Here is a 115,343-nt window from a genome sequence, read left to right on the forward strand (position 1 = left end):
GTTGCGGTTAAAGTTAAACTTTATCTCGCTAGGGCTGCGCATACTACGCTTTCCTATTTTTTTGTCAACACTTAATTTTAAACTTTCTTAAAAATCTAAACTTAAGTTTTACTCGACTAACTGATTAACTCTTGCAGCTTAAGCGTTGCTGTCTGCCGTCTCAGTGGGGTCGCATTATAGGGCGCGGCGAATTTTACGCAAGCGTTTTTTAAAGAAAACTTGAAATAAAGTGCTGTTCGTTCAATTTACGCGCTAAACACGCTAAAACCCCTAGTCAACTGTACAAAATAACAACGACTTTTCCCTGAAAGGATCTTCAGTATTATCTATTATCGATATTTCGCAAGTTTTTGGCATAAAAAAAGCGCCATTAACTTCGGCGCTTTCCATAAAACAAAATAAAAACGTGTTAATAGAGGATACTGTAAAGCTTTCTTCTATATTTAGCCGCTAAACTATCACCATCCGGTAAAGAGGCAATAATAGCTAAATAACTTACCTTGGCATCGGCAAAATTCAAATCTTTTTTCAACACTGTAAATAGTAACTCTAACGCTTGCTCTTTTTTGCCTGCTTGGTCGTATGCTGCACTTAGTTCAACTTTTAATTCAAGATCGTTAGGATACTTTTCAACTTTCGCTTGTAATGCTTTTAGCTCTGGCGATTCTTGTGCTTGAAGTGCTTGTGCGCACTTTGCTTGAATATTTGTAAAGTATGCATCTTGCTCATTTTCATTTACTGAAGCTAACAAAGCTTGCGCGTCATCCAGTTTATGAATTTGAATGCATATATCTGCCAATACTAATTTTATACGCGCATTTGTATTGTCTAATTCGTAAGCCTGCTTGGCAAAATTAAACGCTTGATTTAAATCCTGAGCGATCAGTGCTTGCTTGGCTTGTTCTAACAACATTTCATGAGGCTGCGGTAAATGTTTACTTAACGCTTCTCTGATTTGAGTTTCAGCTTGTGCACCGGCTAATACATCAACAGGTGCTGAATCTTTTAATAGCACTAAGGTTGGTAATGTTTGTAGTCCAACTTGCTGTGCTAGTTGTGCTGCGAGTGCTTGCTCTAAATCACAATCTAATGTGGCAACTAATATATAGTCACCATAATCTTTGGCTATTGTCTGTAAAATAGCTGCTTGAGATTGACACTCTGGACTTTGTGCTGAAAAGAAACTTAACAGGACTAGTTTTTGTTGTGATGTTTCACCCAGCACTTGTTGAAGATTTTGCGGATTAACATTTACCATATTATTCATTGCTATTGATTGCCATATCAGACTATTTAGGGTTTTATATGGAGGCAAACATAATAATTACAAGCCCAGAATCACAAGCCATAAATCAAAAAGGTCTTTTATGAAATTTCATAGTCTATACGCTGCACTTATACTGCTTAGTCCATTAGCAAGCTCAACAACCTTGGAGCTGAAGTTAGATAAAACGATGCCTGCCATTGAAAAGTTTTACTTAGATTTACACCAGTCCCCAGAACTTTCATACCATGAGCAAGAAACGGGAGAAAAGCTTGCCACCAAATTACGTGCGCTTGGCTATGAGGTGACCGACAATGTGGGTGGCTTTGGTGTAGTAGGCTTATATAAAAATGGTGATGGCCCGACAATAATGATCCGTACTGATACAGACGGCTTACCAATCATAGAACAAACTGGTAAATCATATGCTTCAACAGTCACTGTTATGAATGATGAAGGAGCAAACGTTGGTGTGATGCACGGATGTGGTCATGATATTCATATGAGTTCATTTATTGGTACTGCGCAACAATTAATGCTACATAAAGATGCATGGCAAGGAACCTTAATGATGGTGGCACAACCTGCTGAAGAGGTGGGAGGCGGTGCAAAAGCGATGCTCAAAGAAGGTTTATTTAGTAAATATCCGACTCCTGATCACGTTATCGCTTTGCATGTTAGTGCGAGTGTTCCTGCAGGACAAGTCAGTATGAAAAATGAGTACACCATGGCCAGTGTGGATTCAGTAGATATTACGGTTAAAGGTAAAGGTGGTCATGGTGCTTACCCACATATGACTATTGACCCTGTTGTTATCGCATCACGAATAGTGTTGGCACTGCAAACAATTACCAGTCGCGAATTATCACCTCTTGAACCCTCAGTAATTACAGTGGGTTCAATTCACGGTGGAGCTAAACATAATGTAATTTCGAATGAAGTAAAGCTACAGCTGACACTTAGAAGTTATAATCCTAAAATTCGCGAGCAACAAATTGCAGCTATAAAACGTATAACTAAAGGCATTGCATTAAGTGCAGGATTGGATGAAAGCTTAATACCTGTGGTTTATGTACATGAAGATGAGTCAATCCCATCTACATATAACGACCCTGCACAAACTAATATTGTACGTAGTGCGATTAGCTCGGCGATTGGACAAAGTAATGTACTTGAAACCGAAGCGGTTATGGCAGGGGAAGATTTTGGTTTATATGGCCGCACAGATAAAAACATCCCTATCACCTTATTTTGGTTAGGTGGTGTAGAGCAAGCTCAATATCAAGCGGCACAAACATCAGGGGCAACTTTACCTTCACTACATTCAAGTAAATTTGCACCTGACTATAAAGTTGCAATCCCCACAGGTATCACTGCAATGAGTAACGCTGCGGTGGCTTTGTTTAATCAATAATCTTAGCAATGGATGACTAAGCCGATTTTGTTTTTGGTTTAGTTTTTCTTGTAAAACGCCGCTTTTGCGGCGTTTTTGGTAATTGTGCAAATACGTTGCTATCACAATTTTTGGCAAGTTCCACAAAAGCCGCTAAATCCACTAATAAAGGATTTAAAAATTGTTGATAACTCATTTGTTGTTCTGCTATGTCGCCCAACGATACTTCCCATTTTGCGGTTAGGTCTGGGCTGGCTAAACCATGCGGTAACGCACTGATCAATGCTTTACCTGTATCGGTTGCTAAAATGAGTTTACCTTGACGTCTTAAAAATTGTCTTCTAAATAATAACTCTAAAATACCCGCTCTGGTTGCTTCGGTTCCTAAGCCATCTGTTTCTTTGAGTATTTTTTTGATTTCTGGATCTTTAACGTACCGACTAATACCTGTCATTGCACTAAGCAGCGTTGCATCATTGAAATGAGCTGGCGGGCTGGTCATTTTATCAATTACTTCACCGCGTTCACACTGCAACTGTTGCCCTTTAATTAATGGCGGCAATATCTGCTCATCTTTTAATGCGGTTTTTCCCATTAACGCTTTAAAGCCTAAACTTACATCTTGTTTTGCGTTGGCTTTAAAGATACCACCATTAATTGTTATTTCAGCCTTTGTTTCATTGTAAATGTAGTCTGGATAAAACTGGATCAGATAATGACGGCTAATAAGACCATACACTTTACCTTCTTCAACGCTCAAACTTGCTGACTTTTGCTGCTTAGCGGTAGGAATAATGGCGTGATGCGCAGCCACCTTAGCATCGTTAAAACACTTACTGCGTTTACTCACATCTGCGCCTTGGCAATGAGTGTCATTTTGCCCGCCATTGATGGCAATTGCCTTTATTATACTGGCTGCTTCTTGGTGATGATCTTTGGGCAAGTAACGATTGTCTGAACGTGGATAGGTAATTAGCTTGTGACGCTCATATAAATTTTGACAAATATCCAATACCTTTTGTGCAGGCATTGAAAAAGCTTTCGCAGCATCAATTTGTAACGCTGACAAATTATACGGCAAAGGTGCTTGTTGCTTTTTCTGCTTTTGTTCAAGCGCAGTAACTTCACCTGATTGATTAGAAATTCGCGACGCAACATTCTCAGCAAGGCCTCGATGGAGCACTCGCCCCTCTTCATCTTGATAAGGTTCACACGCTTTGCTTGGTTGCCACTTTGCTGTAAACGGCTCTTTATTTTCGGTACTTAAATGGGCTAATACTTCATAAAAAGGTTTTGGCACAAAATTAGCAATCTCGTTATCACGCTGAACAACCAATCCTAATATTGGTGTTTGTACACGCCCTACTGATAATACATTACCAAACCCTGCTTTTTGACCTGCAAGCGTATAGGCGCGCGTTAAATTCATACCAAACAGCCAATCAGCTCGCGAACGCGCCAAAGCAGATACACTAAGTGGAATAAATTCACGGTTAGAGCGAACGTTTTGCAGCGACTTTTTAACCGCGCTAACATTCAAATCACTGATCAATAAACGTTGAATTTGCTGTTTTTTGGCTTGGCTAAGTTTAACTTGCTCAATCACCTCATCAACAAGTAATTGCCCTTCTCGGTCTGGATCACCAGCATGAACAAGTTGATCAGCTTGTTTGATTAACTTTTTAAGTACCGTAAGTTGCTTACGAGTTTTAGATTTTGCTTTTAACTGCCATTGCTGTGGGATAATCGGTAAGTCATCAAAGCGCCATTTTTTATATTGCTCATTATAATCATCAGGCTCTGCCTGCTCGAGCAAGTGACCTATACACCAAGAAACACAATCGCCATTAGCCACTTCAATATAGCCATCATGTTTTTTATGAGGCTTTGGTAGCGCATCAGCAATGGCACGACCTAAAGATGGCTTCTCGGCTATATAAAGTTTCATAGGGCACTATCAACAACTGGTTATTTACACAGTAGTTTAGCACACGTAATTTAATCTACAAATAGTTAATGATTAGCTCTTTAAACTGCGATTTTTTCGCATAAATAAATACAACAGAGGAAGGTAGCACACAACGACAGTGCCAATATTGATTAAAGGTAATAACGTTTTATATAGCATAGTGCTATACGATAAATCCCAAAGGTGGCGATCCACTAATCTAAATAATTGTAAGATAGGCGCACTAATTACAACCAACTGACCGATCACACTTTGCCAAAGATACACTTTATCTTTAATAGCCCAGTAAGCAATCAAAGCCATCCAAGCAATATCATTAAAAGCCCAAACTACATAACGCCAAATATAAGGGTCATCTAACTCTCTAAGGCTTGAATAAATCACAGCGCCATACAAGAAGAAAACAGCTGTAATCAAGACAAAGCGTAATGCCAACCAATCCTTACGTATGTAAAATACAAAAATAGCTGGGAGTAAAAATAACACCCAGCTATATTCAAGTATAAAAATTAAATTGTTCACCCAATTAGGCATTGACGTTACTTAACATTCTTCTCTTCATCATCGCCACCAGAACCATTGCCCGGCATATAACTATATTTATCAACGTTTTTCATCAGACACTCCGTTACACTTGTTAAAAAACTACTTTAAGCTAAATTAGGTACTTTGCCAAGCATCTTAACGAACATCTATCGGATCTGATTCCTTAGCCTTGCCTTGCATTATTGAAATTTCCACGCGGCGATTACGTCGTCTATCCGCATCAGAATCATTTGGAACAAGTGGTCGAGTTTCGGCATGACCGACAACAACCATTCTGGTTTTATCAAAGCCTTGCGCTTTTTGCATTTCAGTTGCAACCGCAACTGCACGCTTCGATGATAAGTCCCAGTTATTGGTATACAGCTCATTCGAAACTTGAAAATCATCAGTATGACCAGACACCGTAATTTCACCTGGCACATCTTTTAGTAACGCAGCTATATCACGAATGATTGGTTTAAACTTAGGTTGTAAAAATGCACTCCCAGATGGAAATGAACCATTTTCACGAATACGAATAATAATTTGCTGACCTAATGATTCCAACTCAACAGCACCATCCATGATTTGTTGTTCCAATTGCTGGGCTATCTTTTTAACTAACTCATTAACCTGCTCTTGATCAGCTGCAGAAATAGATTGTTCTGATGCTTGTTGTTGCGCTGTACTTTGTGACTCACCGCCACGCTTATTACCGCGTTGCTCTTGACGACCGCCAGCTGAGCTTTCATCACCAGCCTGAAACTCAAGCATTTGCTGGGTCATTTCGACAGTTTGCTGTTGAATGGTTTCGATTGGAGTAGGTTCAGGTTTACCTGGGGTGAACTCCATCGCGATAACGGATGTTCCTTTGGGAATATCTTTTACTTCTATTTTATTTTGTACACCAAAGGCAAACTTCATTGAGCCTGCGATTTGTTTAAATTTAAGTACATCCATTTCTGAAAACGCGAGTAAAAGTACAAAGAAGCACATCAATAGTGACATCAAATCCGCGAAGGTACCCATCCATGCTGGTAACCCGGGTGGTGGACACTTGCACTCTTGATCTGACATGCTTACTCCTCAGTATCCACTTTTCGTTTTGATTCAGCGAGGTAGTTTTTCAAAATACCTTCGATGACTTTTGGATTTTGGCCATCTTGTATACCTAATACCGCATCTAAAATTAGCCGCTGATTCATTGCTTCTTCGTCTTTACGCAATTCCAATTTTACTTGGATAGGAATTGCCACCACGTTTGCTAAAAACGCACCATATAATGTTGTTAAAAGCGCTACCGCCATCGCAGGACCAATCGCTTTAGGGTCATCCATATTCGACAACATCGCAACTAGACCAATCAAAGTACCTATCATACCCATCGCAGGCGCAATATCGGCAAGCGCTTTAAACAAACCGGCCCCCGATTCATGACGAGTAGAAGTAAGAGAAATATCTTTTTGCAAGGTGGCACGAACAACATCAGCGTCATGACCGTCAACAAGCATATCAACCCCTTTACGCATAAACGCATTGGGTATTTCTGCTTCCTCAAGTGCTAAAAATCCGCCTTTACGGGCCGAGTCTGCAAGTTCAACTGCTTTTTCGATAAGCTCTTCAGGTGACTCTATTTTGAACATGAAGGCTTTAGCCGCGACTTTACCGATACCGAGGAATTGACTCATCGTATAGTTTGATAACACTATAAAAATCGAACCACCGAAAACAATAACCACCGATGGCGTGTTATAAAACATAGCCACTTCGCCGCCACTACTTAGTACCATTGACATAGCAATAAGACCAATAGCTCCGAGAATACCTATAATGGTTGCTAAATCCACTTACCCCTCCAGAGGAATCGATGCTTTGTTGCTACCAGCAACAAATTTTTATTATTAACAGCTTATCGGCAATCTATTGAATTACTTAAACCATTTAATGAAAAAAATGAAATGAAAGTTTTCAACCCTGTTTAGCATTTTAAGCTACCATTGATAACCTGCAAGGCTTAAGTAAAGGTATAAATAATTAAAAGTGGCAAGAAAACAATTAATTATTCAAAAAAAATGCATCACCCTTTGACCTAGTTTAGCATTCCCCCTAAAATTGGCCTCACATTTCTATCATCTAAGTTAAATCAGTATGGCGACGAAAAAACCAGAGAACCTAAGCTTCGAGCAAGCGCTTGATGAATTATCCTTAATCGTCACAGAAATGGAGCAAGGAGAGCTTTCCCTTGAGCAATCATTAAAACAGTTTGAACGCGGTATTGCTTTAGCCGGCGCATCTTCAAGTAAGTTACAACAAGCTGAACAAAAAGTAGCTATTTTAATGGGTAGTGATAGTCAGTCACCACTTACTAACTTTGATAATGATTTGGAATAACGGGTGTTAATAACAGAGCAAATAAAATGTGCTCAACAAGATGTTGAAGCCACTCTCAATCGGTATTTTGAGCAACCGCTCGATACCGAGCACAGCATCAAACAAGCCACCCACTACAGCGTTTTAAATGGCGGTAAACGATTACGACCATTTTTAGTGTATGCCACGGGAAAAATGCTTGGCGCAAATAAACAAGATTTAGACGTGTTGGCTGCTGCTATTGAATGTATTCATAGTTATTCGTTAGTTCATGATGATTTACCCGCGATGGATGACGACGACCTGCGACGTGGTAGACCGACTTGCCATATTGTCTATGGCGAAGCTCATGCTATTTTAGCCGGTGATGCGCTGCAAACATTAGCGTTTGATTTAATTGCTAACCATTCATTTAACGTTCCTGCACAGCAACAGTTAAAAATGATTGCAGCACTTGCCAAAGCATCGGGTATTGAAGGTATGGTCGGTGGTCAAGCACTGGATATTGCAGCGACTGACAAATTAGTCAATTTAGCTGAGCTCGAACGTATCCATAAATTAAAAACAGGTGCTTTGTTAAATTGTGCAATTACTTTAGGTGCATTATGCGCAGCTGATACAAATCAACAAACATTATTACAATTAAAACAGTTTGGTGATGCAATTGGGCTGGCTTTTCAGGTGCAAGACGATATTCTTGATATCGAAGGTGATACCCAAGTCTTAGGTAAACCACAAGGCTCCGATGTTGCAGCAAATAAAGCGACCTACCCTGCTCTACTTGGGCTTACAGGTGCAAAACAAAAAGCACAATCATTACTAAAATGCGCACTCGATGCGTTAGCAGCAATAGATGCTGACACTTCTGAGCTAGAAAACTTGGCAAAATATATTGTTGAACGCGATTATTAATTCTAGGCTCTAGCTTGAGCAAGTAATGATGTACAAAATAACTAAAGAATCAGAGTAATATTACGCTATAATGACCTCTGGTTAGCGAAGGATGTATTAAAAATCATGACACTTGATAGTAGCAAGTATCCATTATTAGGTTTGGTTGACGAACCAGCCCAGTTGCGTGATTTAGCGCAAGACAAATTACCTGCTTTTAGTAATGAGTTACGTGATTACTTACTAAACTCAGTCTCGCAAAGTAGTGGTCACTTAGCATCAGGTTTAGGCACAGTTGAGCTTACTGTAGCGCTTCATTATGTATATAACACCCCTGAAGATCGCTTAGTATGGGATGTAGGCCATCAAGCATACCCACATAAAATTCTCACAGGGCGCCGTGATCAAATGCACACGATCCGCCAAAAAGACGGTTTACATCCGTTTCCATTTCGTGAAGAAAGCCACTACGACACTTTTAGTGTTGGCCATTCAAGCACCTCGATTTCTGCTGCTTTAGGCATGTCAATTGCGGCGCAAAAAGAAGGCAAAGGACGAAAAACAGTAGCGGTTATTGGTGATGGTGCGATTACCGCGGGCATGGCGTTTGAAGCAATGAATCACTTAGGTGATGTTAAATCTGACATGCTGATCATATTAAACGATAACGAAATGTCGATTTCTGAAAATGTCGGTGCACTAACTAATCATTTCGCTCGTATCTTATCAGGCAGTTTTTACACTAACATTCGTGAAGGTAGTAAAAAGCTGCTATCTGGCGTGCCACCAGTAAAAGAATTAGCCAGCCGCATGGAAGAGCACTTAAAAGGCATGGTTATCCCAGGCACCTTTTTTGAAGAGTTAGGCTTAAATTACATTGGCCCAATTGATGGTCATGATGTAAACATGTTGGTTGATACACTGCGCAATATGCGTAACCTAAAAGGGCCGCAGTTACTGCATATCAAAACCCAGAAAGGTAAAGGCTATAAACCAGCAGAAGCAGATCCAATAGGCTATCACGGCGTACCTAAGTTCGACCCTGCGATTTCCAGCCTACCAAAATCAAAACCAGGCGCTGCGACTTTTTCTAAAGTATTTGGCGATTGGTTGTGTGACATGGCAAGTCAAGATGAAAAGCTTATGGCAATCACCCCGGCTATGCGTGAAGGCTCAGGCATGGTGCGTTTTTCAAAAGAATACCCTGAGCAATATTTTGATGTTGCCATTGCCGAGCAACACGCGGTTACTTTAGCCGCAGGTTTTGCCTGCGAAGGCTTAAAACCAGTTGTCGCTATTTATTCAAGCTTTTTACAACGTGCCTACGATCAGCTTATTCACGATGTTGCTCTGCAAAACTTACCCGTGTTATTTGCAATTGACCGTGCTGGTATTGTTGGTGCTGATGGCGAAACTCATCAAGGCGCATACGATTTAAGCTTTATCCGTTGTATCCCCAATATGATTATCATGGCACCGAGTGATACTAATGAATGTCGTCAAATGCTGTACACTGGTTATCGTTGTAACAGCCCTGTTGCAGTTCGTTATCCTCGTGGTAGTGCTGGCACAACTGAAATCTGCGAGCAAATGACTGAGCTTGAAATTGGTAAAGGTCGTGTGATTAAACAAGGCGCTAAAATCGCAGTTTTATCCTTTGGTACTTTACTTGAAAACGCTCAACTGGCAGTCAATGAATTAAATGCTAGCCTCGTTGATATGCGTTTTGTTAAACCTCTTGATAGCGCACTAATCGACACTTTATTAGCCGATCATGACGTCATTGTAACCCTTGAAGATAACGCGATTGTTGGTGGTGCAGGCTCTGCTGTTAATGAATATTTAGCAGCTATAAAAGCAACAGTAAGCATCCTTAATTTAGGTATTCCTGATGAGTTCATCAAGCATGGCACGCAAGAACAAATGCATGATGAAATGGGCTTAGGCTCACAAGGTATACTCGATAGCATAAAAAACTTTATTACTAAGTAACCAAAGTTTAAGTTAATAAAATAACAAAGGAGCGTAGGCTCCTTTGTTATTTATTTTCAAACATTTAAAAAAATCTCACTTTTTTTCAACTTTCTTGCATCCAATTATTTCCCTGCCACGTTTATTCACTGAGGTTAGCTCGTGAGCAAAGTGTTCACGCTTTTATATAATACCAATCGACTTAAATATTTAGCCTTTCTAGCGTGCTAAATAAAGCGCTAACGGCGTTATGAATTTTTCATGTAGAACAACTACATATAAAAATTTATGCCTTGTTATCACTCTATTTATCCGTCGCTATAAATGACTAACAACTTAACACGATTGGTATAAGCTGTTTTAAGCCAAGCTCTTTGTATGTTCACATTTGATGGAATATTTAAGAAGGTACAAGTTATGAAAACGTTAAAATCAGGCGAAAGCACCAAATCTATTCACGCACAATTAATGACCAGTAAACTTTGTTTGTCTGCGCTTACTCTAGCAATTTTGATTGGCTTAACCGGCTGTAGTGGCGATGATGGAAAAGATGGTGCTGTAGGCCCGCAAGGTGAAATGGGCATGGACGGCGTCGATGGTAGTAATGGTGCTGATGGTACAAATGGTAGCGATGGCACGAATGGATCAGATGGTACTCCAGGATTTGCAGCAGCAACTTTTATTTTGGCTAATAATGGTGCTGATAATGCAGGCACCGTTGATTTGATTAATCAAAATGCTGCAAAGTTAAAAACATTTAATAGTGGTGCAAATGAAGGTGTTGCATTTGATAGCTTAGGTAATTTAATTCAAGCCAGCGATTCTGGTAATGGCGCTCTTAGCACCGTTTGCCAAGTATTAAGCCGTGCCGATGGGGGTATGTTTGACAGTAATCGTGATCGTACCATTACCGGCAGCAACACTACGTTAGTCAATCCCAAAGGTATTCATATATCAAATAAGCGCGGACTCATTTTTGCCGCTGACTTTAATGCCATGCAGATCACTGTCTTTGGTGCTACCGCCGCAGGAAATGCAGCGCCTTTAGCTAGTACAGTTACAGACGCAAAACCGTGGGATGTAACATACGATGATATAAACGATCGCTTATATGTGGCACTCACTAATGGTGATGTTGCAGTATACGATAATTATGTAGATGGTGGCTTTACCGCTATGGCAACTCGTACAATCACACCCAGTGATGCAAGCGGTAACAAAGTTTCCGTTAATATTCATGGTATCGTTTATGATGCTGATACAAATAAATTAGTACTTTCTGACGTCGGCAGTGCCAGTGATGCAACCGACGGCGCATTATTTGTGATCAACAACGCATCCCTTGCTACTGGCAATACCACGGTTGCTCGCAGTATCGCTGGCCCTGCTACTATGCTTGGTAACCCTGTGGATATCAGCCTGACTGGTAGCGACTTACGCGTTGCAGAAAAATCTAATGATGCAATTCTGGTATTTAGCAATATCTTTAATGGCGTCAGTGGTGACATTAGTCCAGATAGCGTCACCGCAACGATTAAGCCAGAGTCAATAACCGCAACAGTGATGCATAATGATATGCCTGATGTATCTGACAGTTATATGACTAATATGCCATTGATGGGTATTGCTGTAAGTAGTAATCCAAGCGCGGCAGGCCCTACAACAGGACAAATTTCACGTCTAAATGCACAGTTAACAAGTGAAATTGGCAGTTATAATGCAAGTCAAACAATCGAAAGTGTTGCCTTTGATAAAGCCGGTAACAGCTATGCGAGCTTTGATAACAGCACAACCTCTGTAGGTGGAATTGTTATTTCCAATAAAGTCGCGATGCACCGTGATGGCGAGGTATTTACACTAAGCCAAGATTCTATCATCAGCGGCAGTAATACCGGCCTAATCTCGCCAAAAGGTATTGATGTAGCATCAGACAGTGGGATGATTTTTGTCGCTGAAAACAATGCCACAACACCGGGAATATTAATATTCTCAACATGTACTACGGGTGATGTAACGCCCCTTTTGACGCTCACAGCAAGCGGTGGTGCACGTCCATGGGATGTTGACTATGATGTCACTACTGATAGAGCATTTGTGGCATTAACCAATGGGACTATTGCTGTTTTTGATGAAGTTAAAAGCAAGCTAATGGCGGGTATGAGCACTGTAACCGGGGAAGATCGCTTAATTACACCCGCAACAGCAGGAGTCGCATTCCCAGCCCCTACCAATATACATGGCATTGATTACGATCCACTAAGTGACTCATTAATTGTCTCAGATGTAGGCAGTGCCGCTGACGCCACTGATGGTAAATTGTTTGTATTAAATAATGCAGGAACCGGATCAGGTTTGAACAATGTCAGTGTCAATATCGCCGGACCTGCAACCATGCTCGGTAATCCTGTCGATATTATGTTTACCGGCAATCATTTATACGTAGCCGAAAAATCAAATGGCTTAGTCATGCGGTTTGATAATATTCTCAATAGCCCCAGCGGTGATATTGCAGCCAGCGTAAGCTACTCATTCACAGCTCCTGAGTCTGTTGCTATTTTACCAAGCTGGCTAAATCGCTAACCATCAAGGACAGTCAAATTAACTGCCTTTAGTTGGCCTCCCAATGCCTTAACTTTTCGAGTTAAGGCATTTCTTATCTTTAACTAACAGCAGTCTTAGAATAAGCAAACGCATAATTAGCCAATTAGCGCATCCACACTTTGATATCTGCTAAACCATTAGCTTGTAATACACTCAGTTGTTGCTCAACATTGTTGGTTTGCTCAAACTCAAAGGCATCTAATTGTTCATCAAAGGTGATGTTTGCAACACCATCGCCACCGCGCTTTTTAACTTGATGTAGCGCGATATCCGCTAAGTTGACAGAGGTTTCCCAACCAATAACCTGACCACCTAATAATGGTAATGGGTAAAATGAAAAGCCAATCGATGCAGTCAAGTTTATACTGTCACCACTGGGCAACTTAAATGTGTGATCAGCAATTACTTTACACAGCTGCGCAACATAACTATCGATTGCAGTGCGTTTAAAGTCACGTAGCAGTAACAAGAATTCATCACCACTCCAACGGGCAACATAATCAGATCCTTGGGTACGAGAGTTAAGCAATGCAGCCATTTGCTGCAAACAACTATCACCACCAATCGGTCCATAAGCGTCATTAATGCGGCTAAAATTATCAAAATTAATGATTAGCAACACCAAGGATTTTCCCTGCGCTTGTAATGATTGTGAGTTACGCTGAAAGTGCTCTATATCTTTTGGTAGTTGATCAAATAAGAAGCGACGACTTCTCAGCCCAGTAAGCTCATCTGAGTGACTCATAAGCTTTAGCTGTGAGTTAACTTGATTTAGCTTATCATTAGCTTGTCGCAGCTCCCCGGTGCGCTCCGTGATCAGACTTTCAAGCGCGGTTTGCTTACGACGCTCTTGCTTTCTAAATACCCAAAACACTAAATAAAATAATAAAATAAAACTACCAGTGATCAACAACCGAAAATAAATTGTTTCATCAAACCGTCTTGGTACCACAAATGAATATTCCGTACGTTGCGCCTTCTGCCAGCCTTCACCTTGTCGTTTAGCCTCAAGTTGAAACAAAAATGCACCAGGCGGTAAATTGGTATAAATAGCTTCACGACGGGTATTAGCATAACGCCAATCGCTGTCTAAACCAGTTAAACGATAGCGAAACTCAATACTGGTCGGTGCATAATAGTCTATCGCTGTATATTTAAGGGTGATATCACGTTCATCGATTTCTAATTCAGGATTACGCCCTAATGCAGCTGTTGCAAGTTTACGTATCCCAGTATTTAAACTCTCAACCTTTGGCTGTAATGGTTTAACGCCAAACAGCTCAATATCCTTAGGGATCTCCACGACCCCCTGTAGGCTCGGATACCACATTGAATTACCTAACTCCGCCACAGCGTCATGGCCAAGGCCGGTACAACACTGGCTGGCCTTACCGTCAAGTTGACGATCGTATGACGAAATAACCTGCTCTACTTTTAAGCTTTCAATATCGGTACTAAACTGTTCAACCGGCATTCGGTAGACACCTTTCATGGTACTAACCCATATGCGCTTGAGCTTTTCATCATAACGTAAACTAAAAATAGAACCGTAAGGTAAGCCATTGGTAGCATCTAACTGACGCCAATGCCCTTGTGTGCTTCGATAAAATAAACCATCATTTAATGAGCCGATTAATATACCAACTCCATCAATGTTTAAGATGCTTGTAACATAAGCACCTTCAAGACTCGTTTGATCGCCAATTTTTTCAATACCACGATCGGTAAAGTAGTAAGCGCCTTTGCTAGTGCCAATTAAACCAAAATTAGCTTCATCAACGACATAAGTAATAAACTTACTGCCTAAAAATGCGTTATAAGCAAATGGGGTTAAACCACCGTAACTAAGCCGATACATACCCCGGCCAGTACCAAGCCAAAAGCCTCCTTTGCTGGAGCGACTAATCGCAAACACCGGGTTATCTTTTAAAGCGCGTCCAGGGACAGTGAACAAGGTGTTGTTTTCATAAATATACACACCACGTCCAGTGGCGATATATAAACGTGAGCCATCAAACTGTAAATCATGCACGGCTGCACGTCCGTATTGATTACTTGGGATTTGATTGATAAAGTTTTTATCTAAATCAAAGTAGCCTACACCACTGCGGTTAGCGACCCACAATCTCCCATCGGGCGCTTGGCTAATGGCCATAACCGCTTCGGTCATTTGTGATATAGCTGAGTGACGTTCTATTCGGCCTTCGTGCGCAAGCCATAATCCTTCACTAAAACTCGCAAGCCAAATATTATTATCATTATCGCGATATAAATCAGCAAACCAAATACTTTGGTCAAGTTGGCTCGGTTCAACCCATTGCCAATCGCCGGAGTTGTCTCGAAACAGTAAGCGCCCATAGGTCGAAATCCACAGTGCTCCATTTGAGTCACTCATAAATTTATAAACCGCTGAGTTATTCGCATTGGGCAGTGGAAAGGGCCTTAACTCGTCATCTAAATCTAAAAAGTAAGCACCGAGCTCTGACGCTAAATATAAGTTGCCTTCCAGCCATGCTAAATCGTGAATAATCGTTTGTGCTAAACGCTCAGGTATAGATACCTTAGCAGTTAGTTCTAAGCGTAATTTTGCAAAATCAGAGGAGGAATTAGTTAACCGTAGCAAGTATCGTTCATTCACCAGCCAGATCCCTTCTGGCGATAATGCCAGCTGACTGACAGTACCAACAATCTGCTTTACTGAACTGGCACTCATTACAGGGACTAGTAAGTCATGCACTGCGCTGACATTGATCTGATTGCGAGATACAAAGTACAGGCCATTCGCTGCTATCCAAATACTGCCTTTCGCATCTTCGATAACATCGCGTACAGGGCCTTTTACACTAAACTCTTGCGCTGCCATAGTGGTGGGATCGATGACCACAATACCATCTTTAGTACCAATCCATAAATAGCCTTCGCTATCGACTAGTAATTTATTAATGCCGTTACTGGGTAAGAAATTACTATTTAAGGTGTTGTAATTAGTGAATGTATTGCCATCAAAGCGACTGAGGCCAAACTGAGTTCCCAGCCACATATAGCCTTGCTTATCTTGCACGACACTTTTAAGTGACTGCGATGGTAAGCCATTTTGCATATTCCATTGTTTTACAACATAGTCGGTAATTGACGCCTTACTTGGCATACTGCAGAACAGCACAATAATAACCAATAAAAATCGCATCATAACGTCAATACCTCGTTGCAAAACTAAGGTTAAAAGGGCAAATAACCCATTTTAAACAATGCCTGAACACAAATTAAAGAAAATATACCAGCTAAAACATCATCCGCCATAATACCTACACCACCATGAACCCGCTTATCAAGAAAGCGAATAGGACCTGGTTTAGCGATATCAAAAAAACGAAATAACAAAAAACCCACTAACAAAGACTGCCAACTTAATGCAGCTCCGATCATGGTAATGTAAAATCCGGCAACTTCATCCCATACAATCGCGGGATGATCATGTACTCCCAGATCATCAGCGGTTTTGCCACATGCCCATATACCAAAAATACTAATAACTACCGCAAATACAATTTGTAACCACAGCGGGAAATACATAGTAGTAAAAATAAACGGTAGCGCAGCAAAGGTACCAAACGTACCCGGCGCTTTAGGCGCTAACCCTAAACCAAAGCCCAAACCAAAAAATTGATGAGGGCGCTTTAAATTAAATAATGCAGGTTTATTCAAACCGACTCCTTGGTGAAGTGTTCAAAACCAGCATCATCATATGCTAATTTTTCGCCATCGAGCATCAGCTCAACCTCGCCTTCACCACTTTTTATTTGTCCAATGCAGGCTGCATCTACACCATACTGGCGCAATTTCATTTCCAGCATACTTTTATTGCTATCAGGTACCGTAAATAACAACTCATAGTCATCGCCATAATTGAGGATAAACGGCAGTTGTTGATCTCGTTCTAAAGTAGCACGCAATGCATCCGAGGTTGGTATTTTATTCACATCAATACAAGCGCTAACTTGCGACAGAGCTAAAATATGCCCAAGATCTGCCAATAGACCATCTGAGATATCAATCGCTGATGATGCTAAACCGCGTAATACTTGCCCCGCAGCAACACGCGGAGTTGGGTAATCAAATCGTTGATTAACGTACCTTAAGTGCTCTGGAGCAATCTTAATCTCTTGCTTACGAGCTTCAATCGCAAGCCCGGCATCACCTAGCGGCCCTGTAACATAAACCCAGTCACCTACTTTAGCACCGCTTCGGCGCAGTGCTTTACCTGCAGGCACTGTACCTTTAGCACAAATAGTAATTGTTAACGGCCCTTGCGTGGTATCGCCACCAATGATTTGCACATTAAAATACTCTGCGATTTCATGCATGCCTTCGGTGAATTCTTCCAGCCACTCAACATCAATATTTGGCAACGTTAAAGCAACCGAAACCCACGTAGGCTCAGCCCCCATAGCAGCTAAATCACTTAAGTTTACGGCCAGGGCACGATGGCCTAATGCACGCGGATCGATGTCATCAAAAAAGTGTACGCCTGCTACCAGTGTATCGGTGGTAATCGCTAACTGACAATTTTCAGGAACAGTAACCAATGCACAATCGTCACCAATCCCTAAATTAACATCGCGACGAATTATGCCACGACCTTTAAAGTAGCGATTTATTAATTCAAATTCCTTCATACACAAAAAAGCCGGCCTATGCCGGCTCTCCTTTTACGGTCGCATTACTTACGTAAATGCTTTACCGCTTTATCAAGTACACCATTAACAAATTTATGGCTGTCTTCAGCGCCAAATATCTTAGCAAGCTCAATACCTTCGTTGATAGCAACTTTATAAGGTACATCTTCACGGAATTTCAGCTCATAGCTGCTTAAACGTAAAATAGCGCGTTCAACTTGGTCTAACTCGTTAAATGGACGAGTTAAATGTGGCGATACTGCTTCGTCTAGTTGCTTATGATTTATAGCAACACCACGCGAAAGATCTTTAAAGTATTCAACATCAATTTTAGTCACATCGTTTTCGATCAACATTTGTTGTTCGATATCGGCAATGGCATTGCCACTTAATTGCCAAGAATAAACGGCTTGAAGTGCTAAGATACGTGCTTTACGTCTTGCTGCTGGTTTCACAAAAATTCCTTAAACTTAAATTTTATCTAACACATTAACCATTTCAAGTGCGCCTAAAGCAGCTTCGCCGCCTTTGTTGCCCATTTTAGTGCCAGCGCGTTCAATCGCTTGCTCAATGCTTTCAGTGGTTAATACGCCAAATGCAATCGGGATATCATACTCAAGCGACACTTGCGCTAAGCCTTTATTTGATTCGCCAGCGACAAGATCAAAATGTGGTGTACCACCTCTGATCACAACGCCTAAAGCGATGATTGCATCATACTCTTTTTTTGCTGCAACGCGTTTCGCCGCTAAAGGTAATTCTACCGCACCTGGTACATAAACTACGGTAATATCATCATCAGATACACCACCAGTACGTTTTAATTCATCAACAGCACCAGCTAATAGGCTGCTACCAATAAAGTCATTAAAACGAGAAATAACGATAGCGAATTTCTTGCCAGGAGCGTATTTATTACCTTCAATAATTTTCATTCGATAACCCTAAAAAATAAGTTCAAGCGGTTGCGATTGCGCAAAAATTGCTGCGCATCATACCATATAAATAAAATAATAGCCTAGTTTAAGCGTTGTGCTTATTGTGGCTCTACGTAGTCAACCACTTCTAAGTGAAAGCCCGATAACGCATGGTACTTTTTAGGCAAGCTCATCAAACGCATTTTTTCAATGCCCAAGTCAGCTAAAATTTGTGACCCTACGCCTACGGTGCGTGAAGTACCTTGGAATTTACGATGCGCGACCGTCTCACCAGCATCTTCTGCAGCAAACGCTTTGACTGTCGCTTCTAGTTCTTCGGTGCATTCTTGCTTACCTAGAATAACTAACACACCTTGATGCTTTGCAATATAAGCCATGGCATCTGACAAGCCCCAGCTTCTATCGGCACTGCGATCAGATAACAAAATATCATTGAAGGTACTTTTTAAATGAACCCGTACTAAGGTTGGTTCATTCGTTTTAACCTCACCATTTAACAGCGCATAATGTAACTGGCCGTCAATGGTATCTTTATAAGTAACTAAATCAAACTCACCATGTACGGTTGGCAACTTACATTTTGCCACTTGCTCAATGGTGGTTTCATTCATGTTACGGTATTCAATTAAATCAGCAATAGTGCCAATTTTGATATTATGTTGCTCAGCAAATACTTCTAAATCAGGACGACGCGCCATGGTGCCATCAGCATTAAGAATTTCCACAATTACTGATGAAGGCTCTAAACCGGCTAAGCGGGCTAAATCACAACCGGCTTCAGTGTGACCGGCACGCGTTAATACGCCACCTGGTTGTGCCATAATAGGAAAGATATGCCCAGGTTGAACGATATCACTTGGTACAGCACCTTTGGCAATCGCAGCTTGCACAGTACGAGCGCGATCTGCAGCAGAAATTCCCGTAGTCACACCTTTCGATGCTTCAATCGACATCGTAAAGTTAGTCGAAAATGCCGCACCATTGTTTTTTACCATTAATGGTAAATCAAGTTGCTCACAGCGCTCTTGAGTCATTGTTAGGCAAATTAAGCCGCGACCATGAGTGGCCATAAAATTGATCGCTTCAGCACTAATGTGCTCGGCTGCGATAATTAAATCGCCTTCATTTTCTCTGTCTTCATCATCCATTAAAATAACCATTTTACCGGCTTTAATGTCATCAATAATTTCTTGTGCGCTGTGTAAATTCATAATCTGCTCGTGTAAGTTGTGGAGTGCGTTTATTTAATAAAACCGGCTTGGGCGAGTAAACTCATCGAAATATCTGAACTAGCTGGCTGCTCTGCCCCTTTGATCAAACGCTCTAAATAACGCGCGATTTGATCTACTTCTAAGTTCACTTGCGTGCCTACTTTAAAATCAGCAATAGTTGTTTGCTCACTAGTGTGCGGCACAATTGTCAGTTTAAATTTATTATCTGCTACTGCATTTACTGTTAGGCTAATACCATCAATGCATACCGAGCCTTTATAAGGAATATATTTCATTAGTTCTACATCGGTGCTTAACCAGTACTCAACGGCACGCGCATTAGGCGTAATTGCGGTAATAGTCGCGATGCCATCAACATGCCCTGAAACTAAGTGACCACCTAAACGAGATACTGGCTGCATGGCTTTCTCAAGGTTTACAGTTTGCCCTTGTTTATAGTGAGCAAATCCCGTTAAACTGATCGTCTCATTTGATAAGTCAGCGCTAAATCCATCACTGTGCTTGGCCACAACCGTTAAGCAAACCCCATTAGTTGCAATGCTATCGCCTAAATTTACATCGGCCATATCAAGGTTATTACTTTTAATGCGGATAGCTAAATCGCCTTGCTTTTGTTGTAACTCGCTAATAGTGCCCGTCGCTTCGATGATCCCAGTAAACATAGTGGTTACTCTTTAGTTATTTGGTTTAGATGAGGCTTTGCGTGGTGTCGCCGTGATACGAATATCGTCACCGATACACACACTCTCATTAATTGATAAATTAACAACGTCCTGCATACTTGTCAGCTCTGTAAAGTTTAGTAAGCTTTTGCCGTCATTCCCTAACAACTTCGGCGCCAGATAAACAATATATTCATCAATTAAATTACATTCAGTCATTTGGCCCGCTAAGGTTGCCCCTGCCTCTAACCAAATATGATTAAACTGTTGCTGCGCTAGAAGTTTCATGGCAGCCACTAAATCAACTTTATTATTTTTTTCTGGTACTACAATATGGCTTACGTAATGAGGCCATTGCTGTGATTTATCAAGTTCAGTGGTAAGAATAATTACTTCACTGGCAATGCTAAATAATGCTAGCTCAGGTGTTAAACGATTTTGTGAATCAATAATAATACGTACAGGTTGGCGTACAGGTAATTGCGTTGGTAACGGCTCTGGCAGCTCTTCAACACGAACATTGAGTTTTGCATTATCAACTAATACTGTGTCCGCACCGGTTAAAATAGCGCAGCTTTGTGCGCGCTGTAGTTGCACATCTTGGCGAGCCTTAGGGCCCGTTATCCATTTACTTTGACCGTTTTTAAGTGCCGTTTTACCATCAAGGCTTGCGGCCATTTTGCAGGTAATAAATGGCATACCTTGCTCCATGCGCTTTAAAAAGCCACGGTTTAACAGCCTTGCTTGTTGTTCTAACAAACCTGACGCAACCTCAATGCCCGCGTCCGCTAAAATAGCTAAACCTTTACCGGCTACCTGCGGGTTTGGATCAACCATAGCAGCAATTACTTTTACCACGCCAGCAGCTTTTAAACCTTCGGCACACGGCGGTGTGCGACCAAAATGGCTACAAGGTTCAAGCGTGACATAAGCAGTTGCGCCAAAGGCTTGGCTACCCGCCATTGCTAATGCATTCACTTCAGCATGGCCTTGGCCGGCAACTTGATGAAAACCTTCACCAACAATAACGTCATTTTTTACTAATACACAGCCAACATTTGGGTTTGGGGTGGTAGTAAAGCGTCCTTGTTTGGCAAGCTCAATCGCTCGGGTCATATAAAAGAAATCTTGTTCGCTAAACTGATATTGGTTCATATCACTCTCCCAAACGGGCAATTTCTTCACCAAATTCACGAATATCTTCGAATGAACGGTATACCGATGCAAATCTGACGTAAGCGACTTTATCAAGTTTTTTCAACGCTTCCATAATGCATTCGCCAATCAGGTGACTGGAAATCTCACGCTCGCCGGTGGCACGTAATTGCGATTTAATAATATTGACCACTTCATCAACTTGCTCGGTACTGACGGGGCGTTTTTCTAATGCACGATGTAGACCATTAAGGAGTTTATCTTCATTGAAAGGTTCACGGCTACCGTCTTGTTTGATCACCCGAGGCATTACAAGCTCTGCACCTTCAAAGGTAGTAAAGCGTTCATGACATTCATTGCATTCACGGCGTCGCCTTACTTGGTGGCCACCTCCCACTAAACGCGAGTCAATCACTTTGGTATCTTTTGCGGTGCAAAATGGACAATGCATAGGTATCAGCTTCCGTTAAAAACAAAAAAGGCCGCTTTTAGGCGGCCTTTATAATAGCAAAAAACTAGGCTATTGTGATCTAAATTACTGTTTGTAACTCAATTAAGCGTAAACAGGTAATTTTTTACAGATTGCTTTAACTTTCTCTTTTACTTGTGCTTGTACTGACTCATCGTTGATGTTGTCTAGTACGTCACAGATCCAGCCAGCAAGCTCTTTAGACTCAGCTTCTTTAAAACCACGGCGTGTGATTGCCGGTGAACCAATACGTAAACCAGACGTTACAAACGGTGAACGTGGGTCATTTGGTACTGAGTTTTTATTTACGGTGATATTAGCATTACCTAAAGCCGCATCTGCGTCTTTACCAGTGATGTCTTTATCAATTAGATCAAGTAAGAACAAGTGGTTTTCTGTTTTATCAGATACGATCTTATAACCGCGCTCTTGCATTACTGCAACCATAGCTTTAGCATTTTTCACAACTTGAGTTTGGTATACTTTAAACTCTGGTTGTAGTGCTTCTTTAAATGCCACTGCTTTGGCAGCGATAATGTGACATAAAGGACCACCTTGGCCACCAGGGAATACTGCACTGTTAAGCTTTTTATAAATAGCTTCGTCGCCACAAGCAGAAATAATCAAACCACCACGTGGGCCGGCTAATGTCTTATGCGTAGTTGTAGTAACAACATGTGCATGTGGTACTGGGCTTGGGTAAACACCAGCAGCAATAAGGCCTGCAACGTGAGCCATATCAACAAACAAGTAAGCGCCTACTTTGTCAGCGATTTCACGGAATTTAGCCCAATCAACAATACCTGAGTATGCTGAGAAACCACCGATGATCATTTTTGGTTTGTGCTCAAGTGCAAGTGCTTCAACTTGTGCGTAATCAATCTCGCCAGTCGCTTCGTCAAGTCCGTATTGGATTGCGTTATAAAGCTTACCAGAGAAGCTTACATGTGAACCATGCGTTAAGTGACCACCATGAGCTAAGCTCATACCTAACACTGTATCGCCAGCATCTAATAAAGCTAAGAACACAGCAGCATTTGCTTGTGAACCTGCGTGAGGCTGAACGTTAGCATAATCTGAGCCAAACAATTCGTTTGCACGGTCAATCGCTAGTTGTTCAACCACGTCAACATGCTCACAACCACCGTAGTAACGCTTGCCCGGATAACCTTCAGCATATTTGTTTGTTAGCTGTGAACCCTGCGCTTCTAGTACGCGTGGGCTACAGTAGTTCTCAGATGCGATAAGCTCGATGTGTTCTTCTTGGCGAGCAGTCTCTTTAGTGATTGCTTCAAATAACTCTGGATCGAAATCCGAAATATTCATGCTACGTTCTAACATGGGGGCTCCTAGGGCAACGTGTATGGTATTTTGAAGGCTGAATTATACGCTGAAAACGTCAATTTGCCTATGGTGTAAAGATGAACATATTTAAACAGGGATTGAATTTAATTCACAGTGTTTTTGTAATGATATTTTTTTATTAAAGCATCAGAAATTTTAATGAATAAAAGCAAATAACATTTACATTATTTATACCTTAATCTGTTGCATTCGCGATTGTTTACACTATTATGATACCAATGTAATCATGGATGATGAACTAATTTACTATGCTAGCTAAACCTATCTACGAATCAATTCCTTATTGTTATGTCATTGTTGGCGGACTTTGCATTTTACTTTTCAGCACTGTTTTACCAACAGCCATTGGTATTTTTTTATTCTTCAATGGTGCCAACATTTGGCGATTACGCTCAAATTCACGGCGTAAAGATCATAAAGTAAATCGCATTAAAGTTAACAAACACTTTTATTATTATGAATTTAAACCATTTATTTTATTTATGTGCGGATTACTCCTAATCCATTGGGTAGCGAATGAATTAGTTATACTTGCAGGGATTATGATCTGCCTTATAGCCATTTTAATTTTTTGTTTACGAGTTCTAAACCGCCGTTCACGTTCAATAGTTTAATTTTCCATTACTGCTATTAAGTACAATTTAAAGCAATAAAAAACGACATTGCTTTCACATATGCCGTTTATTTTTAGTTTTACTGAGCGGGTAAAAACTAACCTAGTTTAGCTAATAATATTTCACGCAGGATATCGTAATCATCTGCGATATCTTCGGCTAAGCATGGTTTAGCTAATGCATCAGCTAGTGGTTTTGGCATTTCAAGTTCAATATTTAAAATCTCTTCAACACTTTCTTTAAACTTAGCCGGATGCGCTGTTGCCAGAAAAATACCAGCAGAATCAGTTGCTAAGTTAGCTTTTAGGCCCTGATAAGCAATCGCTGTATGTGGTTCAGCAACATAGCCTGTTTGATGAATTTTTTTCATCACTGCTTGGGTATCATTTTCATCAACACTAGTTGAATAAAAATCATCATAACTAAACCATTTGTTATCAAGCATGGTTTGTACACGTGGCCAATTATTAGGTTTACTCACATCCATGGCATTAGACAATGACTCGATTGTGGCATTAGGCGCCCAGTTTTTATCAAGGATAAAGCGCGGTACAGTGTCATTTTGATTGGTTGTAGCGCTAAGTTTAGCGACCGGTAAACCAATCACCGCACCGATCATCGCCGCACATACATTACCAAAGTTACCACTAGGTATTGAGATATGTGCTTTGGCGCGCTGCTCTTTTGGTAATTGCGCTATTGCTTCAAAGTAATAACATACTTGTGCAACAAGGCGACTTATATTGATAGAATTAGCTGAATTTAAACCTAAGCGAGATTTAACTTCATCATCTAAAAAGGCATTTTTAACCATCGCTTGGCAATCATCAAAGCTACCATCTACAGCGTAGCAATGGATATTATTACCCAAAGTAGTAAACAATTTTTGCTGTGCTAATGAGATTTTACCTTTTGGATACAGGATAACCACATCAATATTTGGCTTGTTATAGAACGCATGCGCAACAGCTGCCCCAGTGTCCCCTGAGGTTGCTGTGAGTATTGTGGTTTTTTCACCTTGGCTAAATTGTGCCAAGCACTCAGCCATAAAGCGACCGCCAAAGTCTTTGAATGCAAGCGTTGGCCCATGGAACAACTCTAAACAATAAATATTGTCTTCAACTTCAATTAATTTAACCGGAAAGTTAAAGGCATTTTGCACCATTTGTGCAACCGTATCAGCAGGTAATTCATCACCAATCAAATGCGATAAAATCTTACTGCTACGAGTAACAAAGTCCATATCGAGTAAACTATCAACATCAGCTAAAGGCGCGAGCGATTCAGGGAAAAATACTCCTTGATTACGTCCTAAACCTGTTTTAACCGCTTCAACAAACGACACTTTTTGAGAATCATCTTTTAAATTATGTAATTGCATTATTAGTTCCTTAAATTCTTATAGCTGACGCGTGCCGGCGTTATCGAGTTTACAAATGTGGCAGAAGCCTTGCTCATTAATATAGTTTTGTTCAAGCCACTGTGCGCATTGCTGTGCAGCTTCAAGCGTTTTGCACACGGTAAATAATGTAGGACCAGCACCTGAGATACTGACAATCTCAGCACCAAACTCTGGCAGCGCCGCTTTAGCTTCACTAAAACCATTGATCAGTGGCGCACGATGCGGCTCCGCTATTTCATCACTCATGATAGAGAGTGCTTCATCAAATCGGCTAGTTAACAATAAAGTACTAAACGCTGATAAGCGCTGCGCAAATTCAACGCTCGCATGCATACTTAGCTGTTTTGGTAACACTGAACGCGCTTTGGCGGTATTAAGTGAAAAACCAGGAAAAGCCGCTACGTAATACCAACGCTCATCAACCGGTAAAGCAATTGATTTATTTGGAATTAAATCACCAGTAAGCTGCAAACCACCCAAGTAACACGGAGTGATATTGTCGTAATGACGACCGCCACTGACAATCGCTTCAAAATCAGCCATTAATTCAATTAACTGCACTTGGCTCAGTGCAGTACCTGCAAACTGATCCAGCGCCGCAAATGTGGCTACTACAGAGCAAGCACTTGAACCAAGACCCGAGCCAATTGGTAAGTTCTTTTTTAATTCCAGTTTAACGCTTGGCATTGTTGGCGCTACATGTTCACGAAAATGCACTAAACACTGATACGCTAAATTTTCACTGGCATCGCTTGGTAGTTTATCTGCGTAATCGCCAGAGCATATAAATTCGTCAAGCTCGCTAGGACTTACCGCAACAACATCACCTAATAACGTGCCATCAATAGGAGCAAGCGCCGCACCTAAGGCATCAAAACCAACTGCAAAATTACCGATTGAGGCTGGAGCATATACTTCGATCATTATACTCTCCTAGCGCGATAACGTTTTTAAAATGTCAGCAAATACCCCGGCCGCAGTCACTGCTGAGCCGGCACCATAACCACGAATAACAAATGGACGTGGTTGATAGTATGCACTCAAAATTGCTAAGGCATTTTCGCCATCACGAATAACAGCCAGAGCATGCTTTTCATCTACCGCTTCAATACCTACTTTGCAGTGGCCTTGTTTGATAGTACCGACATAACGCAACACTTTGCCTTCACTTGCGGCACTTTGAATACGGTCATTAAACGCAGCATCTAAACTTGGCAATTTAGCCATAAATTCGTCAACGTTATCACCTTGGGCAAAACCCGGAGGAAGCACTGATTCAACTTCGATATCGCTCAACTCTAATTTCATACCTGCTTCGCGGGCAATAATTAATAACTTACGCGCGACATCAGTGCCCGATAAATCATCACGTGGATCAGGCTCAGTAAAACCACTTTCTTTGGCTTTAATGGTTGCCTCAGACAGTGATAAACCATCTTGCAATGCGCCAAACATATATGACAATGAACCGGATAAAATTCCGCTAAATTCAAGTAACTCATCGCCAGCACCAAACAGTGACTGTAAGTTATCGATTACAGGAAGACCTGCACCGACATTTGTTTCGTATAAAAACTTACGATTATTTTTTTGCGTTGCTGTAATTAAATCTTGGTAATAAGCATATGAACTTGTATTGGCTTTTTTATTTGCAGCCACAACGTGGAAACCGGCATTCAAAAAGTCTACATACTGAGCCGCTAAAACATCTGAAGACGTACAATCAACTAGTACTGGATTGATTAAATGATTTTGCCTAACAAATTGTTCAACCAGTTTGAGGTCAAACGGTTGTTCTGATGCTGCCAACTTTTGCTGCCAATCGTCAAAAGCAATTCCTTCGCTATCAAGATGTAATTGACGTGAATTAGCAACACCATATAAGTTTAGTTTGATATTACGTTTTTCAAGCCATGCTTGCTGACGCTCTAACTGCTTAATAAGTTCTTGGCCAACTAAACCACAGCCTAATAAAAATACATCAATTGATGGGATATGAGTGAAGAAATTTTCGTGACACACTTTTACAGCATCATTACACAGCTCGCCGTCAATCACTGCTGAAATTGCACTTTCAGTTGAATCCTGGGCAATAGCGACAATGTTAACTTGTGCTTGGGCGAGTGATGCGAAAAATTTAGCAGCTAAGCCTTTATGAGCGCGCATATTATCACCCACTAAAGTAACGATTGCTAAATTACGCTGCACTTGTACAGGTTCAATTAGTCCCGCCTGTGATTCAAGCTCAAACGCAGTTTGCAATGCCTCAAGAGCCAATGGCAAATCTGATTCATGGACACAGAAGCTGATACTAAATTCACATGACGATTGAGTGATCAGTACAATCGAAACATTATCGTGAGCAAGGGCATTAAAAACTTTTGATGCCATGCCTACTTTACCTTTCATGCCGGGGCCTGAAACCGTTAGCATCGCAAGATTTTGTAAACTAGATAACGCTTTTACCGGCTCCGATGACACATTATCATTACTGATCAGTGATCCTTGTGCATCCGGATTATGGGTATTTTTAATTTCACACGGCACGCCAGCTTTAGCGCACGGTAGAATTGTTTTAGGATGGAGAACTTTGGCACCAAAGTAAGAAAGCTCCATCGCTTCTTTATATGATAAAAAATCAACTTTAGAGGCTTTTTTGATATAACGCGGATCAGCACTGTACACACCATCAACGTCAGTCCAAATTTGACATACTTGCGCTTCTAAACACGCTGCTGCAATTGCGGCTGAATAATCTGAGCCATTACGTCCCAGTGTAGTTAGCTGGCCTTGTTCGTTGCTAGCTGTAAAGCCAGGCATAATATAAATAGTCGCAGGATTAGCTTTTAAAGCCGTTTGAAAACGAATTTTACTCGCCACTAGATCAGCTTCCGCATCAATATGACCATTAGTTGATACAATGCAATCGGTTGCTTCGAGGTAGTGGGCGTTATGTGAGCTTAATAAACACTGCATCAGTGATACACTGATGCGCTCACCAAAACTAATAACATAAGCACGCACTTGATCTGGACAACATTGGATGAGTTTGACACCCGCTAGCTTATTTTGCAGTTCGTTTAAATCAGGCCAGTTTTGAACACTACCATATTCAGCTTCTACGGCTGCTTTTAAGCTTTGGCAACGCTCAATTAATGCGTGCCACTGTGTATCATAATCAAGTCCTTGTTCAGCAGCGCTTGCCAGTGCAACCAATGAATCGGTCATGCCACCTGGAGCGGATAGCACCAATAACATTTCGTCTTTTAATTGTGCTTTAACTAACTGTGCTACCTGTTGTAGGCAGGCAAAGTCAGCAAGTGACGACCCACCAAATTTTAATACTCGCATTTTTTATGTTTCCTCATCCCATAAAACGAAAAAAGGCCTGTGTTCGTTGTGAACACAGGCCTTTAAATTTGTTGCACCGACCTATGCCACTATCCAGTAAGAATGGTGGTTGTAATAATAATGGTCAATGCGTGATTATTTGTTTTCATAGCCCTTAGACTGCCTTAAACAGGCCTATTCTGTCAACCCCAAATAAAAAGATAAATTATGCTTTTTGATTATAAAGAAATCTAATGAATGCCGAATTTATGCAGTATTTCATTTAATCTTGTTTTATCTATCGGCTTATCAACGAAGGCTATAGCTCCCAACTTAGCGACACGTTGTTTCATTTCAAGTTGAATATCTGCCGAGATAACCAGCACAAAGCATTCAATCTTTTGTGCTTTAATACTCTCAAGAACTTGTACTCCATCGACTTCGGGCATAGTTAAGTCAAGACACAGTAAATCGAAGTTATGTATATGCATTAACTCCAACGCTTCACGGCCATTTTTTGCTTGCATAATATCTGCTGCGATACACTCATTTAAACAGCGTATAACTTGTTTGCGTGCTACTGTTGAATCATCACACACCAGTACGGAAAAATTCATAATATAGACAACTAAAATACGTATAATAGATTACTGAGTAGACAACAAATCACTCAGTAAATAATAATGTTATAATACTGTTGTGATTTTATAACACAAAAATTTAACAGCGATAAGCTTAAGTTTTTGCTGAAAAAAGAAAATTAACAATGTTTGTACTGTTAAATAAGATTATTTTATTTATTTTTAAACATTTATTAGCTAACTTTAGTACTGAGTGTACTCGTTGCTAGGGTATTAATTAAGCTTTGTGAAAAAAATAAAGGAGCTATAGGCCACCGATGCTACAAAAAAGCCTATCAAAAAAGCTACTTACCAGCGTGTTATCCGTCTACTTTTTATTAACTTTTGTAGTCACGTGCGGGCAAGTTATTGCAGAATATGTAAACACGAAAGATTATATACGTGACGAACTGACGACCTTACAAAAAACATTTAGTCGTAGTTTAACCCGTGCTATTTGGGAGCTAAACACTAAACAAACCATCACCACAGCAGAAGGCTTATTAGCAATTCCAATGATTGAAGGTATTATTGTGCGTGACGATAGCGGCGAAATAATCTCACAATTAGGTCGCTCACTCGATATTCGCGAGCTATACAGCCAACAATTAGTACAAGAAGAAGCCATTATCGAAGATACTCCATCTGGCTTATTCGGTTATACCTTTCCATTGATCTTTGAATTTTCTGGCCGCGCCACCCAAGTTGGTGATGTCACGCTATTTTCGAGCCGAGAAGTGGTATTTAGTCGCATTATGATCTCAATTTATTTTTTAATTGGCAATGCGATGATCAAAACTACATTTTTAATCATCTTATTCTTAATGGCATTTAGAAAACTACTCACAGAACCTCTAGCACAACTAACAGAGCAAATTGAAGATCTTCAATTAGATGACCTCGAAGGTCAACATATCGAAATTGAAACAACTGAGCACAACGAATTAAAAGTAATGGAGCAATCATTCAATAAGTTGATCGATAAAGTTGTGCAATACCGCAAAGAGCTTGAACAAACTCAAAAAGCATTAATAATAAGTAACGAAAAGCTCGATCAGCAAAATCTACAACTTGAACAAGAAGTGGCACGTAAAACATCAAATTTAAGTCAAGCTATGATGGATTTACAGCAACAAAAATACGAGTTGGAAAAACAAAAACTAACGCTCACCGAAGAAGTTGATTTGCGTCGCCATACTGAACAAGAGCTGCTCACCAAACAAACTGAAATGCAACGCTATGTTGATGAACTCAATATGGCGCAAGAGCGTTTAGTCAGCTCAGAAAAAATGGCTGCTTTAGGTGGTTTAGTCGCCGGTATTACCCACGATATAAATACCCCGGTCGGTATTGGAGTTACAGCCTCATCCTTTTTGCAAGAGCGCCTAATACAAATTGAAAATGCTTACAAAGATAAAACACTCTCGCCTAAAGCACTTGAAGAGTTTATCAATGATGCCAAACAAAGTACTAGCCTATTAACCACTAACCTAGACCGTGCTTCAGAGCTGGTTGCCAGCTTTAAGCAAATTGCGGTTGATCAAGCCAGTGAAGCCGTGCGCACAATCAACCTAAAAGAATACCTTGGTGAAATTATTCGTTCGTTACACCCTAAGATAAAAAATACCAGCCATCATATAAATTTAGATTGCCCGGTAGACTTAACCTTAAATCTACCTGCTGGTGCTATCAGTCAAATATTTACCAACTTGATTATGAATTCATTGATCCACGGCTTTGATGGTGTCAGCAATGGCATTATAGACATTGCTATTAAAGATGAAGATGACCAAGTAATTATCGACTTTAAAGATAATGGTAATGGCGTTACCGAACAGCAACTTGAAAAACTATTTGACCCATTTTTTACGACTAAACGCGATCAAGGCGGCAGTGGTCTGGGCACACACATTACTTTCAATTTGGTTAAGCAAACCTTGAGCGGCGAAATCGATGCGACAAGCTCACCGGGGAACGGCTTGCATTATCATATTAGTTTCCCTAAAGACATGCCAAAACCTTTGTCTATATTTAATAACTAAATGCGCCGAGACTGTTTGCCTAACACTTTGCTTAATTGCTAAACGTTTGGCCAATCAGTCATTTGCGCATCAGCTTTTTATTGTTATGATTGGGCAAATTTACCGAATGGATCAATCTCCCTATGTGGTTTAGTAACCTTATTTGTTACCGCTTTAAGCAAGACGTGTCGTACACCCAAGAAGACTTTGAGAAAGCCTTAGAGCAAGATTTATTTCGCCCTTGCGGTAGTCAAGATTTAAGTACATTTGGCTGGACCAAAGCCTTTGGTAAACATGGTGATACCCTTTCTCATTTCTCACAAAAGAGTATTTTGGTTTGTGCTAAACGTGAAGAAAAAGTACTTCCTGCATCCGTTATCAACGACATGGTTGCTGAAAAAATAGAACTTATCGAAGCCGAAGAAAATCGCCCTGTTAAGAAAAAAGAAAAAGACGAGCTCAAAGAAAATATCCTCCATAGCTTATTACCGCAAGCCTTTAAAAAGTCGAGTTTACAGTTTGCCTTTATTGACCAAGAAAATGGCTGGGTAGTCGTTAACAGTGGTAGTTTTAATAAAGCAGAAGAGTTACTGGCACTACTGCGCAAATCATTGGGTACATTGCCGGTAGTTCCTGCATTTGCAAACTATGATTTAGATGTGTTTTTAACGGACTGGTTAACTAACTTCAGTACACCTGAAGGCTTTGCTATAGGCTCTGACGCAGAGCTTGAAGAAGCAGACGATAGCGGTGCTCAAGTTAAGCTTAAAGGCCATGATTTAGCTTGTGATGAAGTTAAATCGCACCTTGAAAGCGGTAAACGCGTAACTAAACTTGCACTAGATTGGCAAGAGCGCCTGAAGTTCATGCTGCAAAATGATGGCTCTATTAAGCGCTTAAGCTACTCTGAAACATTAAAAGAAGAAAACGCCGACATCCCTAAAGAAGATATGTTAGTCAAACTTGATGCTGACTTTATTCTCGCTTCTGAAGAAATTAAGCTAATGCTAGAAGAACTTACGGCTGGTTTAGGTGACGTTGAAGATTTAGCCTAAATTTTGACTAAGTTTTAAATACTAAAAAAGCGCCCTATTGGCGCTTTTTTTAACTGACGACTTAGCTTAATTAAATACTGATTTCACATCATCAAGCATATCGTTGTATTCATCACTTGAGAAAATATCCAGTGATGGGATCACACCTTTATCAATGTAAGTTTGTAATGCCGCTGACTTATCTGAAACTTGTAAAATACCTTCCATAATCGCACCGATACGAATGAAATCAACATAGCTAATATGTTCTGGACGATAGTTAGGATTGGCCCAGCTTTCTGCTACTTCAACAAATTCATCAGTAAACTCCCAAGCGCGCATGATGGCTCCCCCTACTTTACCGCTAAGCTTTTGAATCGCATGCGCTAAAAAGCTTGGATTGGCAAATACTTCTGGGTGACGTTCCGCTTCCGTCAAAATAGGCAATACACCAATGTTATAAACCAATGATGCGAGTGTAATGGTGTCACGATTCAATGAGGTCTGCTTGTTTTTCTTAAGGAAAAACTCCATCACAGTAATTGAGTGACATGCTACTTTTAAAGTTTTCTGCCACGCCTTATCCATATAACCTTTGATCAGCTCATTATTTGAAACAAATAGTTGCTCCATCGCCATTGCTGTTGCGATATTTTTGATCTGACGCAGACCAATTCTCGTTACCGCTTGATTTATATTAGAAACTTTAACTGTGCGCCCCATAAAAGCACTATTTGCGACTTTTATCATCCGTGCTGCTAATGCCGGATCATGAGAGATCACATCAGCCATTTGCGCTAAATTTACATCTGGATTATCGGCAGCTTGACGTACACGAACCGCAACCTCAGGCAAGGTTGGTAAAACTAACGTGTCATTATTAATACGATCAACCAAAATGGTCAGTAGTGCGTTTTCTGTTGACATAAATGTGCCATCCTTTTGTATTGATTTTTTAATACATCCAAACCATGGAATGTTTATTTCTTATAGATACAGTATTGTCTAAGTTACCGCTAAAGTTAAGGAAATTATAGAAATTATGTTAGTTTATTTTTCTACTACAGTTTATATCCCTTCGCTTAGACCATCACAACACAGGAAACTTGCTATTTGCGCATAAGATTTGCTTTAATGCTGGCATAACAAGGAAGCGAAATACCCTCTCAAGGGTATCTATAATTAAACTTACTTTTTAACAGGCAATATAATGACTCTCAATAAAATTAGCCAAGCACTTATTCTTACCGGTGCCGTTTTTCTTAGTGCATGTTCAGATCAAGCCAGCGCACCTAAAGCGTCAAATGCTGCTGCAGCCCCTACAAAGCAAGTACAAGATAGCGGCCCACAACTTATTAACGCTGACACTAGTCGCCTTGATATCTATACCGATTTTAGTTTAACCACTGATTTATCACATTTAAGCGACAACCAAAAAGCGTTAATAGCAAAACTTATTGATGCGTCTAAAATTATGGATGATCTATTCTGGCGCCAAGCATTTGGTGAAGATAAAGCGGCATTTTTAGCCAAAATCAATGATCCTAAAGTACAAAAATTTGCCGATATTAACTATGGACCATGGGATAGATTAAATGGCGATCAAGTCTTTTTGTCAGGCTATGAAGATAAAACAGCCGGAGCTCAATTTTATCCAGCCGATATCTCTAAAGAAGAGCTAAACAAGGCTGACGTAGCAGATAAAAATGGTCTGTATTCAGTCATTAAGCGAGATGAACAAGGCAAGCTGTATAGCGTTGCCTATTCGGTTGAATATGCTAAAGCGCTTGAAAAAGCAGCTAACTTATTACGTGAGGCGAGCAAGCTTGCCGATGATAAAGAGTTTGCTAGTTACCTGAACTTACGTGCAGATGCACTACAAAACGATGATTATCAAGCATCAGACTTTGCTTGGATGGACATGAAGAACAACCCGATCGATATCGTTATTGGTCCAATCGAAACCTATGAAGATCAATTGTTCGGCTCTCGCGCAGCCTTCGAATCGTATGTCTTAGTGAAAGATTTAGCATGGTCAGAGCGTCTTGCAAAATTTGCAGCATTTTTACCAGAGCTACAAAAAGGCCTCCCTGTTGATGCCAAATACAAACAAGAAGTGCCTGGCTCTGATGCGGACTTAAATGCATATGATGTTGTTTACTACGCAGGTCATTCTAATGCTGGCAGTAAAACCATTGCCATTAACTTACCAAATGACGAACAAGTACAACTTGAAAAAGGCACTCGCCGTTTACAACTGAAAAATGCTATGCGCGCTAAGTTTGATAAAATATTGGTGCCAATCGCTGAGCAGTTAATTGTTCCTGAGCAACGTAAACACATTACTTTCGATGCATTTTTTGCCAATACCATGTTCCACGAAGTCGCTCATGGTTTAGGGATCAAAAATACTATCACAGGTAAAGGCACTGTTCGTCAGTCTTTACAAGAACATGCCAGTGCTTTAGAAGAAGGCAAAGCCGATATCTTAGGCTTGTACATGGTTGAGCAGTTACTCAAAAAAGGTGAGATCACTGAGGGAACACTTGAAGATTATTACATCACTTTTATGGCCGGTATTTTCCGCTCAGTGCGTTTTGGCGCATCAAGTGCCCATGGTAAAGCAAATATGATCCGCTTTAACTTTTTCGCAGAAGAAGGTGCATTCTCTAAAAATGAGCAAGGCCTTTACAGCGTAAATATGGAAAAAATGGGCCAAGCAATGGCCAAGCTATCTGGTTTGATCTTAACCTTACAAGGTGATGGTGATTATGAGAAAGTCGATCAACTGATTGCGACACATGGTGATATCAAAGTGGAACTTGCTAAAGATTTAGAAAAACTAAGCCAAGCAAATATTCCTGTAGATGTCACCTTTAAACAAGGTAAGAAAGAGTTAGGTTTAAAATAATATAATTAATACTAAAAAGGCGTTTTAGGGGCTCACCTATAACGCCTTTTTTAATTCAATATTGCTATTACGGGAATGCTAAACCATATTTTTCACTCATTTTTTTTACTTCACCATTAGCAATCATATTATTTAATTCTTTATCGAATGAGATAATAAACTCATTTAAATTACGTTTTTTTGAAAAACCAAAATAGCCTTTATTAACAATTAATGGTGGCTGTAACTGTTTCACTTGATTGGCTAAACTTAACTGCTTAATAACGGGCTGTGCGGCTCTTGGATGAGTCACTATAATATCGACACGGTCATGAATTAATTGCAAAAAACTGGCTTCAACAGTACCCACTTCAGAAATTTCTAACTGACTTTTATATCGCTCAAAATCGTCACCATAGTTCCAACCTCGGGTTAACCCTATCGATAACTCTTTTAATGTCTCTAAATTATTATGCCACTGAAATTCATTACTATTTTTGACATAAAAAACCAGCGGGTCTTGATAGAAAGCAGCCTCACTATAAACCATATACTGCTCTCTAATAGCCGACTTATAAGGACCTATGAATGCATCAGCCTTACCAAGCTCAACCATTTTTAGCGCCCGTTTAAATGGCAAAATATCAATTTTAATTTGGCAACCTAAACGCAGGCAAATTTCACCTGCGATGTCGGCGCCTAAGCCTTCTATTTGACCTTGTTCATTTTTTCAAGTACCGACGGAAAGGTGGTACCAACAAAGTAAAATGTATTTGCAGCACTGTGATGCGAAAATACACTTAGCAAGGTAAACAATACAAAAGCTTTCATCAGTTAGTTTGCAATCCCTATATACTGAGTGTAATAAACAGCCACGATTTAGTGACCCTAAGCATAGTCTATTTTTACCCAACGAAAAATCATAATACTGTGATCAAACTCTATTATGTAAACACTCAACCACGATTAAAAATGTGTTTTTAAACGTGCCAATTGCTCTTCACTATAAGGCACTGCGGGATATTTACCCCATACTGGCGCAGGCCATGCGACATCGGTTTTATAGCGAGCAATATGATGAATATGTAACTGTGGAACCATGTTACCAAGCGCTGCGACATTAAGTTTATCTGGGTTAAGTACCTCTTTGAGTAGCCGACTTAACTTCGCTGACTCTTGCATTAGCAATACCTGTTCAGACTCGCTTAGATCAATGCTCTCTTTTAAATTAGCTTTACGAGGCACTAAAATAAACCACGGGTATTGACTATCATTCATAAGTAACACTTTGCATAATGGCCAATCGGCCAGTTCAATACAATCACGTACAAGTTCTGGAGCTAAAGAGAATTCAACGGTCATTTTTATTCCTTACAAATTAAGTGCATTACATTTTCGCTACTTTATAGCATTTAGTTGCAGTTGCCCACGCTTGGCTTTACCATCGTTGCAGTTTTTATTCGAGCGAAGGTAAACACGTGTTAAAAAAAATTAAACACCTCTCATACTTGCTACCTTTGGTGGCAACAGCCATCACAGTGCAAGCGAAGCCTCTTACTTTAGAACGTATTTTTGATGATCCAAGTTTAGCGGGTAAAGCACCTGTACAGCTTAAGTTTTCACCAGACGGTAGCCGAGTTACCTACCTGCAAGGTAAAAGCGACGATTACAACCGTTATGATTTGTGGGAATATAATTTAAAAGATAACAAAAATCGTATTTTAGTCGACTCTGCCAAACTTTTTTCAGGCCCTGAAAACCTCTCTGACGAAGAAAAAGCACGCCGTGAGCGCCAACGTATTTTTGGTAAAGGTATTTTAGAATACAAATGGTCTAAAGACGGTAAAGCCTTGTTATTTCCACTTAATGGTGACCTCTATTATTACGAGCTAGGAGCAGGAAAAAGCCGTAAACTGACCGATACTGAGGCATTTGAAACCGACGCACGCTTTTCACCAAAAGGAAACTTTGTCTCGTTTGTCCGTGAACAAAATCTTTATGCGCTAAATCTTAAATCAGGTAAAGAAATTCAGCTGAGTAAAGATGGCGGCGGTGTGATCAAAAACGCCATGGCGGAGTTTGTCGCGCAAGAAGAAATGGGCCGAATGACAGGTTATTGGTGGTCTGGTGATGAATCAAAAATAGCCTTCACTCGCATTGACGAAAGCCCAGTTAAAGAAGCTATCCGCAATGAAATTTACGCTGATGAAGTGAAACTGTTTAACCAACGCTACCCATTTACCGGCACTAATAATGTAAAAATTCAACTTGGTGTGGTTAAGCTTGATAATCAAAAAACTGATTGGGTTGATTTAGGTAAAGATGAAGACATTTACATTGCCCGTGCAAAATGGTTAGAAGATGATAAAACGCTATCGTATCAGTGGCAAAACCGCTCACAGCACAACTTAGAATTGCGCTTTTATAACAGCGAAACTACAGAGCAAAAAGTAGCCTTAACAGAAACTAGTGATAGCTGGATCAACTTACATTTTGATCTACAGTTTTTGAAAGATAAAAAACATTTTGTTTGGGCCTCTGAGCGCAATGGCTTTAAGCATTTATATCTATATCGTACCAATGGTAAGTTAGTGCGTCAGATCACCGATGGTGACTGGGTGGTTGATAGCTTAAAAGGTATTGATGAGAAAAAAGGCATTGTCTACTTTGCCGGACGCAAAGACACGCCTTTGGAAAGCCAGCTATACAGTGTTCCACTGTTTAAAAAGGGCGATATTAAACGTATCACGGAGCAAGGTGCTTATCACAATGTGGTAATGGCAAAAGACAGTAAAACTTTTATTGATAACAGTTCATCGGTTAACAAACCAAACTCAGCGGCACTGCGTAAAGTAAACGGTGAATTTGTTACTTGGTTAGAGCAAAATAAACTTGATGAAAACCATCCACTGACCCCTTATCTTGCTGATCTAGCTGAGCCTGAATATGGCACTTTGACTGCTGATGATGGTCAAGTGATGCACTATCGTTTATTTAAACCTGCAACGGTAAATGATGGTAAAAAGCACCCTGTTCTTGTCAATGTCTATGGCGGCCCACATGCACAACGCGTAACCAATAGTTGGCGCAGCAAAAACTTATATTTCCAATATATGGCACAGCAAGGTTATGTGGTATTCCAATTAGATAATCGTGGTTCGTATAATCGTGGTAAAAAGTTTGAAGATGCCATTTACAAACATTTAGGTGTGGTTGAAGTGGCTGATCAAATAAAAGGCGTCGAATTTTTACGTACGCTTGATTATGTTGACCCACAACGCATTGGTATTTATGGTCACAGTTACGGTGGCTATATGGCATTAATGACCATGTTTAAAGCTGGTGATTATTTTCAAGCAGGCGTATCTGGAGCGCCAGTGACTGATTGGGCACTGTATGATACTCACTATACCGAGCGTTATTTAGGACATCCTGATACAAATGCCAAAGGCTATGCAGACAGTGCGGTATTTCCATATGCAGATGGCTTGAAAGGGCCATTAATGATCTACCATGGTATGGCCGACGATAACGTATTGTTTACCCATGCCACTAAGTTATTCAAACAATTGCAAGATAACGAAAAGCAATTTGAAATGATGACTTACCCAGGTTCCAAGCACAGCTTACGGGGTAAACAAGTGCAAACTCACTTGCATCAAACAATCACTAACTTCTTTAATCGTCATTTTGATGTAGAGTAAGTCAGTATTGACTCCCCAAGTTAGACTAAAGGCTGATTGAAAAATCGGCCTTTTTTTTGACTTAATGATAATCCTATTTATTTAAAATAATTTAGACCAAAACAAGGGACAGTTAACTAGATTTTAAAGTAATATTTACTACGCTTAATATATGCGCGCCTACTGCGAGCACTTCTAAAGGATTTTTTATGTCGTACCTACGCCGTTTTACTATTTTTCAGCGCTTAGCTATCTTGGTAAGTTTGGTCGTTGTTGGTTTACTTTTTTTAAGTATTACCAGTTTAACTCAGCAATATAGTTCACTCAAAGCAGGCCAATATACGAAAACAAAAAATCTGGTTGAAGCTGCTTATAGTGTTATTACCCATTATCATTCATTACAACAAAGCGGCGAACTCACCGAGCAACAAGCCCAACAAGGTGCACTAACTACGATAGCTAGTATTCGCTATGACAATGACAATTACTTCTGGATCAATGATTTTCAGCCAGCCATGGTTATGCACCCTTTTAAACCAGAGTTAAACGGTAAATCACTCAGCAACAGTAAAGACCCCGATGGCGTACCGTTATTTGTTGAAATGGTTAAAATAGTTAAGCAAAGTGGTGAAGGTTTTATCCCTTACAAATGGCCTAAACCAGGCAAAGATCAGCCAGTTGATAAAATAGCCTATGTGAAAGGTTTTACCCCATGGCAATGGATAGTCGGTTCAGGTGTCTATATTGATACTATTGATGAGGCTTTTGCCAGCTTACGGAATTTAGTTATTCTCAATGCCGCAGTGATTATTTTGCTATTAATTAGTTTAAGTTACTTAATCGCCAGAAGTATTTTATTACCAACTCGGCTTGCTGCAAATATGATGAAAAGTATCTCTCAAGGTGAAGGGGATTTAACCCAAACCTTAGATGAAAATGGTAATGATGAGGTATCACGGTTATCTCGCCACTTTAATTTATTTACTACCAAAATGCGTGAGTCACTTAAACAAGTGGCAAATAATGCCAATGATGTTAACCAGCATGCCCAAACAGTGGATGATGCGAGTAAAACCAATCATTCTTTTATTGAACTGCAAAACGATAGCTCAACGCAAGTCGCTGCAGCAATGGAGCAAATGACCCACCAAATTCATGATGTAAGTCGCAATGCCGAAGCGGCTGAACAAGCCGCTAACCAAGCCGCGGTGAATGCATCTGAAGGTAAAGAAGTCGTTGCTAAAACAATCCAAGCCATAGAAACACTGTCCAAAAATATTGAGATTGTGAGTCAAGTTACCGCTGATTTAGCTCAAGAAAGTAATAATATAGGATCGGTACTAGACGTGATACGCGGTATTGCGGAGCAAACCAATTTACTGGCACTCAATGCTGCAATCGAAGCGGCACGTGCTGGCGAACAAGGCCGGGGGTTTGCCGTTGTAGCTGATGAAGTACGCACTCTTGCAAGTCGCACAGGCAAGAGTACAGACGAAATTCAGGCGATGATAGCCAAATTACAAAAAGGCGCAAAGGCGGCCGTAGAGGCGGTAACAGCTAGCCAACAATTATCCACCAGCACAGTACAACAAGCCGGATCTGCCAATACCTCATTAACTGAAATTGAACGTCTGGTGTCAGTGATCACCGATATGAATGGTCAAATAGCCCGTGCGACTGAGCAACAATCAAGTGCTGCGGATGAAGTCAATTTGCGAATTAATGAACTATCGCAATCAACCGAACAGTCTCTGGCCAATACATCACAACTTTCTGGTGCGAGCGATAATCTTAAACACAGTAGCCAACAGCTAACTGATGTGGTTAATCGCTTTAAATTAGATTAATTAACAAAAACAAATTACAAAAAAGCCCCGTCATTTTATATAACGGGGCTGTTGTATTTAATACTGCTTATTATAAGCAGTAACGAGCAAATAAACTGCTTAGGCCTGCTGCAGTTGGTTTACCGTGCTGCCAATCACCACCTTCAACACCACTACCGGCAATATCCATATGCACATAAGGTAAAGGCTGTGCTGACTCACAACCATGCTTATCAAGGCCACCAACAATAGCTAAAAATGCCATAGGGAACTGATGACCACGTGCGGTAACTGCTGATGCTGCATTGTTACTTGATAATACGTCATCAGCTAAAGTACGCGGTTTAATAAAATCATAGTCTTCGCGACGGCTGCGAGAAACTTCTGCACCATCAGCCCATAAGTCACCACTGTCAGCCAGCTTACGAGAAATATTAGCCGCACGTGCAGGGCCATTTTCAACGTATGCACTGTAAGGTCCCATTGCACGAGCTGCATGTCCGGTTAAGGTTGCGACCGTAAAGATTTCAGGATTAACTTCTCCTTTTGCTAAATCTTTCATCTCGCTGAGTAAATCCCCCATAGCTAAGCGCCCTTCTGCATCCGTATTACCGATGCGAACACGTACGCCCTCACGGCTAGTAATAATTTCATCTGGTACAAAACAATCAGAACCAATTGAGTTACGAACTACCGCTAAGTATGCAATAACTTTAACGCCTTGTGGTTGAAAGTCTGCCACTGATTTCATAAAACCAGCAACAGAGGCTGCGCCGCCTTTATCACGGCTCATACCGGCCATATGCCCGCCCACTTTCAAATCGGCACCACCGGTGTCATATACTAAGCCTTTACCGACAAACATTAAGGTACGTGTTACTTCGCCCTCTGGTACATATTCAAGTTTTACAACCCGAGGGTGATGACGCTCAACCGCATATGAAGCGCGAGCTACGGTACTCATCATCGGGTACTCTTTATCAATCGTGGCAATATCTGCAATCACTGCAACATTGACCTTGCTGCCTTTAAATAAATCCACACAGTAATCAGCAAAACGTGGTGGCGCCATACGCTCAGGCTCAGTGCCACATAAATCACGAGCAGCATACTGCCCTGCGGCAATGGCATTCACTGCTTTAATTGTTTGCTCATTAGCACCAAACAAGGCTATTTGAGTGATCGGTTCAATGCTTTCGCCATGAAACTCGCGCGCCTCAAGCGGCTGCCACAACGCTTGGCAAGCACCAAGATAAGCAACTTCTAAGGCATACTGATAACGGCTATCTTGGCTTGCTTGTGGTAAGTAAATAGCAGGTTTTGTACTGCCTGATGCTTTAGCTTCATTAATAGCCAATTTAGCTGCATCAAAATAACGACGTACATCGTCATAATCACGATTTAATGGACCTGTCGGCGCTAAAATCACCCGTTTAGAATCAACAACAAGCAGCGTGACTTGCTTACCAATACGTGCATCAACCGCCATTTGCGCTTTAATAGCTTGGCTTAGATTCGGATCGTCTAACTCAGAAAAATTATCGGCAATAATAATAAGCGCATCATGTTTTGCGTTATCTAATTGCGGGGCTGCAACTGCGTGAGGATATGCCATAAAAAAAGGTCCTGTTGTCAAAAAACGTAGGAGCTTATTATCATTGATTTAAATAGCTATTGCCAGCAATGTACGACGAGCTAACATAACGCTGGCAACTTGGAGTTACAGTGTAAAATAAAGCAGTTACTCACTGCCCACTTATCGTTGATTGAAGCAAATAGCGCGCAGTATCTTAGTCTAATATACTCAGCTGTACATGTTGCTGCGGTTCATTTTTAACACCGACCCCTACACCGAGTAACCGCACTGGCTGCTGCAAGCCACGTTGATATGCTTTGCTCAGCAGCTCAGCCAAGATAGTTTCATCAAGTCGGTGGCAAGTTTGATCGGCCGATGTAACCACAAAATTAGCAAACTTCACTTTGACACTGAGTTTATTTATACGTTGCTCTAATTGCTGCTTTGTTAATCGACGTTGAAGCTCAGCCAATAATATTGGCAATTGATCTAAACACGCTTGTAAGCTGGTTTTATTATATTCGTAGGTATGCTCAACACTGAGCGATTTACGGGTACGTTCTGTGGATACTTTACCAATATGTAAACCGGCACATTTTTGATACAGCGAGACCCCAAAGTTACCAACGTGTTGCTGCATCCAATTAACCCCTTTAGCGCGCACATCAGCACCGGTGTATAAGCCTTTTAAATTGAGTTTTTCAAGGGTAACCTTACCGACCCCGGGTATTTTACCCAAAGGTAATTGCGCTAAAAAGTCATCCACTTGCTCAGGCAATACTACAAATTGACCATTCGGTTTATTTTCATCACTGGCAATTTTGGCAATAAATTTTATCGGCGCAATTCCAGCCGAAGCAGTTAAACCGGTGGCTGCAAAAATATCGGCGCGAATCTGCTCTGCCATTAAGGTCGCACTACCATGGCATGCATTACTGTCAGTCACATCAAGGTAAGCTTCATCTAAAGAAAGAGGCTCTATAAGATCGGTATAGTGCTTAAATACAGCACGAATTTGCGAAGAGGCTTGTTTATAAACTTGCATACGCCCTGGTACAATCACTAAATCTGGGCATAATTGTTTAGCACGGTAGTTAGACATCGCAGATCGCACACCGTATTCGCGGGCGATGTAATTTGCTGTAGAGAGCACTCCACGGCGACTATTGCCACCAATTGCCAAAGGTACATTAGCAAGCGCGGGGTTATCGCGCATTTCGACCGCTGAGTAAAAGCAATCCATGTCAATATGAATAAACTTTTTCATTCCTCAAACCAAGCACTGTACAAATGAACAGTTATTATTCATTAAGTTTGATTTATTAGCAAGTCATCAGCTCGATGATTCTTGCTGTGAAGATTTTTTACGATTAAATAACCTCGCACCGAATAACCAAAAAGCACCTTCTAAAATAAAACCAACTACGATTAGTATCACCATCCCAGAAGCATTGCCCATCGCATAACAAACTAATGCCAAACAGATCACCACCAGTAGCGCTAAGCGTTTCATTATTTTTGCTGTCACTGTATTCATAATTAGCTCCTTTAAATCAGATTAAAGTATTCATTTACGTAACCGTGAACTACTAAAACTAGCACATTTTCACTGTTTTCCTAATTATCTTGAGCTAAACAGCACCAATTGCTAATCTACGTTTTTACTTTAAAGAGCTGTCGAATATGCAATCATTCATAGAACAACATCCTATCCATACAGCAATTAATGTTGCTTGGGGAGAAATGGATGCCTTACAACATGTCAATAATGTGGTGTATTTTCGTTATTTTGAAACTGCTCGAATTGATTTTTTTAATCAAATAAATTTACTCGAAGATTTACAAACAACAGGTATTGGTCCTGTGATCAGTGAAAATAACGCGCGTTATAAACGCCCTGTCACATTTCCTGATACAGTGTTGGTAGGCGTTACCATCAGTGATATTCAAAAAGACCGTTTTATGATGCACTACAGAGTATTTAGCCAAGCGCAAAATGCCTTGACTACATTAGGGTCATCGCAAGTGGTGATGTTTAATTTTAAAACGGGTAAGAAAGCACAATTAAGTGAGCCATTATTGGCTGCATTACATAAGTACAGCCGAGAATCATAAAAGTAAGGAATCATTATGCGTTACAACCCACTTGGTAGCAGTGGTCTCAATGTGTCTCGTGTATGCTTAGGCAGCATGACGTGGGGCGTACAAAATAATCAAGCAGATGCTGATGAGCAAATTGCTTATGCCTTAGAGCATGGCGTAAACTTCATTGATACTGCAGAAATGTATGCCATCCCTCCCACTCCAGATACGTACGGAAAAACAGAGCAAATTATCGGTAATTGGTTAGCGCGTAATCCAAGTAAGCGAGACGATATTGTGCTCGCCACTAAAATTGCTGGCAATGGCCTAGCTTGGATACGCGATGGCGGCGATATTACTCGTCAAGCAGTCGTTCATGCAGTTGACGAGTCATTAAAACGCCTACAAACCGATGTAATTGATTTATACCAACTACATTGGCCGAATCGTCAATCACCGCACTTTAGCAAACAATGGCCAGGTATGATCCGTTTTAGTGACGCCAATACAGAGCAACACACAGCGGGTATGCTCGATATTCTTGAAGGTTTAAACGACTGTGTTAAAGCTGGTAAAATTAAACATTGTGGTCTCTCTGACGACACGCCATGGGGTATTAGCCAATTTTTACGATTAAGTGAACAACACAATTTACCGCGCATGGTCTCTATTCAAAATGAATTTAGTTTATTACACGCTAAAGATTGGCCTTATCTAATAGAGCAATGTATTCACGAAGATATTGCTTATTTACCTTGGTCACCCTTAGCAGGCGGTATGTTAAGTGGAAAATATTTAAATGGCGCACGTCCCGATGGTAGCCGCTGGACACTGGTGCAGCGTAATGGTTTATTCCGTGACACAGCACAATCGCAACAAGCAATCAGCCACTATGTTGAAATTGCCCAGCAATACCAAATAACCCCAGCACAATTAGCGCTTGCATGGTGTGACCAAGTTGATGGTGTTACTTCTTCAATTATTGGTGCAACCAGCTTAGTACAACTAAAAGATGACATTGCCGCGTTCAACATCGAATTAAGCGAACAAGCTTTAACTGATATTGGTAATGTATTTAAGCAATACCCAATGCCATTTTAATCAATAAAGCCCAATCATTATCAATGCTTGGGCTTTCCACCAGATTAAAACACTTGAAAAACAACCTACTCACAAATAGTGAATCAAAAAAACACCACTACAGCATTAAAAAATTAACTTAATGCAATAATTTACCATCCTTTAGTAGCGCAAAATATTAGTTATTGTATACTCGATTTAAATTGTTAGCGGATAAAGTAAATATAGCTATGCGTATTGTCTATTACTTCGTTACATTATTCTCTTTTTTTTCAAGCACCTATGTACTTGCTAATAATACCGATGAAGTAACTCACATAACTTGGCTCCAAAGTGATGCGGCGCCTTTTCATCTGGCTAAAACAGCGCAAACTCCAGATGGAGGCTTATGTGATTACTTAGTCGAACAGCTCATCATTGAGTTACCCGATATAGAGCATACCCGCGAAATGTTGCCGCAAAAACGTATAGGCAAGTACCTCGATGAAGGTCAACAAGCATGTTACCCTTGTATGATCCACCGTAAAGTTAACACCCCCCGAGTGATCTATTCGGTGCCAACAACGGTGTACCCACCATTTGCTATCATTGCCTCAGCTAAAACAGCGAAAGTAATTAGCCAACAACACAGTTCACCGATAAATTTAGTTAAACTACTGACAGATAATAAATTTATTTTTGGCCAATCCGCTGCGCGTAAATTTACTCCAGAGTTAAATACCATCGCTCGAAATACTAAAAGCGACCAACATACATCATTAAGTTGGAACAGTGAAAACGAAAGCAGCTCGGTGATCAATCGGCTCAATCATGGGTATATTGATTACACTATCGACTATCCTTTTTTAGCCGATTACTACAACCGCTTCAGCGAATTTGATAATGTAGTAACCTTACCTATTGCCGATCACGCCGATAAGCTGGTTTTAGGTGCGATTGGCTGCTCAACCAATGCCCCTAATAATTTTGCTAATAATGCCTTAAAAAAAATAAATCGAGTGCTAACAAATAGCATACTGCCGTCTGCAAAGTACCAGCAAACACAGCGTGTATTGCTTGAAAATACCTTTGCGGATTTTGATCAACAATATCAACAACAGATATTAAAACTTACTCAGCCAACCACTCTTGCTGAACCAATAAGTCTGAGCCCAAGTGTAACTGAGCAATAAATGTACTTCCTGCGTTCACAGCTCCTACTCCTGCAGGTGTGCCAGTCATAATAATATCGCCATCAATTAAAGTCATAAACTCACTAACTTGGGCTGAAATAACCGCGGGTTTATAAAGCATTAACTCTACGCCGCCTTGTTGTCGCACCTTATTATCTATCAGTAAGGTTAAACTTAAATGCTCAATAGCTTGTTCGTCTATTTGTACAAACTCACTAAACAATGCAGAGCCATCAAAGGCTTTCGCGCGTTCCCACGGTAAACCGCTGGCTTTTAATTTACTCTGTAAATCTCGCTTAGTTAAATCCAGTCCCACCGCCACAGCAGCTAAACAGCCATTGTTAACTTGAAAACAAATTTCAGTCTCAAAATGTAATTGCTCATCCTTATGAGTACACATTAAGGTATTTGTTATCGCGCTTGGCGGCTTTAAAAACACCACCATTTCGTCTGCCACTTGATTACCAAGCTCAGTAATATGCGCAGCATAGTTACGACCAATACAAATGACTTTTGATGGATTCACTGGTTTCATTTCGATCTTTCCTATTCAATAAAAAGCAGCCTAGACTACTTTTTATGACGTTTATTGGCAATTAATTTCGTATTGCTATTTATCTAGATCGATGTCAGTGGTGTTAAGCCTAACAAAGGCATTACTGGCATGAAATAACCTCAGTAGATACATGCTCGCTGGTGATGTTGAGTTTCGCAATCGATACCTGCCATGGCGCAGCTGTACTTAACTGCCAAGGTGAGAATACTTGCCCTAAATTAACACCTTGCTGTGAAAAACACCGTAAATCAATGCTTAAAGTCTGCCATTCATTGGTTGCATTTAGCTGCTTAGCAATATCCAATTTACCTTGGCAATCATCACCACATTGCATACCAAGCCAAAGCGGGGCATCGGCACTTTGCTCAACCTTAATTTGCATTTGTAACTGCCCTGCTTTTTCAACAAACGAACGTAAATCAGATGGGAATGCCGCACTTAAACGCACTGCTGCTAGTTCATCGCCGCTGAAGGTAATTGCACGCGCATCTTCTTGAACGTCTTTATCAAAGGTTTTAACGCTAACAGCTCCGATTGATTCGCGACTACTTGCCATCACTTTTTGCTGCTCACCACTTTGTAAATGCAGACTCCATGGCGCTTTAACCGCGCGCTCAAACAAGACTAAATCATCAAGCTGTTGTGACGTTCCCATTTGTTCAACAAGATCATCTTGTAAGGTGTTTTTATCTGAATAAGTTAAGCCAAAACCATACGGTAATAATGGCGAATAATCTTTATCACCACGATTTTCGTTATCAACTGGGTTATTCGGCCAAGAAAACGACAGCTTGCCTTTAAAATCATGATTTACTGAGCCATCTACATTTGCAAATAACACATCGCTAATTGCATCCCCTTCGCTACCTGGCAACCACGTCGCAACAAACGCATCACTGGCATTAAGCTCTGCGTTTACCCACATTGGGCGGCCGCTAATAAATAACGATACAACGGGAATACCGGCTTGCTTGAATTTTCGCAGTAGCGCTAAATCCGTTTTATTACCCCGCTGATATTCAAGATTATCTAAATCCCCATTGCCTTCTGCGTAAGGTTGCTCACCAAATACTACAATAGCGACATCTGGACGAGTATTGAACTCACCGTTTAAGTCATACTGAACTTGCCCGCCCGCTTGCTTAACAGTGTGTTCAATACCATCCAAAATCGACGTGCCACCTGGAAAATCGCTATTCTGATTCCCCGTACCTTGCCAAGTAATGCTCCAACCGCCAGATTGCATACCGATATTATCAGCACCTAGACCGGCTACTAACACATTTGCTTTTGGCGAAAGCGGCAGTAACTGTTGTTTGTTTTTTAGGAGTACTAAAGATTCGCGAACTGCTTGTTTTGCGATTTTACGATGTTCAGCACTACCAATGACCTCTGTTTTTCCTGAAAGTGGACGATTTGCAGGACTTGGTTTTTCAAATAAACCCGCACGCATTTTTACTCTCAGAATACGCGTTACCGCATCATCAATTCGTGATTGCGCAATTGTGCCATTGTTAACTTGTGCGATAAGGTTTTCATAAAGTGGCTTCCATGCATCAGTAGGCACCATGTATACATCAAGGCCTGCATTAGCGGCTTGTGCACAGTTTCCATTGGTACAACCAGGAATTTGTCCATGACCATTCCAATCACCCACAACAAAGCCATCAAAACCCATTTTGCCTTTTAGCACATCAGTTAAGAGATATTTACTGCCATGGATTTTTTCGCCATGCCAGCTATTAAACGACGCCATAACTGTTTGTGCTCCAGCACCTAAGCCTCCCACATAACCTTGCGCATGAATGGTAAATAACTCTGCTTCGCTGGTAATATTATTACCTTGGTCATCACCGCCTTGTGTACCACCATCACCAATAAAATGCTTAACCGTACTGATCACCCGTTTATCTGATAAAAAGTCTTGATCAACTGCGCCTTGTAAGCCTTTTACTATTGCGGCTGAGTAATCTCTAACAATTTGTGGATCTTCTGAATACCCTTCATAAGTACGGCCCCAGCGGTCATCTCGTACCACAGCAACGGTAGGTGCAAACACCCAATCAATACCGGTTACCATCACTTCTTGGGCGGTCGCTGCAGCAATTTTTTCAATCAACTGTGGATTGTTAGCCGCACCTAAACCGATATTGTGCGGAAATAACGTCGCACCAATAACATTATTATGACCATGAACTGCATCGGTTCCCCACATAGTTGGGATACGGCTACCATCAAGGGAATCATCTACTGATGCTTGGTACATTTTTTCGGCTAGTTCAATCCAATCAGCAGCCGTGGCATGTTTATTATTATTAGGAAAAGCCCCACCGCCATTAAGGTAAGAACCAAAACCATATTGACGCATATCTTCCACTGTAATATCGCGAATTTCAGGTTGGATCATCTGGGCTACTTTTTGCTCTAAGCTCATTGAGCCGAGCAAGTCAGCAATTTTTTGCTCCATATTGGCATCGTCTTTAACACCGCTTTTGATCATCGGCCAAATCTCATTGGTCGCTGCTGTTTGTTCTGATTGCGAACAGCCATTCATCGCCATTGCTGCAATCATCATTACCAAAAGAGTACGTGGTTTTGTTATTGTCATGTTGTCCACCTAGTTATCAATGACGAGTTGAAGTTGTTACTTTTGAGCCAAATAGCGCAAAGTAAGTAATATATAAATAGCAGCCGATCGGCAGTAATAGTGCTAATTGCACACCAAAATTGTCAGCTAGGACGCCTTGTAATAATGGAATAATTGCACCACCGACAATGGCTAAGCATAAAATACCTGAACCCTGAGAGGTATATTTGCCAAGGCCTTGTAGGGCTAAACTGAAGATGGTTGGGAACATAATTGAGTTACATAGTCCGACCAACAAAATAGCCCACATTGCTAATGCCCCTTGTCCTGTCATCGCCATTAACACCAGTACCACGGCAAGTAATGCATGACATGCCAATACCTTACCTGCATTGAGTTTTTGCATGATGGCAGCACCAATAAAGCGTCCTATCATGGCGCCCGCGAAGTAATAACTAATATAATGTGCGGCTTGCTGCTCAGTAAAACCCGCAATATGGTCTAAGGTTAAAAAGCCTACTAAAAAGCTGCCGATTGCGACTTCAGCACCGACATAAACAAAAATGCCAATGGCTCCTAAAATTAAATGGCGATACTGCCAAACACTACCTAAATCAATAAAGTTCTCAACATATTGATTTTCACTCTCAGCATCAGCTGCTTTGCCAAGTTTAGGTAATTTTAAAAAAGCAAAAATCACCGCAAGTACCAGCAAGCTTGCTGAAAGCATTAAATAAGGAAGTTTAACTTGCTCTGCGGTTGCTTGGCTGACTTCAGTTAGAATAAGCCAGCCACCAAAGATTGGCGCAACCGTAGTACCTAACGAATTAAATGCTTGGGTCATGGTTAAACGCGACGACGCTGTTTTTGCTGCGCCAAGTACACTTACGTATGGATTGGCTGACACTTGTAAGATGGTAATACCCGAAGCCAGTACAAATAGCGCCAATAAAAATAGCTCATAAACATGCGCTACGGCTGCGGGATAGAATAATGCACAACCAACCGCTGCTACCACTAAGCCCACCACAATGCCAAATTGATAACCTATTTTACTCACCAACTTACCAGCGGGTATCGACATCACAAAATAAGCCCCAAAGAAACAAAATTGGATTAGCATCGCTTGGGTATAATTGAGTGAAAACATCCCTTTTAAATAGGGGATCAGAATATCGTTTAGACACGTAATAAACCCCCACATAAAAAATAAGGTGGTCAACGACGTTAAAGCAAACGTTTGTTTGCCCATTGGTTGTAGGCTATGTTCATTCGTTGCCAAATTGTGTGTGACGTTTGCCATATTAAACTCTCTAATTATTTTAATTATCAGTTCGTTACGTTTATTAAAGTACTTTTTCATTACTTAAAAAAAGCAAATAATAGTTGCAACATAAAATGTAAGCGCTTACATTTATATCATATAAATCAAAATTAGCAATTTATTTACAAACATTCTGCAAGCGCTTCCATTTTTAATAACTATGCTGTGCTTAATGTAAAAGTAATTGCCAAAACTGAATGTTAAAGGATGCACCTAATCGTGTTTAAAACTATTTCTCTGCCGCCTAGCTCTGCGCTACTTAAACCTCAGTTTACCTTTGGTGTAGCCACAGCCTCATTTCAAATTGAGGGAGCTCGCAGCGCCCGCCTGACATCTATTTGGGATACTTTTTGTGACCAGCCAGGAGCTATCACCGACAATAGCAATGGCGATACAGCCTGTAACCATGTTGAACTATGGCAACAAGATATCGCAATGATTGCTGACTTAGCCGTTGATGCGTACCGATTATCAATTTCATGGCCGCGCGTATTGCATCAAGATGGCAGTATTAATCAGCAAGGCATTGGCTTTTATCGTGATTTATTAACGGCTTTAAAAGCACGCAATATCAAGACCTATGTCACCTTATATCACTGGGATCTACCCCAGCACTTGGAAGATAACGGTGGCTGGTTAAACCGTGACACCGCCTATGCATTTGCTCACTATACTGATTTAGTTACCAAGCAGTTGACAGGTTTAGTTGACTCTTATGCGACTTTAAATGAACCTTTTTGCAGTGCCTATTTAGGCTATGAAGTGGGTGTACATGCCCCCGGTATTAAAAGCCAACAAGCAGGTCGTCAGGCGGCTCATCATTTATTGTTAGCCCATGGTCTTGCCATGCAAGTACTGCGCGCCAATTGCCCTAATATAGAAGCTGGTATTGTTCTTAACTTCAGCCCAGCTTATCCACTGACAGAAAACGATACACAAGCAGCATTATTAGCCGATCAATATCACAATCAGTGGTATATCAAAGCAGTTTTAGAAGGTCAGTATCCGGCGCTTTTAAATAGCCTCAGTAGTGAAGTGCAACCCCATATAGCTGCTGATGATATGGCGATAATAAGTCAAAAAATCGACTTTATTGGCGTTAATTACTATACCCGCATACACTACAAAAACACTGATGATAACTGGTTTGCCGAAGCACAAATCGACAACATAGCTGTGACTGACATGGGCTGGGAAGTCTATCCACAAGGTTTAACTGAGTTGTTAGTATCATTAAATGAGCTATACCAACTACCTAAAGTTTATGTAACTGAAAATGGTGCGGCCATGGCAGATACACTACGAGATGGCCAAGTACTCGATACAGAGCGTGTTAGTTATTATCATACCCACCTCAATGCAGTGCATGACGCAGTTGAGCAAGGAGTTGATATACAAGGCTATTTTGCATGGAGCTTAATGGATAACTTTGAATGGGCATACGGCTATGAAAAACGCTTTGGTCTCGTTTATGTTGATTATGAAAACCAGCAACGCATACTAAAAGAGAGCGCAATACAATATCGCGCATTGCTCACACAGCGCAAAAAATAATAACAACATGAGTGCCAATTATGCTAACTAGAAAAGAAAAAATAGCCTATGGCTTAGGTGATACTGCAAGTAACATCATTTTTCAAACCGTGATGCTATTTTTAACTTTTTTCTATACCGATATATTTGGTATTTCTCCGGCCATCGTTGGTACTCTGTTCCTAGTGGTGCGAGTTATTGATGCAATCACCGATCCGTTAATGGGGGCGCTCACCGATGCAACCCGAACCAAATATGGTAGTTATCGGCCTTACCTATTGTGGCTCGCGATCCCGTTTGGGCTGGTTAGTGTAATTACTTTTACCACACCAGATTTAAACGCGACAGGAAAAGTCATCTACGCGTTTGTCACCTATACGCTATTAATGCTGGTTTATACCGCAATTAATATTCCTTATTCAGCTTTGGGTGGAGTACTAAGTCACGATCCGAGTGAACGCGTATCCATTCAATCTTATCGTTTTGTATTTGGTATGCTCGGTGGCTTACTCGTCAGTGCTTGCACATTGCCATTAGTAAGCTGGTTTGGTAAAGGCGATAATGCTCTTGGCTATCAGCTTACTATGATACTGATGAGCTGTTTCGGTGTGATATTATTTTTGTTCTGCTTTCGCTTTACTAAAGAACGCGTGGTTGCACCACAGCAACAAACCCTTAGCCTCAAAGCACAAATGGCAACGTTGTGGCAAAACGGTCCTTTTAAAATACTCTGTGGTGCTGCCATTATGCTGCTCACGAGTATGGTGCTGCGTACGACTTTAGCAATTTATTACGTAAAATATGTTCTTGGTGAAGCCGACTTAGTTACGCAATTTGTTACCTTGGGAATGATCGGTAATATTCTTGGCTGCGCCTGCGCACAACCACTGAGTAAACGGGTTGACAAAAAAGCAGCATATATATATCTCCAATACATCTCTGCGGCCATAAGCTGTTTTGCATTTTTCTTATCTGACGACCAATTAGTGCTCGCGTTTGCAGTCTATTTTTTATGGTGTTTTTTCACCCAAATGGCAACTCCATTGTTATGGGCAAAAATGGCAGATGCAATTGACTACGGACAATGGCAAAATGGCCATCGGCTAACTGGCTTGGTCTATGCAAGCGTGGTGTTCTTTATTAAACTAGGCCTGGCACTGGGCGGAGCTATTGCTGGTTGGTTACTGGCTTACTATGGCTATCAAGCTAACACTGAGCTTAATGAAGCAACTAAAGTCGGTATTTTAACCTCGTTTACACTGTTTCCTGCAATTGGTAGTGTACTTGTCGCGTTGATCATGAAAAGGTATATTCTTGATAATAATACCTTAGAGAAAATAAACGCTGATTTAGCCCAAAGAAGTAGTACTTAACAAGGAATATCATGGCGACCATTTATGAGGTGTCAAAACTTGCAGGGGTCTCATTAGCGACCGTTTCAAGGGTAATGAATAATAATACTAATGTCAGTGATGCAACGCGAAAAAAGGTAACCGTTGCGATGACACAGCTTGGTTACCGGCCTAATTCCATAGCACAATCTCTCGCATCTAATTGCTCGAATAGCGTAGGCTTGCTCGTTTCTGAGCTACACGGGCCATTTTATGGACCGATGATGAGCGACATTGAAAATGCGTTTCGTAATCAAGGTAAACACGTCATTATTACCGCAGGCCACAGTGATGCCGATCGTGAACAGCAAGGGATTGAGTTTTTAATTAGTCGCAATTGTGATGGCTTGATTTTACATGTTGAAGCCATCAGCGACGACTACTTGATAGAACTGAGTAAAGGCAGCACCCCCTTTGTACTGATCAACCGTTTGATCCCAGAGCTTGCCGATCGGTGTATCGTTTTAAATAATATCAAAGGTGGATATTTAGCAACCAAGTATGTCCTTGAGCAAGGCCATCGTGACATAGCTTACATTAGCGGGCCACTTTGGAAAAAAGATGCTCAGGATCGCTTAACCGGCCATAAACAGGCTCTCGCTGAATTTGACTTAGAATTTAATGAACAATTGCTTTATCAAGGCGATTTTATGGAAACCAGCGGCTCGGCAGGTTTTAAGTTATTCCATGAAAGTAACCACGCTTTTACAGCTTTAATTTGTGCTAATGATGAAATGGCCATTGGTGCAATGGCCACAGCCCGAGAATATAGCATTAAGCTTCCCGAACAATTGTCGATCATGGGTTATGACAACGTATTTTTTACCCGTCATATTTACCCGCCACTAACGACTATTAACTACCCAATTAATGATATAGGAAAAATGGCAGCAAAGTGGATTTTAAGCAAAGTTTACGGTAAGGGTGAATTACCGTTACAAACATTATTTGAGCCAGAACTGATCGTCCGTCAATCAATTATTACTAACCCTCAATAAGTTGGGTTAGTAATGCTAAATTAATCGGTTTAAGTAATACTTGCTCTATCTCAAGGAGTTCAATTTGCTTCGGTTCTGGCTGTATACCACTGACGATTACTCGCTTTAAATCTGGATAATACTGCTTTGTATAACGAGCTAAATCCAAGCCACTGCCATCAGGCAAATGCATATCTAATAACACTTTATCAAATTGAGAGTCATTTTTTAGAATTGCTAAAGTATGCTCATAACTAGTTGCAACAACGGTTTCAACCCCTAAACTTTCCAGTAATAACTGGGTGATTTGCGCCGCATCTGCATCATCTTCAACCAATAAAAAACGCGCACAACTTTTTACTCGCGCTGGTTGCGCTAATTTATCAACGGGCTTATTAGCTGCCATAGAGTAATTAGTTAAGCACTGATAAAGTAAGCTTGAATCAACAGGTTTGCCTATCACATCGTTAAAGCCCAGCGCCAATAACTCGCTATGTATACCTTTCATCGTGGCAGCAGTAAGCGCGATTACCGCACCCTTAAAACCCATTTTTCTAAGTTCAATCGTAGTTTCTTTGCCCCCCATCACCGGCATATGAATATCTAAAAATATAATGTCGTACGGATCACCTTGCTGTTGTGCTTTAGTTACTTTATCAAGTGCTTGCTTACCGTGTTCAGCATAATCAACCTTTGCACCAGCAGAAGAGATCATATGCCCAACTAACACCCGTAAATCTCGTAAATCATCAACCACCAATACTCGGCCACTGACTTTACAAGGGGCCATTTTTTGCTGCATATTAGGTGTCAAATCGAGCTTCAATACACTGCGCTCTACATATTGAATATTGCCCGGATACACTGAAATAGTAAATTCAGATCCATGACCAATAGCAGACTCTAATGTGATCCCGCCCTGCATACGACTCAACAATTCAGAGCAAATAGCTAAACCTAACCCCGCGCCGCCAACTGAGCGCGATTCTACATCGGCTATTTGTTCAAATGGTTTGAATATAAGTGCTTGTTTCTCAGGGGCAATACCCATTCCAGAATCTTTAATACTAAAAAACAGCATTTCACGGCCATCAATAACTTTTGTCCATGCGTGAACAATGATATCGCCTTGCTCGGTGAACTTAATCGCATTATTGATGATATTAATTAAAATTTGCCGAAACCGTGTCGCATCAATACTAATTACAAGAGGCAAAGGTTGTAATGACTCAAAACGCAGCGACAGCCCTTTATCCAGCGCAGATACTCGCATTAAGGTAAACACATCAGCCATTAAACTATCAAGGTTGACATCACTGCAGCTGAGCTCCAGTTTATCGGCAGCTATTTTTGATAAATCGAGAACATCATTTAACAAGCTAAGTAGATGCTTACCATTACGATAAATAACCCCTAACTCATTATTGGCATGATTGTTAAATTCACTTTGCATAAGCAACTCGGTATAGCCCAAGATTGACGATAACGGGGTGCGTAGCTCATGGCTTAAATGTGCTAAAAAGCGGTCTTTAGAACGATTCTCAGCCTCTGCTTTAAGTCGTTCAAGGCGTTCATCTTCAACATCGCGTCGGGCTAATGCGTAGCGAATAGAGCGGGCAAAGCGACTTGAGCTCATTTCACTTTTTACGAGGTAATCAACAGCTCCTGCATCCAAAGCGGCTAAATCAAGGGCGTCGTTTGATTGCCCGGTGAGCATAATGATAGGGCCATTAAAACCATTTTCTACAGCTTGTTTTAATACTGCTAAGCCGTCTGAAGCCCCTAAGCGGTAATCAAGCAGGCAAATATCATGATGATTTTTACTCAGCACCTTAACTGCCTGCTTGGGATCACTGATCCACTCTATATCAAATGTATGCGAACTCAGCTGCTCTAGATAATCACAGGTTAAAATATAATCATCTTCATCGTCTTCAACAAGTAACAGTCTGGTTGCCTTATCTAACATAGCGTCTCCAGTTTTTTATTTAGTCATTAAACGTACTAGGTAACTCTACAAACTCCACCCAGTACTTACCTAACGTTTTCATTAGTTCAACTAAGCCATCAAACGTAACTGGTTTAGTAATGTATGAAGCCGCGCCTAAATCGTAACCCTTAACCATGTCTTCCTCTTGCTTAGACGTGGTTAAAATAACTACAGGAATACCTTTTAAGTTTGAATTGCCTTTAATCGCTTGCAACGCTTCGCGTCCATCCATGCGTGGCATATTCAAATCCAATAAAATCAACCCAGGTCGTGGCGATGAGTTTTTGTCTTCAAACTTACCTTTACGCTCTAGGTACTCCAAAAGCTCCACACCATCTTCAACAAAGTATAACTCGTTTAATACACGGCTTTCAGCGAGTGCGTCTTGCGTTAATAAACGATCATCTTCATCATCATCAGCCATTAAAATGGTGATTGGCTTTACTTTAGAAAATGGCATTTAAGCCTCTCCTTGCAATGTGAAAAGCTCGCTTTCCACAGGTAGTTTTATGATGAAGGTTGCTCCCTCACCGGTTTCACTTTGTGCCGCTATCGTACCGCCGTGACGCTCTACAATACGTCGGCACACGGATAAACCAATCCCAGTGCCTTTATATTGCGAACGCCCATGCAGACGTTGAAACGGAACAAAAATTTTGTCGGTATATTCTGGCGCAAAACCAATACCGTTATCTTTAACTGTAATGATTTGCCATTCCAGCTCTGTATTATAATCATCATTAAATTCAGTCTGATGCTGATACTCAATAGTGATAATTGGTGCCACATCTGGACGTCTAAATTTCACCGCATTTGAAATCAAATTCAAAAATAGCTGCTGCATTTGGCTCAGATCTGCTTGTATTACTGGCATTTCGCCCACGTTGACCTGCGCATTTGACTCTTTAATCGCAATTTCTAAATCGCTTAGCACATCATCAAGTACTTGCTTTAAATCCGTATCGGCAAAGTCTTTACCACGTGTTGTCACTCGCGAAAACTCTAACAAGTCATTAATTAAATTAGACATTCTTTGCGCTGCATTTTTCATACGCGCGATATAATCAATGCCTTTTTCACCCAATTCGTCTTTAAACATGGTTTCTAAGCGATCACTAAATGCTTGAATTTTGCGCAGTGGCTCTTGCAAATCATGACTCGCTACAAAGGCAAACTCTTCAAGCTCACGGTTACTGCGACTTAGTTCATCAGAGTACAAGGTCAGCTCTTGTGTACGCTCGGTCACTTTACTAGCCAGTGTTTCGTTTTGATATTCAAGTTCCTGCTGATATTTTGCCGCTGTATGTAAGTTAATACGCGTGAGCATAAACATACCAAGGATCAATAAAGCACTGGTTACGGCAGTAATTGCAAAAGTGAGTTTGGCTTCTTTTTTAATTTGCCCTAACTTTCGAAACTGCACAGCTTTAAAAGCAGACTCCGCATCTTGAATTTCATCAGCGAGCTCTCTAATTTGCTCGTAAAGCTTACGGCCTTGATGCGTCTCTAGTAAATAATGAGCACGGCGTTCTTTATCTGCTAATGCTAAATCAACGGTTCTGGTTAATACCGCAACTTTATCATCAACCAAAAATAGTAATCGCGCTACTTTATCTGCTTGGCCTGCAATTTCAGTACGTAAATTTTTAACCAGTGTAGCTTGTGAGTTGAGCTGCATAATAGCGTCGTTGTAGGGTGCTAAATAATCTTTATCGCCCGTTAATAAGTAACCACGTTGTCCTGATTCTGCCTGCACAATTGAAAGATGAAGCTTCTCAATTGCGGTGTTTAACATATTAGTATCATCTAAACGCTGTTGGGTTTGAGTCAGGCTTTGAATGGTATTCATTGCCAAAATCGCATTCCCCACCACAATACACAGCAGCACCGCGATAAAACTGGCCCAGGTTACCTTGACCTTACCTTGTTGCTTTTGCAGCTTCATTTATAATCCTTTTATATTATCTTATTCAACGACGCCGAGATTCGATATTTGTTCTAAGCTGTCACTGCATTGCTGGCAATTACTTATTATTTTATCAAGTGCTGCCAATGCTTTTTCTTTTGGCATATCATTTTCTAGCACTAATTTAATCAATTCTGCATTCATCGATATACGATTCAGTGGTCCGCGTGCATCATGAATCAACTTATTGATTTTATCGTTATTAGCCATGCTACCCCTTTATTGATTACTTGAGTTTAATTTAGCTATATTCGCCAATACCACCATAGGCATTTAGACGGTTGTATAAAGTTTTAGTACTTATACCTAGCATTTGCGCTGCAAGCGTTTTATTACCTTGTACTTTATCCAACGTAGCGTGGATCAGCTCTTTTTCAACTTCTTCAATAGTTTGCCCTGCAGTCACTTGATTTGCTTGAGTTTGCTTATTCACTCGTGAAAATGGTGACTCTAAGTTATCTGGCAAAGTAATCGCTTTACCTTTTGGATCACTCATAATAAAAGCACGATGAATGCCGTGGCGCAGTTCTCGAACATTGCCTGGCCAATCATAGCTTTCAAGTAACTTTAATTGTGCAGTTTGCCATTGAAAGTCGGTATTGTTTTCTTCATTTAATTGATTTAAAAAAGCATTGGCTAATAAGGCAATATCTTCTTTTCTTTCACGCAGTGGTGGAATATCAATAGGAAATACCGCTAACCGAAAGTAGATATCTTCACGAATAACATTATTTTGCGCTAAATCTTCTAATGAACGGTTAGTCGCAGAAATCACTCGGCAATCTACCGCACTTTCTTTACTGCCACCTACTCGGGTTACTTTTTTAGTTTCTAACACGCGCAATAGATTAGGCTGCATATCTATTGGCATTTCAGTCACTTCGTCTAGAAATAATGTTCCGCCGGTTGCTTGCTCAAATACACCGTCTTTACGGGCAATAGCACCAGTAAAAGCCCCTTTCTCATGGCCAAATAATTCGCTACCAATAAGTTCTTTCGATAACGCACCGCAGTTAGTAGCCACCAAAGGTCCTGTACATGCGCTAGCATTGTGAATCGCTTGTGCGACAACTTCTTTACCAGCACCACTTTCACCCATTAACATTACGTTGGCGTTGGTGTTAGCAACGCGCTCAATCATGGTATACAAATGCTGCATTTGCGGCGATTCACCTATTAAGGTGCCAAAATGCTTTTTAATACTTGGCTCGGCTTTTTTCTTAGCCGTGGTTTTTTTAGGGTTGAGAAGGCGCTCAATATCTTCGCGCTGCAAGGGCTTAACTAGATGACCAACGTTAGGCTCACACATTTCAGCCAACTTACCTTTGACTGAAGGATGACCTGAAATAAGGGTTATTTTTGGTTTTTGACCAATACTTTTAAGGTGCTCAACCAAGTGTAAACCACTTCCATCAGGCAGCATAAAGTCTAACAATACATGGTCAAAGGTATTATTTACAAACCACTGCTCAGCCTCTGCTAAATTAGCAGCAGTATTAATGTTATGTCCTAAAAACTCTACGATATGACAAACGACATCACTAAACTCGCTATCATCATCAACTAACAGTATGTTTAACATGATAAATCCCTATGCTTATTATCATTGCCCAGCCCCACATCTTAACTGCCTTATTCTACAAAATCGATGCTTAACTGGAAATTTACGCTATCTAAATAGATTTAGATCTTTTTTGAGATATAATTTTTAAATTAAATTTTAAGGAACATTCTGATGCGCTTACTTAAAAGCACCGTTCATCCCAGTGTGAGTGCCAGCGAGCCACGTCAATTTACTCGCCTAACGAGCCGTGCTATTGCCTTAAAAGGCACTGATATTTTATTAATGTACACTGCCCGCTATGAAGATTTCAGCTTGCCTGGCGGCGGCATTGATGAAGGTGAAAGCATAGAGCAAGGATTAATCCGCGAGCTACAAGAAGAAACTGGCGCACAAAACATCAAAGTACTCGGTGAGTTTGGCCTTTATGAAGAATACCGCCCTTGGTATAAAGATGATTATGCAGTGATCCATATAAAGTCTTACTGCTATTTTTGTAGTCTTGATACGCAATTAGGGCAAGCGCAACTAGAACATTATGAGCAACAAAATGGCATGGTTGCTAAATGGGTTAATATTTATGATGCCATTGCTCATAATGAGCGAACGCTAGCAAACAGCGATAAGCAAGGGCTATCAATCATTCGCGAAACCTATTTACTAAAAGAGATTGCCAAACATATTACTAATTATTGATAACTATCACCCAGTAATAAGTTAGGGCTTTGATTCAATTTAAACCAATCACTTTTTCATAAGTAAATAGGTGATATCTTCTGCCGACATACCTACACGAGGGACATGCTTTTGGCCACACCACAGTGGTGAAAAATCATCGTGCCCTGCTTTTTCAGCGCTTGCTCTAAGTGCCGTTATCGCGGTACTGGCATGAGGGAATTCAGGCACACCTATAGCCAAAGCGCCTAACTCATCCATTACACGATTTTGAATGCCTCGTGCCGCCCGACCAGAAAATAACGTAGTAAGCGCAGTATTATCCGTTTTCTGATTTAAAATTGCTTGCTTATGAAGCGCTGAAGTTTGTGCCTCGCAACATAATAAGTAAGCACTCCCGACTTGCACAGCGGCTGCACCTAAAGCTTGCATTTGCTCTACATCATCAGCGGTTGCAATACCGCCTGCGGCAACAATAGGTAAAGAAAGACGTGCCACACAGTTTTGAACTAATTGCACAGTTGATTGCTGCAGACTTAAATCCATTGATAAAAAATGCCCTCGATGGCCTCCTGCTTCTAAACCCTGCGCAATAATAGCATCAGCGCCATTTTCACTCAGCCAAATAGCTTCATCTAAAGTGGTAGCGGTTGAAATCACTTTAGTGCCCCAGCTTTTGATTTGCGCCATAATCGTTTGCTCAGGTAAACCAAAGTGAAAACTTACCACCGCGGGTTTATAAGGGGCAATAATATCAACAACCGATTGACTAATAGGTTGACGAGAAGCCCCTGCAGTTAAGCTTTCAGCATCAATACCATACTCATCAAAATAAGGCGCAAGCAAATTATGCCATTGCTGCTTTTGTTGGCTGGTGTAATCACCGACCGTATGACAAAAAAAGTTAAGGTTATAGGGATTACTGGTCGCTTGAGTCAGTTTATCAAGCTCGCTCACTAACTGTTGTTTTGAGAGCATTGCACAGGGTAATGATCCTAAACCACCTGCGTTACTCACCGCAGCAGCTAAACGAAAATCTTGCACACCCGCCATCGGCGCTTGAATAAGCGCTAAATGCGTATTAAAAAAAGATAACGCCACAACATACTCCTTGTAACTTTTTCAGCCACCAGAACTTTTTACCGATACAAAAATAATAGCTGAGTAAAAATAATAATGAAAAAATTAAAAGCTGTTTTATAGCAACAACTTAAAATAATTAAATAGTTTAGCGCAGAGTTGGCGTTAGCTTTGCACTCCTTTACTCAATATTATTTGTAAGGAGATGAAAATGACTAACACAGTAACGACAATTAATCCTGCCACTGAACAAACTATTGCAGACTATACATTGCTTAACCTAGAGCAAGCAAAAAATGAGATAGATAAAAGTCATGAGGCTTTCTTAGAGTGGCGCCATATTTCATTGACCGATCGTGCTAAGTATTTAAACAAACTTGCACATGTATTCGAGCAACAAAAAGAGTCACTAGCAACATTGATGACTCAAGAAATGGGCAAATTATACAATCAAGGTCTACAAGAAGTAGAGCTTTGTGCAGCTATATGTCGTTACAGCGCCGAACATGGCCAAACGATATTAGCGGATGAAGAACGCCCTATGGAAAACGGTCGCGCTATAATTACATATCAACCGACAGGTGTGTTACTAGGCATACAACCTTGGAACTTTCCTCTCTACCAAGTAATTCGTTATGCCGTGACTAACATTATGGCTGGTAATACGGCAGTACTTAAACATGCTAGTAACGTGTTTGGTATGGCTGAAAAAATTGAAGAAATGTTCTCCGATGCAGGTTTCCCTAGTCATGTATTTAAAAATTTACTGATTGACGGTAAAACAGCCAGCGAGCTTATTAGCCATAAAGCAATCCGTGGTGTTACCTTTACTGGCAGTGATGGCACTGGTAAAAAAGTGGCTGAGCAAGCAGGTAAACACGTGAAGAAGACTGTCCTAGAGCTTGGTAGTAACGACGCTTACTTAGTACTTGATGATGCAGATTTAAAGCTGGCAATTAAAACCTGCCTGCAAGGACGGATGATCAATAACGGGCAAACCTGCGTATCAGCAAAACGTTTTGTGGTTGTTGAAGCCTTATACGATGAGTTTAAAAAAGGCATAACAGAGCAATTTAACGCCTTAATAGTTGGCGATCCTATGGATGAAAACACCGATCTTGGCCCAATGGCACGCGAGGATTTAAGAGACAAAATTCATAAACAAGTAATGCAATCAGTTGAGGCTGGTGCGTCTATTGTGACTGGTGGCGAAATACCTAAGCAAACGGGTTATTTCTATCCAGCCACATTACTTGAGAATCTCTCTCCCGGCATGCCGGCCTATGACGATGAATTATTTGGCCCGGTCGCTTCACTCATCAAAGCCAAAGATAACGAAGATGCGATGCGCATTGCCAACGACTCTCGCTATGGTCTAGGTGGCGGCATACTTTGTAAAGATGAAAAGAAAGCCATTGAGCTTGCTAAAAAGCATTTTGATACCGGTATGGTTAACATAAATGGTTATGGGCTGGCCCAGCCAAACTTACCATTTGGTGGTGTTAAAGACAGTGGTTATGGTCGTGAGCACGGCGGTTTTGGTATGAGAGAGTTTGTTAATATTAAAGCGATTATGATTAATAGCTAACTACTCCTAATAAAAAATACTCTAAAGGGCCTTAATTGGCCCTTTTTTTTATGACTAAATAAGTTAAGTGTACAATAACTGTTATTCGCTATATTTTACTTACTTCATCATTAAAGGTAGGCACTTCTCGGCTAGAAGTATTCTCCATTTGCAATTCATTAACCGCCTTTTGAATGTCCATGTCGTCATCTAGTTGCTGGTTACTATTACCAGGTTTGTGCACTAACTCAGTTAAAAGAGCAAAATGGTCCGAGCCATATTTTTCTAGCCGTTTTATACGTTTAACAGTAAAGCCATGGCTATGGAATAAGTGGTCAAGCGGCCAGCGCATAAAGAAATACCCAGCATGAAAGGTATTAAAAAAACCTCGGCCTTTGCGTGGATCTAAAAAGTCACTGATTTCCATAAATAAACGGGTACTTCTTGACCAAGCAACGTCATTTAAATCGCCGGCAACAATTGTTGGACGTTTGTTGTTCTTTAAAGCCTTAGCAAGCAAAATAAGTTCGGTATCTCGTGGCCTAGAGGTATCTTCTTCAGTAGGACTTGGAGGAGCAGGATGAATAAAATGACCTTGTACTTCAAGACCTTCTGCAGTTTCAAATAGAACGTGAATTGAGGGAATATCGTTTTCTACAAGCTCACATACTTGTTGTTTTTTTATCTTATATTTACTGTATAAATGCATGCCGTAGCGATTATCTTTCGGGCAAAATATTTTGTATGGATAATCTTCTTCAATGGCTGCAAGTTGCTGTTGCCATTTAGTATCTGACTCAAGCGTAATAAGTAAATCTGGCTGGTGTTCACGGACTAAATCTATTAAGTCTTGGTAGCGAGTGTTCGACATCAACACATTAGCCGACATAATACGAATACTATGCCCACTGCCTGCGGGACTTTGCGCCACTTCTTTTTTAGCAAGCCAAGTATAAGGATATATCCATTTACCTTGAATAAGCAAAATTACAGTTGCCATGATTAGCGACGATACAACCAAAGGCGATAGTACACTTAATGCAAAATAAACACCTAAAAGCAACCCAGCCAATGCAAGATAAAAAACCTGTAAACGAACAAAGTCGCAACTACGAATTAAATAATGCTGGCTGAAAGACATAGGTAAAAGTGTCACAACTAATAACACACTTAATATACTTACCAGCACAATTAGCATTCAATAATCCTTTATTAATAACGACTTAAAATTGACAAAATTTCGCGAGTATCATGCACCATATGAATGATGGTATCGTCTATTTCAATAGTAATACGACCATCACGGTCTATCGGTTTTACTACTCGACCATGGCGATAGATATCGTAATCTAATCTGTCACCTTTGTGGTACTTTTTTTGCCAACCAGGAGGCAATTGACCACCATTATCAACTTTTTTTTGTAATCTTGGCGGTAAACTCCCTTTACCTTTATTTTTGTCTTTGTCATGGTTATCATTTTTTGCAAAAGCTGCGCCGCTGCAAAGTACTAAGCCAAGCAAAGCAGTAGATAGAAGTGCTTTCATATTTTACTCCCTATTTAGTTCATTTAAAGAATAGCAATAATTCATGAACTCGTTATGAAGTAAATTAAATAACCGACATCAAGTTGTGACTTGGTAAAAATTTAGTGACGAGTAACAATAGAGAGAATCTCTCGAGTGTCATGCACTAAATGAATTAGCTGATCATCAACTTCCAGTAAAATTATCCCCTTTCGGTCATGACGCTCAACAACTCGACCACGGCGGTAAATATCTCTATCAAGGCGATCGCCACGATGATATTTTTTATACCAACCCGGCGGTAAGCCATGCCCGTAGCCTACTTTCTTGTATAAACCCGGCGGCAACTTTTTATAATCTGCTGACTTATGGTGTTTTTTATAATATTTTTTATGGTACTTTTTACTGTGCTTTTTATGCTCATGATGATGCTCATGGCGATGTTCATAACGATCATGTTCGCGCTCGTGCTTAGCATTTGCTGCAAACGGTAATAGGCTCAAACCAAGTACAGCCAAAGACAGGGGGATTAATTTATTCATAGCTACTTCCTAGCATAATCTGTGTGAATAACTAAAGCCTAACAAGTCAGCCTGAATGAAAGATGAAATGAATTGTAAACTTTGTAAAGATAGTGAGTGCTTACAGTTTTGTGTTTTAACAAACAATTAGTTAGCTATATTAAAGAAAATAAAATGCTGTAAAACAATAAATAATAAAAACTGGCTGACAGCTCACAACATATTCGTATATTATTAACTCACTGACCTTACTGGAGTTTGCGCATTAATGAATAACTAACACCTGTTGAAATTCGTTTTATTTTTTGAATTTACAGGGTTAGTGGGCGCAAAATTCGTCATATATCTTGCTATCGACTTAACGATACCTAGTTAATTTTAATTGCTTTGCGCGCCATGCCCTGAACACTCCAGAGGCATTATGCATACATTACACATCCACAATTTAAGCTATCAACACCCAGATGGCCAAACTCAATTTAAACAACTTAGTTTTTCAATAAATGAAAAGCTCACCGCGATCATTGGTGCTAATGGCAGCGGTAAATCAATATTGTTGAGTATATTGGCAAACCAACAACAACCTAGTTCGGGACATGTTGAATTTAGTGGTACTCGCGTGCTTATTTCACAGCAACAATTAAGTGAGCAGCACCTTCAAACATCGTCATCCACGATTGCACAACTATTAGGAGTTGATAAAAAGTTAGCCGCCCTTAATCGTATTGAACAAGGAAGCTGCCATGAGGCTGACTTTAACCTAATCGATGATGATTGGTTATGCGAGCAATATTACAAACAACAACTTTTAGCCCTTGCTATTGATACCTCATTAAACCAGCCAATTAAGCATTTAAGCGGCGGTCAACAGCGGCGTTTGATGCTATTTTGCGCGTTGCAAACAAAGCCTGATTTACTGATTTTAGATGAGCCAAGTAACCATTTAGACCAATCAGCAAAGCAATGGCTAATTGACCAATTACATGCGTTTAAAGGGCAAGTAATTGTAGTAAGTCATGACCGCCAATTACTTAATCAATGCGATGCTATTATTGAGCTCAGCAGCCAAGGTGTTCATTATGAAACGGGTAACTATCGGCATTTTAGCCAACAGAAATCGCTGCAACAAACTGCGCTTACAAAGCAAATTAATAATCTTGACAAGGAGCGACAAAAACACCTTCAGCAAACCCAGCTTAATCGTGAAAAAGCCCAACAAAGAGCAGCACAAGGTAATAAAAAACGTAACACCACCAGCCAACCAAAAGTGATGTTAGACTTTAAGAAAAACAGTGCCCAAGCAAGTAAAGGCGCTTCTGAGCGGCTAGCCTCAGCCAAACGCAAAGCCCTAACCGAAAAACGCCAAACACTTCAACAGCAGTTACCAAATAGTAAAGCTAAAACAGTAAAGTTTACGCAACCGACTAGCAATAAACGCCTACTATTTATTGAAAAACTTACTTTGCCATTTTCAAGCGCTAATAAAGCAATCACCCTGCAAATTTTTAGTGGTGATAAGTTACACCTAAAAGGATCCAATGGCAGCGGTAAGTCAACATTACTCCGGATGATTAATGACTCGGCAAATTCACCAGTATCAACAGCGCTTCAATTAAATAGTAAAGTGCTTTATATAGATCAACACAGCTCTTTTTTAGGAGCAACAGACACTTTATGCAATGCATTAGAAAAACACTGTCAGCTAAAACAACAAACAGTACGCCATTTGCTTGCGAATATTGGCTTTAAGGGAGAGAATATTTATCGGCCAATTAGCCAATTAAGCGGCGGCGAGAAAATGCAATTAGCCATGCTTATAGCGGCGCAAAATGCGCAGCACTCTTTATTGTTACTCGATGAACCCGATAACCACTTGGACTTGGCTAACAAGCAACATCTTGCGCAAAATCTGGCTGATTTTACTGGCAGCTTTATATTGGTGAGCCACGATGAGGAGTTTATTAAGCAATCTAATGTACTAACTAACATTATCTTAAAATAGCACAGCGAGAACTTTTTCATCGTTTCAGGTTCAAACTCATCGGATCACTTAATTATAAAAAGGAATAATATGAAAACTCTACAATTGGTTTTGGTGATTGTAATTACTTCGTTAGCTGGCTGCAGTAGTATGCTCAGCCAAAATACGAATCAAAAAACTCGCTCAAGTAGTCTCGTGGATTTTCTATACCCTGATGAACAAAGCCGTCAGGCTCATCAACCAAGCATACCAACGCTTAACTTACCCGCAACTGTAGGTATCGCATTTATTCCTAACCAATATGACTCTGGCATTCGCAGTAACGACGAAATTGCCTTGCTTGAGAAAGTAAAAAAACAGTTTATGCAATATGACTACATTGACCGTATTGAAGTTATTCCTAGTAGTTATTTAAAAGGAGGTCAAGGATTTACCACTCTTGAGCAAGTATCTAGATTATATGACGTTGATATTATTGCGCTGGTATCATATGACCAAGTATCACAAACTCTCGAAAATAATGCTGCATTCTTATATTTAACAATTGTGGGGTTATACGTTATTCCTGGCAACGAAAACACCGTACAAACTTTTGTTGATACAGCTGTTTTCGATGTGAAAAGTAGAAAAATGCTGTTTCGAGCTCCGGGAATTAACAAAGTAGAGCAACGCAGTACAGCCGTCGGTATTGATGAAACCTTAAACGAGCAGTCGCAAGGCAGCTTTAGCTTAGCTGTTGATGACATGATCACAAACTTAGATGCTGAACTTGGGTCATTTAAAACCCGTGTCAAAGAAGACAAAATAGCCAATGTTAATCATAAAGACGGCAGCAGTGGTGGCAGTTTATATTTCTTATTAATGTTACTAACTGCTATGTTAATTTTAAAACAACACGAGCAAATAACTAAACAGCTCTACATTAAACTAACAAGCGTTTATCGCTAAAGCTTTAGAATTCCTAAAAAAGGTTATATCCTGCCCTTTTGAAATATCTTAGATAAAGGGCTTTCATGCTTTCTCGATTATTACCTCTGGCGCTGATCACACCTACAGCCTTTAATTCTTTCGCCGCGCAAAACGACATTGAACGCATTACCACTACAGCATCTCGTGCTGAGGTACGCGCCGATCCTCTACCTTTAGTAATAAGCAGTATCACTAAAGCGCAGTTAGATTTAATCGCACCGACCCATATCGAGCAAGTATTAAAGCAAGTTGCAGGTGCCAATGTACAACATGGTAACGGTCAAGAATATTTGCCCGCACTGCGCTCTCCGGTGCTTTCTGGCGCTGGCGCCTGTGGCGGTATTTTAACAGCCGAAGATGGCATCCCCCTGCGTGCGGCAGGCTTTTGCAATATTAACGAATTGTTTGAAGCGCACACCGAAATGGCGCAACGTATTGAAGTTTTAAAAGGCCCAGGCTCTGCCCTTTACGGCTCAAATGCTGTGCATGGCGTAATTAATGTGATCACCCCTGATACCACTTATGATGAACATTTGCTCGGCGTTGATTTAGGCTCTTACGGTTACAACCGGTTCAAACTGCGCAGCGGAAAAGATTTAGGCAATCAAGGATTTGGTATTAATGCCAGTATCACTCGCGATACCGGATACCGTGATGACGAAAGCGTAGACCAAGAAAAGCTCAATCTGCGCCATCGCTATACAAGTGATGATCTATCCGTCACTACAGGATTGAGCTATACCCACTTAGATCAAAAAACTGCCGGATTTATTGAAGGCTTTGAAAGCTATAAAAACGATGAAATAGCCCAGCAAAACTTTGATCCTGATGCATTTAGAAAAGCCCGCTCATTTCGGCTTTGGTCAAAAACACAATGGCAAACAGCAAAAGATACGCTAACCATTACCCCGTATGTGCGCAATCAAAGTATGACCTTCTTTAAGCATTTTTTACCGGGCACACCGCTTGAAGAAAACAGCCAAAATGGCGTTGGCGTGCAATCACTTTGGCAGCATGCGTATTCAAACGAATTAACTGTTAATTTAGGGCTAGACAGCGAATACACCCGTGCAGATTTTTTGCAATATCAAGACGAGCCAACTCAAGGTTCAGCATTTTTAGTAGCAACTGTGCCACAAGGTAAGCATTACGATTACGATGTAACCAGCACCCTACTCGCCCCTTTTATTAGCCTTGATTGGCAATGGCAGCAACTCGCTATCAGTTTAGGCGCACGCTTTGAGCAGCTTGATTACGACTACACCAATAATATGCTGGCTGGTCGCACTGACGAGAATGGCAGCGAATGTGGATTTGGCGGTTGTCGTTACTCGCGCCCGCCAAGTAGTAAGAATACCTTTACAAATACATCGCCTAAACTTGGCTTGAGTTATCAATTAAGTGCTGATAATTATTTATATGCAAACCTATCTCGCGGTTACCGTGCGCCGCAAGCGGCTGAACTTTATCAGCTACAGCGCGAACAACAAGTGGCTGATCTCGAATCTGAAACAGCAGACAATCTAGAAGTGGGCCTCAAAGGGCAATATCAACAACTGCATTATGTATTCTCAGCGTATGCGATGAATAAACAAAACGTGATTTTTCGCGACAGCGACTTTTTTACCATTAATGATGGGCAAACTCAGCACCGTGGTATTGAACTGGAGCTGGATTATCAACTTACTCAGTCGATTCAACTTGCCCTAGCAGCAAGCCATGCAATACACACATACGACTATGACCAAGTTTTATCTGAAGTAAACATTAACGGTAACGACATAGACACAGCACCGCGTAATATCGCCAACCTACAAGCTAACTGGCAAGTCACCAATAACACCTTAATTGCTATTGAGTGGCATCATGTCAGTGACTATTTCACCGATCCTGAAAACCAACACAGTTACGCAGGCCATGACTTACTAAATTTACGCGCAGCATGGCAACTGACTGAACAATTGAAACTAACCGCGCGCATTAACAATCTATTTGATACCGCCTATGCAGAGCGTGCCGATTACACCAGCTTTACTGGCGACCGTTATTTTCCTGGGCGACCACGTAATATAATGTTCTCAGCAAGTTACGCTTGGTAAATATTGAATTAAGTGATTTCTGCTATTACTCAAACTTTTTCTTTTTATCATGTCGATATGATTTTGAATTGTAAGTTGCAGTCATCACTTTATCAACTCCAGCTAAAATCGACTCTTTTAAACCACTTAAGAGCAAGACTTCTTGTGACCTTGAAACATACTCTATAACCCCTTGAGCTAACGATTCAACAATCTCTTGCGCATTCCTAATTACGATATGACCTTGATTAGCCAGCTTAATTAAGTGATCACAGTCTGGAAACTCTTTGCTCTTACAAATATTAAGTGCCATTTTATTATTGATGGTTGGATAAATTAATGTATGAGTAATATCAAAAGGTGGAGAAACAAAAATATTGCTCATATCTGGCGTGTACTGCAGCGCAAAATTTTTAAGATGGGCGTCACCGTTACCAATTAAACAACTGAAAACGATGTACTTATACATTTTTTCAACTTCGAGCATATTATTCGTGTACAAATAGGTTGCTTTCAGTAGGGTTTCGTAACTTCCCCGATATTTTTCATCGGGATCTGAAGAGCGCTTCATCAAAGTTGTAAAGTCTTCATAACCTAGCAACTGAGTGCCACTTTCACCACGATCAAAGCGTTCAATCACAAATGTTTCAAGGTTATCAGATAAATACGTATTTGGCGGTGCTAGACCGCAATATTTAGCTGCTTGCATGCACACATATTCATTAACAGTAAGCAGCTCAAACTCTTCATCAAATGATTTTACGATCAGATCTTTTTGATGAACTGTTCGCTCAACACTTGGAATACTTACTTTGGGTTGCATTCCTGACAAGGTATTCCTGAGATAGTATTTTTCTAATAACTGCGGAAATAAAGGCTGTGCATGCGAATACGTAAGAATATCGTTAAGTGACACGCTATCAACTTGCGGTAATTTAAAGTCACCTTGGTAAGATAACATGCCAATACCATCACTTCCTTGCAAAGCTAATAAGTACATGTCGTTAACTTTGGCGTAACGAGCAAGCCTTTGTGCAATGTATCTACGGTTATGCCCTTCAGGCAAATTTTGCGCAAAAATAGGATGCAATGCACCAGATCGATAACTATCATCCATGCCTTTTTCAGTCATAGTTAATGATAGATTAAACTCATTTTGCGTTTGCTTATAATCGTGTATTGCATCATGAGTTAGCACACCCAGCTCTTTGTCATCTATACACACTGTCAACTTTTGTACTTTTTCAGGTAGGTTAAAAGCCATCACTAGCTATCCTCACTAAAAAGATCGTTTAATTCATCCCAACGAGGTAACCGTGATTTAGACAAAGTTCTTGGTACTACAGCTAGCTCATAATCTAAATAATGAGTATAACGCTCAAGGATATCCAATGATCCTGTAAATTTACCGTTTTCAATTTCAGATAGTGTGCTTTTATTAATGTTCGTCAATTTTTGCACTTCTCGTTGTGTTAGTTGTTTTTCTTTTCGCGCCTGAGCAAGCGCTTTTCCTATTTCTATTCTATTCATCGCAGCCACCAGAAACTCGCCATATAGCGAACATGGTAGTATAAAACAAAAAATATAGCTATATAGCGAACATAACTAGATTACCTTTTACTGTAATAGCTGTTTATACTGCTCAGTTAAGTGCACCTTGAGTTCTGGGTGCGCTACTAATAACTCAGCAAGCTGAGCTTTAGCGGCGGTTGTTTCACCATCAGCAATAAGTGTATCTATACGTTTAAATTTATTTGCTACCTCTGCGGTGATAATTTCAAGCTCTAATAATACTTCGCTTTTAGCGGTCATGCTTTGCGACTCAAATTGCCGTCCTGCCATGTAAGATTGTGTACTGCGTTGAAGCCTTTGAGTTTGCTTTAATTGCTCTAGCTGCTTTTGTTCTAGCACTTCGCTTTGCATCATTTCAGACAAGGCTGCAGGTGCTAAAGCAGTCTGTTCATCGGCTAAAATTTGTAGATCATTCATTGCCTCTGACGGCTTAAGATACTGAGTAGTATTTTGCATATATAAAACCGCGACTAACACCAGTGATGCCGCAGTAGATAATTGCCCATACCAAGTTTGGTAAAAGCGTTTGCGCTTATTAATATTGGTTACTTTGTTAGCATTAGCGGCTTCAGCTGCATGTTGTAATATTTGCTCATCAAGTTGTAAGCTTGGTTGCTCCGTTGCACCTCGTTTATAAAGTGAAGCAATATCATGATCGGTTAACTTATCGCTCATTGTTAGTCTCCATTTTATACTTGATACATTGCTTTAGCTTGGCTAGCGCGTAACGGATGCGGCTTTTGATATTTTCAGTTGTTTCTACCGCTAGTTCGGCAATTTCTTTGAGGGTAAAATCAGCTTCGTGTTTAAGTAAAAACGCCTCTTTTTGCTCACGTGGCAATTGTGCTAGGCACACTTTTAACTGCGCTGCTTGCTGAGCCTGCTCGAGCTTTTCAGCATCTGGTCGACTGTTATGATCAGCAAATTCGGCAATTTCAATGTCTTGATTATCACCGTCTAGCCATTTGTTTTGCGTACCAGTGCGGCGGTAATGATCAATCAATTCATTGTGCGCAATACGATACAACCAAGTGGTAAACTTAGCGCTCACTTGATACTGTGAGCGCGCTTTTATCAGCTTATTCCAGACTTCTTGATAAAGCTCTTCAGCCACTTGCGGGTTTGCGCACTGGCGTAAAAAATAACGATATAAGCTATTTTTATGGCGTAGGTACAGCTGGGTAAAAGCCTGTACATCACCTTGTCCATAACTCAACATTAATTGCTCATCAGCTAGTTCTGTCATAACATCCTTTACTTAAATCATACCAATCGTGTTAAGTTATTAGTCATTTATAGCGACATATAAATAGAGTGATAACAAGGCATAAACTTTGACATATAGTTGTTCTATTTGAGAAATTTATAACACAGTTAGCGCTTTATTTAGCGCGCTAGAATGACTAAATATTTAAGTTGATTGGTATCACAGTGCCGCAGCATTATTAACGAGTTGCACAAACTCACTACGATAGCCAAATGTGTCTATGCCTTTGTTAGCGGTTGCCAATTTAGCGCAATCTTCATACTGCCAGTCTCCGATATATTTTGCACCTTTTAATAACTGCGCAAAACCAGCCACTGCGGCGGCAAATTTAAAGTCTTGGCTGGCTTGCGATAAAGGCAGTTCACCTTTAGGTGTTGCAACAGCTTGAGTGATCAACTTACTTTGCTCAGCGTCAGGCTGTTTATAACGCACTTTTACAAAGGCGAGTTCATTGCTGGTAGCCAGTTTTTTGTCTTCTTTAGATTGGTAACGCAGCTCATAAATTTGTTTATGAGCTGCGTTGGCTAAGGTTATTTCATACAGCGCAGTCACGCTATGCCCTGCCCCTAACTCTGCGGCATCGACCTTATCGTTATTAAAATCTTCATTAGCGAGTACGCGATTTTGATAACCAATTAAACGATATTCAGCCACCTGCTGTGGATTGAATTCCACTTGAATTTTTACGTCTTTGGCAATAATTTGCATGGTACTGCTGAGTTCATCGACCAGTACTTTGCGTGCTTCGTTTATGTTATCTATGTAAGCATGCTGGCCGTTACCTATATTTGCCAGTTGCTCCATTAGGCCATCATTATAATTACCTTGGCCAAATCCCAAAGTAGTTAAGGCAATCCCCGTCTTGCGCTTAGATGCCACCAGCTCTTTGAGTTTATCGATTGATTGGGTGCCCACATTAAAGTCGCCATCAGTGGCTAAAATCACCCGATTAATACCTCCTTTTTTAAAATTTTCGGCCGCAATTTGATAAGCCAGTTCAATACCTTGCTCGCCATTAGTTGAGCCGCCTGCTGCCAGTTTATCTAACGCGGCGCTGATAGTTTGTTGATCATTGCCTTTCGTTGCTGGCAAAACCACGCCTGCGGCACCGGCATACACGACAATGGCAACTGAATCATTTTCATCTAATTGTTTAGTTAACATGGTTAAACTGGTTTTTAATAAGGGTAACTTATTTGGTGCATTCATAGAGCCAGATACATCCAGTAAAAACACTAAATTCGCTGCCTTTAAATCGGCTTTTTCAATCTCAAAACCTTTAATGCCAATTTTTAACAGTTGCCGATGCTCATTCCAAGGAGCTGTTGCCATCTCGGTATGAACATTAAAAGGTGTAGCTATGCTATTGGGTGCACTGTAATCGTAGTCAAAATAATTAATAAAAGCTTCTTCACGAACTGCGTCATTAGGTGGTAATTTCCCCATATTGAGCATACGCCGAGTATTGCTGTAACTGCCCGTATCAACATCAATTGAAAAGGTTGAAACCGGTTCAGTACCAACTTGTTTTACTGGGTTTTGCTGGGATTTCAAATAGTTTTCACGTTCTTGCTCTGACACTACGACTACATCATCAATTGGAGTCCGTGGCATCGGCTGTAACTGTAATTCAGAGCGCGGCATAGCAACGCTTTCATGCATCATTCCTTGTGGCATTGCCGTATATCTTACGGCATGTTGCATCTGTATTTTTTGAGCTTGCAGCTCCAATTGCTGCTCATCGGTTTGATTAATTGGCGCCGCGTTGTTTACTTGGCTTTGTTGTTTATCAACCTCATGTGGCGCACTTTGCTCACAGCCAGTTAAGCTAACTATCACCGCAAGGCTCAACATAGTTAAACGTAAATTAACCTGCTGGGCATTAGTAATCTTGTTATTCATAAAGTCACCTTGTTATCTATTAAATTCGTAATTAGTAAGGTTATTAACGGATGACTATAAAAAGTGGGGTTAATTATTTTTTAATGAGCATCTATTCGTCCCATTTAATATCTACGTTACGAGTGCTGAGTTATAATTGCGCTCCCTCTTTCTTATTGATGATTTTAGTTTTGAACTCGACTGCCATTAAAAGAACTGCTTTTTCTTCTGCTATTTTAATTTTAGGCATTATCTTTATTGCCGCTAACTTACGCGCACCGGTTACAGGGCTTGCGCCTGTGCTTGAGCAAATAATCTTAAGCTTTGCTTTAACTCCATCTCAAGCCGGTATGCTCACTACTTTGCCATTAATTGCCTTTGCTTTAGCCAGTCCGATGGCGGCAAATCTTGCTAAAAAACAAGGCTTAGAAATATCACTGTTTATTGCGCTTATTCTGATTGGTTTAGGCTTGGCTTCGCGGCTAATTGACTCTATGCCAATGCTTTACTTAGGCACTGCAGTCATTGGTATAGGTATCGCAATTGGTAACGTACTATTACCGAGCTTAATTAAACGCGACTTTCCGCATAAAGTGGCCGTGATGACCTCTACTTACGTACTAGCGATGGGCATTTTTGGTGGCAGTTATGCCGCGCTTATTATTCCGCTGGCTGAATATAAAAGTATCGGCTGGCAATTAGCCCTTGCTTGTTATGGCTTACTTACCCTAGTGAGTATTGTTATTTGGCTACCACAGTTAAAACTTCATACTAAGCCAACAAAAGATCTACTGGCGAGTGTCAACACCAACAAAGTATGGCACGAGGCGCTTGCGTGGCAAATTACCTTATTGCTGGGGTTAAATTCATTTTTTACCTATATTATGATTAGTTGGTTGCCGAGCATTTTGCTTGAAGGTGGCCATACAGCTCAGCATGCGGGTGCGCTACAAGGTGCCTTTCAAGTAGCGTCTGCAGTGCCTGGCATTATCTTAATACCACTGCTGGCAAAGCTTAAAGATCAACGTATTTTAACCAGCTTGTTAGCACTAATAGCCGCAACATGCTCACTTGGGCTGCTCTATTTACCTGAGTTTGCCTCTTTGTGGGCAGTCACCTTAGGATTTTGCTCAGGCGCCTGCTTTATTTTAGGTTTATCGTTTATTAGCTTACGTACTCATGACACCCGTCAGGCTACATCACTTTCAGGCATGGCACAGTGCTTGGGCTATTTACTTGCCGCCTCTGGGCCGATTATCGCAGGCTCATTACATAGCTACTTTGGCAATTGGACAACCACCTTATGGTTATGTGCTTTTGCGAGTGCATTGTGCGCCGTATTTGGTTATTTAGGTGGACGTAATATCACCATGAGAAGTGACAGCAATACCTAACTACATGCCTAAATAAATGCATTGCTTAAACGCAATGCATTTATATCTTTAAGAGGAGGACGACCGAAAAATCGGGTGTACTCTCGGCTAAATTGTGAGGCGCTTTCATAGCCCACTTGCAAAGCAGCCGTATTCGCATCAAGGCGCTGATTCAGCATTAATTGCCTCGCCTCTTGTAAACGTAAATTCTTGATATATTGCAAAGGGCTGAGTTTAGTCACTTCTCGAAAGTGCTGGCGAAACGTTGATTCACTCATATGCGCCTCAGCAGCTAAGTCAACTATCGAAAAATCATCTTTATAATTTTGTTTTAACCAATATAAAATTTTAGCTATTTTTTGACTAGCGGATCCTGCGGTTACTATTTGCCTTAATTGATAACTATGTGGGCTTTGTAATAACCGAAAAACAATCTCCTCTTGGATTAAAGGGGCTAGTTGCAAAAGCAGCTTAGGCTCGTTTAATAATTTAATCAGCCTATTTATAGCATCTAAAAGACCCTCATCAGCATCGACTACCGACATAGCGCATTGACGAGCTACACAATCTTGAGATGAAAAATCCATATTAGCAACTGCTTGACCTAAAACTTTACTGTCGATACATAAGTGCAACCCTAAAAAAGGGCGTTGTATAGACGCTGAAGTAATATGGCTTACAACTGGCACATCAACAGAGGCAACTAATGTTTGTCCTTCTGCATAATCATAAATATCTTCGCCCAAGGTAACACGCTTGCCACCTTGCACAGTAATGCCTAAACCAAGCCCATAAACACATGGCATAGGCTCAGACACATTGCTGCGACGTACTAATTTAAGCGCATCTATCTGAGTGTTAAAAATACCATCGTGTGTAGCAATTGCTAACACGGATTCGGTTAAGGTCTGTTTACTAGTCATCGCGTTTTAATTTGATCTCATCATACTTTAATCAAAGCTTAGCACTAAGCACACTCATAAATATTAAAAACAATCACGATCTGTTGTTTTAGGCAAAAAACACATTGGTTTTAACAAACACATTTAGCCATTATCAGTAATAATAAATATTCGCTCAGGCATATTAATGCGCTGACAGGTTATCACTATAAAAACCCAAATAATTCACTTCTCTACGCACTATTTTAAACAGCAAATTAAGCAGCCTAAGGTAAAGCTTACCTACTGCGATATTTTTGCTTTTTAACAATTTAATTTTTAAAGAGACATTATGCTTAAAGTAAATAACCACACAAAATACCCGTTTGTTGCAGCTATTGCCGCACTTGCAGCAATGGGGGAGTTATATCGTCTAAAAAACTTGTTGAACGAAGCCTTAGATAAAGGACATACCATTGATGAGCTTAATAGTGCATTTTCTTATATGGTTACCTACATTGGTGCCCCTCGGGCGTTAAATAGCCTAAACGTGCTAAAACAAATATGTTTGCAAAGACAGCCAAATCGTACAGCATTGGTTGAGCAAGAAATTGAACACCTATCCACGACTAAAATAAACAGCGCCCAAAGCAGGCTTTCTCATCACTGTTACTTGGCAATAAAGCTGGGGGCATTGGCAGTGGAAGATAATTTTCAAGCTCTGCTTCAAGCCCATTTAGTTACATGTCTTGATTCGCAATTTGAAGCAGCACACATAAATGCCGTGATCAATTCACTGGCTATTAAAGCAGATATAAACGTAGCAATGCGCGCTAATTTATCTTTTGCAAAATTGTTAGAGCGCGCATAGTAGTAATATACATTACGAAATTAGACGCTTAAGGCACAGTATCAAAGCCAGTTATAGTGTTTAGCTCTTTTAACCAAGATGGGCTTGAACGACACCAAATTTGTGCTTTAGGAATAAGTTGCTCACGCTGCTCAATAGCCCCAATACGTAGGCCATAAATTTTATCGCCATCACCGACTGACGTTGCATACAAAGAGGTGCCGCAATTACCACAAAATCCCTGTGCACGCTTATTACCACTTTCGGCTGTTTTTATATATTCTTTCGGCGCAGCTGCAGTAAACGTAACCGCGTTAGGATGTGATATAACCACAGTGCGAAATGGGGAACTTGCGATAATTTGGCAATCAGTACAATGACAATTTATTACTTTATTTTCATCAACTTCAGCATGGTAAGTAACCTCACCACAATGACAACGTCCGGTAATTTGCATTTAAGATCCCTACATAGAATTTTAACTAACTAAAGTGGTATCACTTTACGCCAACTTCCCTTGTATTTTCAACAAACGTTTAGGTCATTAACGGTTTTTATACTGGGTTTTACAGTGGCTGCGCATAATAGCGGGATTGCGTAATTTTAAATGTTTTGTTGTACGGCCAGCATGGCGCTTGCGCCAGACTTTAAACGAACCCGATGAGATATTGTCGCGCATAAAACTAACTAACTGGGAATGATTTAAACCATAAAGGTTTTCAATGGCTTCAAATGGCGTGCGATCTTCCCATGCCATCTCGATAATTCTAGACACTTGGCTACTATCAAACATAACAGACTCTTCTACAAAATATCTTTATACCCGACATAGCAAGAATACGATCAATCTGTAACTTCAACTCGCCATGATGGATTCAGCCGATTACACCCCGCCCAATAAAGTTTAATTTTATTGCCTGATGGGTCTTTTAACACCGCTTCTCGCCATAAATAACGCTGCACGGTGATCACTGATTCAAACTCAAAGCCCTTAGCTTTTAAGGAGGCGACCCACTTTTCTAGTTCTGCGCTTTCAAAATATATAACCGCACCATTACTAAACACATCATCAGTTAATAATAAAGAAAATGTAGCTTTATTAGGGCACTCAAAGCGTGAGTAATGATCCGTTTTTACAATTTGTGTAAAGCCCATGGCCAGGTAAAATTGATTTGCTTTTTCGATGTCACAGACAGGTAAAGTGATTTGATTAAGGTTCATAGTCGTTACCTAAATATTGAGTTAGATAACGACTTTAAAACCTTAACTTAACTTGAGGTCAATTAGTAATTTGTATCTTGATATTAAGAAGCTTGATAGCGATTTGCTTGTTTGATGCTAGCAAAATCGTTAAAGCGAACACCGTGTTTTTTCATTACCTCAAGTACTTTCTTGCTGATCATTTGGCGTAAATAAAACGGTTGATTCGGCACAAAATGGTGGATCGTATGGGTATGGCCAAAGTTAAAACAAAACAAGTTAAACGGTGCGAACAAGCGACTCGTTAAAACATGCGTTTGCTCCAGCATGTTATTAACGCCGCCATAGTAATGCATTGATGAAGTCACAAAATTTAATGAACTTGAACGCACAATATTAGGCACAATCAACACCACCATTAAAAACTCAAACACCGCCATAATGTCCAGCAACAACGCCGGCGAATTAGCCGCAAGTGGGGTAAATAAATCAACTAAATGGAACACAATTACGCTGTATAAAATAGCAAAGTACGCTGTGGTAACCGGAAACCCTGCGTTAAATACCTTAAAAAAGCTAAACCCTTTGATTTCTTTACTAAAACGTTTAGCGTTAATTAACAAGCCGAGTAAGCCATCAACAATTACCAACGCCCGTAACAATGGCTTTTTAATGCCATTACCCACTAAGCGCTCTTCTAAGTCTTGCTCAGTACCCGACACTTTATGATGATGTAAATGCATTTTACGGCGATACCATGGGCTAATAGTATTTGGGCGCATTAGCCACACTGTTAGCATCATAAAGTTATGTAGAAAAGGCTGGTTACTAAAGTACTGTTTATGGATCAGGTCGTGTTCAAGCTCGTGGGAAATTGACGCTGCAATGGCTGCTAAAATAATACACAGCCACGCAGGGATAATAGCGAAGTAATAAAGTGCACCAACGCCAATTAACGCACTGAGTGATAATAATAAAATAGCCATCCCGATAGTATTTTGATGGGCTAATAACGGGTGCTTTTGACGAAGTTTAGCTTCTTCAGCTTTAATCGCCTTAACAATGGCTTGAATATTTTCCTTAGCACTTAACGTGGTCATAAATAGCAACTGATAATCAAAGTTGCGCAAATGATACCCGAATAAATAAAAAGCTGCTAGAGCAACGAGCAACGAGCAACGAGCAACGAGCAACGAGCAACGAGCAACGAGCAACGAGCAACGAGCAACGAGCAAAGAGCAACGAGCAACGAGCAACGAGCAACGAGCAACGAGCAACGAGCAACGAGCAACGAGCAACGAGCAACGAGCAACGAGCAACGAAAAAATAAAAGTGCCGTTAATTTAAGTCAAGCATATTTTTTTAATATAACTACAGTTGGTTAAGTTAGCCGTAGCTAAATCGACTTAAATTAAAATAGCAGTCTTTTGACCTGTAAGAATTATTATGGCGACAGAGTGCCATGAACGGACGTTGCCGATCCTAATTGCTTGTTATTAGCATTTTAATCACCGCTACCTGTGATATTTGAACTGCTACTTGAGCCACCACCTAAAGGCTTTGATGAACGAGGAGGAACATCTTGTGACCTGTGAAATAACCATAATCCAATAGCAGCAAATATTGGAATTAACCAAACAAGAATAATTTGAGCTGCTTTTTGAAAAACCTCTAAATCATCTCTCTTTGCCAAGTAAATAGATACAACTAAATTTAATAGAGCTACTACTGCTAAAATAATGAACCAGTACTTGATTTCCACTTTGCCCCCTTGGCTTATAACGAGCCTGCAAAATAACTCGTTTTTAATTTATTTTTATTGATGGTTCAACCATAGCCCAGTTGCTATTTTGATTCAATCGACGACTGGCTTTCACGTAAAATATAAAAAGAGGGCTTGGTGTTGTTTTAATTGGCATTTTTGCAGGTGTTTGAGTGGCTTATTTTATGTGGTAAGTGCCTAGCCTTATCAGTACATCGTGATTACAGGAGGTGAACCGCCCACTGCACTTACTGTAAATAAAAAGCGCATATGGGTGATGTTGAAAGAGCTCAGGCTACCCGATTAATGTAAGCTACATTTGCAACAAGAACTTACGTAAATCACGCTCTTGTCTCATTATGTGTAAAATAAAAACCTTATCATTGTCTATTTTGTAAAATATACGACAAGGATTAACTATCACTTCACGATAATTCAGATTTGATAGTTCAATCGGTGTTTTCCCTGATTCAGGGAAATCTTCAAGGCGTTCAACTTTAGCAAAGATTTTCACCACCAACTTTTTAGCTGACAGCAAGTTACTCAATGCAATATATTCAGCGATATCGTTTAAATCTTCCAGAGCAGGATTTGTCCAGATTATTTCAGCCATTTATTCATTTTCTCTTTAGCTTCAATATTTGACGTAGTTTCTCCTCTACTTATTGCCTGCTCACCTTTAGCTAATGCCTCAAGGATTTGCATACGTTTTTGCATGAATTCGAAGTCATCAACATCAACAAGATACGCTGACGGTTGCCCATGTTCGGTGATTAATACGGGCTCTTTAGTTAAATGTAGCTCAGATAATATTTTCGTCGCTTGGCGTTTCAATGTTGTTACTAACTCTACTCTCATAATAACCTCCACAAAAATGTATCACTATAGTAGCACTGAGTAAGCAATTTAGGAAACACAGCTAACGAGCCTGTAGATTAAAATTAGACTAAACTAGACTGACATATTCGATTGATGAAACCAGCCCTCTTGAGTAGTGCCATGATGAAGTTAACCGATGAATGTCTCGGCTCTGGCATACTGCTTTGCTCTACCTTCTAAATCCATTTGGTCGTAGTGCCCCAGCGACCCCAAAAGGATATGGGGAAAAACCTGGCTGCTATAAAAGCGCCTCTATATGTGTTTGCCGTAAGCTACTTGCTTAACAGCCGCATCGACAGACGAAGTAAACGAATTTGTTTATTGAGTTAGAGTTGGCCTTCAAACGTCCAAAAAGGATACGAATGCCTATTGATAAAACTAAGGCTTATATGTGTTAGGTGTTTTGTATGCGCTTAGTAACATTGAGGTAAAAAGTTTCATAGCTTTCACCGTTAAACGGCCGGTACAAGCTACTTATATCTGGTTTAGATACAGACAATTGCTCAAATTTTCCATGAAACTCGGAGTTTAGTGGTAAGAAGCAATCACCTTTGAACTCTTCAAATTGATGAGCTGTTAAATCGATTATAGTGTTATCGGCGATAACCCAATAATGAACAGACCCTACTTTTAGAGAGTTTGTCTGGTTTCTAGTATAAACAACGTTACTGACACCTTGAAAGTCTAAATACAGCGCGAGCATCTGACTCGTTACTTCACAAGAACCGTCAGGAAAAGAGCTTAATTCAGCACCCAAAAATTGAGCGTCTTCTAGCTCTAATAAAAAAGCAGCTCCAAACCTATGTACTAACTCAAGTAACATTTAAAACTCCAGTACCAATGAAACACATAACGCCTGTAGCTGCTGTAAATTGCGAGCACAGCGAGTAATTTGACCGACGGTCTACATTTGTTAATCATTTATCTTCTTGATTAGCCTAGAAAGAGCAGAATCGATCTTGGGTGCTAGATCTTCCTCAGCTTCCAAATGTAGTCGACATTTATCCATGCTTTCAGTGGTAAGGCCACCAGTGCTTCGATGTATATCAGCTACCCAAAAGCACGCTTCGTAATAGCTCGAAATCTGATTTGCTAATTCATCACGCAAATACAAGCTTGCATTCCGTGATGGATAAAAGAGTTTAGATACTTCGCTTAACTGGGCAAATTCAGCCTTCTGCTGCATGTGCATTTTAATCTCGAAGAATGCGTCGTAGATTTCTTTTCTATGCCCAGACAGCGAGATTTCATTCGACCTTCTTGACTCGCACCACGCCCACCTCGCGTAAATAGCTGACAGTCCAGCAATAAGAACTGCGCTTATCGCTATGATGTCTGATGCCCCAAGATTTACTTCACAAGTGCTCATGATTCAATTTACCAACGCTCGCTTAACCAGCGCAAAATAGCAGACTAAAATTAGCGACGAAGGAGCGCAAGCCTGCTTTTTTTGCGTCCTTTGGGTTAAAGCGTTTGTTATAACTTCTTCGACAATGCATCTCTAAGTTGTTCAAGTACCCCTACTAAACTTTTATTTTTATCTGTTTTATCGATATCTTCTGGACACAGCCAATCAAGGAATTCAGTTGCATGATTACCGCCAAACATAGATACAATTTCATTCTGAACTTCATCAGCACTCAGGTAGTCCGCTTTATTACTAACATGAGCAATTGTGAAATTTCTTAGCTTTTTAATCGATGTATTTTTATTAAGCTCGTTATAAAATTTATTTCTCAGTTCGGTGTATTCATGTAGCTCCTTTTTGAAGTATTTACCGTACTTTTCGTTAACTTCCATGTACTTTGAGCAATTCAAAACTATTGCCGAAATACAAAGGCGCCATACACATTGCCTTTTCACTACATTACTTGGTTCTCTAAACCCTGCTCTAGCCTCATAGTCTCTTAATACATTTACAGCTGTAGTAAGATCCATCATTACATGTGTAAGAATTTCTTCTAATTCTAAAAGTTTTACGCTCATAATCTTATGTAGTTATAACGCCCGCAACGCCGGACAAATTGAAGTGCAGCGAAAGTTTGTTCCGAGTGCTTGCGCTTGTTAACACTCATTGGATTGATTTGCCAAGCTTAATGAACAATGCCATGTAAGTAAGCTGAATTTCTTCCATCAATTTTCTCACTTTCTCAGAATGCTCATCGTTCCAATTAGTATCATCCCATTCAACAATACCTGTACAAGCTGAAATGCAGTTTTGCAGTTTGATTAGCTCCATTGACATATTGGCGTCGGCTAAAATACTTACATATGCTGAGACCCTAGCCAGGGAAGAATCAGCTTTATCCTGAAGCTTTACATCCGCAAAGAATCTATCGCGTATCATCTGTTCGAATAGTTGTTTATTGAATGAATCGCCAGAGCTACACATTGAGTAGTACGCTTTTATAAGCGATAACGTATTGCTATAGATAGGCTCTATCTCTTTGACTACTCGATCGATAATATCCTTTTTAATTTCAGCAACACGCTTTCCATCTTCAAAACGATGAGTCTCTCGCTGTAGGCTTAAATCTTTGTCGCTCTGTAATTCAGCTACTTTTATTGATATTTCCTTAGCATTCTTATTTCCCAAGTAACCAAATACAGCTCCTAAAACTGCTACAACGTATGGCCCGGATACCTTGACGAGTTCAATCAATCCTTTACCTATTAATTTCCAAAATTCTAAATCCAAGGTACATGGCTCCTTTGAGTGTTCAACAATTTTATAGTGCGCGAAGGGCGGTTCTTTCTGCTCCGACCACACTCATATGTATACTTTACACAGTTTCAACAAATTAGCTAAGATATTACTATCACTAAGTTTTCTATAATCTTTAAGCAAAGCTAAATGAAACAATATACGCGCGCCGCACATATCCTTGAATATGTGCGCAAACAACAGTTTGACCACTTAATTAGCTATTATATTTAGTCAATTTCAATGTCTGGCTATCACTCTTAGCCGAACTTCGTCAAAGTGGCAATAGCGTTCAGTCAAACAGAAAGTAGCAAAATTAAAAAAGGGAGACTGAATCTCCCTTTTTTAAATTTTTATTCGCTGTTATTTTTTCGGCAAACGCATTCTTGCAACCGTATTATCAGATAAAACATAATGGTGGAATAAGGCGGCGGCTGCATGTAATCCAATCAAGTAATAACCAACTTCCCCTGCGGTTTCATGCAGCTCTTTGATGGTTTTAGCCAAGTCTAAATCTTTACTGGCCAACGGCGGCAGCTCTAGACCAAAAAACGGAATTGGTTTGCCTGCCGTGCTCAAAATTAACCATCCCGCAATAGGCATAGCAAACATGAACCCATACAAAATAACATGCACTAGTTTGGCCAGGTTATTTTGCCACTTAGCTGGTTCTGGTTTTATATCAGGAGCCGAACCACCTACTATGCGAGCAATTAGCCTAACGCTTACTAAAGCTAAAACCGATAAACCAAGCATAAAATGCCACATTTTAAAGGCATCTCGGGTTGTAGTCCCTTTGTCGAATAATTCGCGCAGTTCAATGCTTGCGTAAACAGCGACTATCAATATGAACATAAGCCAATGCAAAGCAATGGAGAGCGTATTGTAATGAGTTGTCGTGTTTTTTAAATTCATAATGCCTCTCGAAAAATGAAACGTCTCAACCTACCTCTTATGTTTTGAGAGCTTGAAGAGGTAACCTCTACCCTTGTACGTATTAAATACTCCACATACAGTAACCTATCGTTACTAAGTATTTAGTGATCTAAAACATAAAATTTGTATTTCAAAAATCATGTTTAAATATGGTTGGTTAAGCGTAAACAGTAAAACTTAAAATAAACTTAAGTGATTGGCATAACAAAATAACAACCGTTGGTTACCTTTCGATAAGTATTTGCTAGTTAAACTAATAATTGAAAAGAAATTGAATTTACAACGTTTTTTACACTGTGGCTTTTGAATCAAACAATGCCAGTTCGAAGCATGGCCAGCTTTTCAATACCGTGTTCGGGCGTCCATCTTTTAAACTCAACAAAGTCATGCTTTTTATATAACTTAATAGCGGGCTCGTTAACTACTGCGGTTTCAACTATCGCTGTTGATGCTGTTTCAATAAAGTTAGTTAACGCATAGCGGATTAACTTATCGGCGATGCCTTTTCTAAAATGCTTTGGGTCAACCGTTAAGCTATTAATTTCTAATCGCTCATTGATAATTACCAGTTCAATAACCCCTGCAAGCTGAGTATCGTCATAAAATCCATAAAAAAGCGTTTGCGAATTGTGTATGTCATTAACAGTGCGCGATAAAGGCGGAAAATTCTGCGTACCTATTAATTCAGCTTCTATTTTATAAGAGCGTTGAAAGGTGGTGTAAATTTGCTTTGCGACTGCCTCATTTGCATTATCTAACTTTGCAATCATTGACTGAAATCCCTGTTGTAGCATTTTTAGTTGTATAGACTGCAGATAATAACATTCAGCCCGTACCATCTTTATAATTATTATTAACTTATCAACGTGCCAAATTTTATAAAGTGTTTTTAAAAGAGCTAGTTGAAGGAGCTGATTTAAGCCTTTTACTCAATCAGTCCCTCCTAAACTACACACTTTACTGTTGTGATCCTTGTACACCGTAAATTGCAGGGCGCTTTAGCTGGGCACTTAAAGGTAAATAACACGCCAGTGCGCCAAGGCTAATTACAAACAATAAAGTCATGAATAACATACCAAGCTGCATAATTTGCGGTACTCCATCCGCAATCAGTTGTAGTGGTTGTTGTAAAGCCAGCAATAACGCAATACTGAGTATTATACCCGTTACGATTGCGCTGCCATTTTGCTTAAATACTAACAAAAACAATGCCAGTGGCTTTGCGCCAACACACAAATGAATACCAATTTCAGCACGCCTTAATAACACTGAGTAGCGCATAATACCTATCAAACCAATACTGGTTAAGGCAATAGTGGCAGCAATGATCATCAGCGTTGTCGCCGATACTACATATTGACGAAACAGTGCTGTATCGCGCTGTGCATTTAATGGCGCTAATTGATGAACTGATAAGCCTGAATCAATAGATTGTAATAAGGTGTTAAGCGTATTTTTTGTTAAGTGCTGAGCATTTTTAAACTCGATAATAAATGAATTATAACCAGCACGAGTCAAATAAGCTTTAGGCTCAAGCGACGTTTTCCCCGGTATAAGCATTGTTTTAACTATGCCTATTATTACTAAATCATTTTCGCGCCCTGAAGTTATATCAAAACTCAAATGCATACCCAATGCATTACCATCATTTGATAATTTTTCTGCTAGTACATCATTAATAATAATAACATTCGCATTACTTTTAGTATCCTCGTTTGTAAAACCACGTCCTTGTAATACGGGTTGTTTAAGTAATGAAAAATACTGCTCATCAACTGATTTACCATAAGGTAATACGTTTTGATTGCTTGCTACCTCAACCAATGACCAAGTAATTAAATTATCGTTTATAGGTGATGATGAACGACTTACTTGCCTAACCTCTGGCAGTAAAGCAAGCTCGTTAGCTACTTGCTCTAATAGCTGATTTGCTTTGTCTCTATCAGCCGCTACATGGCTTGCTACATTAACCTTTAAACTCGTTAATTGCTCAAGTGGCAGTGTGAAAGCCTCGTCAATATTACTTTTATTAACGCTAAAAACTAAAAAGTTAATAAACAATAATGTACACGCTACAGCTACTTGAAAAGCGACCAAGCCTTGCCATACGCGCTTGCCCACCTGCACTGTCGTCCCTTTTCCTGCTGACTTTAAACTACTTATCAGTTGTTGGTAATTTACTATTCGCGTACATAAAAAAGCGAACAGCGTCGTTAATATTAAGCCGCTAACCAGTGTGATAAGGAATGATACTGCATTAATAGAAAGCTCATTGGCGCGCGGTAATATTGCCATGGCAAAATCGCTTAAGGTTGCTAAAAAAATCGCCGCTAACGCAAGGCCTATTATACTTGCTAAGGCTATTAGTAAGGCAACCTCCAGCCAAAACTGTTTAAACAAAGTAAACCGTGTTGCGCCCAGCGCCGCACTCAGTGCTAATGTGTGTTTACGCGCTGCAGTTCTTACAATAAACACGTTACTAATGTTTACACAGGCAATAATAACCAATCCCGTTACAGCTAAAATGAGCCAATAAATATTCTGCGGTGTCTCTTTTAATATTACTGTTTGCAAGGTGTTTAGCTCAAGTTCGATATGCCAACCTGCAAAGAATGCTTCGGTCGTAATATGCTGTTGCCATACATCATCCACATACTGCGATAACCTTTTACTCGCCTGCTCAATGCTTACATCGCTTGGTAATTTAGCCACAAAATGGCTGCGCGAGTAACGGTTCCACCAAAATGGTTTAGCCTCTGCAGAGGTTAAATTATAATCCCACGGCAACCATACGTCAGTGACCTGCCCTGTTTTGATAAGTGCAGGCGATTTAAAGTTGGCTGCAGCCACACCTATAATTTTGAATTGCTGAGCGCCCACACTAAGTGTTTGACCTATTATGTTTTCTTTACTGGCAAAGTCATTTTGCCATGTTCGATAACTTATAACGGCAACGGGGTTAAAACTATCAAGAGCTTCAGTTTGCGTAAAACCTCGTCCTAAATGTAGCTTAATTGCAAACATTTCAAACCACTGAGGGGTAACAAATGAGGTGTTTACTATGGGTAAGCCCGCTACATCATCAAGGCGTTGTTCACCGTAATACACCAACGCAGCTTGCTCAAATAATTTATGATTTTTATATAAATCAATCAGTGCAGGGTAATTAAAAGCGCGGGTATTAAGCGCCCCGGTTTGGTCTATTTGAGCATATTCAGCTTTTACTAACCGCATTTGCTCAGGGTATGGCAATGGTTTTAACAGCATAATATAGGCAAGTGTTAATACAGTAATTAATGCAGCTAAAACAATACTTAACGTCGCTACAACACTTAAACTGTAAACTTTATGATTAGTTATATTAAGTAATGCATTTTTTAAATTATAAGTCATTATGGCACTCCGTTAAGTTATCCCTTAATAGCCATTGACGTTTTATTATTTTTGGATATTCCATTTTACTCTCACTAAACAGGTTATTTAAGCACTTAGCTGATCTTTTATACCCACAGCCCCTAGCATCTCACCATCCAATAGCTTTAGTTGCCTTGTAGCCATATCACAGTAACGCGGGTCATGTGTCACCATGCAAATAGTGGTGCCGGCTGCATGTAGCTCACTTAATACATGCATAACTTGATCTCCCGATTTTGAGTCTAAATTACCCGTTGGCTCATCAACTAATAATATTGCCGGTTCAGTCACCAGCGCTCGGGCTATCGCCACGCGTTGCTGCTGTCCACCAGATAATTGGTTAGGTTTATGACTCATACGATGCCCAAGCCCTACTTTTTCAAGGCACGCTTTTACTTTTTCAGCAATTATTTGCTTGTTTGGTTTACAGTGGTGATAACGCAGTGGTAATGCCACGTTGTCGAACACACTTAACTCATCAATTAAATTAAATGATTGAAAAATAAATCCTATTTTTGCATTGCGAGTTTCAGCAGCCTGATTCAGCGAAAGTGCAGAAACGTTTTTACCGTCAATTAAATATTCACCGCTGGTTGGCATATCAAGTAAACCCAATAATGAAAGTAATGTTGATTTACCACAGCCAGATGGCCCCGATATCGACAAGTATTCACCGCGATAAATACACAAATCAATACTACGCAGTGCATAGGTTTGTAACTCTTGGGTTTCAAATACCTTACTAATTCCTTTCATTGCTAATACGACATCGGCTTGGGTGTTCGTTATTTTTTGCTCTGTCATTATTTTTATCCTGTTCATTAGTTAATTAGAATTTCGCTATTGCTGCGAGTAAGGTTGGTTAAATCTGAAATAATCAATTGCTGATCTAACTGTGCGCCGCTTAGTATTTCGATAAAGCGCCCAGCCTCGCGACCAAATTTGATATCAACCAAGTGTGCGCTTTGCTGCTGTGAGTTTACCTGATACAGATCTCTTACACTGTGCGGTTTTACGTTTGCTGGGCGCTCGATATAAGTAACATCTTTTAGCTGTGCGACCTTAATATTGGCATCGACGGTTAATTGCGGCCGAACATTTTCAGGGAGCTCTTTAGGCAACGATAACTCTACCTCTACTGTATTATTACTCACCACAGGGCTGATGCGTGACACCTTTGCCATAACAACACCGCGGCGTGTATCTACTTCTGCGAGCTGCCCTAACCGAATATCATCTACTTGATTTTGTGGTACTTGAATAATTGCAATTAACGAATCAACCGAGCCGATAAGCGCAATTTCTTGCCCTGCATTTACGCTTTGCCCAAGCTCAATCGGTAAACGCTGTAATACCCCATCCATTCCCGCTACTACAGATAGATTGGCCAATTGTGTTTGTGCCATAACTACTAACCCTTGTTGCTGTTTAATTTGCTCAAGCTGAATGTTTTCAGATTCTATGTGTACGGCTTTTAGTTGCTCTGAACGTTGCTTAGCTATTGCTAATTGCTGGCGAAGTTGTTGCTCGTCTAACACGCTACGCTGATAATTAAGCGTTGATACTATGCCCTGTTCAACCAAACTGGTTTCAGCTTTTAATTTTAGTTTGGCATTTTCGTAAGCGGCATGGCTTTGCGCCACATGAGAGCGCTCGTTTAATAACTCGCGAGTATTGTTTAATCTTAACTGGCGTAAGTTAGCATTGAGTTTATTAAGTTCTTGCTGCGCATTTTCGAGCTGTTGCTCAAGCGCTGGATTGGCTAACTGCACAATCACTGAGTCACTGGTCACTATTGCGCCTGGTTTTAATAAAATAGCCTGCACAGTGGCCAACGTTTTTGCCGTAAGCAATTGCTGCTGCGCAGATTTAAGTTCACCATAACCTGTAACCGTAATCGCAAGCGCGCCTTGGCGTACATCACTAATAATAATATTACTGCGCAATACTGACACACCTACTTGACTGCTGCGCTGATAAATCACTGCCACAATTAAAATAACAGCCAGTAATAAAATTAGCTTATGCCAAAGCGATAACTGCTTGACTACTTTTGTTTTTACTATGTCCATATTGCACCGCATTATGCTTTGTATATCTAAGCTATAGCGAAACACGTGCCAACATTAAAAATCAATAAATACAAACAATTACAAGTATGTACTATTTAAAAATTCTTATTGAGCGGCGATACCGGACTCCTCAGTATCAATTTGAGACTGGCCATGGTCTTGCGCTTTCGTTGCACCACATATCTCAACCTTGAAACCGGACTCAAACAGTCCGCAATCGGACTGAAACACCTAGTAAAATCATCTTTAAATAGCTAACAAGCTGAAATACAGCAATAAAATCACTGGCATAGAAATCGCTATACGCTACAATCAACCTGTGCTTATTCACCTATTTGGAAGTTTATGCCTGCCACTATTTTGATCATTGAAGATAGCCCCGAAATCCGCCTAAGCGCGCGCTTTATTTTAGAAGATAACGGCTACCAAGTGCTCGAATGCGACTCACCTTTTAGCGCGCAAGCAGTAGTTAAAGATAGCCAAGCGATTGACCTTATTTTGCTCGATATGAATTTTACCCGCGACACCACATCAGGTGACGAAGGTTTGGCGTTTTTACAGCACTTACATAAACAACAGTTAGATATCCCTGTCATCGCAATGACTGCGTGGTCGAGCGTAGATCTAGCGGTTCGCGCTATGCAACACGGTGCGTGTGACTTTATTGAAAAGCCATGGCAAAACCAGCGCTTATTAAAATTGCTCGATCAGCAACTCACACTTAAAAAGTTAAACAAACAAAATCAAAAGTTGCTGCAACAGCTTAACGATCGTGCCTCGCCTGCATTTGTGTATCAGTCACACGCTATGCAACAACTGATAAGTCAGTTAGCTAAGGTGGCTAAAACCGATGCTAACATTTTACTAACCGGTGAAAATGGTACGGGTAAGAGCCAATTAGCACAATGGCTTCATCAGCAGTCAACGCGCCATACACAACCGTTTATTGCAGTGAATATGGGGGCTATTGTTGAATCGTTATTTGAAAGCGAAATGTTTGGTCATAAAAAAGGTGCGTTTACTGATGCTAAAAATGAGCGCATTGGCCGCTTTGAACTGGCCGATAACGGCAGTTTATTTTTAGACGAAATAGCCAATATACCACTACCACAACAAGCAAAATTATTACGGGTACTCGAAAGCCAAGAGTTTGAGATGGTTGGCGCGAGTCACACTAAAAAAACCAATGTACGCTTGATCAGTGCCACCAATGGCGATATTGCCACACTGATAAAACAAGGCCAGTTTAGAGAAGATTTATACTATCGGATAAACACTTTGGAGTTTGTAATACCGCCACTACGCGAACGCATTGAAGATATAGTGCCTTTGTGCGAGCACTTTATAAATTTACATGCTAAAAAATACTCAAGCACCATACTTACATTGAGTGAATGCGCTAAACAGGAATTAAACCACTATACTTGGCCGGGCAATGTACGCGAGCTAAGCCATGTGATTGAACGGGCAATATTGTTAGCAACAACCGACACATTGACCGCCGATGACTTAAACCTGCACAGCAGTCAAATCAATAACACATTACCACTAATGACACTAGAGCACGCAGAGCGCCAATTAATTGATTTAGCCCTCAAGCAGACCCAAGGCCATATTCCTAACGCCGCTAAATTATTAGGTTTAGGTAAATCTTCTATGTATCGTCGCCTTGAAAAATACGGGATTACCGTATGAAAAGCAGTATGACACTTAGTTGTCTTTATCACTCATCGCTGGAACGCAGTTTAATTGGCTTTGCATTTTTTAGTAGCACTTTAGCAGCGTTGGGGTGCTATTTTATTGGCCAATATTTTGCTTTATCTGTTGTTACTTCTGCCGTTATCTCAATCCTATTTTTAGCTATTTATCTTAAGCTGTTTATTCGTACCTATAAAAAAGTGATCAACAGCTTTAACCGCAATTACGCCCACCTAGATGCCATTTTAAACGAAGATTATAACCAGCTCGTTAAGCCCAGCTATCAGGCGGGGAGTATTCACCAATTACAACAAAGCTTGATTGAGTTAAGTGAAGAGTTATTTAAAAAGAAGTCGCGATACGATCAGCATGTTTTTTTGGTGTACCAATTAATTGAGCATTTTAATGTGCCGATCATGGTGCTCGATCAATATAATAAGCTCAGTTATGCCAATAATGCGTTTAGCGAATTTAAACAGACTCAATGGCAAACCTTACGCTATGCAAGCGCTGAACAATTAGGGCTTACAAAGCAAGACGCACATTGGCAATTTAGCGATGTTATTACAGCCCAGCAATGGCAAATACGCCACAGTGAATTTATAGAGCAAGGCAGCTGTCATCAACTTATTGTTATGATCGACATCACCTCAGCCCTTCGCGAAAGCCAACTGCAAGCATGGCAGCAAATTATTCGCGTACTCGGTCACGAAATTCGCAACTCACTCACACCAGTTACTGCAATGGCTGAAAATCTCGCCGTGAAGCTCACCGAGCCACGACAAATACAAGCACTTAATGTTATAAGTGAGCGCTGTAATTATCTTAATGAATTTGTCACGCGCTATGGCGATATAAATAAACCACTGGCACTTAATATAGTAGCAATAGACACCGACACATTTTTAAAACAAGTGTGCGCAATATACCCTGACGTTGCATTTAGCTGCGTAACAGACGCCGCAACTTTTAAGGCCGACCGCACGTTTATTCATCAAGTCATGATCAATCTAATAAAAAATGCCATCGAAGCAAGCACCCCGCCCGTTAAAGTAACATTAGGTGTGCATAAGCAAGGAAAAGTAAGCTGCATCACCATTGATGATAACGGCCAAGGCCTTGCCAACCCCGATAACATATTCGTGCCGTTTTACACCACTAAACAACAAGGTCAAGGGATTGGTCTAAGCTTTTGTCGCAACGTGATAGAGCAGCATCATGGTAGTTTGAGCTTAGCGAATAAAGAAAAACACCAAGGTGCAGTCGCAACAATACTATTGCCAGTGTAGCTAGCTTCGAAAAGAAATACTAAAAAGAACATTTAGTTTAATCAGCGAATACTTTGTAAAAGCAGCCCCTATTCTAAAAAACAACGATAAAAAAACCTGTACGCCCTCAAACTCAACTTCATGTAATACGCTGTAATATGTCTTTTGTGGTGGTCATTCTACAATTTCACTCGGTTACTTAGTATCCATATAACAGTGCGAATGCAATCTACAAAAGGAACAAGAAAATGTCTGATGAAAGCTTATATCTCGTTAAATTACAATTTCAATCTGGTGTTGTTGGTGGTGGCTCTATGGAAATTCAGTTTGCTGTAGATCCAAAAACAGGTTCATTAAATGGTCGAGCGAATGGCAGCATCCAAGAAGGAACGCAGCATTCACCTCATTTCACCGCTAGCGCATCGGGCCATATGCATGCAACTGGCTATAATGATGTAACTAAAGTTGGCGCGCTAACAGGTCAAGCAGTGGTGTCTTTTCCACCACCTGCAATTGGTAGTTACCAGTCACCTTTTACGGCAAGCTTTGGCGTTGATAACCAATGGAATGGCAAAGGCAGTTTTTCAGTGGGTGATAATACCTACCAATGCAAAGTGAGTCTAATCGACTAAGCTGATTAAAAATAGTTTTTCTATTAAATGGCATTCAATCCAGTTGAATGTCATTTAATAATTCACCAAGCAGCGTCATTACTACCCTTCTTCAAGCTCTCGCCAAAGCTTATGGCTTAGCACTTTATTTCAGGCATAAAAAACCGACCAATTTGGTCCGCTTCACGTTTATAAAAACGTTGAAAAACAGTGTCGACTTGCTTTGCTATGATTTAATTAGGATTGCCTAACTTTTTTATCATTTGTTTAAGCCTTTGTATTCATTTAACTAGGCATTCATATAACTAGCTTTAGTAGCAAAACTTCAATAGAAGAATCTTCAACAAAGCGCTTAATGACTTAAAGCATTTCCTTCTTAACTTTACCTACGTTTGGTCCAATCAAATTAACCATCTGATATAATCGCATAAAATATTAAGGAAAATTAGTGATGAAACTAAAAACAACAGCTGTCTGCCTTTTAACCTTACTACTTTCTGCCTGTGGTGGGGGAAGTAGCTCTGAAGAACAACAAAAAGCACCAAATAACAAACCTACTATAGCGGGTGAGTTCAGTTTTGAACTCGCTGCGGGATCTAGTTTAGAACATGCACTTACTGTAAGCGATAAAGACAACGACACAGTAACTGTCTCTGTAATAAACAAACCTGATTGGCTAAGCTATGAACTAAGTGAAAATACACTAACGCTCAGTGCTTCGCCTACTCTTTTTGACATAGCTGAACATCAAATTGACCTATCAATTAGTGATGGTAAAGAGTCGAACCAGTTTAACCTAAGTATTGACGTTCACTATGATGCCGTTAACTTTCCTGGCGAAGCAATTACACTTGCAGATAAAGAATTAATCGGCACGTGGACTACAGCAGACTCAAGCTCACTATTTCATTTTTCAGCTGACCAAACAGGTTTTGCAAAAATTGAGAGTGACAACTTTATGTTTAACTGGAATAACTCAGATGATGTTGAACTGCATACTCAAGAGTTTGAATGCATTGCAAATTGCATGCGTTCAAAGTTTATACCTCTCGAGATTTTAGCTAAGAAAGCTAATTCTATCCTAGCTAAAAAGTACACAAGTGAAACCGAGTTCACTTGGCTTACCCTGATTAAGGGCGAGAAAAAAGCGCTTAGTTTTGATACTTATAGCGATCAACGCCAAGAGCAAACACTTAGACTAAGCCAACTAGGTAATGAAGAAGGCTTCAAATATACTTTCTTTGCCAATGTAGCGATTAAAGCAGAAGGTTACACTCAGTTAGCTGGATTTCACGAGAATGTAATTCTAACTGACGGTATATATCAATTTATTGAGCCTGAAGAGAAAGGTAATAGTATATTTGGGCAAGACTATACAAAAACGTTTCAAAATACTGATGGCTCATATCAACAAATCAGTTTTTCTGTTCAATTAAAACAAGCCGAACTCATTGCAAGCTTAGATGATTTTGCTGTTTTTGAAGTCACCTATCATTTTATCCCTCAAACATCTCAAGATACGGCTAATTGGCCTGAGCTTGAAAAAGAGCTTGTTGATCGCAAAACCTATAAAGTATTTAGAGGTGTTGCAGAGGCGCCAGTTCCTGAATTTTCAGCGGGTGATGTGTTATTCGGCTTATCTCCATTGTATTCAAGTGTGCAATTAGCTGATGGAAGTTCCTTTAAAATAATCAATGCACCTATCACGGTTGATTCAGAAACTTCAGGACATTACTCAGTGAAAGACGCACTTACTGGTGAAGAGTCTACTTATGATATTACGTTCAGCAACTTGGGCGATACTTTAGAATTCACCATAGGTATTGAAACTAGAAATGTACGCTATGTAAAACTCTACGATAATCGCATTGCTACTGTAGACGATTTTTACTCCAGCAAAAAACAATCAAGCTACTCTTACGCTAATCTAGCCCAAGCAGATACTACCTATAATGCGACTCAAGAAGATTATATGAAAACCTTCTATGTTAACGATTTAAACTTGTTAAATAACAACAAACATGCCGTTATAGAGCCTCACGATAACGGTACAGCCATTGTTTATAGCGGTGGTATTTTTGGCCCTAATGGCCGTTGGCAGTTTGAAGAAGACAATAGCATGAGCTTCGTAACTCCTTGTAGTCAAGATGAAACAATAAGCAGTTGTATCGATAATTCTGAAGAAGTTGATGTGATCAACTACAAACTTTTCAAAAAGGAAAAAGCCGGCTATTGGTTTTTAAGGTCTCATAGCAACCAAGACAAATACTCAGATGGAAAAATAGCCCAATCAGTAACACAAAGTATTCAATTCTTAAAACTATGCGATAGCGTCTGTATATACAGAAGTAATTAACTAAAAATCAAACGATTAATGCAGATTATACGGTATTAATCGTTTGCCACATCATATGGCTATAAACTAACAACTGACCACTTTATTTCAGGCATAAAAAAACCCCGACCAATGTGGTCAGGGTTATTAAAAGTGGTACCAGCGGCCGGACTTGAACCGGCACGCCTTGCGGCAGGGGATTTTGAATCCCCCATGTATACCAATTTCATCACGCTGGCATCATTTTTCTTTAACCTTCTAACATGAGAAGATAAAGAAAAACCACTTTAGAGCTAGGACTTATCAAGCTGTCTTTGTCTCTATGCCATGCATTATACAAACAATAAGAGGAGCAGCAAGCGTTTTTTACAAAACCACGATCAACCGCTTAACAATTGAGCAACCATTAACATTCACTCATAAAAGCTACTAACTGTGCGGCTAGTATTTGTCTCGCTATTTGCTAAACTAGCGCGCATATTAACTTTGTGAGTTTGTTTATGTCTGCTGAATTTCCGCGTGCGAGCTTTTGGCGTCGCTTTGCCTCTTTAATTTACGACTCTTTAGTTGTGATTTCGCTATCTATGCTTACTGCCATACTTTACTTTGCAGCCATTCAGGGGTTAATTGGCTTAGATCTAATTATGCAGACAGAAGATCCGGCCGCCTTAATTCAGGACTCTCCATTGCTGTACGGTATTCGCAGTGCATTATTCGTTGGTGTAAATATTATATTTTTTGTCTATTTTTGGACTAAGAGTGGCCAAACGATTGGTATGCGCGCATGGCGTTTAAAAGTACAAACTCGCGATGGTAAGCTAATTAGTTGGCCACAAGCCGTTATTCGCAGCGTAACCGCATTACTTGGCTTAGGTAATTTAGTGGTATTAGTTGATTTTAAAAACAAACGAGCGCTGCAAGATTACCTGTCTAAAACCGAGGTTGTTGCGCTAACAAAAGAAGAAAACAAACGAATTTATCGTTCTTTAGATTAGCAATGAGGAGCTAGGCTGCTAGCTCCCCGTTATCAATTTCGCTTATTAAGCAAGTAAGTCGCAAAACCTATAAATATTATGCTTGGTAAAGTCGCCCCGATTATCGCAGGGATTTGATACACCATCACCACAGGACCAAATATTTCATTGGTTAGGTGAAATGCAATACCGGTTACTACACCCATTACAATCCGCGCGCCCATCGTCACGGTACGCAGTGGGCCAAATATAAACGACAGCGCCACTAATAACATCACCGCTATCGATACTGGCTGCATAATCTTACGCCATAAAGCAAGCTCGTAGGTGCTAGTATCTTGCTCATTTTGTTTCAAATAACCTAAATATGACCACAACCCTGTAAATGACAGAGACTCTGGTTTTACCGATACGACACCCAGCTTTTCAGCTGTAAGTTGTGATTCGTAAAACTCTTCTTTTTGCTGCTGTGTGCTGATCAACTCTTCACTGAGTTGCACTTTATTTACATCTCGAAGTAACCAACCGTCTTTACGGCCTACCGCTTCGCGAGCTTTAGTAATTTGTGTAAGTTGTAGTGAACTATCAAAATGATACATGTTCACGCCATGTAATACGCCGTTTTGGTCAACATCTTCTATATTAATAAAGTTATTGCCATCTTTGGCCCATACACCTTGCTGAGCGTTAAATACATCACCACCATGTATTGCTTGATTACGCATTTCTTTCGCTTTAAGTTGTGTCGCTGGTGCGCCCCACTCGCCTAATGCCATCATACAAAGCGCCATAAATATTGCGGTTTTCATTACTGAGAGAATAATTTGCAAACGCGACATACCGGCGGCTTGCATCACCACCAGTTCACTATTTGATGCAAGTGCCCCAAGCCCCGTTAAGCCACCAATTAAAGCGGCCATTGGGAAGAACACCACAAGATCATCAGGCATGCTATATAAGGTATATAGCAAAGCAGTTCCAATATCGTAGCTTCCGCGACCGACTGATTTAAGCTGCTCAATAAATTTAATCAGGGTACTGATCCCAACTAAGACCATCAAAGCAAAACCGGTGGTTTGTAAAACACTGCGGCCTAAATACCAATCAAGCGTTTTCATCATGCGCCTAACTCCCGCTTAGTTAATACTGCTTTTAACCATGCGCCGAGCGGTCGCCCTTTGATAATCAAAAAGCCGCCAATAAATAAAGCGCTTAAATGGATCCACCACAGGCCAATTGAAGGCGGAATTTTACCATCCTCAATCGCAAACTTTGCAGCATTCAATAAGATGAAATAACCTAAATACAAGCTGATGGCAGGCACTAATTTGGCAAACTTACCTTGGCGCGGATTAACGACACTCAGCGGTACTGCTAATAAAGTAAGTAGTGGAATAGAAAGCGGTATAGCAAGACGCCACTGCCACTGAGCAATCGCATCTGTCGTTTTCATCGCAAACAGATCAATGGTCGGCACAGCTTCAAGTTTACGGCGTTGATGTTCTATTTCTTGCTCACGGATTTGTACACTATAGCCATCAAATTCGGTTAAATTTAGCGCAGGGGTTTTGCCGTCGGTTTCGTAACGCTTACCGTCACTGAGCACCAATTGCTGCTCACCGCTTTCTTGCTCGATCACTACACCCCGCTGCGCATATACTAACCGTGCGAGATTATCTTTTTCGCTGTCTGGTAGTTGCGCTACAAATACTTTGTGTAGTTCTTTGCCGCCTTTTTCGATGTTATGAATAAACACCACCGCTTTTTCGTTACCTGTTTGTTGAAAGCGCCCAGCCCGCAGCGCTGATAACCCGGCATCCGCTTTGGCTTGTTCTTTCAATTGATATTCTTGCTCACTCGCCCATGGGGCTATATATAAAGTCAGTACTCCTGCCAATAGCGCCAATACCACACTAGAAACTAAGGTTACACGCACTACGTACCATTCACTAACACCACAGGCTTTGAGAACGGTCATTTCACTGTCGGCATAAATGCGACTATAGGCGAGAATAATCCCTAAAAAGATACTTAGCGGTAATATTAATGATGCCAATTGCGGTAACTTTAGTGCAATCATTGACAGCACTAACTTAGCAGGAATGCCGCCTTCAGAGGCGTCGCCAAGAATAACAACAAACTTTTGCGACAAAAAAATTGTCATCAAAGTTAAAAATACGGCGACCTGAGACTTTAAAACTTCAGTGGTCAAATAACGGAAAATTAGCAATGATCGCCCCTGTTAAACATGATGTTTTACTTCAAGAGTAAGAAAATTTGAGTAAACTTAGGGTTTTATTATATGTCATCAACATTAAATATCATACCTAGCAACTCGATATATTGTCGCATTAGTGGTATTGATGGCTACAAAAGTATAAAGTTCAAATACACATAATGAGTCAGCGTTTATAAGCTAATATTAAGCTAGTATCTGGATTTTTATTTTATTACCCTTATTTAAGGGTTAAATGACTCAAAATTAGGAGTGACAATGGAATTTAGCGTAAAAAGTGGTAGTCCTGAAAAGCAACGTAGCGCATGTATTGTAGTTGGCGTTTATGAGCCACGTCGTTTATCCCCCATTGGTGAACAACTCGATAAAATCAGTGATGGTTATATCTCTAATTTATTGCGTCGCGGCGACCTTGAAGGCAAGCCGGGACAAGTGCTGTTATTGCATCATGTACCCAATGTGTTAAGTGAACGCATACTATTGGTCGGCTGTGGTAAAGAGCGCGAGCTAGACGACAAACAATACAAACAAATTATTTCAAAAACTATCAATACCCTAAATGAAACTGGGTCGATGGAAGCGGTATGCTTTTTAACTGAGCAACATGTTAAAAGTCGCGACACCTACTGGAAAGTCCGCCAAGCGGTCGAAACCACCCAAGACTGCTTGTACACATTTAACCAATTAAAAAGCAAAAAAAGTGACCCGCGTCGCCCGCTGCGTAAAATTGTGTTTAACGTACCAACTCGCCGCGAACTTACCATTGGTGAAAGCGCCATTGAACATGGTCTAGCGATTGCTGCAGGTAGTAAGTTATGTAAAGACGTAGCGAACATGCCGCCAAACATCTGTAATCCTGCATATTTAGGTGAACAAGCGCAAGAACTTGCAGCTAACTTTGACAACGTTACGGTTGATATAATTGGCGAAGATAAAATGGCAGAGTTAGGTATGAATTCATACTTAGCAGTTGGTCGTGGTAGTGATAACGAATCTATTATGTCGGTAATTAACTACCAAGGCGGCGCGAAAGATCAAGCCCCAATAGTGCTAGTTGGTAAAGGTTTAACCTTTGACTCAGGTGGTATTTCACTCAAACCAGGCGAAGCCATGGATGAAATGAAATACGATATGGGCGGTGCAGCCGGTGTTATTGGCGCAATGCGTGCTTTGGTGCAAATGCAATTACCGATTAACGTAATTGGTGTACTCGCAGGTTGTGAAAACATGCCAAGCTCGAATGCTTATCGTCCGGGTGATATTTTGACCACTATGTCAGGGCAAACAGTTGAAGTACTAAATACCGACGCTGAAGGCCGCTTAGTATTATGTGATGCACTCACTTATGTTGAGCGCTTTGAACCTGAAACCGTGATTGATGTTGCTACTTTAACTGGCGCTTGTATTGTTGCCCTTGGCGCTCATGCAACGGGGTTATTATCTAACCACAACCCACTGGCACATGACTTGTTAAAAGCATCTGAGCAAAGTGGCGACCGTGCGTGGCAGTTGCCACTGTGGGATGATTATCAAGATCAACTAGAAAGCCCATTTGCTGATTTTACTAACTTAGGCGGCCGCTCTGCGGGAACGATAACAGCAGCATGCTTCTTATCTAAGTTTACTAAAAAGTATAACTGGGCCCATTTAGATATCGCAGGCACTGCTTGGCGCAGTGGTAAAAACAAAGGCGCAACAGGTCGACCGGTGCCAATGCTTACGCAATATTTACTCAACCGTGCCGGTGTAAGCGAAACCAGCCAAGATTAAACCCCGCGTTTAACAATACATTGTTAAATTTAAATAAGGCGCTTTTTAGCGCCTTATTTATTCCCCACTTATTAACGTATAAATTAGCGTATTAATTGAAGCAAAACGCGTTATATGGCAAAATCCCTGCTTTGATTTAAGTATTATTTTCAATACTGTGGGAAGCCCCGATACAATGAGCATGAACGCCCAGTTTTTCGTTCTAAAGCAACAAGATGAGTCATTAGCCAAGGCTGATGATCACTTTAGCTTAGCGGCTGATATTGCTGCTGAACAGTATCGTCTTGGTCATCGTATCTTTATTTACGTTGATGATCTTGAAATTGCCCATGCCATTGATGAAACTATTTGGTCATTCGACCCCGACAGTTTTGTGCCTCACAATCTCCAAGGTGAAGGTCCAAAAGGTGGTGCGCCCGTTGAAATAGGTACTACCCCGCCAGTCGGTAATCGTAAAGTTTTAATTAACTTGGCTGCACAATTGCCGGACTTTATTCGTCGGTTTAACCAAGTTTTTGATTTTGTGCCCGTTGAAGCCACTGCTAAACAAGCTGCCCGTGAGCGCTTTAAAAAGCTACGCCAACTCGGTGCTAATATCACCACGCAAGATATTAATAGCTAACATACCTTTTGTATAAATAGCTAACTAACTCATTTAAGTACTTATTTAAGGTTCTGTGTAATGGATAAAACCTACAATCCGCAAGATATTGAACAGTCGTTATACCAAGACTGGGAACAAAAAGGCTACTTCAAACCATCAGGTAAAGGCGATGCATATTCAATTATGATCCCGCCACCCAATGTCACTGGTAGCTTACACATGGGCCACGCTTTCCAAGACACCATTATGGATACCTTAACGCGTTTTAAACGTATGCAAGGTAATAACACATTATGGCAAGTAGGTACTGACCACGCAGGTATTGCTACGCAAATGCTGGTTGAACGTAAACTCTCTGCTGAAGAAGGTAAAACACGCCACGACTTAGGCCGTGAAGCTTTCATCGACAAAATTTGGCAGTGGAAAGAACAATCTGGCGGGACTATCACAAAACAACTTCGTCGCCTTGGCGCATCGGTTGACTGGGATCGTGAACGTTTCACAATGGATGACGGCTTATCAGAAGCAGTTAAAGAAGTGTTTGTACGCTTACACAAAGAAGATTTAATTTATCGTGGTAAGCGCCTAGTAAACTGGGATCCAAAGCTACACACGGCTATCTCTGATCTTGAAGTTGAAAACAAAGACAAACAAGGCCACATGTGGCACCTACGTTACCCATTGGCTGATGGTGTTACAACCCAAGACGGTAAAAACTACATTGTAGTGGCAACGACTCGCCCAGAGACCATGCTTGGTGACTCAGGTGTTGCAGTAAACCCAGATGACGAACGCTATCAAGACTTGATCGGTAAAGAGATTTTACTGCCGATTGTTAATCGTCGAATTAAAATTGTTGCTGATGAACATGCCGATAAAGACAAAGGCACTGGTTGTGTAAAAATCACGCCAGCACACGACTTTAACGATAACGAAGTTGGTAAACGTCATCAAATGCCGTTGATCAATATCTTCGATAAAGATGCCGCAATTCTAAGTCAAGGCGAAACGTACACCTTTGATGGTAAAGAGCTTGAGTTTGATGCACCAATTCCTGAGCGCCTGCATGGTCTTGACCGCTTCGATGCACGTAAAGCAATTGTGGCTGAATTTGAACAGTTAGGCCTACTTGAAAAGATTGAAGATCACGCTCTAACCGTACCTTACGGCGACCGCTCTGGTGTGGTTATTGAACCGCTACTTACTGACCAATGGTATGTACGTGTTGCACCACTGGCTGAGCCTGCAAAAGACGCAGTAAAAAATGGCGATATTCAATTTGTACCTAAGCAATACGAGAACATGTATTTCTCGTGGATGAACGACGTACAAGATTGGTGTATTTCGCGCCAGTTGTGGTGGGGTCACCGCATTCCAGCTTGGTACGACAGCGAAGGCAACGTTTTTGTTGGCCGTGATGAAGCAGAAGTACGTCGTGAAAACAACATTGCTGATAGCGTAACACTTAGCCAAGACGAAGATGTACTCGATACCTGGTTCTCATCAGCACTTTGGACTTTTTCAACCCAAGGCTGGCCTGCGAACACAGATGATTTGAAAACTTTCCACCCGTCTGACGTATTGGTAACTGGTTTTGATATTATCTTCTTCTGGGTAGCGCGCATGATCATGATGACCATGCATTTCATCAAAGATGATAACGGCAAGCCACAAGTGCCCTTTAAAACGGTTTACGTTACGGGTCTTATTCGCGATGAAAATGGCGATAAAATGTCAAAATCTAAAGGTAACGTACTTGATCCAATCGATATGATTGACGGTATCGACCTTGAAAGCTTAGTAACAAAACGCACCAGTAACCTGATGCAAGAAAAAGTTGCTAATAAAATCGAAAAAGATACTCGTAAAACCTTTGATAACGGCATTGAAGCCCACGGTACAGATGCACTGCGCTTTACTTTAGCGGCAATGGCATCAACTGGTCGTGACATCAACTGGGATATGAACCGCCTTGAAGGTTACCGCAACTTCTGTAATAAGTTATGGAACGCCAGCCGTTATGTACTAATGAACACCGAAGAGCAAGATTGTGGCTTTACAAATGATGCAGTTAAAGAGTATTCACTTGCTGATCGTTGGATCTTAGGCCAATTTGAAGCAACTGTTAAAACCTATACTGAGCACTTAGATAACTACCGTTTTGACCTTGCAGCCAATACGCTTTATGAGTTCACTTGGAACCAATTTTGCGATTGGTACTTAGAGCTGACAAAGCCTGTATTATTCAAAGGCAATGAAGCACAACAACGTGGTACGCGTCATACACTGATCACTGTGCTTGAAAGCCTACTGCGCTTAATGCACCCAATGATGCCATACATTACCGAAACGATTTGGCAACGTGTTGCGCCACTGGCAGGTCTTGAAACAGCGAACACTAGTATCATGGTACAAGCCTTCCCTGTTTACAATGAAGCTAACGTTGATGCAAAAGCAATGGATGATTTAGAGTGGGTTAAGCAATTCATTTTAGCTATTCGTAACATTCGTGGTGAAATGGATATTAGCCCAAGCAAGCCGTTATCAGTATTACTAGCAAATGCATCTGCGGATGATGTACGTCGTATTGAAGAAAATAAATCTTTCTTAGCATCACTTGCTAAAATTGAAGAATTTACGCTGCTTGATAACAAAGATGACGCACCTGCATGTGCAACATCTTATGTTGGTAACCTTGAGATCATGATCCCAATGGCAGGTCTAATCGATGTTGACGCCGAACTTGCACGCATTGCTAAGCAGCTTGAAAAAGCCGAAAAAGGCCTAGCTCAAGTGCAAAATAAACTAGCAAACGAAAAGTTTGTTAACAATGCACCTGAAGCAGTCCTTGCTAAAGAAAATGAGAAGCTTGCAGAGTTCTCAGATGCGAAAGCAAAACTACTTGAGCAAAAAGCCAAGATCGAAAGCTTGTAACTAGATGCGGGGAACCCCGCACAGCTAGACACAAAAAAAGCCGCGTTAATAAATAACGCGGCTTTTTATTTGCGCGGGATAAACCCGCGCCTACAAATTAAAACGTGTAGTTATACTGCGCACCAAATAAGTATGCATGGCCTTTTGATTCAAAGCCCCACTGCTGACCTAAGCCATCAGATTCAGTAAAGTTTTGTGTTTTACCACGGAGAATACTCATACCAATATCTAGGTTTGCTTGTTCGCTCATGGTGTAGTTAACACCAAACGAGTACCAAAAACGGTCAGTATCAGGGATAGAAATTGACAGGTGTTTTTGATCGGCTGGTGATTCATCATAAGCAATACCAGCACGTAATAGTACAGCATCGTTAAACTGATAATCGCCACCGATTGAGTAACGCATTGAGTTTGAGAAGTGCTCATCTTTAGAGAATACAGGTGTATCTTTGCCTGGAACATAAGCTTCTAGCTTTTGGAAGCTATCCCAACCAGTCCATAATACACTGTAGTGTAAGCCTGTTTTCTCATCTAACTGGTGTGTACCAGAGAACTCAGCAATCGCAGGGAGAGTGATTTCAACACTTCCAGGTACACTTACGCCAGCTAGGCCACCGATTTGTGCAGGTAATTGGTTAGAAAACTCGCCATCAAATGTGATATCTGTCTCGCTACGATAGTTAAAACCAAAGCGACTATTTTCATCAATCTGATAGCTAGCTCCTAAGTTCCAACCAAAGCCAGTATCATCGCCTTCTAAATGTACTGCTTGAGTTTGTGCTGGTAAACCTAATGGATTGGCACCAAAGTTACGAATGATTTTCGCATCTGCATAAACATAGTTTAAGCCAAGGCCAACACTAAATTGCTCATTGATTTTGTATGAACCACTAACGTTCATATTTACAGTAACAATCTCTGTTTCACCAGCAAGCTGGCCTGCAGGGTAATCTGCTTCAAATTCAGTTGATAAACCAAAATTTGAAAACGCACCAAAACCAACAGCAAACTTGTCATCGATAGGCATTACAAAATAACCTGCAGGAACAAAAGCGGCTGGCGCAATACTGCTGTCGTTTAGTTGACCAGGGTTAACTGATTGATTACTAGCTTCAGTGCCACGAAGGCTGACATCTGGAATGACAGCAATACCTGCAATACTTAGCTGCTGCTCTTTAAATACAGACATAAGAGCTGGGTTACGCGCAACTACAGAGGCATCATCAGCCACGGCTGCTTCACCAGCATATGCACGCCCTAAGCCAGAGGCATTTTGCTCTGCAAGCTGGAAAGCCGCTGCAAACGTATCTGCAGACATAACAGCAAATGATGCTGCAATTAAAGTTTTTGTAAATTTCATTGTGTTTCCTTAACCAAACAAAATGCTTGGGTTCCCATGTGTTGTCTCTAATTATTAGGAGTAAGTTACTTCAAAACCTTAGCACAGTACCTTACTTTTAAATAAAAAACTGTAACAAAGCGTTAAAAAACCCCATAAAAACCATTTTTTAACAGCAAAGTAACAGTTTTTTAAAACTCATCGGATAAGTTACAATAAAACTCACTTGCAATTAATTATCATTTAGATTGACTTGCTTGATAAGCACTATTAGACTGCCAAACAAGACTAGCAAAGGAGATGAAGCGGTGGAAATAGGATTAATTATTGCTGCGTTGGCTTTTTGTGGGATAAGTGTATATTGCTTTTGCAAAGCTAATTTTTGTGCCTGCACCAGAGCTGGCGAATGCGATAACCCTGTTAACCATTATTGGTTAGGTGCCATTGTCTGTGCTTTAGTCGCACTAGTATGCTGCTGTAGTGCGTTACATTCAGAAAATGGGACTTTATTGTGGCTACTATTAATGGTGAGTTGCTTCAGTGGTGCGCTATTATCGGCTAAGCAATCAACTAAAAAACACTGTGACAAAGCAATAACCAAAAAACCGCTTAAACCAACAGATGCTCTTTTAACAAACGAGCCAAATTAAGCTGATAATCTAATGGTTTGATACTCGCTAAAATCTTTAAGTCATGATCTGGTGAAGTTAAATCAACATCTTTTGCCGTAATATGATGACTATGCTTAGCATTATAGAAAACTTTAACTTTAGGTTGAATGGGGTTCTGATGATTACCTTCGGTTACTAATGCCAACCGTTCATTAGTTAATTTAACAATCGTGCCGACTGGATGTACACCTAAACACTTAATAAACCGCTGTACTAGCTCGCCATCAAACATGTGTTTATTAGCAAGTAAATAGCGCAGTGCGTTGACCGGTTCATCACCTAATTGATGGGGCCTGTCCGCTGTCATCGCGTCATACACATCAACTATCGCCATAATTCGTGCTGGTCGACTAAGTTTTTCACCCTGCAGACCTCGAGGATAACCACTGCCATCTAAGCGCTCATGGTGATTAACTATCATATCAAGCATTAATGGGGTAATGCCTTTTTCGCCTTTTACCAATCCTAAACTTTGCGCTACATGCTTTTTAATCGCTTGCATCTCAAGTTTATTTACTTTTTCAGATTTAGAAAAAATCCCTTGTGGTAATTTAGCTTGTCCCAAATCGTGCAGCAAGGCACCCATGGCCAGCTCTTGCACAACACTTTCTTTGTAACCTAAGTACTTGGCAAATACAGTGACAAAAATGGCGCAGTTAGTCATATGTCGCCAGTTGTACATATGCTTATCTTTAATGCGGGTTAAAATAGTCATTGCATTATGATTACGAAATACCGATGCCACAATATCTTTAGCTATACCATCAAGCAGTGCGATATTCATCTTTAAGCCTGAGGTAACGTCGCCATATAAACTTTGTAAATTACGATTATGTTGCTCATAGCTCACACTCGCTTTAGCAAACTCTTGCTCAACTGAAATAACCTTTTTTATCTTTAATTTATTAGGGTTATTGGCCGTTGCAGTAGCGACTTCAGGTTTGAGCTGATATTTGGCAGGAACACTCACATCACTTTGCGTAAAATCTATCAGCAGCTCTTGAACTCCTTCGGATACCAAGCGCTTAATGATCGATTTATCGCGAACTAGGCCGCGAGTTTTGATTTTTATACTATCAACCCCCTCAAACTGCTTGCTAACACTGTCAACAAACATTCCTGGTACGAGTTCAGAAATTGGAAGGGTAATAAGCATATAAAGTGATTAATTCATTTCAAAAAATAATAATTACTGATTATCAACGATCCACTACAAATGTCTATAACAAAAGTAACGAATACGAAATAAGCACTAGGAAATGGCGAGTTGGCGAGTTGGCGAGTTGGCGAGTTGGCGAGTTGGCGAGTTGGCGAGTTGGCGAGTCAATAATAGGTATGAATTACACTAGGTCCTAGTGGTTAGGACCTAGTGGATAACATATTACTCTTGGAAGTAAGTGCCCCAGCCGTCGTATTCTACGTCGGTGTCGATCGCAAGTTGTGCTAGTTTATCAACATCTTCCATTATTACCTCAACATCTAACTCAGCTTCAACAACGATGTCAAAGCCCCAAATCTTACTGCCGTCTTCAAGCTCAAGCTCTGCAGGCTCTTCAACGTCATAGCCTAGTTTAAACGCAGCGAGTGCAGCTTGCTCAAGCTTGACAAAGTCTTCGCAAACAAAGTGATGTTCTACTTCGTATAAGATCTCAGGATCAGAACCATCTTCTAATAACGAAGTTACAATGTCTTCACTAATTTCACGCCAATTTTCCATTACTTTTCTCTCACTTGAGCATCTAATTCAGTTATTCTAGCAGCCATTTTGCTATGAATACGCTTTGCGTGTTCACGTGCTCCAATCGTTTTATCAAGTGGTTCTGGCGCTAACATGTCTATGTAGATTATACCATTGTCCCAGCGATTTAGCTTAATGGTTTTATATGTTGTGCTCATACATACAGGTACTACAGGTACATCCGCATTTAAAGCCGTGTGAAATGCACCTGTTTTAAATGGTAATAAGCCACGTCCGTAACTGCGGGTTCCCTCTGGGAAAATCCACACTGACAGGCCTTTTTGTTTGATTTTATCGGCCGATTTAGTGATCGTGCCAGCCGCTTTAGAGCGATTACCCCGATCAATTAGAATATTGCCCGAAAGCCAATATAGCTGTCCAAAAAATGGGATCCACTTAAGACTTTTTTTACCTAAACTGACACAGTTTTTTGGTACCGCCGCCGGTAAAGTGAAAATATCGTAATTATTTTGATGGTTTGCAACATATACTGCAGGGCCACAACTTTGCGCGTCAGGATGGCGTGTAATAACCACGTTTACACCAAGCATTTTAGCCACTGTACCAAACCAACTTGAAATAATATGTACATTATTTATATGAAAAGGTTTTACTAAACAAAGGAGTAAACCAAATACACAGCTTAATAAAATAAACAATGCCATAATAACAATACGAATAATAGCTAACAAAGAAAACGCTCCAAAAATAATAACGTCGGCATTATAGCGTTATTTTTACCGCTAAACGAGTGTTTAGCGAACACATGTAAGCTTAAAATAATTTTCTGCTTTAAAAACAAACGACCTGCAATAGCAGGCCGTTTTATTCATAGATATAAAAAAAATACTTACTCAGTTTCTGTCGGCTCAATGTCATCATCAATCGCCGTCAACTCTACAACCGCTTCATCGACACGCTGTAAACCACGCGGTAATTTATTACCTCGACGACCACGCTCACCATGATAATGCTCTAAATCACTGGGTTTAAGAGTCAGCTTACGCTTACCTGCATGCAGGGTAACACTGGTACCTTCAGGCACCACTGCCAGCACTTTAACAAACTCTTCACGCGCTTGTACTTTGGCACTTGGGATAGAGATTATCTTGTTACCCTTACCTTTACCTAGTTTTGGTAAATCACGTAATGGGAATAACAACATCCGGCCTTCATTCGATATCGCCATACAGTAATCGTTAGCAACATCATTAACCCTAATTGGCGCTAATAATTGCCCACCTTTAGGCACACTAACCAAGGCTTTACCGTTTTTGTTTTTACTTACTAGATCTACAAAATCAGTAATAAAACCATAACCTGCATCTGATGCCATTAACAGTACTTGTTTGTCTTCGCCCATCACTACATGCTCAAAATTAGCACCTGCAGTGAGGTTAAACCGCCCTGTCATTGGTTCACCTTGGCTTCGTGCCGACGGTAACCCATGCGCATCAGTGGCAAATGCACGCCCAGCAGAATCTAAGAACACCGCAGGTTGATTACTCTTACCACGCGCAGAGGCTTTATATGCATCGCCAGCTCGATAACTGAGCCCTTCAACATCTAAATCATGGCCTTTACCAACACGCGCCCAACCTTTTTCAGACAACACAACGGTTACTGATTCTGATGGGATTAAATCTTTTTCGCTTAATGCTTTCGCTTCAAGACGTTCGACAATCGGTGAACGGCGATCGTCACCATACAGCTCTGCTGCTTCTTGAATCTCTTTTTTTAGTAACGTCGACATACGACGTTCAGAGCCTAAAGTCAGCTGTAATTTATCGCGCTCTTTGGCAAGCTCATCTTGCTCCCCACGAATTTTAAACTCTTCAAGTTTCGCTAAATGACGTAGTTTTAATTCAAGGATTGCTTCGGCTTGGATGTCTGTAATACCAAAGCGTTCCATTAACACAGGCTTTGGCTTGTCTTCGCTACGAATAATCTCAATAACTTCATCAATATTTAAAAAGGCTGCAAGTAAACCTTCTAAAATATGTAAACGAGCCAATACTTTATCTAAACGATATTGCAGGCGACGGCGCACTGTTTCACGACGGAACACCAGCCACTCAGTTAAAATGGTTCGTAAATCTTTTACCTGCGGACGGCCATCAAGACCAAGCATATTGATATTAACGCGGTAATTTTTTTCCAAGTCTGTAGTGGCAAATAAATGAGCCATTAACGGCTCCACTTTAATGCGATTAGAACGCGGAATGATGACAATCCGGGTTGGATTTTCGTGATCAGACTCATCACGTAAATCAGCCACCATAGGCAGCTTTTTGGCATTCATTTGCGCTGCGATTTGCTCAAGTACTTTACCACCAGAACATTGATGTGGCAGTGCAGTAATGACAATATCGCCGTGCTCCTCTGTATAAATAGCGCGCATTTTTATCGAACCACGGCCGGTTTGATAAATTTTACGAATATCCGCTTTTGAAGTAATTATTTCAGCTTCAGTTGGGTAATCGGGAGCTTGTACATGCTCAAGCAATTGATCTAGTTCAGCTTTAGGGTTATCCAATAGCAAACAACAGGCACTGGCTACTTCGCGTACGTTATGTGGCGGAATGTCAGTTGCCATACCCACTGCAATACCCGTAATACCATTGAGTAAAATATGTGGTAAGCGTGATGGTAATACTTGTGGCTCGTCCATTGTGCCATCAAAGTTTGGCGTCCAATCAACAGTCCCTTGGCCAAGTTCTTTTAACAGTACTTCTGAGAACTTAGATAAACGCGCTTCGGTATAACGCATTGCCGCAAATGACTTTGGATCATCTGCAGCACCCCAGTTCCCTTGCCCATCAACTAATGGGTAACGATAAGAAAACGGTTGTGCCATTAACACCATCGCTTCATAACAAGCGCTATCACCATGAGGATGGTACTTACCAAGTACATCACCAACGGTACGGGCTGACTTTTTATATTTAGCCGTTGCCGATAACCCCAGTTCGCTCATAGCGTAAATAATACGACGTTGTACTGGTTTTAGACCATCGCCAATATGTGGCAATGCCCTATCCATGATCACATACATGGAATAATTCAAATAGGCGTCTTCGGTAAAACGCCCCATTGTTTGTTGCTCAATTCCTTGCAATAGCAAGGTATCTGTATCACTCATCAAAGCCTACCTAATTTTTTTTATAGCTTACACGGTAGATCACATTGGCATAATCATCGGAGATCAATAAGCTGCCATCGGCAAGTTCTGCAAAAGCAACCGGACGACCCAATGTTTCTTCGTTTTTCATAAAGCCCGTAATAAACGGCGTGTATTTTATCACACGTCCTTGCTCAATAGTGGCAACTGCCACTTTATATCCAGATTTTTTACTGCGGTTCCAAGAGCCGTGTTCAGCAATAAATAATTGCTGCTTATAAGTAGCAGGAAATTGTTTACCTTGATAAAAATGAATCCCTAATGGAGCAACATGCGCACCCAAGGCTAAAGCTGGGGCACTGTAATCGGCAATATTTTTACCTTTACCAAATTCAGGATCTAAGATGGCACCTGCATGCACATACGGAAAACCAAAATGTTCACCTTCGGTTGTTAAGCGGTTTAGTTCATCCGGTGGAAGATCATCACCCATCATGTCTCTGCCATTATCACTAAACCACATAGCTTGGGTGCTAGGATGAAAGTCAAAGCCAACAGAGTTACGCACACCTTGTGCTAACGTGGTCATTTGTTTGGTGTTTACATCCAATGAAAATATTCGCCCATAGCGCTCATCTTCAGCGCAAATATTACAAGGTACGCCCACAGGAATGATCAGCTCGCCGGTTGGTGAGAAGCGTAAAAACTTCCAACCGTGATGACGTTCTGTCGGTAATGCGTCGTAAACCACTTCATATTTAGGTGCTTTCAATTGTGTATCAATATTTTTGAAGCGAATAATACGTTGCACTTCAGCAACATATAAGTCGCCATCTTTGATCGCTAAACCTGAAGGCATAGTTAAACCACTGGCCACCAAAATTTGTTTATCGGCAACCCCATCACTATTGTGATCAATCAGTGCATATACATTGCCCGCGTTTCGCGAGCCAACATACACAATACCTTTTTTAGATACTGCTAATTGCCGTGCATTTTCCACATCACTGGCAAATATGTTTACAGTAAAGCCATCAGGAACACTGAGTTCTTTAAGGATTTCTTTTGCTGCTAAGGGAGTACTTAGCAAGCCTAATGTTAATACAGAAACTAGTAATTTATTCATCGATTTCTACCCTATTACGGCCATGATCTTTTGCGGCATATAACGCTTTGTCTGCTTTTTTAAATAAATCTTTAAATGAGCCTAGTTGCGCTTGCTTTTGCGCCACACCAAAACTTGCAGTGACTTTGATCTCATTTCCATCACTGATTATACGTTCTTTTTCAATCTCAGTTTTAATTCGATAAGCAATTTCAGTGGCTTCAGCTAAAGTGGTATTGTTGAGTACCACTAAAAACTCTTCGCCACCAATGCGCCCTAGAATATCATTCTCTCTGATCGCTCGCAGAGATGTATTCGTGATCGCTTGTAACACTAAATCCCCTGCCGGGTGGCCAAAATCATCATTAATGTTTTTAAAGTGGTCTAGATCAAAAGCAATCAAACAAAAATTGTGATCGTCTTTTTTTAACTGTTGCCACTGTAACTGAGCAAACTCTATTATTTTACGTCGATTAGCCACACCAGTTAAAACGTCCGTATTGGCTAGCACACTAAATTTGCGCTTTAAACGATATTGTCGCCATGAAAAGATTAACAGCAATAAAAATAATAATAGTACGCTTAGCATAATGGTTTTTTGTAATGCTTGCTGTTGCTTAATTTCTTGTAATGCAAATTCGCTAAGTTCTTTATCTTTTTCAAGCAGCTGTCGTTCAATTTCTACTTGTTTAGTATCAAACTGAACTTGATAGCGAGAACGGGATAACTCGCGCACTTTATTATAATGTTGAGCATTTAAAGCGATAAGATCTTGCTGATGTAAGTACGCCTGCTGATAATCTTGTTGCTGCACCGCAAGCTGAGTAAGCAAGCGGGTTAACTTCAATAGTGATGTGATACTGTTTTCTATCGGAATTTGCTTCGACAACTGCTGCGCTTTAGTTAAGGTTATCGTGGCTTGCTCAGGCAAATTCAGTGCTAACTCAATACCTGCTTGAGTATAGAAGTGGTTAGCAATGGTAACTACATCTTCAAGCCTGTCAAAATATTGATTACTCAATGACAAATAATGGCTAGCTTGAGCCATATTTTGCTC

At 40.5% G+C, this 115,343-nt stretch carries 98 protein-coding genes, 1 tRNA gene and 1 pseudogene (1 of these 100 running past the window's edge); 32 read left to right on the plus strand and 68 right to left on the minus strand.

Features of this window, described 5'->3' with window-relative positions:
* Positions 1–409 precede the first annotated feature (409 nt).
* Complete coding sequence (locus FW757_RS02740; RefSeq protein WP_145241107.1) at positions 410–1,267, minus strand: tetratricopeptide repeat protein; 858 nt, start codon at positions 1,265–1,267, stop codon at positions 410–412.
* A gap of 100 nt (positions 1,268–1,367) precedes the next feature.
* Here FW757_RS02740 and FW757_RS02745 point away from each other — a divergent pair, with 100 nt between their 5' ends.
* A complete protein-coding gene (locus tag FW757_RS02745) occupies positions 1,368–2,678 on the plus strand; it encodes a M20 metallopeptidase family protein (protein ID WP_182718320.1) in 1,311 nt (436 codons plus the stop codon).
* 16 nt (positions 2,679–2,694) lie between these two features.
* Here FW757_RS02745 and FW757_RS02750 read toward each other — a convergent pair whose 3' ends face one another.
* The 4 genes from FW757_RS02750 to pomA all read right to left on the minus strand — a co-directional run bounded on the left by FW757_RS02750 (position 2,695) and on the right by pomA (position 6,998).
* Positions 2,695–4,605, minus strand: a complete 1,911-nt coding sequence (locus FW757_RS02750; protein ID WP_182718319.1) for a DNA topoisomerase III — start codon at positions 4,603–4,605, stop codon at positions 2,695–2,697.
* 72 nt (positions 4,606–4,677) lie between these two features.
* Positions 4,678–5,160: a hypothetical protein gene (locus FW757_RS02755; protein ID WP_149981193.1), complete on the minus strand. Its 483-nt coding sequence runs from the start codon at positions 5,158–5,160 to the stop codon at positions 4,678–4,680.
* Between the two features lie 147 nt (positions 5,161–5,307).
* Positions 5,308–6,228 carry a flagellar motor protein MotB gene (locus FW757_RS02760; protein WP_145241115.1) on the minus strand — a complete coding sequence of 307 codons (921 nt, stop codon included), beginning with the start codon at positions 6,226–6,228 and terminating at the stop codon, positions 5,308–5,310.
* A gap of 2 nt (positions 6,229–6,230) precedes the next feature.
* On the minus strand, positions 6,231–6,998 hold the full coding sequence (gene pomA / locus FW757_RS02765; protein WP_145241117.1) for a flagellar motor protein PomA: 768 nt from the start codon (positions 6,996–6,998) through the stop codon (positions 6,231–6,233).
* Positions 6,999–7,299: 301 nt separating this feature from the next.
* On the opposite strand from pomA, the gene FW757_RS02770 reads away from it, so the two are divergent.
* From FW757_RS02770 to FW757_RS02785, 4 genes are all read left to right on the plus strand, one after another.
* Entirely contained in the window at positions 7,300–7,542 is a 243-nt protein-coding gene (locus tag FW757_RS02770) for an exodeoxyribonuclease VII small subunit (protein WP_145241119.1), read from the plus strand.
* Positions 7,543–7,545: 3 nt separating this feature from the next.
* The gene (gene ispA, locus FW757_RS02775) at positions 7,546–8,433 is read left to right on the plus strand and encodes a (2E,6E)-farnesyl diphosphate synthase (RefSeq protein WP_182718318.1); all 888 of its coding nucleotides are present in this window, start codon (positions 7,546–7,548) and stop codon (positions 8,431–8,433) included.
* Positions 8,434–8,538: 105 nt separating this feature from the next.
* Positions 8,539–10,404, plus strand: a complete 1,866-nt coding sequence (dxs, locus tag FW757_RS02780) for a 1-deoxy-D-xylulose-5-phosphate synthase (RefSeq protein ID WP_145241123.1) — start codon at positions 8,539–8,541, stop codon at positions 10,402–10,404.
* 396 nt (positions 10,405–10,800) lie between these two features.
* Positions 10,801–12,963, plus strand: a complete 2,163-nt coding sequence (locus FW757_RS02785; protein ID WP_179959160.1) for a hypothetical protein — start codon at positions 10,801–10,803, stop codon at positions 12,961–12,963.
* Positions 12,964–13,087: 124 nt separating this feature from the next.
* Here FW757_RS02785 and FW757_RS02790 read toward each other — a convergent pair whose 3' ends face one another.
* The 14 genes from FW757_RS02790 to FW757_RS02855 form a co-directional block, all read right to left on the minus strand.
* Complete coding sequence (locus tag FW757_RS02790) at positions 13,088–16,174, minus strand: ligand-binding sensor domain-containing diguanylate cyclase (RefSeq protein ID WP_149981195.1); 3,087 nt, start codon at positions 16,172–16,174, stop codon at positions 13,088–13,090.
* Between the two features lie 29 nt (positions 16,175–16,203).
* Positions 16,204–16,689 carry a phosphatidylglycerophosphatase A family protein gene (locus FW757_RS02795; protein ID WP_145241127.1) on the minus strand — a complete coding sequence of 162 codons (486 nt, stop codon included), beginning with the start codon at positions 16,687–16,689 and terminating at the stop codon, positions 16,204–16,206.
* A complete protein-coding gene (gene thiL / locus FW757_RS02800; protein ID WP_182739780.1) occupies positions 16,686–17,660 on the minus strand; it encodes a thiamine-phosphate kinase in 975 nt (324 codons plus the stop codon). The genes FW757_RS02795 and thiL overlap by 4 nt, the downstream gene beginning before the upstream one ends.
* 44 nt (positions 17,661–17,704) lie before the next feature.
* Entirely contained in the window at positions 17,705–18,115 is a 411-nt protein-coding gene (nusB, locus tag FW757_RS02805; protein WP_145241131.1) for a transcription antitermination factor NusB, read from the minus strand.
* A 15-nt stretch (positions 18,116–18,130) separates the two neighbouring features.
* Positions 18,131–18,595 carry a 6,7-dimethyl-8-ribityllumazine synthase gene (ribH, locus tag FW757_RS02810; protein ID WP_145241133.1) on the minus strand — a complete coding sequence of 155 codons (465 nt, stop codon included), beginning with the start codon at positions 18,593–18,595 and terminating at the stop codon, positions 18,131–18,133.
* Between the two features lie 101 nt (positions 18,596–18,696).
* Positions 18,697–19,809 (minus strand): bifunctional 3,4-dihydroxy-2-butanone-4-phosphate synthase/GTP cyclohydrolase II, encoded by a 1,113-nt coding sequence (ribBA, locus tag FW757_RS02815; RefSeq protein ID WP_145241135.1) that lies wholly within the window; start codon positions 19,807–19,809, stop codon positions 18,697–18,699.
* Positions 19,810–19,838: 29 nt separating this feature from the next.
* A complete protein-coding gene (locus tag FW757_RS02820; RefSeq protein ID WP_182718316.1) occupies positions 19,839–20,492 on the minus strand; it encodes a riboflavin synthase in 654 nt (217 codons plus the stop codon).
* A 12-nt stretch (positions 20,493–20,504) separates the two neighbouring features.
* Positions 20,505–21,647, minus strand: a complete 1,143-nt coding sequence (gene ribD, locus FW757_RS02825; protein ID WP_182718315.1) for a bifunctional diaminohydroxyphosphoribosylaminopyrimidine deaminase/5-amino-6-(5-phosphoribosylamino)uracil reductase RibD — start codon at positions 21,645–21,647, stop codon at positions 20,505–20,507.
* A gap of 1 nt (position 21,648) precedes the next feature.
* On the minus strand, positions 21,649–22,098 hold the full coding sequence (gene nrdR, locus FW757_RS02830) for a transcriptional regulator NrdR (RefSeq protein WP_016708083.1): 450 nt from the start codon (positions 22,096–22,098) through the stop codon (positions 21,649–21,651).
* A gap of 102 nt (positions 22,099–22,200) precedes the next feature.
* On the minus strand, positions 22,201–23,457 hold the full coding sequence (gene glyA, locus FW757_RS02835; protein WP_145241140.1) for a serine hydroxymethyltransferase: 1,257 nt from the start codon (positions 23,455–23,457) through the stop codon (positions 22,201–22,203).
* 735 nt (positions 23,458–24,192) lie between these two features.
* Positions 24,193–25,476 (minus strand): threonine synthase, encoded by a 1,284-nt coding sequence (gene thrC, locus FW757_RS02840; protein WP_446440840.1) that lies wholly within the window; start codon positions 25,474–25,476, stop codon positions 24,193–24,195.
* A gap of 18 nt (positions 25,477–25,494) precedes the next feature.
* On the minus strand, positions 25,495–26,421 hold the full coding sequence (gene thrB / locus FW757_RS02845) for a homoserine kinase (protein ID WP_182718313.1): 927 nt from the start codon (positions 26,419–26,421) through the stop codon (positions 25,495–25,497).
* 9 nt (positions 26,422–26,430) lie between these two features.
* Positions 26,431–28,848 (minus strand): bifunctional aspartate kinase/homoserine dehydrogenase I, encoded by a 2,418-nt coding sequence (gene thrA, locus FW757_RS02850; protein WP_182718312.1) that lies wholly within the window; start codon positions 28,846–28,848, stop codon positions 26,431–26,433.
* 230 nt (positions 28,849–29,078) lie between these two features.
* Positions 29,079–29,444 carry a response regulator gene (locus tag FW757_RS02855; RefSeq protein WP_179959161.1) on the minus strand — a complete coding sequence of 122 codons (366 nt, stop codon included), beginning with the start codon at positions 29,442–29,444 and terminating at the stop codon, positions 29,079–29,081.
* Between the two features lie 281 nt (positions 29,445–29,725).
* Here FW757_RS02855 and FW757_RS02860 point away from each other — a divergent pair, with 281 nt between their 5' ends.
* Positions 29,726–31,489 carry a sensor histidine kinase gene (locus FW757_RS02860; protein WP_182718311.1) on the plus strand — a complete coding sequence of 588 codons (1,764 nt, stop codon included), beginning with the start codon at positions 29,726–29,728 and terminating at the stop codon, positions 31,487–31,489.
* Positions 31,490–31,611: 122 nt separating this feature from the next.
* A complete protein-coding gene (gene rdgC / locus FW757_RS02865) occupies positions 31,612–32,523 on the plus strand; it encodes a recombination-associated protein RdgC (RefSeq protein ID WP_145241151.1) in 912 nt (303 codons plus the stop codon).
* Positions 32,524–32,589: 66 nt separating this feature from the next.
* Here the strand turns inward: rdgC and FW757_RS02870 are convergent, their stop codons facing one another.
* The gene (locus tag FW757_RS02870; RefSeq protein ID WP_149981203.1) at positions 32,590–33,429 is read right to left on the minus strand and encodes an HDOD domain-containing protein; all 840 of its coding nucleotides are present in this window, start codon (positions 33,427–33,429) and stop codon (positions 32,590–32,592) included.
* 283 nt (positions 33,430–33,712) lie between these two features.
* Between FW757_RS02870 and FW757_RS02875 the strand changes: the two genes are divergently transcribed.
* Positions 33,713–35,413, plus strand: coding sequence for a dipeptidyl-peptidase 3 family protein (locus FW757_RS02875; RefSeq protein ID WP_182718310.1), 1,701 nt, complete (start codon positions 33,713–33,715; stop codon positions 35,411–35,413).
* Positions 35,414–35,480: 67 nt separating this feature from the next.
* Here FW757_RS02875 and FW757_RS02880 read toward each other — a convergent pair.
* Both FW757_RS02880 and FW757_RS02885 read right to left on the minus strand, forming a co-directional pair.
* Positions 35,481–36,107, minus strand: a pseudogene (locus tag FW757_RS02880) (substrate-binding periplasmic protein); the annotation flags it as partial.
* A 251-nt stretch (positions 36,108–36,358) separates the two neighbouring features.
* Complete coding sequence (locus FW757_RS02885) at positions 36,359–36,754, minus strand: HIT domain-containing protein (RefSeq protein WP_182718309.1); 396 nt, start codon at positions 36,752–36,754, stop codon at positions 36,359–36,361.
* Between the two features lie 116 nt (positions 36,755–36,870).
* On the opposite strand from FW757_RS02885, the gene FW757_RS02890 reads away from it, so the two are divergent.
* Positions 36,871–39,096, plus strand: coding sequence for a S9 family peptidase (locus tag FW757_RS02890; protein WP_182718308.1), 2,226 nt, complete (start codon positions 36,871–36,873; stop codon positions 39,094–39,096).
* A gap of 188 nt (positions 39,097–39,284) precedes the next feature.
* The gene (locus FW757_RS02895) at positions 39,285–40,922 is read left to right on the plus strand and encodes a methyl-accepting chemotaxis protein (RefSeq protein ID WP_182718307.1); all 1,638 of its coding nucleotides are present in this window, start codon (positions 39,285–39,287) and stop codon (positions 40,920–40,922) included.
* A 70-nt stretch (positions 40,923–40,992) separates the two neighbouring features.
* Here the strand turns inward: FW757_RS02895 and FW757_RS02900 are convergent, their stop codons facing one another.
* The 3 genes from FW757_RS02900 to FW757_RS02910 form a co-directional block, all read right to left on the minus strand.
* Positions 40,993–42,516, minus strand: a complete 1,524-nt coding sequence (locus FW757_RS02900) for a M17 family metallopeptidase (RefSeq protein WP_182718306.1) — start codon at positions 42,514–42,516, stop codon at positions 40,993–40,995.
* A gap of 175 nt (positions 42,517–42,691) precedes the next feature.
* Positions 42,692–43,744 carry a DNA polymerase IV gene (gene dinB / locus FW757_RS02905; protein WP_446440841.1) on the minus strand — a complete coding sequence of 351 codons (1,053 nt, stop codon included), beginning with the start codon at positions 43,742–43,744 and terminating at the stop codon, positions 42,692–42,694.
* 66 nt (positions 43,745–43,810) lie between these two features.
* Positions 43,811–44,014: a hypothetical protein gene (locus FW757_RS02910; RefSeq protein WP_259398497.1), complete on the minus strand. Its 204-nt coding sequence runs from the start codon at positions 44,012–44,014 to the stop codon at positions 43,811–43,813.
* Between the two features lie 146 nt (positions 44,015–44,160).
* Here FW757_RS02910 and FW757_RS02915 point away from each other — a divergent pair, with 146 nt between their 5' ends.
* The 3 genes from FW757_RS02915 (at position 44,161) to FW757_RS02925 (ending at position 46,811) form a co-directional block, all read left to right on the plus strand.
* Positions 44,161–44,592, plus strand: a complete 432-nt coding sequence (locus tag FW757_RS02915; RefSeq protein ID WP_182718304.1) for an acyl-CoA thioesterase — start codon at positions 44,161–44,163, stop codon at positions 44,590–44,592.
* Positions 44,593–44,607: 15 nt separating this feature from the next.
* The gene (locus FW757_RS02920; RefSeq protein ID WP_149981211.1) at positions 44,608–45,660 is read left to right on the plus strand and encodes an aldo/keto reductase; all 1,053 of its coding nucleotides are present in this window, start codon (positions 44,608–44,610) and stop codon (positions 45,658–45,660) included.
* Positions 45,661–45,869: 209 nt separating this feature from the next.
* A complete protein-coding gene (locus FW757_RS02925; protein WP_182761539.1) occupies positions 45,870–46,811 on the plus strand; it encodes an ABC transporter substrate-binding protein in 942 nt (313 codons plus the stop codon).
* Here FW757_RS02925 and FW757_RS02930 read toward each other — a convergent pair.
* The 3 genes from FW757_RS02930 to FW757_RS02940 all read right to left on the minus strand — a co-directional run bounded on the left by FW757_RS02930 (position 46,750) and on the right by FW757_RS02940 (position 51,206).
* Positions 46,750–47,346: a fumarylacetoacetate hydrolase family protein gene (locus FW757_RS02930; RefSeq protein WP_182761538.1), complete on the minus strand. Its 597-nt coding sequence runs from the start codon at positions 47,344–47,346 to the stop codon at positions 46,750–46,752. The two genes, FW757_RS02925 and FW757_RS02930, sit on opposite strands and share 62 nt — an antisense overlap.
* A 121-nt stretch (positions 47,347–47,467) precedes the next feature.
* Positions 47,468–49,975: a glycoside hydrolase family 3 protein gene (locus tag FW757_RS02935; RefSeq protein ID WP_446440842.1), complete on the minus strand. Its 2,508-nt coding sequence runs from the start codon at positions 49,973–49,975 to the stop codon at positions 47,468–47,470.
* 16 nt (positions 49,976–49,991) lie between these two features.
* Complete coding sequence (locus tag FW757_RS02940) at positions 49,992–51,206, minus strand: sugar MFS transporter (protein ID WP_259400359.1); 1,215 nt, start codon at positions 51,204–51,206, stop codon at positions 49,992–49,994.
* A 279-nt stretch (positions 51,207–51,485) separates the two neighbouring features.
* Between FW757_RS02940 and FW757_RS02945 the strand changes: the two genes are divergently transcribed.
* The 3 genes from FW757_RS02945 to FW757_RS02955 are packed head-to-tail and all read left to right on the plus strand — an operon-like array spanning position 51,486 to position 55,200.
* A complete protein-coding gene (locus tag FW757_RS02945) occupies positions 51,486–52,832 on the plus strand; it encodes a GH1 family beta-glucosidase (RefSeq protein ID WP_182794694.1) in 1,347 nt (448 codons plus the stop codon).
* Positions 52,833–52,852: 20 nt separating this feature from the next.
* The gene (locus FW757_RS02950) at positions 52,853–54,184 is read left to right on the plus strand and encodes a glycoside-pentoside-hexuronide (GPH):cation symporter (protein WP_182784166.1); all 1,332 of its coding nucleotides are present in this window, start codon (positions 52,853–52,855) and stop codon (positions 54,182–54,184) included.
* Positions 54,185–54,195: 11 nt separating this feature from the next.
* On the plus strand, positions 54,196–55,200 hold the full coding sequence (locus FW757_RS02955; RefSeq protein ID WP_182718297.1) for a LacI family DNA-binding transcriptional regulator: 1,005 nt from the start codon (positions 54,196–54,198) through the stop codon (positions 55,198–55,200).
* On the opposite strand, the gene FW757_RS02960 is transcribed toward FW757_RS02955, so the two are convergent.
* From FW757_RS02960 to FW757_RS02980, 5 genes are read right to left on the minus strand one after another with little or no spacing between them, the layout of a single operon-like run.
* A complete protein-coding gene (locus FW757_RS02960; protein WP_182718296.1) occupies positions 55,187–57,148 on the minus strand; it encodes a hybrid sensor histidine kinase/response regulator in 1,962 nt (653 codons plus the stop codon). The genes FW757_RS02955 and FW757_RS02960 overlap by 14 nt on opposite strands.
* 19 nt (positions 57,149–57,167) lie before the next feature.
* Positions 57,168–57,629, minus strand: a complete 462-nt coding sequence (locus FW757_RS02965; RefSeq protein ID WP_145241192.1) for a response regulator — start codon at positions 57,627–57,629, stop codon at positions 57,168–57,170.
* Positions 57,630–59,114 carry a sensor histidine kinase gene (locus FW757_RS02970; RefSeq protein ID WP_149981220.1) on the minus strand — a complete coding sequence of 495 codons (1,485 nt, stop codon included), beginning with the start codon at positions 59,112–59,114 and terminating at the stop codon, positions 57,630–57,632.
* 21 nt (positions 59,115–59,135) lie between these two features.
* A complete protein-coding gene (locus FW757_RS02975) occupies positions 59,136–59,345 on the minus strand; it encodes a histidine kinase (RefSeq protein ID WP_145241196.1) in 210 nt (69 codons plus the stop codon).
* A gap of 31 nt (positions 59,346–59,376) precedes the next feature.
* The gene (locus tag FW757_RS02980; protein WP_145241198.1) at positions 59,377–60,717 is read right to left on the minus strand and encodes a sigma-54-dependent transcriptional regulator; all 1,341 of its coding nucleotides are present in this window, start codon (positions 60,715–60,717) and stop codon (positions 59,377–59,379) included.
* Between the two features lie 153 nt (positions 60,718–60,870).
* Here FW757_RS02980 and FW757_RS02985 point away from each other — a divergent pair, with 153 nt between their 5' ends.
* Positions 60,871–61,392: an NUDIX hydrolase gene (locus FW757_RS02985; protein WP_182761533.1), complete on the plus strand. Its 522-nt coding sequence runs from the start codon at positions 60,871–60,873 to the stop codon at positions 61,390–61,392.
* A gap of 48 nt (positions 61,393–61,440) precedes the next feature.
* Here the strand turns inward: FW757_RS02985 and FW757_RS02990 are convergent, their stop codons facing one another.
* Positions 61,441–62,472, minus strand: a complete 1,032-nt coding sequence (locus FW757_RS02990) for an NAD(P)H-dependent flavin oxidoreductase (RefSeq protein WP_182761532.1) — start codon at positions 62,470–62,472, stop codon at positions 61,441–61,443.
* 190 nt (positions 62,473–62,662) lie between these two features.
* Between FW757_RS02990 and FW757_RS02995 the strand changes: the two genes are divergently transcribed.
* Positions 62,663–64,039 carry an NAD-dependent succinate-semialdehyde dehydrogenase gene (locus FW757_RS02995; RefSeq protein WP_446440843.1) on the plus strand — a complete coding sequence of 459 codons (1,377 nt, stop codon included), beginning with the start codon at positions 62,663–62,665 and terminating at the stop codon, positions 64,037–64,039.
* 88 nt (positions 64,040–64,127) lie between these two features.
* On the opposite strand, the gene FW757_RS03000 is transcribed toward FW757_RS02995, so the two are convergent.
* From FW757_RS03000 to FW757_RS03010, 3 genes are all read right to left on the minus strand, one after another.
* Positions 64,128–65,216: an endonuclease/exonuclease/phosphatase family protein gene (locus tag FW757_RS03000; protein ID WP_446440844.1), complete on the minus strand. Its 1,089-nt coding sequence runs from the start codon at positions 65,214–65,216 to the stop codon at positions 64,128–64,130.
* A gap of 14 nt (positions 65,217–65,230) precedes the next feature.
* Positions 65,231–65,563 (minus strand): hypothetical protein, encoded by a 333-nt coding sequence (locus tag FW757_RS03005; RefSeq protein WP_446440845.1) that lies wholly within the window; start codon positions 65,561–65,563, stop codon positions 65,231–65,233.
* 101 nt (positions 65,564–65,664) lie between these two features.
* Positions 65,665–66,084, minus strand: coding sequence for a hypothetical protein (locus tag FW757_RS03010; protein WP_145241209.1), 420 nt, complete (start codon positions 66,082–66,084; stop codon positions 65,665–65,667).
* 400 nt (positions 66,085–66,484) lie between these two features.
* On the opposite strand from FW757_RS03010, the gene FW757_RS03015 reads away from it, so the two are divergent.
* The 3 genes from FW757_RS03015 (at position 66,485) to FW757_RS03025 (ending at position 71,112) form a co-directional block, all read left to right on the plus strand.
* Positions 66,485–68,065 (plus strand): ATP-binding cassette domain-containing protein, encoded by a 1,581-nt coding sequence (locus tag FW757_RS03015; RefSeq protein ID WP_182739793.1) that lies wholly within the window; start codon positions 66,485–66,487, stop codon positions 68,063–68,065.
* A gap of 69 nt (positions 68,066–68,134) precedes the next feature.
* Positions 68,135–68,992 (plus strand): rhombotarget lipoprotein, encoded by an 858-nt coding sequence (gene rhlP / locus FW757_RS03020; RefSeq protein ID WP_182739794.1) that lies wholly within the window; start codon positions 68,135–68,137, stop codon positions 68,990–68,992.
* Between the two features lie 65 nt (positions 68,993–69,057).
* Positions 69,058–71,112, plus strand: a complete 2,055-nt coding sequence (locus FW757_RS03025) for a TonB-dependent receptor (protein WP_182739795.1) — start codon at positions 69,058–69,060, stop codon at positions 71,110–71,112.
* A gap of 25 nt (positions 71,113–71,137) precedes the next feature.
* On the opposite strand, the gene FW757_RS03030 is transcribed toward FW757_RS03025, so the two are convergent.
* The 5 genes from FW757_RS03030 to FW757_RS03050 form a co-directional block, all read right to left on the minus strand.
* The gene (locus FW757_RS03030) at positions 71,138–72,355 is read right to left on the minus strand and encodes a type II toxin-antitoxin system HipA family toxin (RefSeq protein WP_182739796.1); all 1,218 of its coding nucleotides are present in this window, start codon (positions 72,353–72,355) and stop codon (positions 71,138–71,140) included.
* Between the two features lie 2 nt (positions 72,356–72,357).
* On the minus strand, positions 72,358–72,621 hold the full coding sequence (locus FW757_RS03035; RefSeq protein WP_145241219.1) for a helix-turn-helix domain-containing protein: 264 nt from the start codon (positions 72,619–72,621) through the stop codon (positions 72,358–72,360).
* A gap of 87 nt (positions 72,622–72,708) precedes the next feature.
* A complete protein-coding gene (locus FW757_RS03040) occupies positions 72,709–73,338 on the minus strand; it encodes a hypothetical protein (RefSeq protein WP_182784152.1) in 630 nt (209 codons plus the stop codon).
* Complete coding sequence (locus FW757_RS03045) at positions 73,328–73,909, minus strand: sigma-70 family RNA polymerase sigma factor (RefSeq protein WP_145241223.1); 582 nt, start codon at positions 73,907–73,909, stop codon at positions 73,328–73,330. Before FW757_RS03045 ends, FW757_RS03040 begins: the two co-directional genes overlap by 11 nt.
* A gap of 180 nt (positions 73,910–74,089) precedes the next feature.
* A complete protein-coding gene (locus FW757_RS03050) occupies positions 74,090–75,832 on the minus strand; it encodes a vWA domain-containing protein (protein ID WP_446440846.1) in 1,743 nt (580 codons plus the stop codon).
* A 158-nt stretch (positions 75,833–75,990) separates the two neighbouring features.
* On the opposite strand from FW757_RS03050, the gene FW757_RS03055 reads away from it, so the two are divergent.
* Positions 75,991–77,205 (plus strand): MFS transporter, encoded by a 1,215-nt coding sequence (locus tag FW757_RS03055; protein WP_446440882.1) that lies wholly within the window; start codon positions 75,991–75,993, stop codon positions 77,203–77,205.
* 8 nt (positions 77,206–77,213) lie between these two features.
* Here FW757_RS03055 and FW757_RS03060 read toward each other — a convergent pair whose 3' ends face one another.
* Positions 77,214–78,107 (minus strand): AraC family transcriptional regulator, encoded by an 894-nt coding sequence (locus tag FW757_RS03060; protein WP_145241227.1) that lies wholly within the window; start codon positions 78,105–78,107, stop codon positions 77,214–77,216.
* Between the two features lie 310 nt (positions 78,108–78,417).
* Here FW757_RS03060 and FW757_RS03065 point away from each other — a divergent pair, with 310 nt between their 5' ends.
* Positions 78,418–78,936, plus strand: coding sequence for a carboxymuconolactone decarboxylase family protein (locus FW757_RS03065; protein ID WP_182758143.1), 519 nt, complete (start codon positions 78,418–78,420; stop codon positions 78,934–78,936).
* Between the two features lie 28 nt (positions 78,937–78,964).
* Here FW757_RS03065 and FW757_RS03070 read toward each other — a convergent pair whose 3' ends face one another.
* The 15 genes from FW757_RS03070 to FW757_RS03140 form a co-directional block, all read right to left on the minus strand.
* A complete protein-coding gene (locus FW757_RS03070; protein ID WP_182718283.1) occupies positions 78,965–79,372 on the minus strand; it encodes a GFA family protein in 408 nt (135 codons plus the stop codon).
* Positions 79,373–79,459: 87 nt separating this feature from the next.
* Positions 79,460–79,708 (minus strand): TIGR03643 family protein, encoded by a 249-nt coding sequence (locus tag FW757_RS03075; protein WP_145241233.1) that lies wholly within the window; start codon positions 79,706–79,708, stop codon positions 79,460–79,462.
* A gap of 50 nt (positions 79,709–79,758) precedes the next feature.
* Entirely contained in the window at positions 79,759–80,136 is a 378-nt protein-coding gene (locus FW757_RS03080) for a VOC family protein (protein ID WP_182718282.1), read from the minus strand.
* Positions 80,137–80,219: 83 nt separating this feature from the next.
* The gene (locus FW757_RS03085; protein ID WP_149981415.1) at positions 80,220–81,215 is read right to left on the minus strand and encodes a fatty acid desaturase; all 996 of its coding nucleotides are present in this window, start codon (positions 81,213–81,215) and stop codon (positions 80,220–80,222) included.
* Positions 81,216–81,619: 404 nt separating this feature from the next.
* The gene (locus FW757_RS03090) at positions 81,620–81,877 is read right to left on the minus strand and encodes a hypothetical protein (protein WP_446440847.1); all 258 of its coding nucleotides are present in this window, start codon (positions 81,875–81,877) and stop codon (positions 81,620–81,622) included.
* Between the two features lie 313 nt (positions 81,878–82,190).
* Positions 82,191–82,490, minus strand: a complete 300-nt coding sequence (locus tag FW757_RS03095; RefSeq protein ID WP_182794693.1) for a type II toxin-antitoxin system RelE/ParE family toxin — start codon at positions 82,488–82,490, stop codon at positions 82,191–82,193.
* The gene (locus FW757_RS03100; RefSeq protein WP_149981240.1) at positions 82,478–82,735 is read right to left on the minus strand and encodes a type II toxin-antitoxin system Phd/YefM family antitoxin; all 258 of its coding nucleotides are present in this window, start codon (positions 82,733–82,735) and stop codon (positions 82,478–82,480) included. Before FW757_RS03100 ends, FW757_RS03095 begins: the two co-directional genes overlap by 13 nt.
* A 415-nt stretch (positions 82,736–83,150) precedes the next feature.
* Positions 83,151–83,579 (minus strand): hypothetical protein, encoded by a 429-nt coding sequence (locus FW757_RS03105; protein ID WP_446440848.1) that lies wholly within the window; start codon positions 83,577–83,579, stop codon positions 83,151–83,153.
* A gap of 653 nt (positions 83,580–84,232) precedes the next feature.
* Positions 84,233–84,742, minus strand: coding sequence for a hypothetical protein (locus tag FW757_RS03110; protein ID WP_446440849.1), 510 nt, complete (start codon positions 84,740–84,742; stop codon positions 84,233–84,235).
* Between the two features lie 85 nt (positions 84,743–84,827).
* Positions 84,828–85,454, minus strand: coding sequence for a hypothetical protein (locus tag FW757_RS03115; RefSeq protein WP_446440850.1), 627 nt, complete (start codon positions 85,452–85,454; stop codon positions 84,828–84,830).
* Between the two features lie 369 nt (positions 85,455–85,823).
* Positions 85,824–86,375, minus strand: a complete 552-nt coding sequence (locus tag FW757_RS03120; RefSeq protein ID WP_446440851.1) for a cytochrome b — start codon at positions 86,373–86,375, stop codon at positions 85,824–85,826.
* A 329-nt stretch (positions 86,376–86,704) separates the two neighbouring features.
* Positions 86,705–87,166, minus strand: a complete 462-nt coding sequence (locus tag FW757_RS03125) for a GNAT family N-acetyltransferase (RefSeq protein ID WP_182761168.1) — start codon at positions 87,164–87,166, stop codon at positions 86,705–86,707.
* A gap of 187 nt (positions 87,167–87,353) precedes the next feature.
* The gene (locus tag FW757_RS03130; RefSeq protein ID WP_182794634.1) at positions 87,354–89,789 is read right to left on the minus strand and encodes an ABC transporter permease; all 2,436 of its coding nucleotides are present in this window, start codon (positions 89,787–89,789) and stop codon (positions 87,354–87,356) included.
* Positions 89,790–89,876: 87 nt separating this feature from the next.
* On the minus strand, positions 89,877–90,614 hold the full coding sequence (locus FW757_RS03135) for an ABC transporter ATP-binding protein (protein WP_446440852.1): 738 nt from the start codon (positions 90,612–90,614) through the stop codon (positions 89,877–89,879).
* 17 nt (positions 90,615–90,631) lie between these two features.
* Complete coding sequence (locus FW757_RS03140; protein ID WP_182761171.1) at positions 90,632–91,882, minus strand: HlyD family secretion protein; 1,251 nt, start codon at positions 91,880–91,882, stop codon at positions 90,632–90,634.
* 345 nt (positions 91,883–92,227) lie between these two features.
* On the opposite strand from FW757_RS03140, the gene FW757_RS03145 reads away from it, so the two are divergent.
* From FW757_RS03145 to FW757_RS03160, 4 genes are all read left to right on the plus strand, one after another.
* A complete protein-coding gene (locus FW757_RS03145; RefSeq protein ID WP_145234997.1) occupies positions 92,228–93,577 on the plus strand; it encodes a sigma-54-dependent transcriptional regulator in 1,350 nt (449 codons plus the stop codon).
* A complete protein-coding gene (locus FW757_RS03150) occupies positions 93,574–94,869 on the plus strand; it encodes a sensor histidine kinase (protein ID WP_259398571.1) in 1,296 nt (431 codons plus the stop codon). The genes FW757_RS03145 and FW757_RS03150 overlap by 4 nt, the downstream gene beginning before the upstream one ends.
* A 227-nt stretch (positions 94,870–95,096) precedes the next feature.
* Entirely contained in the window at positions 95,097–95,480 is a 384-nt protein-coding gene (locus FW757_RS03155; RefSeq protein WP_182719468.1) for a DUF1842 domain-containing protein, read from the plus strand.
* 430 nt (positions 95,481–95,910) lie between these two features.
* Positions 95,911–97,815, plus strand: a complete 1,905-nt coding sequence (locus FW757_RS03160; RefSeq protein ID WP_446440853.1) for a hypothetical protein — start codon at positions 95,911–95,913, stop codon at positions 97,813–97,815.
* 133 nt (positions 97,816–97,948) lie between these two features.
* On the opposite strand, the gene FW757_RS03165 is transcribed toward FW757_RS03160, so the two are convergent.
* Positions 97,949–98,033, minus strand: a tRNA-Leu gene (locus tag FW757_RS03165).
* Between the two features lie 261 nt (positions 98,034–98,294).
* On the opposite strand from FW757_RS03165, the gene FW757_RS03170 reads away from it, so the two are divergent.
* Positions 98,295–98,789 (plus strand): RDD family protein, encoded by a 495-nt coding sequence (locus tag FW757_RS03170; protein WP_182719466.1) that lies wholly within the window; start codon positions 98,295–98,297, stop codon positions 98,787–98,789.
* 32 nt (positions 98,790–98,821) lie between these two features.
* Here FW757_RS03170 and lptG read toward each other — a convergent pair whose 3' ends face one another.
* Together lptG and lptF are read right to left on the minus strand one after the other, a co-directional pair.
* The gene (gene lptG, locus FW757_RS03175; protein ID WP_182719465.1) at positions 98,822–99,889 is read right to left on the minus strand and encodes an LPS export ABC transporter permease LptG; all 1,068 of its coding nucleotides are present in this window, start codon (positions 99,887–99,889) and stop codon (positions 98,822–98,824) included.
* Positions 99,886–100,998 carry an LPS export ABC transporter permease LptF gene (gene lptF / locus FW757_RS03180; RefSeq protein ID WP_149981256.1) on the minus strand — a complete coding sequence of 371 codons (1,113 nt, stop codon included), beginning with the start codon at positions 100,996–100,998 and terminating at the stop codon, positions 99,886–99,888. Before lptF ends, lptG begins: the two co-directional genes overlap by 4 nt.
* 264 nt (positions 100,999–101,262) lie before the next feature.
* Between lptF and pepA the strand changes: the two genes are divergently transcribed.
* From pepA to FW757_RS03195, 3 genes are all read left to right on the plus strand, one after another.
* Entirely contained in the window at positions 101,263–102,774 is a 1,512-nt protein-coding gene (gene pepA, locus FW757_RS03185) for a leucyl aminopeptidase (protein ID WP_145234985.1), read from the plus strand.
* 175 nt (positions 102,775–102,949) lie between these two features.
* Positions 102,950–103,396, plus strand: coding sequence for a DNA polymerase III subunit chi (locus FW757_RS03190; protein ID WP_145234983.1), 447 nt, complete (start codon positions 102,950–102,952; stop codon positions 103,394–103,396).
* A gap of 60 nt (positions 103,397–103,456) precedes the next feature.
* The gene (locus FW757_RS03195; protein WP_182830551.1) at positions 103,457–106,312 is read left to right on the plus strand and encodes a valine--tRNA ligase; all 2,856 of its coding nucleotides are present in this window, start codon (positions 103,457–103,459) and stop codon (positions 106,310–106,312) included.
* 97 nt (positions 106,313–106,409) lie between these two features.
* Here FW757_RS03195 and FW757_RS03200 read toward each other — a convergent pair whose 3' ends face one another.
* Positions 106,410–107,672: an outer membrane protein transport protein gene (locus FW757_RS03200; protein ID WP_182830550.1), complete on the minus strand. Its 1,263-nt coding sequence runs from the start codon at positions 107,670–107,672 to the stop codon at positions 106,410–106,412.
* 287 nt (positions 107,673–107,959) lie between these two features.
* Here FW757_RS03200 and FW757_RS03205 point away from each other — a divergent pair, with 287 nt between their 5' ends.
* A complete protein-coding gene (locus FW757_RS03205) occupies positions 107,960–108,301 on the plus strand; it encodes a hypothetical protein (protein WP_259399182.1) in 342 nt (113 codons plus the stop codon).
* Here FW757_RS03205 and FW757_RS03210 read toward each other — a convergent pair.
* The 6 genes from FW757_RS03210 to FW757_RS03235 all read right to left on the minus strand — a co-directional run.
* A complete protein-coding gene (locus tag FW757_RS03210) occupies positions 108,261–109,478 on the minus strand; it encodes an HD-GYP domain-containing protein (protein WP_404699266.1) in 1,218 nt (405 codons plus the stop codon). The genes FW757_RS03205 and FW757_RS03210 overlap by 41 nt on opposite strands.
* A 225-nt stretch (positions 109,479–109,703) precedes the next feature.
* Entirely contained in the window at positions 109,704–110,039 is a 336-nt protein-coding gene (rraB, locus tag FW757_RS03215; protein WP_182718447.1) for a ribonuclease E inhibitor RraB, read from the minus strand.
* Complete coding sequence (locus tag FW757_RS03220; protein ID WP_149981260.1) at positions 110,039–110,752, minus strand: 1-acylglycerol-3-phosphate O-acyltransferase; 714 nt, start codon at positions 110,750–110,752, stop codon at positions 110,039–110,041. Before FW757_RS03220 ends, rraB begins: the two co-directional genes overlap by 1 nt.
* Positions 110,753–110,910: 158 nt before the next feature.
* Positions 110,911–113,202 (minus strand): DNA topoisomerase IV subunit A, encoded by a 2,292-nt coding sequence (parC, locus tag FW757_RS03225; RefSeq protein WP_182718448.1) that lies wholly within the window; start codon positions 113,200–113,202, stop codon positions 110,911–110,913.
* A 10-nt stretch (positions 113,203–113,212) separates the two neighbouring features.
* On the minus strand, positions 113,213–114,307 hold the full coding sequence (locus FW757_RS03230; RefSeq protein ID WP_182718449.1) for a PQQ-dependent sugar dehydrogenase: 1,095 nt from the start codon (positions 114,305–114,307) through the stop codon (positions 113,213–113,215).
* A protein-coding gene (locus FW757_RS03235) for a diguanylate cyclase (RefSeq protein ID WP_446440854.1) crosses the window boundary here: on the minus strand, positions 114,300–115,343 show its 3' portion. The gene runs 885 nt beyond the window's last position; only the last 1,044 of its 1,929 coding nucleotides appear in the window; its start codon lies beyond the right edge, outside the window; it ends in the stop codon at positions 114,300–114,302. Before FW757_RS03235 ends, FW757_RS03230 begins: the two co-directional genes overlap by 8 nt.

Source organism: Pseudoalteromonas sp. 1181_04 (assembly GCF_052850545.1).

What these genes read in the sequence shown, in the direction of transcription:
- FW757_RS02740 (WP_145241107.1), bottom strand. Translation starts at nt 1,267, where the DNA reads ATGAATAATATGGTAAATGTTAATCCGCAAAATCTTCAACAAGTGCTG.
- FW757_RS02745 (WP_182718320.1), top strand. Translation starts at nt 1,368, where the DNA reads ATGAAATTTCATAGTCTATACGCTGCACTTATACTGCTTAGTCCATTA.
- FW757_RS02750 (WP_182718319.1), bottom strand. Translation starts at nt 4,605, where the DNA reads ATGAAACTTTATATAGCCGAGAAGCCATCTTTAGGTCGTGCCATTGCT.
- FW757_RS02755 (WP_149981193.1), bottom strand. Translation starts at nt 5,160, where the DNA reads ATGCCTAATTGGGTGAACAATTTAATTTTTATACTTGAATATAGCTGG.
- FW757_RS02760 (WP_145241115.1), bottom strand. Translation starts at nt 6,228, where the DNA reads ATGTCAGATCAAGAGTGCAAGTGTCCACCACCCGGGTTACCAGCATGG.
- FW757_RS02770 (WP_145241119.1), top strand. Translation starts at nt 7,300, where the DNA reads ATGGCGACGAAAAAACCAGAGAACCTAAGCTTCGAGCAAGCGCTTGAT.
- dxs (WP_145241123.1), top strand. Translation starts at nt 8,539, where the DNA reads ATGACACTTGATAGTAGCAAGTATCCATTATTAGGTTTGGTTGACGAA.
- FW757_RS02785 (WP_179959160.1), top strand. Translation starts at nt 10,801, where the DNA reads ATGAAAACGTTAAAATCAGGCGAAAGCACCAAATCTATTCACGCACAA.
- FW757_RS02790 (WP_149981195.1), bottom strand. Translation starts at nt 16,174, where the DNA reads ATGATGCGATTTTTATTGGTTATTATTGTGCTGTTCTGCAGTATGCCA.
- thiL (WP_182739780.1), bottom strand. Translation starts at nt 17,660, where the DNA reads ATGAAGGAATTTGAATTAATAAATCGCTACTTTAAAGGTCGTGGCATA.
- ribH (WP_145241133.1), bottom strand. Translation starts at nt 18,595, where the DNA reads ATGAAAATTATTGAAGGTAATAAATACGCTCCTGGCAAGAAATTCGCT.
- ribBA (WP_145241135.1), bottom strand. Translation starts at nt 19,809, where the DNA reads ATGAATTTACACAGCGCACAAGAAATTATTGATGACATTAAAGCCGGT.
- FW757_RS02820 (WP_182718316.1), bottom strand. Translation starts at nt 20,492, where the DNA reads ATGTTTACTGGGATCATCGAAGCGACGGGCACTATTAGCGAGTTACAA.
- ribD (WP_182718315.1), bottom strand. Translation starts at nt 21,647, where the DNA reads ATGAACCAATATCAGTTTAGCGAACAAGATTTCTTTTATATGACCCGA.
- nrdR (WP_016708083.1), bottom strand. Translation starts at nt 22,098, where the DNA reads ATGCATTGTCCATTTTGCACCGCAAAAGATACCAAAGTGATTGACTCG.
- glyA (WP_145241140.1), bottom strand. Translation starts at nt 23,457, where the DNA reads ATGTTAGAACGTAGCATGAATATTTCGGATTTCGATCCAGAGTTATTT.
- thrC (WP_446440840.1), bottom strand. Translation starts at nt 25,476, where the DNA reads ATGCAATTACATAATTTAAAAGATGATTCTCAAAAAGTGTCGTTTGTT.
- thrB (WP_182718313.1), bottom strand. Translation starts at nt 26,421, where the DNA reads ATGATCGAAGTATATGCTCCAGCCTCAATCGGTAATTTTGCAGTTGGT.
- thrA (WP_182718312.1), bottom strand. Translation starts at nt 28,848, where the DNA reads ATGCGAGTATTAAAATTTGGTGGGTCGTCACTTGCTGACTTTGCCTGC.
- FW757_RS02855 (WP_179959161.1), bottom strand. Translation starts at nt 29,444, where the DNA reads ATGAATTTTTCCGTACTGGTGTGTGATGATTCAACAGTAGCACGCAAA.
- FW757_RS02860 (WP_182718311.1), top strand. Translation starts at nt 29,726, where the DNA reads ATGCTACAAAAAAGCCTATCAAAAAAGCTACTTACCAGCGTGTTATCC.
- rdgC (WP_145241151.1), top strand. Translation starts at nt 31,612, where the DNA reads ATGTGGTTTAGTAACCTTATTTGTTACCGCTTTAAGCAAGACGTGTCG.
- FW757_RS02870 (WP_149981203.1), bottom strand. Translation starts at nt 33,429, where the DNA reads ATGTCAACAGAAAACGCACTACTGACCATTTTGGTTGATCGTATTAAT.
- FW757_RS02875 (WP_182718310.1), top strand. Translation starts at nt 33,713, where the DNA reads ATGACTCTCAATAAAATTAGCCAAGCACTTATTCTTACCGGTGCCGTT.
- FW757_RS02885 (WP_182718309.1), bottom strand. Translation starts at nt 36,754, where the DNA reads ATGACCGTTGAATTCTCTTTAGCTCCAGAACTTGTACGTGATTGTATT.
- FW757_RS02895 (WP_182718307.1), top strand. Translation starts at nt 39,285, where the DNA reads ATGTCGTACCTACGCCGTTTTACTATTTTTCAGCGCTTAGCTATCTTG.
- FW757_RS02900 (WP_182718306.1), bottom strand. Translation starts at nt 42,516, where the DNA reads ATGGCATATCCTCACGCAGTTGCAGCCCCGCAATTAGATAACGCAAAA.
- dinB (WP_446440841.1), bottom strand. Translation starts at nt 43,744, where the DNA reads ATGAAAAAGTTTATTCATATTGACATGGATTGCTTTTACTCAGCGGTC.
- FW757_RS02910 (WP_259398497.1), bottom strand. Translation starts at nt 44,014, where the DNA reads ATGAATACAGTGACAGCAAAAATAATGAAACGCTTAGCGCTACTGGTG.
- FW757_RS02915 (WP_182718304.1), top strand. Translation starts at nt 44,161, where the DNA reads ATGCAATCATTCATAGAACAACATCCTATCCATACAGCAATTAATGTT.
- FW757_RS02920 (WP_149981211.1), top strand. Translation starts at nt 44,608, where the DNA reads ATGCGTTACAACCCACTTGGTAGCAGTGGTCTCAATGTGTCTCGTGTA.
- FW757_RS02925 (WP_182761539.1), top strand. Translation starts at nt 45,870, where the DNA reads ATGCGTATTGTCTATTACTTCGTTACATTATTCTCTTTTTTTTCAAGC.
- FW757_RS02930 (WP_182761538.1), bottom strand. Translation starts at nt 47,346, where the DNA reads ATGAAACCAGTGAATCCATCAAAAGTCATTTGTATTGGTCGTAACTAT.
- FW757_RS02935 (WP_446440842.1), bottom strand. Translation starts at nt 49,975, where the DNA reads ATGACAATAACAAAACCACGTACTCTTTTGGTAATGATGATTGCAGCA.
- FW757_RS02940 (WP_259400359.1), bottom strand. Translation starts at nt 51,206, where the DNA reads ATGGGCAAACAAACGTTTGCTTTAACGTCGTTGACCACCTTATTTTTT.
- FW757_RS02945 (WP_182794694.1), top strand. Translation starts at nt 51,486, where the DNA reads ATGCACCTAATCGTGTTTAAAACTATTTCTCTGCCGCCTAGCTCTGCG.
- FW757_RS02950 (WP_182784166.1), top strand. Translation starts at nt 52,853, where the DNA reads ATGCTAACTAGAAAAGAAAAAATAGCCTATGGCTTAGGTGATACTGCA.
- FW757_RS02955 (WP_182718297.1), top strand. Translation starts at nt 54,196, where the DNA reads ATGGCGACCATTTATGAGGTGTCAAAACTTGCAGGGGTCTCATTAGCG.
- FW757_RS02960 (WP_182718296.1), bottom strand. Translation starts at nt 57,148, where the DNA reads ATGTTAGATAAGGCAACCAGACTGTTACTTGTTGAAGACGATGAAGAT.
- FW757_RS02965 (WP_145241192.1), bottom strand. Translation starts at nt 57,629, where the DNA reads ATGCCATTTTCTAAAGTAAAGCCAATCACCATTTTAATGGCTGATGAT.
- FW757_RS02970 (WP_149981220.1), bottom strand. Translation starts at nt 59,114, where the DNA reads ATGAAGCTGCAAAAGCAACAAGGTAAGGTCAAGGTAACCTGGGCCAGT.
- FW757_RS02975 (WP_145241196.1), bottom strand. Translation starts at nt 59,345, where the DNA reads ATGGCTAATAACGATAAAATCAATAAGTTGATTCATGATGCACGCGGA.
- FW757_RS02980 (WP_145241198.1), bottom strand. Translation starts at nt 60,717, where the DNA reads ATGTTAAACATACTGTTAGTTGATGATGATAGCGAGTTTAGTGATGTC.
- FW757_RS02985 (WP_182761533.1), top strand. Translation starts at nt 60,871, where the DNA reads ATGCGCTTACTTAAAAGCACCGTTCATCCCAGTGTGAGTGCCAGCGAG.
- FW757_RS02995 (WP_446440843.1), top strand. Translation starts at nt 62,663, where the DNA reads ATGACTAACACAGTAACGACAATTAATCCTGCCACTGAACAAACTATT.
- FW757_RS03000 (WP_446440844.1), bottom strand. Translation starts at nt 65,216, where the DNA reads ATGCTAATTGTGCTGGTAAGTATATTAAGTGTGTTATTAGTTGTGACA.
- FW757_RS03005 (WP_446440845.1), bottom strand. Translation starts at nt 65,563, where the DNA reads ATGAAAGCACTTCTATCTACTGCTTTGCTTGGCTTAGTACTTTGCAGC.
- FW757_RS03010 (WP_145241209.1), bottom strand. Translation starts at nt 66,084, where the DNA reads ATGAATAAATTAATCCCCCTGTCTTTGGCTGTACTTGGTTTGAGCCTA.
- FW757_RS03015 (WP_182739793.1), top strand. Translation starts at nt 66,485, where the DNA reads ATGCATACATTACACATCCACAATTTAAGCTATCAACACCCAGATGGC.
- rhlP (WP_182739794.1), top strand. Translation starts at nt 68,135, where the DNA reads ATGAAAACTCTACAATTGGTTTTGGTGATTGTAATTACTTCGTTAGCT.
- FW757_RS03025 (WP_182739795.1), top strand. Translation starts at nt 69,058, where the DNA reads ATGCTTTCTCGATTATTACCTCTGGCGCTGATCACACCTACAGCCTTT.
- FW757_RS03030 (WP_182739796.1), bottom strand. Translation starts at nt 72,355, where the DNA reads ATGGCTTTTAACCTACCTGAAAAAGTACAAAAGTTGACAGTGTGTATA.
- FW757_RS03035 (WP_145241219.1), bottom strand. Translation starts at nt 72,621, where the DNA reads ATGAATAGAATAGAAATAGGAAAAGCGCTTGCTCAGGCGCGAAAAGAA.
- FW757_RS03040 (WP_182784152.1), bottom strand. Translation starts at nt 73,338, where the DNA reads ATGAGCGATAAGTTAACCGATCATGATATTGCTTCACTTTATAAACGA.
- FW757_RS03045 (WP_145241223.1), bottom strand. Translation starts at nt 73,909, where the DNA reads ATGACAGAACTAGCTGATGAGCAATTAATGTTGAGTTATGGACAAGGT.
- FW757_RS03050 (WP_446440846.1), bottom strand. Translation starts at nt 75,832, where the DNA reads ATGAATAACAAGATTACTAATGCCCAGCAGGTTAATTTACGTTTAACT.
- FW757_RS03055 (WP_446440882.1), top strand. Translation starts at nt 75,991, where the DNA reads ATGATTTTAGTTTTGAACTCGACTGCCATTAAAAGAACTGCTTTTTCT.
- FW757_RS03060 (WP_145241227.1), bottom strand. Translation starts at nt 78,107, where the DNA reads ATGACTAGTAAACAGACCTTAACCGAATCCGTGTTAGCAATTGCTACA.
- FW757_RS03065 (WP_182758143.1), top strand. Translation starts at nt 78,418, where the DNA reads ATGCTTAAAGTAAATAACCACACAAAATACCCGTTTGTTGCAGCTATT.
- FW757_RS03070 (WP_182718283.1), bottom strand. Translation starts at nt 79,372, where the DNA reads ATGCAAATTACCGGACGTTGTCATTGTGGTGAGGTTACTTACCATGCT.
- FW757_RS03075 (WP_145241233.1), bottom strand. Translation starts at nt 79,708, where the DNA reads ATGTTTGATAGTAGCCAAGTGTCTAGAATTATCGAGATGGCATGGGAA.
- FW757_RS03080 (WP_182718282.1), bottom strand. Translation starts at nt 80,136, where the DNA reads ATGAACCTTAATCAAATCACTTTACCTGTCTGTGACATCGAAAAAGCA.
- FW757_RS03085 (WP_149981415.1), bottom strand. Translation starts at nt 81,215, where the DNA reads ATGACCACGTTAAGTGCTAAGGAAAATATTCAAGCCATTGTTAAGGCG.
- FW757_RS03095 (WP_182794693.1), bottom strand. Translation starts at nt 82,490, where the DNA reads ATGGCTGAAATAATCTGGACAAATCCTGCTCTGGAAGATTTAAACGAT.
- FW757_RS03100 (WP_149981240.1), bottom strand. Translation starts at nt 82,735, where the DNA reads ATGAGAGTAGAGTTAGTAACAACATTGAAACGCCAAGCGACGAAAATA.
- FW757_RS03105 (WP_446440848.1), bottom strand. Translation starts at nt 83,579, where the DNA reads ATGTTACTTGAGTTAGTACATAGGTTTGGAGCTGCTTTTTTATTAGAG.
- FW757_RS03110 (WP_446440849.1), bottom strand. Translation starts at nt 84,742, where the DNA reads ATGAGCGTAAAACTTTTAGAATTAGAAGAAATTCTTACACATGTAATG.
- FW757_RS03120 (WP_446440851.1), bottom strand. Translation starts at nt 86,375, where the DNA reads ATGAATTTAAAAAACACGACAACTCATTACAATACGCTCTCCATTGCT.
- FW757_RS03125 (WP_182761168.1), bottom strand. Translation starts at nt 87,166, where the DNA reads ATGATTGCAAAGTTAGATAATGCAAATGAGGCAGTCGCAAAGCAAATT.
- FW757_RS03130 (WP_182794634.1), bottom strand. Translation starts at nt 89,789, where the DNA reads ATGACTTATAATTTAAAAAATGCATTACTTAATATAACTAATCATAAA.
- FW757_RS03135 (WP_446440852.1), bottom strand. Translation starts at nt 90,614, where the DNA reads ATGACAGAGCAAAAAATAACGAACACCCAAGCCGATGTCGTATTAGCA.
- FW757_RS03140 (WP_182761171.1), bottom strand. Translation starts at nt 91,882, where the DNA reads ATGGACATAGTAAAAACAAAAGTAGTCAAGCAGTTATCGCTTTGGCAT.
- FW757_RS03145 (WP_145234997.1), top strand. Translation starts at nt 92,228, where the DNA reads ATGCCTGCCACTATTTTGATCATTGAAGATAGCCCCGAAATCCGCCTA.
- FW757_RS03150 (WP_259398571.1), top strand. Translation starts at nt 93,574, where the DNA reads ATGAAAAGCAGTATGACACTTAGTTGTCTTTATCACTCATCGCTGGAA.
- FW757_RS03155 (WP_182719468.1), top strand. Translation starts at nt 95,097, where the DNA reads ATGTCTGATGAAAGCTTATATCTCGTTAAATTACAATTTCAATCTGGT.
- FW757_RS03160 (WP_446440853.1), top strand. Translation starts at nt 95,911, where the DNA reads ATGAAACTAAAAACAACAGCTGTCTGCCTTTTAACCTTACTACTTTCT.
- FW757_RS03170 (WP_182719466.1), top strand. Translation starts at nt 98,295, where the DNA reads ATGTCTGCTGAATTTCCGCGTGCGAGCTTTTGGCGTCGCTTTGCCTCT.
- lptG (WP_182719465.1), bottom strand. Translation starts at nt 99,889, where the DNA reads ATGATGAAAACGCTTGATTGGTATTTAGGCCGCAGTGTTTTACAAACC.
- pepA (WP_145234985.1), top strand. Translation starts at nt 101,263, where the DNA reads ATGGAATTTAGCGTAAAAAGTGGTAGTCCTGAAAAGCAACGTAGCGCA.
- FW757_RS03190 (WP_145234983.1), top strand. Translation starts at nt 102,950, where the DNA reads ATGAGCATGAACGCCCAGTTTTTCGTTCTAAAGCAACAAGATGAGTCA.
- FW757_RS03195 (WP_182830551.1), top strand. Translation starts at nt 103,457, where the DNA reads ATGGATAAAACCTACAATCCGCAAGATATTGAACAGTCGTTATACCAA.
- FW757_RS03200 (WP_182830550.1), bottom strand. Translation starts at nt 107,672, where the DNA reads ATGAAATTTACAAAAACTTTAATTGCAGCATCATTTGCTGTTATGTCT.
- FW757_RS03210 (WP_404699266.1), bottom strand. Translation starts at nt 109,478, where the DNA reads ATGCTTATTACCCTTCCAATTTCTGAACTCGTACCAGGAATGTTTGTT.
- rraB (WP_182718447.1), bottom strand. Translation starts at nt 110,039, where the DNA reads ATGGAAAATTGGCGTGAAATTAGTGAAGACATTGTAACTTCGTTATTA.
- parC (WP_182718448.1), bottom strand. Translation starts at nt 113,202, where the DNA reads ATGAGTGATACAGATACCTTGCTATTGCAAGGAATTGAGCAACAAACA.
- FW757_RS03230 (WP_182718449.1), bottom strand. Translation starts at nt 114,307, where the DNA reads ATGAATAAATTACTAGTTTCTGTATTAACATTAGGCTTGCTAAGTACT.